112 protein-coding genes, 1 tRNA gene and 1 pseudogene (2 of these 114 cut by a window edge) are annotated in these 115,343 nt (G+C 46.8%); 35 read left to right on the forward strand and 79 right to left on the reverse strand.

Annotated elements, in window-relative coordinates; translation table 11 throughout:
* From R2103_RS09865 to R2103_RS10050, 38 genes are all read right to left on the reverse strand, one after another.
* A protein-coding gene (locus R2103_RS09865) for a biotin--[acetyl-CoA-carboxylase] ligase (protein WP_317532085.1) crosses the window boundary here: on the reverse strand, positions 1-542 show its 5' portion. It extends 322 nt beyond the left edge of the window; 542 of the gene's 864 nt are visible here — the first part of the coding sequence; its start codon is at positions 540-542; the stop codon falls past the left edge of the window.
* A gap of 59 nt (positions 543-601) precedes the next feature.
* On the reverse strand, positions 602-1,000 hold the full coding sequence (gene rplQ / locus R2103_RS09870; protein ID WP_317531249.1) for a 50S ribosomal protein L17: 399 nt from the start codon (positions 998-1,000) through the stop codon (positions 602-604).
* Positions 990-1,991 (reverse strand): DNA-directed RNA polymerase subunit alpha, encoded by a 1,002-nt coding sequence (locus tag R2103_RS09875; protein WP_317531250.1) that lies wholly within the window; start codon positions 1,989-1,991, stop codon positions 990-992. Before R2103_RS09875 ends, rplQ begins: the two co-directional genes overlap by 11 nt.
* A gap of 31 nt (positions 1,992-2,022) precedes the next feature.
* Complete coding sequence (gene rpsD / locus R2103_RS09880) at positions 2,023-2,649, reverse strand: 30S ribosomal protein S4 (protein ID WP_317531251.1); 627 nt, start codon at positions 2,647-2,649, stop codon at positions 2,023-2,025.
* Positions 2,650-2,658: 9 nt separating this feature from the next.
* Positions 2,659-3,048 (reverse strand): 30S ribosomal protein S11, encoded by a 390-nt coding sequence (gene rpsK / locus R2103_RS09885; RefSeq protein ID WP_317531252.1) that lies wholly within the window; start codon positions 3,046-3,048, stop codon positions 2,659-2,661.
* 36 nt (positions 3,049-3,084) lie between these two features.
* Entirely contained in the window at positions 3,085-3,444 is a 360-nt protein-coding gene (gene rpsM, locus R2103_RS09890; RefSeq protein ID WP_317531253.1) for a 30S ribosomal protein S13, read from the reverse strand.
* 39 nt (positions 3,445-3,483) lie between these two features.
* Positions 3,484-3,597: a 50S ribosomal protein L36 gene (rpmJ, locus tag R2103_RS09895; protein WP_090319434.1), complete on the reverse strand. Its 114-nt coding sequence runs from the start codon at positions 3,595-3,597 to the stop codon at positions 3,484-3,486.
* A 62-nt stretch (positions 3,598-3,659) separates the two neighbouring features.
* A complete protein-coding gene (gene infA, locus R2103_RS09900) occupies positions 3,660-3,878 on the reverse strand; it encodes a translation initiation factor IF-1 (RefSeq protein WP_013966779.1) in 219 nt (72 codons plus the stop codon).
* A gap of 17 nt (positions 3,879-3,895) precedes the next feature.
* Complete coding sequence (secY, locus tag R2103_RS09905; protein ID WP_317531254.1) at positions 3,896-5,212, reverse strand: preprotein translocase subunit SecY; 1,317 nt, start codon at positions 5,210-5,212, stop codon at positions 3,896-3,898.
* Positions 5,213-5,234: 22 nt separating this feature from the next.
* Positions 5,235-5,666: a 50S ribosomal protein L15 gene (gene rplO, locus R2103_RS09910; protein WP_317531255.1), complete on the reverse strand. Its 432-nt coding sequence runs from the start codon at positions 5,664-5,666 to the stop codon at positions 5,235-5,237.
* Positions 5,667-5,669: 3 nt separating this feature from the next.
* On the reverse strand, positions 5,670-5,861 hold the full coding sequence (rpmD, locus tag R2103_RS09915; protein ID WP_317531256.1) for a 50S ribosomal protein L30: 192 nt from the start codon (positions 5,859-5,861) through the stop codon (positions 5,670-5,672).
* Positions 5,862-5,865: 4 nt separating this feature from the next.
* Positions 5,866-6,378 carry a 30S ribosomal protein S5 gene (rpsE, locus tag R2103_RS09920; RefSeq protein ID WP_317531257.1) on the reverse strand — a complete coding sequence of 171 codons (513 nt, stop codon included), beginning with the start codon at positions 6,376-6,378 and terminating at the stop codon, positions 5,866-5,868.
* 29 nt (positions 6,379-6,407) lie between these two features.
* Positions 6,408-6,764 carry a 50S ribosomal protein L18 gene (rplR, locus tag R2103_RS09925; RefSeq protein WP_317531258.1) on the reverse strand — a complete coding sequence of 119 codons (357 nt, stop codon included), beginning with the start codon at positions 6,762-6,764 and terminating at the stop codon, positions 6,408-6,410.
* A gap of 11 nt (positions 6,765-6,775) precedes the next feature.
* Positions 6,776-7,309, reverse strand: coding sequence for a 50S ribosomal protein L6 (gene rplF, locus R2103_RS09930; RefSeq protein ID WP_317531259.1), 534 nt, complete (start codon positions 7,307-7,309; stop codon positions 6,776-6,778).
* Between the two features lie 13 nt (positions 7,310-7,322).
* Positions 7,323-7,718: a 30S ribosomal protein S8 gene (gene rpsH, locus R2103_RS09935; protein ID WP_317531260.1), complete on the reverse strand. Its 396-nt coding sequence runs from the start codon at positions 7,716-7,718 to the stop codon at positions 7,323-7,325.
* 57 nt (positions 7,719-7,775) lie between these two features.
* Complete coding sequence (rpsN, locus tag R2103_RS09940; protein WP_317531261.1) at positions 7,776-8,081, reverse strand: 30S ribosomal protein S14; 306 nt, start codon at positions 8,079-8,081, stop codon at positions 7,776-7,778.
* 7 nt (positions 8,082-8,088) lie between these two features.
* Positions 8,089-8,628, reverse strand: a complete 540-nt coding sequence (gene rplE / locus R2103_RS09945; protein WP_317531262.1) for a 50S ribosomal protein L5 — start codon at positions 8,626-8,628, stop codon at positions 8,089-8,091.
* Positions 8,629-8,644: 16 nt separating this feature from the next.
* Positions 8,645-8,962, reverse strand: coding sequence for a 50S ribosomal protein L24 (gene rplX / locus R2103_RS09950; protein ID WP_317531263.1), 318 nt, complete (start codon positions 8,960-8,962; stop codon positions 8,645-8,647).
* Between the two features lie 19 nt (positions 8,963-8,981).
* Positions 8,982-9,350, reverse strand: coding sequence for a 50S ribosomal protein L14 (gene rplN, locus R2103_RS09955; protein ID WP_317531264.1), 369 nt, complete (start codon positions 9,348-9,350; stop codon positions 8,982-8,984).
* Positions 9,351-9,526: 176 nt separating this feature from the next.
* A complete protein-coding gene (gene rpsQ, locus R2103_RS09960; RefSeq protein ID WP_317531265.1) occupies positions 9,527-9,790 on the reverse strand; it encodes a 30S ribosomal protein S17 in 264 nt (87 codons plus the stop codon).
* Between the two features lie 2 nt (positions 9,791-9,792).
* On the reverse strand, positions 9,793-9,981 hold the full coding sequence (gene rpmC / locus R2103_RS09965; protein ID WP_317531266.1) for a 50S ribosomal protein L29: 189 nt from the start codon (positions 9,979-9,981) through the stop codon (positions 9,793-9,795).
* A gap of 2 nt (positions 9,982-9,983) precedes the next feature.
* Positions 9,984-10,400, reverse strand: a complete 417-nt coding sequence (gene rplP / locus R2103_RS09970; RefSeq protein ID WP_090319395.1) for a 50S ribosomal protein L16 — start codon at positions 10,398-10,400, stop codon at positions 9,984-9,986.
* Between the two features lie 66 nt (positions 10,401-10,466).
* Positions 10,467-11,222 (reverse strand): 30S ribosomal protein S3, encoded by a 756-nt coding sequence (gene rpsC, locus R2103_RS09975; RefSeq protein ID WP_317531267.1) that lies wholly within the window; start codon positions 11,220-11,222, stop codon positions 10,467-10,469.
* A 20-nt stretch (positions 11,223-11,242) separates the two neighbouring features.
* Positions 11,243-11,590 carry a 50S ribosomal protein L22 gene (gene rplV, locus R2103_RS09980; protein ID WP_317531268.1) on the reverse strand — a complete coding sequence of 116 codons (348 nt, stop codon included), beginning with the start codon at positions 11,588-11,590 and terminating at the stop codon, positions 11,243-11,245.
* 8 nt (positions 11,591-11,598) lie between these two features.
* Positions 11,599-11,880 (reverse strand): 30S ribosomal protein S19, encoded by a 282-nt coding sequence (gene rpsS, locus R2103_RS09985; protein ID WP_317531269.1) that lies wholly within the window; start codon positions 11,878-11,880, stop codon positions 11,599-11,601.
* A gap of 8 nt (positions 11,881-11,888) precedes the next feature.
* On the reverse strand, positions 11,889-12,722 hold the full coding sequence (gene rplB, locus R2103_RS09990; RefSeq protein WP_317531270.1) for a 50S ribosomal protein L2: 834 nt from the start codon (positions 12,720-12,722) through the stop codon (positions 11,889-11,891).
* A complete protein-coding gene (rplW, locus tag R2103_RS09995) occupies positions 12,722-13,057 on the reverse strand; it encodes a 50S ribosomal protein L23 (RefSeq protein ID WP_317531271.1) in 336 nt (111 codons plus the stop codon). The genes rplB and rplW overlap by 1 nt, the downstream gene beginning before the upstream one ends.
* Positions 13,054-13,674, reverse strand: coding sequence for a 50S ribosomal protein L4 (rplD, locus tag R2103_RS10000; protein ID WP_317531272.1), 621 nt, complete (start codon positions 13,672-13,674; stop codon positions 13,054-13,056). Before rplD ends, rplW begins: the two co-directional genes overlap by 4 nt.
* Before the next feature lie 40 nt (positions 13,675-13,714).
* Positions 13,715-14,362, reverse strand: coding sequence for a 50S ribosomal protein L3 (rplC, locus tag R2103_RS10005; RefSeq protein ID WP_317531273.1), 648 nt, complete (start codon positions 14,360-14,362; stop codon positions 13,715-13,717).
* A gap of 69 nt (positions 14,363-14,431) precedes the next feature.
* Positions 14,432-14,740 carry a 30S ribosomal protein S10 gene (gene rpsJ, locus R2103_RS10010; RefSeq protein ID WP_013966801.1) on the reverse strand — a complete coding sequence of 103 codons (309 nt, stop codon included), beginning with the start codon at positions 14,738-14,740 and terminating at the stop codon, positions 14,432-14,434.
* A gap of 76 nt (positions 14,741-14,816) precedes the next feature.
* Positions 14,817-16,007, reverse strand: a complete 1,191-nt coding sequence (tuf, locus tag R2103_RS10015; RefSeq protein WP_317529986.1) for an elongation factor Tu — start codon at positions 16,005-16,007, stop codon at positions 14,817-14,819.
* Between the two features lie 31 nt (positions 16,008-16,038).
* Entirely contained in the window at positions 16,039-18,129 is a 2,091-nt protein-coding gene (gene fusA / locus R2103_RS10020) for an elongation factor G (protein WP_317531274.1), read from the reverse strand.
* Between the two features lie 61 nt (positions 18,130-18,190).
* Positions 18,191-18,661 (reverse strand): 30S ribosomal protein S7, encoded by a 471-nt coding sequence (gene rpsG / locus R2103_RS10025; RefSeq protein WP_108698004.1) that lies wholly within the window; start codon positions 18,659-18,661, stop codon positions 18,191-18,193.
* Positions 18,662-18,726: 65 nt separating this feature from the next.
* Positions 18,727-19,104 (reverse strand): 30S ribosomal protein S12, encoded by a 378-nt coding sequence (rpsL, locus tag R2103_RS10030; protein WP_090320171.1) that lies wholly within the window; start codon positions 19,102-19,104, stop codon positions 18,727-18,729.
* 303 nt (positions 19,105-19,407) lie between these two features.
* Positions 19,408-19,893: a YajQ family cyclic di-GMP-binding protein gene (locus R2103_RS10035; RefSeq protein ID WP_317531275.1), complete on the reverse strand. Its 486-nt coding sequence runs from the start codon at positions 19,891-19,893 to the stop codon at positions 19,408-19,410.
* A gap of 106 nt (positions 19,894-19,999) precedes the next feature.
* Positions 20,000-21,223 (reverse strand): argininosuccinate synthase, encoded by a 1,224-nt coding sequence (locus R2103_RS10040; RefSeq protein ID WP_317531276.1) that lies wholly within the window; start codon positions 21,221-21,223, stop codon positions 20,000-20,002.
* A 71-nt stretch (positions 21,224-21,294) separates the two neighbouring features.
* Positions 21,295-22,221 carry an ornithine carbamoyltransferase gene (gene argF, locus R2103_RS10045; RefSeq protein ID WP_317531277.1) on the reverse strand — a complete coding sequence of 309 codons (927 nt, stop codon included), beginning with the start codon at positions 22,219-22,221 and terminating at the stop codon, positions 21,295-21,297.
* 45 nt (positions 22,222-22,266) lie between these two features.
* On the reverse strand, positions 22,267-23,427 hold the full coding sequence (locus tag R2103_RS10050) for an aspartate aminotransferase family protein (protein WP_317531278.1): 1,161 nt from the start codon (positions 23,425-23,427) through the stop codon (positions 22,267-22,269).
* Between the two features lie 312 nt (positions 23,428-23,739).
* Between R2103_RS10050 and gyrA the strand changes: the two genes are divergently transcribed.
* From gyrA to R2103_RS10080, 6 genes are all read left to right on the forward strand, one after another.
* On the forward strand, positions 23,740-26,301 hold the full coding sequence (gyrA, locus tag R2103_RS10055) for a DNA gyrase subunit A (RefSeq protein WP_317531279.1): 2,562 nt from the start codon (positions 23,740-23,742) through the stop codon (positions 26,299-26,301).
* Between the two features lie 29 nt (positions 26,302-26,330).
* Positions 26,331-27,410 (forward strand): 3-phosphoserine/phosphohydroxythreonine transaminase, encoded by a 1,080-nt coding sequence (serC, locus tag R2103_RS10060; RefSeq protein WP_317531280.1) that lies wholly within the window; start codon positions 26,331-26,333, stop codon positions 27,408-27,410.
* The gene (locus R2103_RS10065; RefSeq protein ID WP_317531281.1) at positions 27,403-28,593 is read left to right on the forward strand and encodes a 3-phosphoglycerate dehydrogenase family protein; all 1,191 of its coding nucleotides are present in this window, start codon (positions 27,403-27,405) and stop codon (positions 28,591-28,593) included. The genes serC and R2103_RS10065 overlap by 8 nt, the downstream gene beginning before the upstream one ends.
* A 45-nt stretch (positions 28,594-28,638) precedes the next feature.
* Positions 28,639-29,709 carry a prephenate dehydratase gene (gene pheA, locus R2103_RS10070; protein ID WP_132427924.1) on the forward strand — a complete coding sequence of 357 codons (1,071 nt, stop codon included), beginning with the start codon at positions 28,639-28,641 and terminating at the stop codon, positions 29,707-29,709.
* A gap of 83 nt (positions 29,710-29,792) precedes the next feature.
* Positions 29,793-30,911 carry a histidinol-phosphate transaminase gene (gene hisC / locus R2103_RS10075; protein ID WP_317531282.1) on the forward strand — a complete coding sequence of 373 codons (1,119 nt, stop codon included), beginning with the start codon at positions 29,793-29,795 and terminating at the stop codon, positions 30,909-30,911.
* Positions 30,912-30,933: 22 nt separating this feature from the next.
* Positions 30,934-31,821, forward strand: a complete 888-nt coding sequence (locus R2103_RS10080) for a prephenate dehydrogenase (RefSeq protein ID WP_317531283.1) — start codon at positions 30,934-30,936, stop codon at positions 31,819-31,821.
* A 109-nt stretch (positions 31,822-31,930) separates the two neighbouring features.
* Here the strand turns inward: R2103_RS10080 and R2103_RS10085 are convergent, their stop codons facing one another.
* Complete coding sequence (locus R2103_RS10085; protein ID WP_317531284.1) at positions 31,931-32,920, reverse strand: hypothetical protein; 990 nt, start codon at positions 32,918-32,920, stop codon at positions 31,931-31,933.
* 455 nt (positions 32,921-33,375) lie between these two features.
* On the opposite strand from R2103_RS10085, the gene R2103_RS10090 reads away from it, so the two are divergent.
* The 7 genes from R2103_RS10090 to R2103_RS10120 all read left to right on the forward strand — a co-directional run bounded on the left by R2103_RS10090 (position 33,376) and on the right by R2103_RS10120 (position 50,911).
* Complete coding sequence (locus R2103_RS10090; protein ID WP_317531285.1) at positions 33,376-34,239, forward strand: hypothetical protein; 864 nt, start codon at positions 33,376-33,378, stop codon at positions 34,237-34,239.
* A gap of 65 nt (positions 34,240-34,304) precedes the next feature.
* Entirely contained in the window at positions 34,305-35,861 is a 1,557-nt protein-coding gene (locus tag R2103_RS10095) for a hypothetical protein (protein ID WP_317531286.1), read from the forward strand.
* Complete coding sequence (locus tag R2103_RS10100; protein ID WP_317531287.1) at positions 35,851-39,249, forward strand: DUF6603 domain-containing protein; 3,399 nt, start codon at positions 35,851-35,853, stop codon at positions 39,247-39,249. The genes R2103_RS10095 and R2103_RS10100 overlap by 11 nt, the downstream gene beginning before the upstream one ends.
* Positions 39,249-42,563, forward strand: coding sequence for a hypothetical protein (locus R2103_RS10105; protein ID WP_317531288.1), 3,315 nt, complete (start codon positions 39,249-39,251; stop codon positions 42,561-42,563). The genes R2103_RS10100 and R2103_RS10105 overlap by 1 nt, the downstream gene beginning before the upstream one ends.
* Positions 42,564-42,607: 44 nt before the next feature.
* Positions 42,608-48,238, forward strand: coding sequence for a hypothetical protein (locus R2103_RS10110; protein ID WP_317531289.1), 5,631 nt, complete (start codon positions 42,608-42,610; stop codon positions 48,236-48,238).
* 2 nt (positions 48,239-48,240) lie between these two features.
* Positions 48,241-50,148 (forward strand): hypothetical protein, encoded by a 1,908-nt coding sequence (locus tag R2103_RS10115; RefSeq protein ID WP_317531290.1) that lies wholly within the window; start codon positions 48,241-48,243, stop codon positions 50,146-50,148.
* Positions 50,149-50,440: 292 nt separating this feature from the next.
* Entirely contained in the window at positions 50,441-50,911 is a 471-nt protein-coding gene (locus R2103_RS10120; RefSeq protein ID WP_317531291.1) for a FecR family protein, read from the forward strand.
* Between the two features lie 46 nt (positions 50,912-50,957).
* On the opposite strand, the gene R2103_RS10125 is transcribed toward R2103_RS10120, so the two are convergent.
* From R2103_RS10125 to R2103_RS10145, 5 genes and pseudogenes are all read right to left on the reverse strand, one after another.
* A complete protein-coding gene (locus R2103_RS10125; protein ID WP_317531292.1) occupies positions 50,958-51,992 on the reverse strand; it encodes an FxDxF family PEP-CTERM protein in 1,035 nt (344 codons plus the stop codon).
* 249 nt (positions 51,993-52,241) lie between these two features.
* Positions 52,242-53,486 (reverse strand): D-alanyl-D-alanine carboxypeptidase family protein, encoded by a 1,245-nt coding sequence (locus tag R2103_RS10130; RefSeq protein WP_317531293.1) that lies wholly within the window; start codon positions 53,484-53,486, stop codon positions 52,242-52,244.
* 620 nt (positions 53,487-54,106) lie between these two features.
* On the reverse strand, positions 54,107-55,828 hold the full coding sequence (locus R2103_RS10135; RefSeq protein WP_317531294.1) for a methyl-accepting chemotaxis protein: 1,722 nt from the start codon (positions 55,826-55,828) through the stop codon (positions 54,107-54,109).
* A 43-nt stretch (positions 55,829-55,871) separates the two neighbouring features.
* Entirely contained in the window at positions 55,872-56,384 is a 513-nt protein-coding gene (locus tag R2103_RS10140) for a chemotaxis protein CheW (protein WP_317531295.1), read from the reverse strand.
* Positions 56,385-56,960: 576 nt separating this feature from the next.
* Positions 56,961-58,418 (reverse strand): annotated as a pseudogene (locus R2103_RS10145) (methyl-accepting chemotaxis protein); the annotation flags it as partial.
* Between the two features lie 32 nt (positions 58,419-58,450).
* Between R2103_RS10145 and R2103_RS10150 the strand changes: the two are divergent.
* Positions 58,451-59,214, forward strand: a protein-coding gene (locus R2103_RS10150; protein WP_317530936.1) for an IS5 family transposase whose coding sequence is annotated in 2 segments (ribosomal slippage) — positions 58,451-58,766 and positions 58,766-59,214 — 765 coding nt in all. Because the reading frame shifts where the segments join, the coding sequence is not laid out codon by codon here.
* Here R2103_RS10150 and R2103_RS10155 read toward each other — a convergent pair.
* The gene (locus R2103_RS10155) at positions 59,201-59,491 is read right to left on the reverse strand and encodes a Tar ligand binding domain-containing protein (RefSeq protein ID WP_317531296.1); all 291 of its coding nucleotides are present in this window, start codon (positions 59,489-59,491) and stop codon (positions 59,201-59,203) included. The two genes, R2103_RS10150 and R2103_RS10155, sit on opposite strands and share 14 nt — an antisense overlap.
* Positions 59,492-59,533: 42 nt before the next feature.
* Entirely contained in the window at positions 59,534-60,028 is a 495-nt protein-coding gene (locus R2103_RS10160) for a chemotaxis protein CheW (protein ID WP_317531297.1), read from the reverse strand.
* A 235-nt stretch (positions 60,029-60,263) separates the two neighbouring features.
* Between R2103_RS10160 and R2103_RS10165 the strand changes: the two genes are divergently transcribed.
* Positions 60,264-60,650, forward strand: a complete 387-nt coding sequence (locus tag R2103_RS10165; protein WP_317531298.1) for a VOC family protein — start codon at positions 60,264-60,266, stop codon at positions 60,648-60,650.
* Positions 60,651-60,654: 4 nt separating this feature from the next.
* On the opposite strand, the gene R2103_RS10170 is transcribed toward R2103_RS10165, so the two are convergent.
* Positions 60,655-61,440, reverse strand: a complete 786-nt coding sequence (locus R2103_RS10170; protein WP_317531299.1) for a M48 family metallopeptidase — start codon at positions 61,438-61,440, stop codon at positions 60,655-60,657.
* Between the two features lie 177 nt (positions 61,441-61,617).
* Here R2103_RS10170 and R2103_RS10175 point away from each other — a divergent pair, with 177 nt between their 5' ends.
* The 5 genes from R2103_RS10175 to R2103_RS10195 all read left to right on the forward strand — a co-directional run bounded on the left by R2103_RS10175 (position 61,618) and on the right by R2103_RS10195 (position 67,440).
* On the forward strand, positions 61,618-61,824 hold the full coding sequence (locus R2103_RS10175) for a dodecin (RefSeq protein WP_107803513.1): 207 nt from the start codon (positions 61,618-61,620) through the stop codon (positions 61,822-61,824).
* Positions 61,825-62,054: 230 nt separating this feature from the next.
* Complete coding sequence (gene leuS / locus R2103_RS10180; RefSeq protein WP_317531300.1) at positions 62,055-64,655, forward strand: leucine--tRNA ligase; 2,601 nt, start codon at positions 62,055-62,057, stop codon at positions 64,653-64,655.
* A 22-nt stretch (positions 64,656-64,677) separates the two neighbouring features.
* Positions 64,678-65,172, forward strand: coding sequence for an LPS assembly lipoprotein LptE (lptE, locus tag R2103_RS10185; RefSeq protein WP_317531301.1), 495 nt, complete (start codon positions 64,678-64,680; stop codon positions 65,170-65,172).
* 51 nt (positions 65,173-65,223) lie between these two features.
* Complete coding sequence (holA, locus tag R2103_RS10190; protein ID WP_317531302.1) at positions 65,224-66,234, forward strand: DNA polymerase III subunit delta; 1,011 nt, start codon at positions 65,224-65,226, stop codon at positions 66,232-66,234.
* A 36-nt stretch (positions 66,235-66,270) separates the two neighbouring features.
* Positions 66,271-67,440, forward strand: a complete 1,170-nt coding sequence (locus R2103_RS10195) for an FRG domain-containing protein (RefSeq protein WP_317531303.1) — start codon at positions 66,271-66,273, stop codon at positions 67,438-67,440.
* Between the two features lie 254 nt (positions 67,441-67,694).
* On the opposite strand, the gene R2103_RS10200 is transcribed toward R2103_RS10195, so the two are convergent.
* The 9 genes from R2103_RS10200 to aroQ form a co-directional block, all read right to left on the reverse strand.
* The gene (locus tag R2103_RS10200; protein WP_317531304.1) at positions 67,695-67,874 is read right to left on the reverse strand and encodes a hypothetical protein; all 180 of its coding nucleotides are present in this window, start codon (positions 67,872-67,874) and stop codon (positions 67,695-67,697) included.
* 230 nt (positions 67,875-68,104) lie between these two features.
* Positions 68,105-68,890 carry an FxDxF family PEP-CTERM protein gene (locus tag R2103_RS10205; protein WP_411172544.1) on the reverse strand — a complete coding sequence of 262 codons (786 nt, stop codon included), beginning with the start codon at positions 68,888-68,890 and terminating at the stop codon, positions 68,105-68,107.
* 278 nt (positions 68,891-69,168) lie between these two features.
* Positions 69,169-72,879 (reverse strand): methionine synthase, encoded by a 3,711-nt coding sequence (gene metH, locus R2103_RS10210; protein ID WP_317531306.1) that lies wholly within the window; start codon positions 72,877-72,879, stop codon positions 69,169-69,171.
* Between the two features lie 275 nt (positions 72,880-73,154).
* Positions 73,155-73,634: a hypothetical protein gene (locus R2103_RS10215; protein ID WP_317531307.1), complete on the reverse strand. Its 480-nt coding sequence runs from the start codon at positions 73,632-73,634 to the stop codon at positions 73,155-73,157.
* 35 nt (positions 73,635-73,669) lie between these two features.
* On the reverse strand, positions 73,670-74,482 hold the full coding sequence (locus R2103_RS10220) for a zinc-ribbon and DUF3426 domain-containing protein (RefSeq protein ID WP_317531308.1): 813 nt from the start codon (positions 74,480-74,482) through the stop codon (positions 73,670-73,672).
* Positions 74,483-74,593: 111 nt separating this feature from the next.
* The gene (prmA, locus tag R2103_RS10225; RefSeq protein ID WP_317531309.1) at positions 74,594-75,511 is read right to left on the reverse strand and encodes a 50S ribosomal protein L11 methyltransferase; all 918 of its coding nucleotides are present in this window, start codon (positions 75,509-75,511) and stop codon (positions 74,594-74,596) included.
* A 52-nt stretch (positions 75,512-75,563) separates the two neighbouring features.
* Positions 75,564-76,919: an acetyl-CoA carboxylase biotin carboxylase subunit gene (gene accC, locus R2103_RS10230; protein ID WP_292982590.1), complete on the reverse strand. Its 1,356-nt coding sequence runs from the start codon at positions 76,917-76,919 to the stop codon at positions 75,564-75,566.
* 25 nt (positions 76,920-76,944) lie between these two features.
* Positions 76,945-77,442, reverse strand: a complete 498-nt coding sequence (accB, locus tag R2103_RS10235; RefSeq protein WP_317531310.1) for an acetyl-CoA carboxylase biotin carboxyl carrier protein — start codon at positions 77,440-77,442, stop codon at positions 76,945-76,947.
* 130 nt (positions 77,443-77,572) lie between these two features.
* Entirely contained in the window at positions 77,573-78,028 is a 456-nt protein-coding gene (aroQ, locus tag R2103_RS10240) for a type II 3-dehydroquinate dehydratase (protein WP_317531311.1), read from the reverse strand.
* A gap of 207 nt (positions 78,029-78,235) precedes the next feature.
* Here aroQ and R2103_RS10245 point away from each other — a divergent pair.
* A tRNA-Thr gene (locus R2103_RS10245) sits at positions 78,236-78,311 on the forward strand.
* Between the two features lie 214 nt (positions 78,312-78,525).
* Positions 78,526-78,795, forward strand: a complete 270-nt coding sequence (locus R2103_RS10250; RefSeq protein ID WP_317531312.1) for a hypothetical protein — start codon at positions 78,526-78,528, stop codon at positions 78,793-78,795.
* A 381-nt stretch (positions 78,796-79,176) separates the two neighbouring features.
* Here the strand turns inward: R2103_RS10250 and R2103_RS10255 are convergent.
* Together R2103_RS10255 and R2103_RS10260 are read right to left on the reverse strand one after the other, a co-directional pair.
* Positions 79,177-80,294, reverse strand: a protein-coding gene (locus tag R2103_RS10255; protein ID WP_411172575.1) for an IS3 family transposase whose coding sequence is annotated in 2 segments (ribosomal slippage) — positions 79,177-80,033 and positions 80,033-80,294 — 1,119 coding nt in all. Because the reading frame shifts where the segments join, the coding sequence is not laid out codon by codon here.
* Between the two features lie 647 nt (positions 80,295-80,941).
* Positions 80,942-81,274, reverse strand: coding sequence for a helix-turn-helix transcriptional regulator (locus R2103_RS10260; RefSeq protein WP_317531313.1), 333 nt, complete (start codon positions 81,272-81,274; stop codon positions 80,942-80,944).
* A gap of 328 nt (positions 81,275-81,602) precedes the next feature.
* Here R2103_RS10260 and R2103_RS10265 point away from each other — a divergent pair, with 328 nt between their 5' ends.
* Entirely contained in the window at positions 81,603-81,845 is a 243-nt protein-coding gene (locus R2103_RS10265) for a hypothetical protein (RefSeq protein ID WP_317531314.1), read from the forward strand.
* Between the two features lie 526 nt (positions 81,846-82,371).
* Positions 82,372-83,934 carry an amino acid permease gene (locus R2103_RS10270; RefSeq protein ID WP_317531315.1) on the forward strand — a complete coding sequence of 521 codons (1,563 nt, stop codon included), beginning with the start codon at positions 82,372-82,374 and terminating at the stop codon, positions 83,932-83,934.
* A 13-nt stretch (positions 83,935-83,947) separates the two neighbouring features.
* Here the strand turns inward: R2103_RS10270 and R2103_RS10275 are convergent, their stop codons facing one another.
* The 18 genes from R2103_RS10275 to R2103_RS10360 all read right to left on the reverse strand — a co-directional run bounded on the left by R2103_RS10275 (position 83,948) and on the right by R2103_RS10360 (position 104,776).
* Entirely contained in the window at positions 83,948-86,617 is a 2,670-nt protein-coding gene (locus tag R2103_RS10275; RefSeq protein WP_317531316.1) for an MMPL family transporter, read from the reverse strand.
* 268 nt (positions 86,618-86,885) lie between these two features.
* Entirely contained in the window at positions 86,886-87,521 is a 636-nt protein-coding gene (locus R2103_RS10280; RefSeq protein WP_317531317.1) for a DedA family protein, read from the reverse strand.
* Positions 87,522-87,673: 152 nt separating this feature from the next.
* Positions 87,674-88,654, reverse strand: coding sequence for a sulfite exporter TauE/SafE family protein (locus R2103_RS10285; protein WP_317531318.1), 981 nt, complete (start codon positions 88,652-88,654; stop codon positions 87,674-87,676).
* Positions 88,655-88,878: 224 nt separating this feature from the next.
* Complete coding sequence (locus R2103_RS10290) at positions 88,879-89,205, reverse strand: DUF4389 domain-containing protein (RefSeq protein WP_317531319.1); 327 nt, start codon at positions 89,203-89,205, stop codon at positions 88,879-88,881.
* A 112-nt stretch (positions 89,206-89,317) separates the two neighbouring features.
* On the reverse strand, positions 89,318-89,812 hold the full coding sequence (locus tag R2103_RS10295; RefSeq protein ID WP_132428174.1) for an NlpC/P60 family protein: 495 nt from the start codon (positions 89,810-89,812) through the stop codon (positions 89,318-89,320).
* A gap of 50 nt (positions 89,813-89,862) precedes the next feature.
* Positions 89,863-90,942: a chemotaxis response regulator protein-glutamate methylesterase gene (locus R2103_RS10300; RefSeq protein ID WP_317531320.1), complete on the reverse strand. Its 1,080-nt coding sequence runs from the start codon at positions 90,940-90,942 to the stop codon at positions 89,863-89,865.
* Positions 90,943-90,979: 37 nt separating this feature from the next.
* Positions 90,980-91,591 carry a chemoreceptor glutamine deamidase CheD gene (gene cheD / locus R2103_RS10305; RefSeq protein WP_090318531.1) on the reverse strand — a complete coding sequence of 204 codons (612 nt, stop codon included), beginning with the start codon at positions 91,589-91,591 and terminating at the stop codon, positions 90,980-90,982.
* Positions 91,592-91,595: 4 nt separating this feature from the next.
* Positions 91,596-92,459 (reverse strand): CheR family methyltransferase, encoded by an 864-nt coding sequence (locus R2103_RS10310; protein ID WP_317531321.1) that lies wholly within the window; start codon positions 92,457-92,459, stop codon positions 91,596-91,598.
* 185 nt (positions 92,460-92,644) lie between these two features.
* Complete coding sequence (locus tag R2103_RS10315) at positions 92,645-93,874, reverse strand: IS256 family transposase (protein WP_317531322.1); 1,230 nt, start codon at positions 93,872-93,874, stop codon at positions 92,645-92,647.
* A gap of 230 nt (positions 93,875-94,104) precedes the next feature.
* The gene (locus R2103_RS10320) at positions 94,105-94,617 is read right to left on the reverse strand and encodes a chemotaxis protein CheW (RefSeq protein WP_317531323.1); all 513 of its coding nucleotides are present in this window, start codon (positions 94,615-94,617) and stop codon (positions 94,105-94,107) included.
* A gap of 59 nt (positions 94,618-94,676) precedes the next feature.
* Positions 94,677-96,875, reverse strand: a complete 2,199-nt coding sequence (gene cheA / locus R2103_RS10325) for a chemotaxis protein CheA (protein WP_317531324.1) — start codon at positions 96,873-96,875, stop codon at positions 94,677-94,679.
* A 131-nt stretch (positions 96,876-97,006) separates the two neighbouring features.
* On the reverse strand, positions 97,007-97,372 hold the full coding sequence (locus tag R2103_RS10330; protein ID WP_090318542.1) for a response regulator: 366 nt from the start codon (positions 97,370-97,372) through the stop codon (positions 97,007-97,009).
* Between the two features lie 53 nt (positions 97,373-97,425).
* Positions 97,426-98,010, reverse strand: coding sequence for a hypothetical protein (locus R2103_RS10335; RefSeq protein ID WP_317531325.1), 585 nt, complete (start codon positions 98,008-98,010; stop codon positions 97,426-97,428).
* 289 nt (positions 98,011-98,299) lie between these two features.
* Positions 98,300-99,538, reverse strand: coding sequence for an EAL and HDOD domain-containing protein (locus R2103_RS10340; RefSeq protein ID WP_317531326.1), 1,239 nt, complete (start codon positions 99,536-99,538; stop codon positions 98,300-98,302).
* A gap of 161 nt (positions 99,539-99,699) precedes the next feature.
* Positions 99,700-100,416 carry a GGDEF domain-containing protein gene (locus R2103_RS10345; RefSeq protein WP_317531327.1) on the reverse strand — a complete coding sequence of 239 codons (717 nt, stop codon included), beginning with the start codon at positions 100,414-100,416 and terminating at the stop codon, positions 99,700-99,702.
* A 292-nt stretch (positions 100,417-100,708) separates the two neighbouring features.
* Entirely contained in the window at positions 100,709-102,412 is a 1,704-nt protein-coding gene (locus R2103_RS10350; RefSeq protein WP_317531328.1) for a diguanylate cyclase, read from the reverse strand.
* 144 nt (positions 102,413-102,556) lie between these two features.
* The gene (locus R2103_RS10355; protein ID WP_107803953.1) at positions 102,557-103,189 is read right to left on the reverse strand and encodes a response regulator transcription factor; all 633 of its coding nucleotides are present in this window, start codon (positions 103,187-103,189) and stop codon (positions 102,557-102,559) included.
* 15 nt (positions 103,190-103,204) lie between these two features.
* Positions 103,205-104,776 carry a histidine kinase gene (locus R2103_RS10360; RefSeq protein WP_317531329.1) on the reverse strand — a complete coding sequence of 524 codons (1,572 nt, stop codon included), beginning with the start codon at positions 104,774-104,776 and terminating at the stop codon, positions 103,205-103,207.
* Positions 104,777-105,080: 304 nt separating this feature from the next.
* Here R2103_RS10360 and R2103_RS10365 point away from each other — a divergent pair, with 304 nt between their 5' ends.
* From R2103_RS10365 to R2103_RS10400, 8 genes are all read left to right on the forward strand, one after another.
* Positions 105,081-106,544 carry a flagellin gene (locus R2103_RS10365; protein WP_317531330.1) on the forward strand — a complete coding sequence of 488 codons (1,464 nt, stop codon included), beginning with the start codon at positions 105,081-105,083 and terminating at the stop codon, positions 106,542-106,544.
* 98 nt (positions 106,545-106,642) lie between these two features.
* Positions 106,643-107,014, forward strand: coding sequence for a flagellar protein FlaG (locus tag R2103_RS10370; protein WP_317531331.1), 372 nt, complete (start codon positions 106,643-106,645; stop codon positions 107,012-107,014).
* A gap of 28 nt (positions 107,015-107,042) precedes the next feature.
* Entirely contained in the window at positions 107,043-109,013 is a 1,971-nt protein-coding gene (gene fliD / locus R2103_RS10375) for a flagellar filament capping protein FliD (protein WP_317531332.1), read from the forward strand.
* Between the two features lie 38 nt (positions 109,014-109,051).
* Positions 109,052-109,480, forward strand: a complete 429-nt coding sequence (fliS, locus tag R2103_RS10380; protein ID WP_132428147.1) for a flagellar export chaperone FliS — start codon at positions 109,052-109,054, stop codon at positions 109,478-109,480.
* Between the two features lie 38 nt (positions 109,481-109,518).
* On the forward strand, positions 109,519-109,854 hold the full coding sequence (locus R2103_RS10385; RefSeq protein WP_317531333.1) for a flagellar protein FliT: 336 nt from the start codon (positions 109,519-109,521) through the stop codon (positions 109,852-109,854).
* A 433-nt stretch (positions 109,855-110,287) separates the two neighbouring features.
* Positions 110,288-110,968 (forward strand): flagellar hook-length control protein FliK, encoded by a 681-nt coding sequence (locus tag R2103_RS10390; protein WP_317531334.1) that lies wholly within the window; start codon positions 110,288-110,290, stop codon positions 110,966-110,968.
* Positions 110,955-111,278, forward strand: coding sequence for an EscU/YscU/HrcU family type III secretion system export apparatus switch protein (locus tag R2103_RS10395; protein ID WP_108698705.1), 324 nt, complete (start codon positions 110,955-110,957; stop codon positions 111,276-111,278). Before R2103_RS10390 ends, R2103_RS10395 begins: the two co-directional genes overlap by 14 nt.
* A gap of 2 nt (positions 111,279-111,280) precedes the next feature.
* Positions 111,281-112,066 carry a flagellar brake protein gene (locus R2103_RS10400; RefSeq protein WP_317531335.1) on the forward strand — a complete coding sequence of 262 codons (786 nt, stop codon included), beginning with the start codon at positions 111,281-111,283 and terminating at the stop codon, positions 112,064-112,066.
* 45 nt (positions 112,067-112,111) lie between these two features.
* On the opposite strand, the gene R2103_RS10405 is transcribed toward R2103_RS10400, so the two are convergent.
* On the reverse strand, positions 112,112-112,453 hold the full coding sequence (locus tag R2103_RS10405) for a YnfA family protein (RefSeq protein WP_317531336.1): 342 nt from the start codon (positions 112,451-112,453) through the stop codon (positions 112,112-112,114).
* 68 nt (positions 112,454-112,521) lie between these two features.
* On the opposite strand from R2103_RS10405, the gene R2103_RS10410 reads away from it, so the two are divergent.
* The 3 genes from R2103_RS10410 to R2103_RS10420 all read left to right on the forward strand — a co-directional run bounded on the left by R2103_RS10410 (position 112,522) and on the right by R2103_RS10420 (position 114,550).
* Positions 112,522-112,776, forward strand: coding sequence for a Rho-binding antiterminator (locus R2103_RS10410; RefSeq protein WP_317531337.1), 255 nt, complete (start codon positions 112,522-112,524; stop codon positions 112,774-112,776).
* Between the two features lie 78 nt (positions 112,777-112,854).
* The gene (gene mutY, locus R2103_RS10415) at positions 112,855-113,925 is read left to right on the forward strand and encodes an A/G-specific adenine glycosylase (RefSeq protein WP_317531338.1); all 1,071 of its coding nucleotides are present in this window, start codon (positions 112,855-112,857) and stop codon (positions 113,923-113,925) included.
* Positions 113,926-113,935: 10 nt separating this feature from the next.
* Positions 113,936-114,550 carry a 5-formyltetrahydrofolate cyclo-ligase gene (locus R2103_RS10420; protein WP_317531339.1) on the forward strand — a complete coding sequence of 205 codons (615 nt, stop codon included), beginning with the start codon at positions 113,936-113,938 and terminating at the stop codon, positions 114,548-114,550.
* 22 nt (positions 114,551-114,572) lie between these two features.
* Here the strand turns inward: R2103_RS10420 and R2103_RS10425 are convergent, their stop codons facing one another.
* Both R2103_RS10425 and hprK read right to left on the reverse strand, forming a co-directional pair.
* Positions 114,573-115,187 (reverse strand): flavin prenyltransferase UbiX, encoded by a 615-nt coding sequence (locus tag R2103_RS10425; protein ID WP_317531340.1) that lies wholly within the window; start codon positions 115,185-115,187, stop codon positions 114,573-114,575.
* Positions 115,188-115,264: 77 nt separating this feature from the next.
* Positions 115,265-115,343, reverse strand: partial view of an HPr(Ser) kinase/phosphatase gene (gene hprK / locus R2103_RS10430; protein WP_132428131.1) — the end only. It continues 875 nt past the right edge of the window; only the last 79 of its 954 coding nucleotides appear in the window; its start codon lies off the right edge, out of view — the gene reads right to left on this strand; its stop codon occupies positions 115,265-115,267.

Here is a 115,343-nt window from a genome sequence, read left to right on the forward strand (position 1 = left end):
GATTTAATCGAGAATGGCAGATGAAAATTTATACCAATTCCAATAACAGCAAATGATGGCCCATGAATCTTTCCACGAAGTTCTACTAATATACCAGCCAATTTACTATTATCATGCAGAATATCATTAGGCCATTTAAGGTAAATATTACTATCTGAAAAGGATCTTAAGACACGTACGAGAACAATACCAATTACTAAGCTCAAACCAGATAAAGAAGAAACACCCTTCTCGAAACGCCATAAAATTGAAAAGGTAAGAGTATTACCTAATGTTCCACCATACCATTTACGATTTTCACGGCCGCGCCCGTTAAATTGGATCTCAGAAGCTGCAACAACTATTAAATTATTATTGTACTCAGATTTATCAAATTTATTCAATAAATAATTATTCGTAGAATCAATTATATTGAATATTTTTATATTAAATATCTTTGAGTAACATGGAATAAACTCAAGAATTTTATTTCTATTTAATAAGTTAATTTTAATTACATCAAAACTATCAAATTTTCTTAAACATGAAATATATAAAAGTATATTTTAGTAGTAATTTAGTGATAAAAATGATAAATACATATTACGAAACAGCAACAGTCTTATTCCTCACTGATTTCATTCTTGTCATCTACTTCGTCAACTGGACGATCAAGTAATTCAACAAGCGCCATTGGAGCGTTGTCACCTTTTCTATATCCAAATTTAAGAATTCTGACATAACCACCAGGTCGAGTAATATAACGTGGTCCAAGTTCATCAAACAATTTTGTTACGATTTCGCGATCGCGAAGTTTATTAAAAGCTGCCCTTCGATTAGATAAAGACGGTTTTTTACCTAATGTAATAACAGGTTCAACATAACTTCTAAGTTCTTTTGCTTTTGGAAGTGTCGTAGTAATTACTTCATGACGTAATAAAGAGTTACTCATATTACGAAACATTGCCAATCTATGACTACTAGTTCTATTTAATTTCCTAAACGCATTATTATGACGCATGATTCTGATCCTTCGATATATTTTCTAAATTAGCAGGCGGCCAATTATCTAACTTCATGCCTAAAGTAAGTTCTCTCGACGCCAATACCTCTTTGATTTCATTGAGAGACTTTCTTCCTAAATTTGGGGTTCTGAGTAACTCAGCTTCTGTACGTTGAATCAAGTCTCCAATGTAATAAATATTTTCGACTTTTAAACAATTAGCAGATCTGACAGTTAGTTCTAAATCATCAACAGGGCGCAGTAAAATTGGATCAATTTGAGGCATCTGAGGCTTTTCTTTTGGAATAGGAGTACTCTCCAAATCAGCAAAAACAGATAGCTGTTGAACTAAAACACGGGCTGCGTATCGTATCGCTTCTTCTGGTTCGACAACTCCATTTGTTTCCAGATCTATAATTAGCTTATCCAAATCCGTACGTTGTTCTACACGAGCACTTTCAACAATGTAACTGACACGTCTAACGGGACTAAAAGAGGCATCCAAAAAAATTGTTCCTATGTCTTTATCAGTATTCTTATTTTTTCTAATTGTCGCCGGAACAAATCCTCTACCTTTCTCAACTCTCAATTCAATGTTAATTTTACTATCTGCAGTCAAATGAGCAATAATGTGTTCTGGATTTATTATTTCAACATCATGACCAGCTTCGATGTCGCCAGCAGTAACAACACCTTTTCCATTTTTCCTCAAATATAAAGTAGCTTCATCATTATTATGAAGTTTCAGGACTATACCTTTAATATTCAATAGAATATCAACAATATCTTCTTGAACTCCATCCAAAGCAGAATATTCATGAACGATTCCTGCAATTTTTACTTCTGTTGGAGCAAAACCTGACATTGAAGATAATAGAATTCTTCGAAGTGCATTACCTAATGTATGGCCATAACCTCTTTCAAAGGGTTCCATCACAACTTTGGCATGCAAAGGAGATATATTCTGAACATCAATAATTCGTGGTGTAAGCAGCTCCGTACCGAGCATAAAAAATCCTTATGTTTAAAAATCTATATGACTATTTTGAATATAATTCAATTATCAATGATTCATTAATAGAAGCAGGTAAATCAGAACGTTCAGGTTTCATTTTATAGACACCTTTCATTTCGCTAACATTTACATCTATCCAGGAAGGAAAATTTCGATTGCTGGCTATCTCAATAGAAGATTTAATACGTAATTGATTTTTCGCATTCTTATCAATTTCGATCGTATCTCCAACATTAACTAAATAAGCAGGTATATTAACTCTATGACCATTAACTAAAATACAGTTGTGTCTAACAATTTGACGTGCTTCCGATCTAGAAGATCCAAATCCCATATGATAAACGACATTATCAAGGCGGCTTTCTAACAATTGTAATAAGTTATCGCCTGTGATACCTCGCTCCTTGTCGGCTGCTTTATAAATATTACGAAATTGCTTTTCTAAAATTCCATAGATTTTTTTCACCTTTTGTTTTTCACGCAGCTGACCACCGTAGTCAGACAATCGACCTTTTTTTTGGCCATGTTGTCCAGGAGGGTAATTCCTACGTTCTATAGCGCATTTGTCAGTAAAACATTTTTCACCTTTTAAGAATAATTTTTCACCTTCTCTTCGGCATTGTTTACATTTTGGTGCAAGATTTCGAGCCAAGATATCTCCTTAAATACGGCGTTTTTTAGGTGGTCGACATCCATTATGGGGTACGGGTGTCACATCTGAAATACTAGTAATTTTAAAACCGGCCGCATTCAAAGCTCTTACTGCAGAGTCACGACCTGGACCTGGGCCTTTTACTTTAACTTCAAGATTTCTAACACCACAGTCAATTGCTATTTTACTTGCTGTTTCAGCAGCAACTTGTGCAGCAAATGGTGTGCTTTTTCTTGATCCTTTAAATCCAGCCCCACCTGAAGTTGCCCATGATAGTGCATTTCCTTGCCTGTCAGTTATAGTAACTATTGTATTATTAAAAGAAGCATGTATATGAGCGATACCTTCAGATACATTTTTCTTGATTTTTTTCTTAACACGTGAATTTGTTTTATTCATTATGGCACCAAAATTACAACTATTTATCTAACATAGTTAACGAGCTCGTATTGCTTTGCGAGGGCCTTTTCTAGTTCTTGCATTTGTTCTTGTGCGTTGTCCACGAACAGGAAGACCACGTCTATGTCGTAATCCACGATAGCATCCTAAATCCATTAATCTTTTAATATTCATCGAAATTTCACGACGAAGATCACCCTCAATTGTCATTCGAGTTACATATTCACGCAATTGATCAATTTGCTCTTCTGTAAGATCTTTTAATTTTTTATCAGTTTCGATACCCACTGCTTGACAAATGTTCTTAGAACTAGATCTACCAATACCATAAATTGCAGTGAGAGCAATGCCAACATGTTGATGATTAGGTATGTTTACGCCAGCAATACGTGCCATTTATATTTTCCTATATAATCTTGCTTTCACTTTCTATGTTTAACCTTGTCTCTGTTTGTGTCTTGGATCTATGCAAATAACTCGGACAACTCTATTACGTCTTATTATTTTGCAATTTCTGCAATATTTTTTAACTGAAGCATTTACTTTCATAAGATTAAATTTGATAATTAAAATTGGTAATAATAATATGTTTATGTAATTTTGATTTTTTACTATTTAGCTCGGAAAGTGATGCGAGCTCTTGTTAAATCATATGGTGTTAAGTCAACTGTAACTTTGTCGCCCGGCAAAATTCTTATATAATGCATACGCATTTTCCCAGAAATATGTCCTAACACTATATGTCCATTTTCTAATTTTACTCGAAATGTTGCATTGGGAAGAGTTTCGAGAATTTCACCTTGCATTTGTATTGTATCTTCTTTTGCCATCAAAAAATGCCAAATATTTATCTTGTAGTTAATTTCGTTTGGTTACTTTTGAAATTAGTTTTCTTAAGCAAGCTATCGTATTGCGACGACATTACATGTGACTGAACTTGTGACATAAAATCCATTGTCACAATTACAATAATTAAAAGAGAGGTACCACCAAAATAAAATGGAACATTCCATTTAAGAATCAAAAATTCAGGTAACAAACAAACTAAAGTAACGTAAATCGAACCCGATAGTGTCAAACGTAACATAATCTTTTCGATATAACGCGTAGTCTGTTCTCCTGGCCTAATACCCGGAACAAAAGCTCCACTTTTCTTAAGATTATCAGCAGTCTCTTTAGGATTAAAAACAAGAGCTGTATAAAAAAAACAGAAGAAAATGATCATCATGGCATATAAAATGACATATATGGGTTGCCCAGGAGATAATGCAGAGCTAATATCCTTCAGCCATGTTACAGATTCATTATTGGCAAACCATCCAGCTAATGTTGCTGGAAATAAAATTATGCTTGAAGCAAAAATCGGTGGAATTACACCAGGCATATTAAGTTTTAAAGGCAAATGGGAACTTTGGCCGCCATAAACTTTTTGTCCAATTTGGCGTTTTGCATAATTAACTAAAATTCTTCTTTGTCCCTTTTCAACAAAAACAACAATTCCAGTGACACAAGCGGCAGCGATAAAAATTCCTAAAGCAACTAAAAAATGCATCGAGCCTGTACTAACTAAATCTAAAGTACCTCCAATAGCACTTGGCAAACCAGCAGCTATACCCGCGAATATTATCAATGATATTCCATTACCAATTCCACGCTCTGTGATCTGTTCACCCAGCCACATTAAAAAAATTGTGCCAGTAACTAATGTAATAACAGTAGTAATCGTAAACATTCCGCCCGGGTTTATTACTAAACCCGCTTGCGACTGTAGCGCAATAGAAATTCCATAACTTTGAACCAATGCTAAAGCAACGGTGCCATATCTTGTATATTGAGTAATTTTTCTTCTGCCACTTTCTCCTTCTTTTTTCAAAGATTCTAGGAAAGGTATTGCAACTGTTCCTAATTGCATAATAATAGACGCAGAAATATAAGGCATGATTCCAAGCGCAAAAATCGAAAATCGTGAAAGGGCGCCCCCCGAAAACATATTAAACATCCCCAAGACACCGCCTTCTTGCGATTCGAATAGATCCTTCAACACAATAGGATCTATACCAGGAACAGGAACATGAGCGCCAATTCTATAGACAATTAACGCTAATAGTAAAAACCATAAGCGCTTTTTTAGATCAGAAAATTTATCTACAACAGAATTCGACATATTATTTGGATTTAAATAATCATTATGAAATTGTACTTCCAGAAGTCAAAAGTATATCTTTAGCTCCTTTACTAATCACAATATTCTTAAAATTAAAGGTTTTTGTACAATTTCCAGATTGAAATATTTTAACTTTATTCGTTTTTTTGGGAACTATATTATTTGCAATCAAAGTTTCAATAGTAATCTCTAATTCGGAAAGTGAATTCAAATCATTCAAACGTATATTAGGATATTCTCGTTTTCTTAAAATCACAAAACCTCTTTTTGGCAAACGACGTTGAATTGGCATTTGCCCACCTTCGAAACCCACCTTATGAAACCCTCCAGACCTTGATTTTTGCCCTTTATGTCCCCTACCACAGGTTTTCCCAAAACCTGAACCAATACCACGTCCAACTCGCACTTTATTTTTTTTCGAACCTTCAGAAGGTTTAATAGAATTCAAATACATAATTTAATCGCATTTAACTAAATAATTAATCTTGTCAATCATTCCACGTATTTCGGGTGTATCCTTAAGTATTGAAGAACTATTTAATTTCCTCAGCCCTAAACCTCGAGCTGTAGCTTTATGCGATTCTTTTGTTCCTATCAAGCTTTTAATAAGTGTAATTTTGATAGTTTTTTCTTTTTGAGAATTAACCATAATTTCAACCTATTATGTCTTTTATTGTCTTATTGCGCTTAGCTGCAATTGTTGCTGGAGTATTCATTTGATCTAAGCCTTTTAGTGTTGCTCTAACTACATTATATGGATTTGTAGAACCAATGCACTTAGCTAAGATATTGGTCATTCCCATGACTTCAAATATAGCTCGCATAGGTCCTCCAGCAATTATACCTGTTCCTTCAGGTGCTGGTTGCATATATACTTTAGCAGCACCATGTGATGCGGTTATAGGATGATATATAGACCCATTTTTCAATTTAACTTTTATCATTTTTCGACGAGCTTCATCCATTGCTTTCTGCACTGCGACTGGCACTTCACGTGATTTACCTTTACCCATGCCAACTCCGCCATCACCGTCTCCGACTACAGTAAGTGCCGCAAATCCTAAAATACGACCACCTTTAACAACTTTTGTAACCCTGTTGATAGCAACCATTTTTTCACGTAAATTATCGCCACCTTCTTCTGCACTTATCGTTTTAGTACTCATATTTTGACCTTGGATATCATTACATTCTGTTAGAATTTCAACCCTTCTTCACGAGCTGCCTCAGCTAAAGCCTTAACTCGACCATGGTATTTATATCCAGATCTGTCAAATGCAATATTTGATATACCAAACTTTATTCCTTTTTCTGCAATTCTTTTTCCAATTATTACAGCCGCCTGAATATTACCACCCACTTTAATTTCCTTCCTTACATCAGGTTCCAAGGTAGATGCACTAACAATAGTTTTATTTTTCTTATCATCAATCAACTGTGCATATATATGCGAGTTACTTCTATGTATAGATAATCTAATGACACCCAATTCGGCTATAGTGGCACGGGTTTTTTTTGATCTTCTAATACGCTTTTCTTTCAAATTCAGCATGTTAATTTCACTTATTTTTTCTTAGTTTCTTTAAGAACAATAATTTCATCTGAATAACGAACACCTTTTCCTTTGTAAGGTTCTGGTTTTCTGTATGCTCTAATATCAGCCGAAACTTGCCCAACCTTTTGTTTATCAATGCCTTTAATTATTATCTCGGTTTGTGTTGGAGTTTCAATTTTAATTCCATCAGGAATTTCAAAGTTTATTGGATGTGAAAACCCAAGTGTGAGACTTAATTTATTAGCAGTTGCTTGCGCTCTGTAACCAACTCCAACTAGTTGCAATTTCTTTTCAAATCCTTTTGAAACTCCATGAACCATATTTGCAATTAATGCCCTGAATGTTCCAGATAACGCATTTGCATGTTGAGAATTAGAATTTGCTTTAATTTTCAGAAAACCATCTATCTGATCCACACTAATCTCACTTGCGATGGGATACTCTAAAGCCCCAAGAGGTCCTTTTATCGTGATATCTTGTCCAGATAAAGAGATTTGAACATTATCAGGAACAGATATTGGATTATTACTTACACGAGACATTTAATAAAATCCTCTAAACTAGAATGCACAAGAGTTCGCCGCCTATACCTAACTCGCGCGCTTTATTTTGCGTCATCACACCTTGCGACGTTGAAACAATTGCAGTGCCAAGGCCATTCATAACATTTGGTAAATCCTTACTAGATTTGTAAATTCTTAAACCAGGTTTACTAATACGTTTAATATTCTCAATTACAGGCTTACCTGCATAATATCTTAGTAAAATTTCTAATGTGCTTTTGCTATTTTCGTTAATAACACTATAAGAATCAATATAACCTTCTTCTTTTAAAACAATAGCAATTGCCACTTTTAAGCGAGAACTTTCCATTTTAGTAAATTGCTTTCTTGCCATCTGAGCATTTCTAATTCTTGTTAGCATATCTGCAATCGGATCGCTCATACTCATATTGATTACACTCTATAATTAATTATTTATACTTTGATTAACTTATTAGACAAAAAATTACCAACTAGCTTTTATGATTCCTGGAATTTTTCCACTCATTGCCATATCTCTCAATTTGTTTCTTCCAAGTCCAAATTTAGAATAAACTCCTCGTGGTCTTCCTGTTAATTCGCATCTATTTCTTAATCTAACAGCGCTTGAATCCCTTGGAAGTTTCTGTAATTGCTGTCTAGCTTTTAACCTATCATCTTCATCCAGTGAATAATTTGAAATTATTTCGCATAAGTTTTTTCTTTTTTCAAAATATTTACTTACTAATTTTTGTCTTTTATTATTTCTATTCACTGTTGATAACTTAGCCATAACTTCCTCAATTCTTGAAGGGAAAACTAAATGCTGCCAACAAAGCTTTCGCTTCTACATCATTTTTTGCAGTTGTTGTAATCGAAATATTCATACCGCGTAACGCGTCTATTTTATCGTAATCAATTTCAGGAAATATAATTTGTTCTTTTATACCTATATTATAATTTCCTCTTCCATCGAATGATTTTCCAGATATTCCTCTGAAATCCCGAATTCTAGGTATTGCTATAGTAATTAGTCTATCAAGAAACTCATACATCCGAACCTTCCTAAGAGTTACCATGCAACCTACTGGATAATCTTTTCTAACTTTAAAAGTTGCAATAGATTTCTTAGCTTTTGTCACAACCGGCTGTTGACCACAAATCTTTTTTATATCAGAAATTGCATTCTCAATCACTTTTTTATCAATTGTCGCTTCGCCCAATCCAATATTAAGTGTAATTTTAGTTATACACGGTACTTCCATTACTGATTTGTATCCAAATTGCTTTTTTAATTCTTTTGCTACTGTATTACGGTAATAATCCTGTAAACGAGCCATATAATTACAATTCCTTTTATACTTCGATCAATTCATTTGTAGTTTTAAAAAAACGTACTTTTTTATCATTAGAATCTACTCTAAACCCTACTCTATCAGCTCTTCTTGATGTGAAGTTATAAATTGCGACATTCGAAATATGAATTGGCATTTCTTTATTAATTATTCCTCCAGTGACTCCGGTTGAAGGATTAGGCTTTTGATGCTTTTTTACCGAATTTATTCCTTGCACCAGCAAACGCTCAGAACCGATCGTACGAAGTACTGTACCTTTTTTTCCCTTATCTTTTCCAGTAATTACAATTACATCATCACCTTTTTTAATTTTTTTCATATCTATTCTCTTCTCGATATTACAGAACTTCTGGAGCAAGCGACACAATCTTCATAAAGCGCGCATTACGCAACTCACGAGTGACTGGACCAAATATCCGTGTTCCAATCGGCTCAAGTTTGTTATTCAAAAGCACGGCGGCATTTTCATCGAATTTTAACAAAGAACCATCTATACGTCTCACACCTTTTGCTGTACGTACTACAATAGCATTATATACTTCGCCTTTTTTCACACGTCCTCTTGGCGCTGCATCTTTGATGCTCACTTTAATTATATCGCCAATACCTGCGTATTTTCTCTTTGATCCACCAAGAACTTTGATACACATCAATGATCTCGCACCTGTGTTATCTGCAACTCGCAATATTGATTGCATTTGTATCATTTAATATTCTCTTTTTAAAAACTCATATTGAATATTTATTTAGATTTATTTCGATCAAATAAATATTTATTTTAATAAGTATCCCGACGAATCAAAAAGGCGGCATTATACAATAAAACACTCTTTTTTGATATAATTTATAGAAAATTACGCACTTCAAGTAGCAAAGAAACTATTTATCTCTCGGATACATTATTAACGTGTTTTACTACTTTCCAATTCTTGGTTTTTGATAATGGACGACATTCTTCTATTAAAACAATATCACCTATAGATAAATGTTCATTCTCAACATGAGCATGATATTTTTTTGATCTAATTACAAATTTTCCATAAAGTGGGTGTTTTATTCTGCGTTCAACCAATACTGTTACTGTTTTATCCATTTTATTACTTGTGATACGACCAGTCAGTGTACGTTTCAATTTTTCGCTATTCATAATTAACTTGCTTTCTGAGTCATAATTGTTTTAACTCTTGCGATATCTTTTCTAACCATTTTCATTCGACTTGTGTCTGAAAGTTGTTGTGTAGCTAATTGCATTCTTAAGCTAAATTGCACTCTTAATAAGGAAATGAGTTCTTTATTGAGTTCAGATAATGATTTTTCTTTCAATTCACTAACTTTCATTGTTATCCGCCAAATTGCCTAATAGTAAATACTGTTTTAATTGGTAATTTTGCTGCAGCTAGTCTAAACGCTTCTTTAGCTAGTTCTTCACTAACTCCATCCATTTCATAAAGAACCTTCCCAGGCTGAATTTCAGCAACATAATACTCTGGACTTCCTTTACCATTTCCCATCCGTACTTCAGCTGGTTTATGTGAAATTGGTTTATCAGGAAAAATCCGTATCCAGATACGGCCACCCCTTTTGATATGTCTTGTCATAGCTCTTCGAGCAGCTTCTATTTGACGTGCTGTTAATCGGCCTCTATCAACTGCTTTTAGACCAAATTCACCAAAGCTAACTTTTGAGCCTCGTGTTGCGATGCCGGTATTTCTTCCTTTTTGCTGCTTTCTATATTTAGTACGCGCTGGTTGAAGCATTTCTTTCCCCAGAATTTATTTTTATCAGATATCAAAGAATCTAGTAATTGTAATTAAATGTTTAAATCATTCAATGCTTTTATCTATTTTAGAATCGGATTCTTTAATAAACGATGGAGAGGATTTTTTACTAATTTTCTTTTTCTCACTATCAGAAACATTACCTGAGACATTTAAGCTATTTGCGTCACTTTTTCCAAGTATCTCGCCTTTAAAAACCCACACTTTAATCCCGATAATGCCATAAGTAGTTTTAGCTTCTGAAGTTGCATAGTCGAGATCTGCTCTTAAAGTATGAAGAGGAACTCGGCCTTCTCTATACCATTCCGTTCGGGCAATTTCTATCCCGTTCAATCTACCCGAACTCATTATTTTTATACCTTGAGCTCCCAATCTCATAGCATTCTGCATTGCCCGTTTCATTGCTCTACGAAACATAATTCTTTTTTCTAATTGTTGAGCGATATTATCGGCAATTAGTTGCGCATCCAGTTCTGGTTTTCTTATTTCTTCGATATTAACATGGACGGGAACCCCCATTCTTTTTTGGAGCTCAGTGCGCAATACCTCTATATCTTCTCCCTTTTTGCCAATGACCACACCTGGACGAGAACTGTAAATAGTAATCCTTGCATTTTTTGATGGTCTTTCTATCAAAACTCTACCAACCGAGGCATTTTTAAGCTTTTCATTAAGAAAAGTCCGTACTTTTATATCCTCATTCAGCATAGTTGCAAAGTTATTGCTATTTGCATACCACTTTGACAACCAATTTCTTTGAACTGAAAGACGAAACCCGATTGGATGTATTTTTTGACCCATATCAATTAGTGCCTTTGATTTTATTTAATTTGACTACCATTATCGCTTACTGTTAACGAGATATGACATGTAGGCTTAACAATTCTGTTGCCACGACCTTTAGCACGTGCACTTGTTCGTTTCATCAGTACTCCTCTATCAATATATATAGATGAGACTTTCAATTCATCAATGTCAGCGCCATCATTATGTTCTGCATTTGCAATGGCTGATTCCAATATTTTTCGAATTATTTCTGCGCCTTTTTTAGGGCTGAAAATCAAAATATTCAGTGCTTTATCAACTGTCAGACCTCTTATTTGATCTGCCACAAGACGTCCTTTTTGTGCTGATAACCTAACCCCGCGTAATTTAGCAGTAGTTTCCATATTAATTCCTATCGCTTAGTAACTGCTTTTTTATCGCCAGCATGGCCTTTAAAAGTACGTGTAAGTGAAAATTCACCAAATTTATGACCAATCATATTTTCTGTCACAAAAACAGGAATATGTTGCTTACCATTGTGTACGGCCACTGTTATCCCTATAAAATCGGGCAATATGGTGGACCGTCTTGACCATGTTTTAACAGGTCTCTTATCATTTGTTTCACGCGCTTTCACTATCTTTTCCATTAGATGCGTATCTACAAATGGTCCCTTTTTAACTGATCGTGCCATTTAATCTATTATCCTTTTTTTGAATAACGATGACGAACTATCATCACTTCTGTTCTTTTATTTTTTCGAGTTCTATAACCCTTAGCTGGTGTTCCCCATGGACTGACTGGATGCCTTCCTGCGGATGTCCTTCCTTCTCCACCACCATGTGGGTGATCTATAGGATTCATTGCCACACCTCGTACAGTTGGTCTAATTCCACGCCACCGAACTGCACCTGCTTTACCAATAGATCTTAAGTTGTGTTCAGCATTACCTACTTCACCGATTGTGGCACGACAATCAATATGAACTTTCCGCATCTCTCCTGAGCGAAGTTTCAGTTGTGCATAATTTCCTTCTCGTGCTTGTAATTGTATCGAAGCACCCGCCGATCGTGCTAATTGGGCGCCTTTTCCCGGCAATAATTCAACACAATGAATTATCGTCCCCATCGGTATATTGCGTAAAGGTAGCGCATCTCCAGGTTTTATTTGAGCATTTTTACCACTAGAAATTTTTGTGCCTACTGCTAATCCTTTTGGAGCAATAATGTACCTTCTTTCCCCATCCTGATAGCAAATTAAAGCAATATTTGCTGTCCTATTAGGGTCATACTCAATACGTTCGACGATACCAGTTATATCATCTTTATCACGTTTAAAATCTATCAATCTATAGTGTTGTTTATGTCCGCCCCCACGATGCCTTGTAGTGATGCGACCATAATGATTACGTCCCGCAGTTTTAGTTTGTTTTTCTATTAAATTTTTATAAGGTTCGCCATTGTACAGATCATTATTTACTATTTTAACTACTGATCTTCTTCCAGGTGAAGTCGGTTTTAATTTAACAAGGGCCATTATTTAACCTCTGCATTTGAAAAATTTGCAAAACTCAATTCCTGCCCTGCCTTAATGCTTACGATGGCTTTTTTCCAATCACTTCTGCGTCCCATAAAACGTCCAAATCTTTTGCTTTTTCCTTTCACATTTATCGTTTGAACATTCTTCACTTCTATCTTTTGTTCTTTCCATAATAACTCTATGGCATGTTTTATTTCTTTTTTAGTTGCATCTGTTGCTACACGAAATACCGTTTGATTATTTTTCTCTCCGATAAATGTAGCTTTCTCTGAGATATGCGGCGCTAATATGACTTTTAATAAACGTTCTTGATTAATATTTGAATTTTTCATGACAGAAGTTCCTCAAGATTCTTCAATCCTTCTGTTGTAAGTAAAATCTTTTCAAATTTCAAAAGACTTACCGGATCTACATTCTTCACTTCAACTACAGAAACATGTGGAATATTGCGCGATGAGAGATACAAATTTTCATCCACATTATTCGTAATCAACATAACCTCACTGAGCCCTAATGCAATTAGTTTTTCTTTAAAAGCTTTAGTTTTATGCGTATCGACATTAAAGTTATCTATAATCATTAATCGCTCATCACGTACTAACTGAGACAAAATGATACTTATACCGGTACGATACATTTTTTTATTGAGTTTTTTTCTAAAATTCTCATCAGGACTATTTGGAAAAATTTTTCCGCCTCCGCGCCATATTGGACTTGATGCCATACCGGCACGAGCGCGCCCTGTTCCTTTTTGCCGCCATGGCTTACGAGTTGACTTGGCAACATCTGCACGCCCTTTCTGAGCTCGCGTAGCTCCTCGCGCATTTGATAGATAAGAAGTTATAACTTGATGAATAAGTGCCTCATTGTAATCTTTATTAAAAAGTTCATCAGAAACAGTGATATTTTCTGTTGCCTGATTCTTTTCACCGATAAGCTTCAACTCCATTACCTGTTCATCCTATTGTTATTTCGTTTTATTAATCAATCTATTTTCTTACTTTAATGCTCGAACGCACTATGACATTGCCGCCTTTAGATCCTGGTATTGCGCCTTTTAAAAGCAATAAACTCCTTGCTTCATCAATTCTTAATATCTCTATATTTTGAATAGTTCTTCTTACATTACCCATGTGGCCTGACATTCTTTTACCGGGAAAAACTCGACCGGGATCTTGCGCCATCCCAATTGATCCTGGTTTATTATGCGCTTTTGAATTACCGTGACTAGCTCGATTTGAAGAAAAGTGATGCAACTTTATCGTTCCTGCATAGCCTTTGCCAATAGTTGTTCCAGACACATCCACTCTTTGGCCAACTTTGAATATACCACATGTAACTGTAGCGCCATTTTGTAGCTCATTGATATCTTCATCTGAAGTTACTCTAAACTCTTTTATAGTGCTTCCTGCTTCTACACCTGCTTTTGAGAAGTGCCCTGCAATTGATTTATTGACTCTATTAGGTCTTTTTTTTCCAAATGTTAATTGCACCGCAGAATAACCATTTGTATCAGACCTTTTTAACTGAGTTATGCGATTATTGGAAACATCAATGACAGTTACTGGCAAGCTATCACCATTCTCAGTAAAAATCCGAGTCATTCCAATTTTACGACCAATCAACCCTATTGCCATTTTCCGCCTCTATCTAAGAGCACATGTCTTTATTAAGAAGAACTAAATACTCTAACTATTTAAAAAAACTTATAATTTGATTTCCACATCCACACCAGCAGGCAAATCCAATTTCATTAAAGCATCGACTGTTTTGTCTGTTGGATCAATGATATCCATTAATCTTAAGTGCGTTCTAATCTCGAACTGATCACGAGATGTTTTATTTACATGAGGCGATCTCAACACATCAAAACGTTCGATTCTAGTCGGCAATGGAACGGGGCCCTTAACAACAGCTCCAGTTCTTTTTGCTGTTTCTACAATTTCCAGTGCCGATTTATCTATCAACCGATAATCGAATGCTTTTAGACGAATTCTAATTTTTTGGTTTTGCATATATATTTTAATCTCGAGTTTATAGATTCAATTTTACAACTGGATTGACTCTAACTCTATTTCGCCTTATAAAATATCATTCAATAATTTTTGCGACGACGCCTGCACCAACCGTACGTCCACCTTCCCGTATCGCAAATCGCAGCCCATCTTCCATCGCAATCGGCGCTATCAGATTGACCGTTACCGATACGTTATCCCCGGGCATCACCATTTCCGTGCCCGCCGGTAATTCAATCGCCCCCGTAACATCCGTCGTTCTGAAATAAAACTGTGGGCGATAACCAGGAAAAAATGGGGTATGTCTTCCACCTTCTTCCTTGCTCAATACATATATTTCCGCTGTGAATTTGGTATGTGGCGATATGCTACCCGGTTTTGCCAGCACTTGTCCGCGTTCTACTTCTTCACGTTTCGTGCCACGTAGCAGTATTCCCACATTATCACCGGCTTGACCTTGATCCAATAGTTTACGGAACATTTCAACGCCCGTGCATACTGTCTTCAGTGTGGGTTTAAGACCTACGATCTCTATCTCTTCACCTACTTTGATGATGCCTCTTTCAACCCGTCCCGTTACAACCGTTCCACGGCCCGAAATCGAGAAAACATCTTCTACCGGCATGATAAATGCGCCGTCGATTGCGCGTTCCGGTTGTGGTATGTAACTATCCAGCGCTTCCGCCAATTTTAATATAGAAGGCTCTCCGATATCGCTTTGATCGCCTTCCAGCGCTTTCAGCGCCGAGCCGACAATAATCGGAGTGTCATCACCCGGAAAGTCATATTTGGATAATAGTTCGCGTATTTCCATTTCCACCAGCTCTATGAGCTCGGCGTCATCCACCATATCTGCTTTATTCATATACACAATGATGTAAGGAACGCCTACTTGGCGCGCCAGCAGGATATGTTCTCGTGTTTGCGGCATTGGACCATCAGCAGCCGACACCACCAATATGGCTCCATCCATTTGTGCCGCACCCGTGATCATGTTTTTCACATAATCCGCGTGCCCAGGACAGTCCACATGCGCATAATGACGATTCGACGTTTCGTATTCCACGTGTGCCGTATTAATGGTAATCCCACGCGCACGCTCTTCCGGTGCTGAGTCAATCTGATCGTAGCTCTTCGCTTCTCCGCCAAATTTCTTCGTCAATATCGTCGTAATCGCCGCCGTCAGCGTCGTCTTACCATGATCCACGTGCCCTATCGTACCAACATTTACGTGTGGCTTCGACCGCTCAAATTTACTCTTTGCCATGTTTTATCCCTCTACACTCTATCCAATTCGATTATTTTTTATTGATTATCGCATCAGCCACATTTTTCGGTGCTTCTGAATAATGTTTAAATTCCATTGAGTAAGTTGCCCTACCCTGCGTGGCCGATCTTAATGCTGTCGAATAACCAAACATTTCTGCTAGCGGCACCTCGGCCCGAATTACTTTAAACCCAGGCACGTCTTCCATCCCTTGTATCATGCCACGTCTAGACGACAAATCTCCAACTACGTTCCCCATGAAATCTTCTGGTGACTCCACTTCAACCGCCATCATTGGCTCTAACAGCACCGGATTGGCTTTACGCATGCCATCTTTAAATGCTATTGATGCAGCCATCTTGAACGCATTTTCGTTTGAATCAACATCGTGATATGAACCGTCAAAAAGTGTAACCTTAACATCTACCACGGGATATCCTGCCAATACTCCACTTGGTAACGTTTCCAGCAAACCTTTCTCGACCGCTGGTATATATTCGCGCGGCACGGAACCGCCTTTTATCTCATCAACAAACTCAAAACCTTTACCCGTCTCATTAGGTTCCATTTTCAACCATACATGACCATACTGACCACGTCCGCCTGATTGTTTAACAAATTTTCCTTCAATCTCAACATATTTTCTTATTGCTTCACGATATGCAACTTGAGGAGCACCAACATTAGCCTCCACGCCAAATTCCCGTTTCATTCGGTCAACAATAATTTCCAGATGCAACTCACCCATTCCAGAAATGATGGTTTGACCCGATTCTTCATCGGTGCGCACTCTGAAGGAAGGATCTTCTTGTGCTAATCTGTTGAGCGCTATGCCCATTTTTTCTTGATCAATTTTTGTTTTTGGCTCAACAGCAACATGAATAACCGGTTCTGGAAAATCCATTCTTTCCAATGTAATTACCTTTTGCGGATCACAAAGTGTATCTCCCGTTACAACGTCTTTTAAACCCACAGCTGCCGCTATATCGCCCGCTCTTACTTCTTTTATCTCTTCACGCTGATTCGCATGCATTTGCAATATCCTGCCTATTCTTTCTTTTTTACCCTTGACCGGGTTATAGACAGTATCGCCAGAAACAACAACACCGGAATAAACTCTAAAGAAAATGAGCTGCCCAACATACGGATCGGTGGCAATCTTAAAAGCAAGCGCTGAGAATGGTTCATTGTCATCAGCCTTACGTTTATCAGCCTCACCTCTCTCGTTCTCGCCTTGTATCGCCAATACATCGGTAGGCGACGGCATGTAATCTATGACTGCATCCAGCATTGCTTGCACGCCTTTATTCTTAAAAGCGGTTCCGCACATCATGGGAACTATTTCATTATTGATAGTCCGTGCACGCAGACCAATTTTTATATCCGAGATTTCCAAGTCTCCACTCTCAAGATATTTATTCATTAAATCTTCGTTTGCCTCGGCCGCTGATTCCAGCATTTTTTCACGCCAAGCTTGCGCATCCTCCTTTAAATTTTCCGGTATATCGCGCTCTTCAAACTTCATCCCGCGACTTTCATCATCCCAGTAAATTGCCTTCATTTTTACTAAGTCAACAATACCTTCAAATTTATCCTCAGCCCCTATGGGTAACTGTATAGGCACTGGCATGGCTTTTAATCGTGCCTTAATCTGCTCATACACACGCATGAAATTTGCGCCAGAACGATCCATTTTGTTCACAAAGGCAAGACGCGGAACCTTATATTTATTTGCCTGCCTCCAAACCGTCTCTGTTTGCGGCTGCACTCCACCAACTGCACAAAATACTGTACACGCACCATCCAGCACACGCAATGACCGCTCCACCTCAATCGTAAAATCCACGTGACCAGGTGTATCTATTATATTAACTCGATGCTCAGGATAGTTCCCTGCCATTCCTTTCCAGAAACAGGTTGTAGCTGCCGATGTAATCGTAATACCTCTTTCCTGCTCTTGCTCCATCCAATCCATCGTGGCCGCACCATCATGTACCTCACCAAGCTTATGCGATACACCAGTGTAAAAGAGGACGCGCTCGGTCGTCGTTGTCTTACCAGCGTCGATATGAGCCATAATGCCTATGTTTCTATAACGCTCTATTGGAGTTTTTCTTGCCACGGTTTAATGCCTTACGATTAATTCAACTTACGGTTATGTTTGATGCCAGAGATTTAATTTATCAAAATCTAAAATGTGAGAATGCTTTATTGGATTCCGCCATTCTGTGCACTTCTTCTCGTTTTTTCACAGCACCACCGCGCCCTTCTGCAGCTTCAGTCAATTCACCTGCCAGCCTGGCATCCATCGACTTTTCACTTCTCTTTCTAGCCGCATCGCGTAGCCAACGCATAGCCAACGCATTCCGGCGCACCGAACGTACTTCAACCGGCACCTGGTAATTAGCTCCACCTACTCGGCGGCTCTTAACTTCCACTATTGGACGAACGTTAGTCAACGCCTGGGTAAAAACTTCCAGCGGATCATTTCCGGTTTTTTTGCCTATATGCTCTAGAGCGCCATAGATAATTCTTTCTGCAACAGATTTTTTACCACGCGTCATGAGAACATTAACAAATTTTGCCAATTCAACATTGTGGTATTTTGGATCAGGCAATATTTCACGCTTTGGAACTTCTCTACGTCTTGGCATTATTCAACCCCTACATTACGCAATTTTATTTTTTCTAGCACTTTGGATTGACACCTAAATTAATTTTAAGCAGTTTTAGGTTTCTTAGAACCGTATTTCGAACGACTCTGCTTACGATCTTTAACACCCGCAGTGTCAAGACTACCCCTGACCGTGTGATAACGCACACCTGGCAAATCCTTAACACGACCACCACGGATTAATACCACCGAGTGCTCCTGAAGATTATGCCCTTCACCACCAATATAACTAGTCACCTCAAATCCATTAGTCAACCTTACCCGGGCTACTTTCCGCAACGCTGAATTTGGCTTTTTGGGTGTTGTTGTATATACCCTTGTACATACGCCCCTTTTTTGCGGGCTATTCTCGAGCGCAGGGACAGTACTTTTAACTTGCTTGGCAGCACGTGGTTTTCTAACTAACTGACTGATTGTCGGCATTTCTGTGTCCTAAAAAACTGGAATGGCTTTAAGCCGTCCTTCATCTGTTTGCTGATTTGCTTTAATTTCCCAACATCAAACATATTGGTAATTATCAATACCGACCTCCAACCAATCCGAAGATGCGGCAAAAAAGAGAGCGGATTCTATTGGGTTTATTTATATATGTCAAGACGAAGATAGCTCACTTGAGCAATACACTTCCATCCATCATCACATATCCCTGCAACTTCCTTTCTGCTAAGAATCCTAACCTTGTTTCTTAAACTGCAAAATAAGTTTTCAAGTATCAACTAATCCCTGTTAATCCCTGAAATTTTGAAATTGTAATGGAAAATTATCAATCGATTTCTTTATCAGCTGAATTGCTTCTTGCAGCACATCTTTTTTTGCACCGGTTACACGTACCACATCGCCTTGAATGCTGGCTTGAACTTTGAGCTTACCGTCTTTGATGTGCTTAATAATTTTTTTTGCCAGCTCAGTTTCAAGCCCTGTTTTAATTGTTACTGACTGCTTTACTTTGTTTCCGCTAATTTTTTCAACCTGGCCTTTCTCCAAGCATCGCACATCCACATTCCGTTTGGTTAGCCGGGTTCTGAGAATATCCAATATTTGTTCCAGTTTAAATTCGTCGTCTGCGAATACAGTCAGCTGATAATCCGCCTGCTCCACTCTGGCATCGGAACCTTTAAAATCAAACCGAGTAGTGACCTCTTTGTTCACCTGGTCGACTGCATTCCTGACTTCCTGCTTATCCACTTCTGAAACGATATCAAATGATGGCATTATTTCTCTCTGTGTCTGTGCATAAACAATTACGCTATACCCGCTTTCTATGCATTCACACTTCCAGGCAAACCGGTGATATTCCGGTCATAAGGGTTTGAAAAAGTTATTTCTTATGTTTCTTTCCAGCGTTAGCCGCAATGCGCATTCTCAAAGCATTCAGTTTGATGAATCCTGCCGCATCCCCTTGGTTATATGCGCCCGCGTCGTCTTCAAATGTTGCGATGGTGGGGTCAAACAAGGAATCGGTTTGCGAGTCTCTACCGACCACAATAACATTTCCTTTATACAGCTTCAGCCTCACCCAGCCATTTACTTTTTCCTGGCTTGCATCGATCATGGTTTGCAGCATTTTGCGTTCCGGACTCCACCAGTAACCGTTGTAGATCAACGACGCGTAGCGTGGCATTAAATCATCCTTCAGATGCGCCACTTCGCGGTCGAGTGTAATCGACTCCATAGCACGATGCCCTCGCAACAGAATGGTCCCGCCCGGCGTTTCATAACAGCCACGTGACTTCATGCCCACATAGCGATTCTCCACCAAATCCAACCGGCCTATGCCATGTTTCCCGCCTAATTGATTGAGCTTTTCCAATACACTCGCTGGCGATAATGCGACACCGTTAAGGGCTACCACATCACCGCGTTTAAATTCGATATCCAGATATTCCGGTTCATCCGGTGCTTTTTCCGGCGAAACACTCCAGCGCCACATGGATTCTTCCGGTTCCGCGGCAGGATCTTCCAGAATTCTACCTTCGTAAGAGATATGCAACAGATTGGCATCCATGCTGTAAGGCGATCCCGCCTTCTTCTTCATTTCGACCGGAATACCATGCTGCTCGGCATATTGCAATAACGTCTCACGAGAGGTCAAATCCCATTCACGCCACGGTGCAATCACATGAATATCCGGTTGTAATGCATAATAACCCATCTCAAAACGCACCTGATCGTTACCCTTGCCGGTAGCACCATGCGATACCGCATCAGCACCGGTTTCTCTCGCGATTTCAATCTGTCTTTTTGCGATCAATGGACGCGCAATACTGGTCCCCAGCAAATATTCCCCTTCGTAAATCGTATTGGCGCGGAACATGGGAAATACAAAATCGCGGACAAACTCTTCACGCAAGTCATCGATATAAATTTCCTTTACACCCAGCTGCTTTGCCTTTGCACGCGCCGGTTCCACTTCCTCTCCCTGCCCAATGTCCGCTGTAAAAGTAACGACTTCACACTGATAGGTATCTTGCAGCCATTTCAAAATGACGGATGTATCCAATCCCCCGGAAAATGCCAAAACCACTTTATTAATCTTTTTCATTATTCTCAGTACGTTCGTTTATCTAGCGCTGTAATCCGTTAATGCGCAATCCATGAATACCAATCGCAAATTTATTTTGCAGTATCTATTTTACCCAGCAGCAAATACTCCATCAGTGCCTTTTGGGTATGCAGCCGGTTCTCCGCTTCGTCCCATACCACGGATTGCGGTCCATCCAGCACTTCCGCACTTACCTCTTCACCTCGATGAGCTGGCAAACAATGCATAAATAATGCATCCGGTTTGGCCAATGCCATCATTTCCTCGTCAACACAAAACTCGGCAAAATCATTCTTTCTTTGCTCAGTTTCCGATTCAAACCCCATACTAGTCCACACATCCGTCGTGACCAGATCCACTCCCTCCACTGCCTTGTGGGGACTGGCAAATTTCTCAAAATGCGCAGTGCCGTTGAGTCCTATCTGCGCAGGGTCAATATCGTAACCGGGCGGCGTGGAAACATGCACTTTAAAGTTAAATATCTCGGCCGCCTGCAACCAGGTACTGCACATATTATTGGAGTCACCGATCCACGCCACTGTTTTACCTTCTATCGAGCCTCTGTATTCCGTGTACGTAAAAATATCACTCATGATTTGGCACGGATGATATTCATCGGTCAAACCATTAATCACCGGTACTCTGGAATACTCCGCAAAACGCTTGACAAGGTCATGCTGATAGGTCCGGATCATAATCAGATCGACCATGCGGGAAATCACCCGCGCCGCGTCTTCCACCGGCTCTCCCCGCCCCAATTGCGTATCCCGCGTTGACAGATAAATGGCTGCACCGCCCAGTTGATGCATGCCGGCTTCAAATGACAAGCGCGTACGGGTTGAATTTTTGTCAAAGATCATCGCCAATGTGCGATCGGACAACGGCCAGTATTGCCGGTATTGTTTGAACTCCTGCTTTATCCAACGCGCGCGCGCAAATAAATACTCATATTCATCGCGGCTAAAATCCTTGAATTGCAAAAAATGCTTTAATTGCATAACGCGATAAACAACCAATCAGCAATGCATTACTACGCAATCTGCTTAGTTATTCAAAAACTCCTTTATCAACAGACAAGTAATATCAATCACTTGCTCAGCTTCATGTTGCTGCATCACAAACGCCGGCAGCAAGCGAATCACTTTATCCGATGTTACATTGATCAATAATTTCTTCTCCAGCGCTTTTCGCACCAATTCGACGCAAGGCACGGAAAGTTCGACACCGACGATTAAACCCTGACCTCTGACTTGCACAACACCCGGAACATCGGCCAGTTGATTCCGCAGCCGGTCGCGCATGAAATCGCCCAATTTTGTCGCATGCTCCAGCAGACCTTCATCGGCAATTACTTTCAGCGTTTCGATCGCCGCTGCACAGGCCAACGGATTGCCGCCAAACGTGGAGGCATGATTACCCGGTTTGAACACTTCGGCAGCGGTGCCTTTGGCCAAACAAGCGCCAATTGCCACGCCCCCGCCCAATCCTTTCGCCAGCGTAACGACATCCGGCATGATATTGCTGTGCTGAAACGCAAACCATTTACCACTGCGCCCGATTCCCGATTGCACCTCATCAAGCATCAGCAGCCAGCCATTCTGGCTGCACAGATTGCGTAATCCTTGCAAATAATGCGCTTCGGGAATATTTACCCCGCCCTCACCCTGAAATGGCTCCACCAGCACCGCCACGACATCTTTATTATTGGCAGCCACTTGTGCGATCGCATCCAAATTATTATAAGGAGCGCGCACAAAACCGGTTAACAGCGGTTCAAACCCGGCTTGCACCTTGCGGTTTCCGCTGGCTGTCAGCGTTGCCATAGTACGGCCGTGAAATGACCGCTCCATGACAATGATCGTGGGCAGCGATATCCCTTTGTTATGTCCATACAGCCGGGCCAGTTTAATGGCGGCTTCGTTCGCTTCCGCTCCGGAATTGCAGAAGAACGCATTATCCATTCCGGATAATTCCGTCAGACGCTCAGCCAGACGTTCCTGCTTTTCAATGTGAAAAAGATTAGAGGTATGGATCAGCGTCCCGGCTTGTTCACAGATCGCCCGGGTTAATCTCGGGTGGCAATGACCCAGTCCGCACACCGCCACACCAGCCAATGCATCCAGATACCGTTCACCGCGATCGTCCCATAACCAGACCCCTTCGCCTTTAACAAAGGTAACAGGCAACCGTGAGTATGTATTCATCAAATTAGACACTGCATCACACTCGCATTTGTATTTTAAACGAAAAATTCAATTCAGCGCTCCACCCGGTACGGTAAGGAAAATTTGAAAAAGTTGTTATGGTTACCTATTTAGTCTGCTTTTTCAAGCTTTTTTCTTTGCAGTTCTGCTCATTTATGGCAATTTTTATGCCGAGGCCATAGCAAAGTTAGTCGAGAAACGATAGCAGCATGTTAGAATGATCTGATATACAAATTTCATATAGCCAGTTTCAACTAAGATACATTTCTATTTCTGCATCATAACCTGTTGTTTCTCACAAAATCATAAGATATGAATCAGTTTGCCAAGGAAACTCTGCCCATCAGTCTTGAAGAAGAAATGCGGCGTTCCTATCTTGATTACGCGATGAGCGTCATCGTGGGCCGCGCTTTGCCGGATGTTCGTGATGGCTTGAAACCGGTGCACCGGCGCGTGTTATTTGCCATGCATGAACTGTCCAACGACTGGAACAGGCCCTACAAAAAATCCGCGCGTATCGTCGGTGACGTAATCGGTAAATACCATCCGCACGGCGACACCGCCGTCTACGACACCATCGTCCGCATGGCGCAGGACTTTTCGCTGCGCTACATGCTGGTCGACGGGCAAGGCAACTTCGGTTCGGTCGATGGCGATAACGCCGCGGCGATGCGTTACACCGAAATCCGCATGTCGCGTATTGCGCATGAGTTATTGGTCGATCTCGACAAGGAAACGGTGGATTTCGGTCCCAACTACGACGATTCCGAAAAAGAACCGCTGATTCTGCCGGCCAAAATACCCAATTTGCTGATCAACGGCTCATCCGGTATCGCCGTCGGCATGGCGACCAACATCCCGCCGCATAATCTGAATGAAGTTGTGGAAGCTTGCCTTGCCTTGCTCAAAAACCCGGATATCACCATCGATGAGCTGATCGACATTATTCCGGCGCCGGACTTCCCTACCGCTGGCATCATTTATGGTGTCGCCGGCGTACGCGACGGCTATCGCACCGGCCGTGGCCGTGTAGTGATGCGCGCACGCACGCATTTTGAAGATCTGGAAAAAGGCAGCCGCCAATCCATCATCGTCGATGAATTGCCATATCAGGTTAACAAAGCCAACTTACTGATACGCATCGGCGAGCTGGTACGCGATAAGAAAATCGAAGGCATTTCCGATCTGCGCGACGAATCCGATAAATCCGGCATGCGCGTCGTCATCGAACTGAAGCGCGGCGAAGTGCCCGAAGTCATTCTGAACAATCTGTACAAAGAAACACAGATGCAGGATACGTTCGGCATGAACATGGTGGCTTTGCTGGATGGCCAGCCGCGCTTGCTGAATTTGAAGCAGATCCTGGATGCTTTCCTGCGTCACCGCCGTGAAGTCGTCACGCGCCGCACGGTTTTTGAACTGAAAAAAGCGCGCGAACGCGGTCATTTATTGGAAGGTCTAGCGGTTGCGTTATCCAATGTCGATGAAATCATCGCGTTGATCAAAGCAGCGCCGACGCCCGCTGACGCCAAGGAAGGCTTGATGGCGAGAACCTGGCATTCCAAATTGGTCGAGGAAATGCTGACGCGCGCCATGGCCGATGCCAATGCGCTGCGTCCAGAAGGATTGGATAATTTCTTCGGTTTGCAAGCACAGGGTTACCGGCTTTCCGATGCGCAAGCGCAAGCGATCCTGGAACTGCGTTTGCAACGTTTAACCGGCCTGGAACAGGAAAAGATCGTCGATGAGTACCGGGAGGTTATCGATAAAATCATCGATTATCTGGATATTCTGGCCAATCCGGAGCGTATCACCAGCATCATCACCGAAGAACTGGACGCGATCAAATTGCAATTCGGCGACAAACGCCGCAGTGAAATCGTCATCGACACGCAGGATTTGAGTATCGAAGATTTGATCACACCGGCCGACATGGTCGTTACCCTATCGCACAGCGGTTATATCAAATCCCAGCTACTAGACGACTATCGCGCGCAAAAACGCGGCGGTCGCGGCAAACTGGCGACGAGCACCAAGGAAGATGATTTCATTGACAAACTGTTCATCGCCAATACGCATGACTATATTTTATGCTTCTCAAGCCTTGGACGCGTGTACTGGATCAAAGTCTACGAAGTGCCGCAAGGCGGACGGCAATCGCGCGGCAAACCGATCATCAATTGGGTACAGCTGGAAGAAGGCGAGAAAATCAACGCCATTCTGCCGGTTAAAACTTTTGATGAAAATCGTTTTGTCTTTATGGCCACATCGTTTGGCACCGTCAAAAAAACACCGCTATCGGAATTTTCCCGTCCGCGTAACAATGGCATCATCGCCATTGGATTGGACGAAGGCGACTTTCTGATCGGTGTGGAACTGACCGAAGGTAAACATGATGTCATGTTGTTCTCGGATAATGGTAAAGCCATGCGCTTCAGCGAAAACGACGTGCGTCCGATGGGCCGTACCGCCCGTGGCGTGCGCGGCATGAAATTGGGCTCCGGACATAAAGTCATCTCAATGCTGGTAGCGGAAAATGAAGAACTGGCGGTGTTAACAGCGACGGAAAACGGTTTCGGCAAACGCACTCCGATCAGCGAATACACTCGCCACAACCGCGGCACGCAAGGCATGATCGCAATCATCACCAGCGCGCGCAACGGCAAGGTCGTCACCGCCAAGCTGGTAAAACCGGACGATGAAATCATGCTGATCACCTCCGGCGGCGTCATGATCCGCACGCGTGTCAATGAGGTGCGCGAAATGAGCCGCGCTACGCAAGGCGTTACCCTGATCAACCTGGATCCCGGTGAAAAACTGGCCGGTCTGGAACGGGTGGTGGAAAGCGAAGAAGGCGATGGAGACGGCGAATAATTAATAACCAACGACTCGGGGAAAAAGCAATGGATCAGATCTATAATTTCAGCGCCGGACCAGCGGTTCTCCCCCAGGAAGTATTGCAACAGGCGCGCGATGAGATGCTCGATTGGCACGGCAGCGGCATGTCGGTGATGGAAATGAGTCATCGCGGCAAGGAATTCATGTCGATTGCGGAAAAAACCGAGAGTGATTTGCGCGAACTGGCGGGTATTCCGCAAAACTATAAAGTGCTGTTTCTGCAAGGCGGCGCCTCCAGCCAGTTTGCCATGGTGCCGATGAATCTGCTGTGCGGCAAAACAACAGCGGACTATATCAATACCGGCCAGTGGTCGGCCAAAGCCGTCGAGGAAGCCAGCCGCTATTGCACGGTCAACGTGGCCGCCTCATCAGAAGATGCCAATTTCACGTACATCCCGCCGCGGGAACAATGGCGCTTAAACCCCGATGCAGCGTATGTGCATTACACCAGCAACGAAACCATCGGTGGCGTCGAGTTTCATTGGGTACCGGATACGGAGGCTCCGCTGGTTGCCGACATGTCGTCGGATATTTTGTCGCGGCCGTTGGATGTCACGCGCTTTGGCCTGATTTATGCCGGTGCGCAAAAAAACCTCGGCCCCGCCGGATTGACGCTGGTCATCGTGCGCGAAGATTTATTGGGCAAACCGCTGCCCGGCACACCGACGCTGTACGATTATCAGATTCACGCCAAGAATGACTCGATGTACAACACTCCGCCCACTTACGCCATGTACATCACCGGCCTGGTGTTCGCCTGGCTGAAAAAACAGGGCGGGCTGACAGCAATGGAAAAAATCAACACGGCCAAAGCCAATCTGCTGTACGACTATCTCGACAGCACGGATTTCTACCACTGCCCGGTGGCAATAGCCAACCGGTCGCGGATGAATGTGCCGTTCACACTGAAAGATTCCGCGTTGGACGGTGAATTTCTCAAACAAGCGCAACACAACGGTTTATTGCAGCTGAAGGGACATCGCTCGGTCGGCGGTATGCGGGCATCAATCTACAATGCCATGCCGGTCGAAGGTGTCGCGACACTTGTCACTTTCATGAAGGAGTTTGCCAGCCGCCATGCCTGAACAACAATCCTTTAAAATTCTAACACTCAATGCGATTTCAACGCACGGACTCAACCGTTTTCCCGCGGAGCGTTATCAGACCGGTCACGACATCGAGGAACCGGATGCCATCTTGGTGCGCTCGCACAACATGCTGAACAGCGTCATCCCAGAGTGCGTCAAAGCGATCGGCCGCGCCGGCGCGGGTACCAACAACATCCCGGTCGACGCGATGAATGCGCGCGGTGTGCCGGTTTTCAATACGCCCGGCGCCAACGCCAACGCCGTCAAGGAATTAGTGCTGGCCAGTTTGTTTCTGGCGGCGCGTAACCTGGTACCGGCATTGCAATTCGCCGACAGCCTGCAGGGTGACGATGCGGCGCTCAACAAGCAAGCCGAAGATGGCAAAAAACGTTTTTCCGGCATCGAATTGCCGGGGCGCACGCTGGGCGTGATCGGTCTAGGCGAAATCGGCCGCCTGGTTGCCAATTCGGCCATCCGGCTCGGCATGAAAGTCATCGGTTTCGACCCGAAAATTACCGTCGAATCGGCCTGGAGCCTGTCGGCGGAAGTCAAGAAAGCCAACAGCCTGGAGGATTTGCTGCGCCATAGCGAATTCATCAGCGTACACGTGCCATTGCTCGATTCGACACGGCACCTGATCAACAGCAGCACGATACAGTTGATGAAGCCGCATGCAATTGTGCTGAATTTCTCGCGTGGCGCGATCGTCGATGAAGATGCCATTCTGCAAGCCATCGCCGCCAACAAAATCAAAACTTACGTCAGCGATTTCCCCAGCGAGAAACTACAACACCAGAAAAACGTGATTACCTTGCCGCACCTCGGTGCATCGACCGCCGAAGCGGAAGACAATTGCGCCGTGATGGTGGTGGATCAGTTGATCGATTATCTGGAAAACGGCAATATCACCAACACCGTCAACTTTCCGGACACGCAGATGGAACGCGAAGTGCCTTACCGCGTCGCGGTCGCCAATGCCAACGTGCCGAATATTCTGGGGCAGATTTCGACCAGCATGGCGCAGGCCGGACTGAATATTCATACCATGATCAACAAATCGCGCGGTGGCATGGCTTATACGCTGGTCGACACCGACAGTCCGGTCCCGCCGCATGTTTTGCATGAGATAGCATCGATCAGCGGCGTGCTGATGGCGCGTTATTTGCGTCTTCCCGGATAAACCCCAAGCACTACCGAATCGCCCAATGTTCAATGATTAACTAACATGTCCGAAGAACTCAAACAACTCCGCGATCAAATCGACGCCATCGACAACGAATTGCTGCAATTGGTCAGCAAACGCGCCGGATTGGCGCAGCAAGTCGGCAAAATCAAAAAAAGCGGCATCGTCTATCGTCCCGAACGCGAAGCGCAAATATTGGCGCGCGTGCAGGAACAAAACCCCGGGCCGGTCAGCAACGAACACATTAAACATTTATTTACCGAAATCATGTCGTTGTGCCGCGCCTTGGAAAAACCCATGAGCGTGGCCTACCTCGGCCCGAACGGCACCTTCTCCGAAGAAGCGGCGCTGAAACGCTTCGGCAGCGCGATCACTGAGGTCGCGTGCGATTCGATCGACGATGTGTTCCGCACGGTGGAATCGGAAGCGGCCCATTACGGCGTGGTGCCTGTGGAAAATTCTTCCGAAGGCGCGGTCGGCAGAACCATGGATTTGCTGCTGCAAACGCCGCTCACCATCTGCGGCGAGATTCAATTGCCGGTGCATCAGTTTCTGATGGCGCAGCAAACCGATCTAGCGCACATCAACAAAATTTACTCGCACCCGCAATCGCTGGCACAGTGTCATCACTGGTTAAGTACCAACTTGCCGCATCTGTCCCATTCCGCGTTGATCCATGCCGCCAGCAATGCCGATGCAGCCCGGCAAGCCGCAGCCGACAATCAGGCCGCAGCGATCGCCAGCCAAAGAGCGGCGGAATTATTCGGGCTTTCCATCTGCGCGGAAAACATCGAGGACGATCCGAAAAATACCACGCGCTTTCTGGTGATCGGCAGGCAAATCGTCGCGCCCTCGGGAAAAGACAAAACATCGCTGATCGTGTCGACCAATAACCGTTCCGGCGCGATTTACACCTTGCTCGAACCGCTGGCGCAGTATGGCGTCAGCATGAGCCGCCTGGAATCGCGCCCGTCCCGCACCGGTCTGTGGCAGTATGTTTTTTTCATCGATCTTGAAGGACATCAGCAAGATGACAATGTCGCCGCAGCCGTGGCGGAGTTACGCCACAAAGCCGCTTTCCTGAAAATTCTGGGATCGTATCCGGCCGCCTGACAACGCACCGCCGCTGAATAGCCGCATTATTCAATTCACCCCATTTTCCCTATTCTTTTTTATTCATTAACACATTTAATCTTATGAATCTTTGCGATTTTGCTCCGGAATATATCCGCTCGATCCAACCTTACCAGCCCGGCAAACCGATTTCGGAACTGGCACGTGAAATCGGACTGGATGAGTCTTACATCATCAAACTGGCGTCCAACGAAAATCCGCTCGGAACGAGCCCGCTCGCGCTCGACGCGATGATCAACACATTGCACGACGTCGCGCTGTATCCGGACGGTAGCGGTTACGAGTTGAAAGCCGCGCTATCGAAACGCTATGGCGTCGATCCGGCGCAGATTATTCTGGGCAACGGCTCCAACGACGTGCTGGATCTGGCCGCGCGCGTTTTTCTCAAACCCGGTGCCGCTGCGGTGTATTCGCAGCATGCCTTTGCGGTGTATCCGCTGGTGGTGCAAATGATCGGCGCGAACGGTATTGCGGTTCCCGCCCGCGATTACGGCCATGACCTGCCCGCGATGCTGGATGCCATCACGCCGGAAACACGCATCGTCTTTATCGCCAGCCCCAACAACCCGACCGGCACTTTATCCGGCGAAGACGAATTGTTCCGTTTCATGGAACGGGTATCGCGCGATGTGCTGGTCGTCATGGACGAAGCGTATTACGAATACCTGCCCGAAGCCAACAAACCGGACAGTATCAAATGGCTAAAACAATTCTCCAATCTGCTGATCACACGCACTTTCTCGAAAGTTTACGGCCTTGCGGGGGTGCGCGTCGGATTCGGGCTGACACATCCGGACGTAGCCAATCTGATGAACCGCGTGCGCCAGCCGTTCAATGTCAGCAGCATCGGCCTGGTCGGCGCGCTGGCTGCGCTACAGGATGCCGAATTTGTGCAGAAATCGTATGCGCTGAACCGCGCCGGTATGCTGCAACTGACCGACGGCTTCCGCAAAATGGGCGTGGAATACATTCCGTCGTACGGCAACTTCATCAGTTTCCGCGTCAAAGGCGATGCCGCCAACACCCCGAAAGTGTATCAAAGCCTGTTACAGCAAGGCGTGATCGTACGCCCGTTGGGAATCTACGAAATGCCGAACCATCTCCGCGTAACCGTCGGACTCGAATCGCAAAACAAACGATTCCTGGAATCGCTCGAGCAGGCCTTAAGCGAACTGAATTAATTACCACATCACAGCAATAGTCATGGCAACTATCACGGCACTGAATAAACTGGTCATTGTCGGCGTCGGCCTGATCGGCGGATCGTTTGCGCTGGCGCTGCGCAAAGCGGGTTTGGTCAAGCACATCACCGGCGTCGGGCGCAGTCAGACCAATATGCAACGCGCCGTTGAATTGGGCGTAATCGATGAAATTGCCACCGATATCGCCTCCGCATTGAACGGCGCCGATCTGGTGTTCCTGGCCATGCCGGTCGGGCAAACCGCCAGCACTCTGGAGAAAATCGCGCCGCATCTGCACGCCAACACCCTCGTCACCGACGCGGGCAGCACCAAACAGGATGTCATCGCTGCAGCCCGCCACCATCTTTCCATGCAGAACCGGCACCACTTCGTGCCCGGCCATCCGATCGCCGGCGCCGAACAAAGCGGCGTGCAAGCCGCGCAAGCGGATTTGTACAGCAACAAACACGTGATTCTCACCCCGCTACCGGAAACCAGTGCGGCAGCCGTCGAACGCGTGCGCCAATTATGGCAAGCCTGCCACGCCCAAGTCTCGCTGATGCCTCCGGACGAACACGACCGCGTACTCGCCGCGACCAGCCACCTGCCGCATATCCTGGCGTTCACCCTGATGAATCACCTCAACCACAGCACCGATGATCCGGCAAGTTTATTGCGCTTCGCCGGCAGCGGCTTCCGCGACTTCACCCGCATCGCCAGCAGCTCTCCGGAAATGTGGCGCGATATTTGTCTGGCGAATCGTGAGGCGTTGCTTGTGCAGATTAAGGCATATCAGGATGAGTTGAAGAGTTTGCGAGAGTTATTGAAGAAGAATGATGCTGACGCACTGGATCAAGCTTTTTCACAGGCGCGTAGTATGCGAGAGGATTGGTTAAAAAACAAAAAGTAGTATTTCTTTGTTATTTACTCCTTGATTTACAATCCAAAATATCCATCATCGCTATTTTGTAAAACCGTAATTGGTAATTGGACAAAATAGCGAGATATCAGATATTCGATTATTGCCCTCCAGATTTCCCTGGTTGTTTACCCGCTGCTCGCAAATCGACGATCTTATTCAGTAACTGAAACCAGAATGGTGCGCCTAGCGATCCGGCGAAGGTCGTGATCAGAATCCCCAGGATTTTCACGAGCCATTCCATGAAACCGAATCCCGCGACAGTCCATTGCCCATCCGGTTTCTTCCAGCCGATGGGTAGATGCAGCCCTTTGATTTGCTCAATAAGTACTCCAGCAGTCTTAGCGGATTGTTGCATCGAACTCTCACACGGTGCCGGTTCGTTTGACTGCGTCGCAGCTGTTGCATCGCATGCCGATGCTGGTCTTTGTTTGGCTGACCCTTGATCCCCCATCAAACCGGCAACATCCGTCGAAGAAGCCGCTTGTACCAAAGCTTGCCTGAGCGCGATATCGGTCCACAGAGTCTGGGAAATTTTGATGGCGTCGATATTCAAGGCTGTACAGACCATGAGTGAAATACCAAAAATAATGACTTGCGTTTTTTGTTTGTACCAGCCGCCCACCCGGTCCATCGCATCGTTGTACCAGCTCTCCACGTTCCTGCGCGCTTTCTCCGCGTCGTCGCCTGCTTCGTGCAGCAGCAGGATGATCGATTTTCCCGCTTCGGTTTGCGCAAAAAACTTTTGGCTCTCGATCTTTGCAATGAGCGATTGATTGTCCGCCGGAAGCTTGCCGGTACTGCCGGTCATGATATCCATCAGCGCCAGGGTGAAATTCTTCGGCGGGATATAGGAAGGTTTCTCTCCCGCTTTTGAGAGCCCGCTAATCAGCGGATGCTGATAGAGATCGGCGACCAACTGATTGGCTTCGCCGGATTGCAGCAAGTTGGTCAGACCGGCTTCAAGATTTTTCGCGCGCATCCGGATGAATTGCGCAATCATTTCATTGACTGCGGAACACAATAAACTAACCAGAACAAAGAGAAACACCATGCCCATGGCGATATCCAGAATTGAAGAATTCAGCATTTTTCCTCCGGCTAATGATAGTCGTTACACGTCGTCGATCAGTTTAGCGCACGAAAACGGAAACGGGGTGCTTTGTTTGACAGCTTTCCGGGTTTTCAGTATATTCTGGACTGAAGCGGGGTTATTATTTTTCTATTCCAACAGAAAAATGAAATACGAACAAAGGGTTAATGTTTCATCAATAAAAATTAATAACACGCATACCCACCTAAAAAACCCTACACCGGAACACGTATCCGATCGGCAAACCGGTTGCTGATTAGCAAGGATTAGTAAGTTCAGTCAAATTAGAAACGTAGTAACAAAATTCACCCGTAAGGGCGGATTTCCGTACCAGCATCACTGCATCTGATCGTCTCGAGTCATCTTTGATGATAGGAAGCGATAAGTTGAATAATTAAGCGCATCACTGAGTGTATCCCATCAGCTGACGGCTTTATTAATAGGTGGTTACTATGACTGCAAATGCCTCGTTCAAATTGACCGGCCACTCCGGCGCTTTGGTTAAGCATCACCTTGATGCCGCATTACCGCGTGTCGGCGCCGCCATCAGCAATCTGAAAGGCATTTATCAATTCCACCACATCAACGTAGGCTTGGGCACGCTGGGTTTCCTGGCCGCCAAACGTAACGCTCCGGATGGGGAATCGCTGGTGCTGGTATCCAACCGGCATGTTCTGTTCGCCAACGATGCGGAACACGACGAAATTATTTTTCAGCCTGATTACGAAGAACACGATGACCATGTCATTTTCGACGCGCCACGCTTAAATGCCATTGCCAAAATCGACGGCGAAGGACTGTGCGGGCATTTCTCCTTTGCCTATCCGGGAGAACCGGAAAAACCCTATTACATCGATTGCGCAACAGCCAGCCTGCTGCTGAAGCAATGCAAAAATCCGCAGCAGACGCAAGGAAGAATCCGGCACTTCGCAAAAATCGCCCGGGTGCATCCGCTGGACACGCTGAGAGGACGTGAACTAAAAATACGCTTGTTAGGCCGCCCTGATTCAACGTGGGGAAAAATCATTGACAGCGCAGCCACGGTTGAGACTGTCCATGGCGAACTGTGCCGCAACACGCTGATCATCGAAGCACTACCCGATCGCCACGGCATTAGACAACCGTTCTCACGTAAAGGCGATTCCGGCGCTTTGCTCGTCGACCAATACCAGCGCGCGGTAGGATTGCTCTGGGGCCATCACATGCGCAATCCTTATATCTCCTATGCGTGCCACATTCATCCGGTGCTCAGTTGTTTGCAGATTACGCCCTGGTACTTCGATTTTTGCGCGCCCCGGTCTATCAATAAGGACTAACGTTATGCCACAGAAAAAATGCATTGTATTCGCGCACTGCTGGCCGATTGGATGGAGGTAACATAATGGATCAAAAAGAATTGGCTGCATTACACGCGGAAGCCGAAGTCGAATTGAAAAAAATTCCCGGCGTGATCGGTGTCGAATTCGGTCTGAAAGAAATCGGCGGTAAAACCACGAACCAAATTTCGTTTCGTGTATTCGTCAAAGAAAAACGCAAACCGGAAGACTTGAATTCCGTCGAGATTATCCCGAAGGAATACAAAGGCATTCCAACCGATGTTCTTGTTGTGCCGGATATCACACCTGTACATTGCGAGGATATGGATCATCACTCACCACTGATTGGTGGCATTTCCATTTCTGGTTTTAGAACCGACTCAAATAATCTATACGACACTGGAACTCTAGGTTTTTTTGCCACTTTGAACGGTGTCAGCGGACCGGAAAATGTAGTATTAGTCTCGAATAATCATGTATTGACCTTTGGTGGAGCGACTGTAAGTGATACCGTATATCAACCAAAATTTGTTGAACAAAATGGCCAGGTGGCCATAGTACTTGAACAAGAGCAGCGGCACCCGATCGGCAAAATTAATAATGCTGGCAAAGAGGGCATTCACTCATACGCTTATCCCAGCGAAGCTGCCGTAGATTTTTTTGTAGATGCTGCTACCGCAAAACTCGATATTTGTATCTCAAGCTGGTGCAACACCAATTGCGGGGTTTCGTATAAGAACGAAATCCGTGGCTTGAACATCGGCGGTAACAGCAAACTGGAAGACGTGGATCGTGTTAAGCAAACTGATCTTGGCAGCAGCGATTATGTCGTCTATAAAGTTGGCCGAAGAACCAGCAAAACAAAAGGTAAAGTCATCGGTATCGGCGATCCTTCCGGTACAAAAGGTTGGCACATCACCATTGAAGCGACTGAAGCTGACTGTGATGGCATTCTTCGCTTTGTCGAACATGGCGACTCCGGCTCGGCGCTGGTAAATGCGCAAAATAAGCTGGTTGGTATAATCTTCGCTAAATCCAACAGTAATCCGGCAATTGCCTATGCCTGTCATATTCATCCAGTCATCGATTTACTCAGTATCACCCCCGTCACCACCGCCAATCCGCCGGTCGGGCCCGCCGGGCAAACATTAAACGATGTCGAAGGCATTTTCACCGGCATCAACCACACCACCGAGGTGCGCGAGCGCTTTTTGAATACGCGCAAAGGCGCTGAGATTTATCAGCAGATTCTCGATCACCGTCAGGAAGTGATTGCCCTTGTCAATCACCGCCGGCCGGTCACCGTGGCTTGGCATCGCAGCAAAGGCCCGGCGTTTCTGGCGCACTTTGTCAACAATGCGCGCGACCCGGCGCATATCATTCCGTTTGAAGTGGAAGGCATCACGCGCGATCAGATGATCCGGCGTATGGCCGAGGTGCTAACGCAGCATGGCAGCGCTGCGTTGCAGCAAGTGATTCAGCGTTACGTTGACGAAGTGATGGGGTTCATCAACAGTTTCGATAATTTGCACGAGTTCGTTAAGCAGTTTGAAGACGCATCCGGCTCCAGCGAATTCAGTGGACACGCCGCACTCATGGAGAAAACCTCCGATGTCAAATGAAGTGGATACCTTACAGCGCGTTTTACTGCAAATCTCCAACGTATTGGAGCCGCTGGAACGCGAGCTGAATAGCACGCGCGCGGTGCAAACGTTTGCCGAACTCGGCATTACGCTCAACAGCGGCCAGGTTTCGTCGCTGGCTTCTCCGATGCAAGCGCTGATCGCCAGCAGCAAAACCTTGCTGCAAAAAGCCGGGGATTTGGTGGAAGCCATCGAAGCGGAAAATATCGAGCAAATTGTCACGATCAGCATAGAGCTGATCAGCCAAGTCATCACCGCCATCCAAAAAATCGATCAACTGCAAACCGCCGTGCAAGGCATCGGCAGTATCCCAGCAAGCGTTTCCAGTCATTTTGCCGAACGGTTGTTCAACTACTTGCTCGTCCGTGCGCTGGATACCGCCAACGGCATCAATGAGTTGTTCGAGCTGCTAGGCATACTCGAGCGGCAACGCAATAACGTTGGTTCCACCGACCCCGGCAATCCCGAATTCACAATTTCCACTTTCCATTTCAACGAACTAGGCAAGTGGCTGGAATCGCCGGTGTCGGCATTACAATCGCACTATAACTGGGGCAGTAACAGTCTCGATGCCACCAATTTGTTGCAGCGGCTCGAACGCTTGTTGCTCCATCTCAAAGCACCGGCTTTTTTTGACGATACCTCGCCCACGCCGATTCTCGAAGCGGTCATTTTTCAACTGAGGCCGCGCACCGATCTCAATCCCAACGGATTGAGCCTGTCGATCCGGCAGAATCTCAGTCCCGGTAAAATCGAATTTGCTGCCGACGATTTAAAAGTCATCCTGGATTTGCAGGCCACGCTGCCGTTCGGCGCCGAGCTTGTGATCCAGCCGCCGGCCAAATTCACTTTTCATACCTCCGCAGCCGACACGGTTTCCGGCTCGTTGAACCTCAGCGTCACCGCCGACCGCACGCAAGCGGCAACACCGTATCTATTGATTGGCGACCCCGATGGCAGCCGGTTGGAAGTCGGTAAATTCGGCGTCAGCTTCGGCGGCCGGATTCAAGGCAGCGGCGGCCAATCGGCAGCCGATTTTACCATCGGCGGTGAAATCGGCGCCGGTAAACTGGCGATTTCGTTTGCCGACGGCGATGGTTTTCTTACCGATATCTTGAGCGGCGTCCAGCTCAATTCGGATTTCGGCATGGCGTTCGGCTACAACAGCAACGATGGGCTGTTTTTCGTCGGCAGCAGCGCCTTGGAAATCAAATTGCCGCTGCACCTGAATCTTGGGCCGGTGGAAGTCAGCGCGTTAACCTTTTCGGTCGGTATCGAAAACAACAAATTCCCCACCGCCATTTCAACGGATATCAAAGCTGCGCTCGGCCCGCTCGCCGCTGTCGTGGAAAACATCGGCTTAGCGATCGATTTCGCCTTGGTCGATAACCGCAGCGGCAATGCCGGGCCGGTCGATATCCAGCTAGGATTCAAGCCGCCGAATGGCGTCGGCTTGTCGCTGGATGCCGGTATTGTCAAAGGCGGCGGCTATCTCTACTTCGATTTCGACAAGGAAGAATACGCCGGTGCATTGGAGCTGATGTTCAGCGGTATCGTCACGGTGAAAGCGATCGGCCTGATCACTACGCGCATGCCCGACGGTTCCGAAGGTTTCTCGTTGCTGATCATTCTCAGCGCCGAATTCGGCACGCCGTTCCAATTGGGGTTCGGTTTTACGCTGAACGCCGTCGGCGGGTTGCTCGGCCTGAACCGCACCATGGAACTGGAAGTGATCGCCGCCGGTGTGCGCACCGGATCGATCAACAGCATCATGTTCCCAGATAATATCATCGAGAATGCGCCGCGCATCATCAGCGATTTGCGCCAATTCTTCCCGCCTGCGCAGGATGTGTTTCTGATCGGCCCGATGGCCAAATTGGGCTGGGGCACACCGACACTGGTCAGCGCATCGCTTGGCATCATCGTCGAAATACCGCCGGGCAATATCGCCATTCTCGGTGTGCTGAAAGTTGCATTGCCCGATGAAGACGCGGCGTTGATCATCATTCAGGTCAGTTTCATCGGCGCGCTGGAAGTGGATAAACAGCGGCTGTGGTTTTATGCCAGCTTATATGATTCCCGGGTTATTTTTCTCACCATCGACGGCGATATGGGGTTACTGATCGCTTGGGGTAACGATGCCAATTTTGTCATCAGTGTAGGTGGTTTTCATCCCTCCTTTAAACCACCTCCACTGCCTTTTCCCAATCCCAACCGGATTGCGATCAACATCCTGAATACTTCATTTGCACGGATCCGCGTGGAAGGTTATTTCGCCGTCACTTCCAACACCGTGCAGTTCGGCGCCAAAGCGGAAGTTTATTTCGGTCTCAGCGCCTTCAATATTTCCGGCCATGTCGGCTTCGATGCGTTGTTCCAGTTTTCGCCATTCTATTTCATCATCACCATTTCCGCGTCGTTCGATGTCAAAGTGTTCGGTATCGGCTTGTTCGGGGTGCATATGCGCGGCGAACTCGAAGGCACATCACCGTGGCACATCGAAGGCGAAGGCTCCATCTCGCTGTTATTCTGGGATATCGACGTACCTTTCAGCCACACCTGGGGCGAGGATGAAAACACCACGCTGCCGTCCATCGACATCATGCCGCTCATCACCGCGGAATTCGATAAGCTGGATAACTGGACGGCCGAATTACCCGCATCCAGTCAATTGCTGGTATCACTGCGCGCCATTGAAAGCACCAGCGATCTGATTTTGCACCCGGTCGGCGTATTGCGCGTCAACCAGCGCGCCGTTCCGCTCGATCTGGATCTCGACAAAGTTGGCAATCAGAAACCGAAAGACGCCAAACGGCTGACCGTCGAAGTCATCGATACCGGCCTGGCCAAGATCGCGGACACCAAGGAATCGTTTGCCACGGCGCAATATAAAAACTTGAGCGACGCCAACAAACTGAGTGCACCCTCCTACGAAAAACAAAATGCCGGGATCGAACTGTCGGTGAGCAACCAGCAACTGAAATCATCGGCAGCGGTTAAACGTGTGGTGCGCTACGAGCAAAATATCATCGACAATAACTTTGTTTCTTTACTGATCCGTTTTGTCGCCATCGGCGCCGAATTCTTCAATCACTTTTTAGGTAGAAACGCCGCGTCGAAATCAGCACTGTCGGCAAGTTACAAAGCACAAAAAGCACCGGTCGAGCAGAAAGTCATCGTAAAAGAAGCCGGTTACGTCGTCGCTTCAACCATGAACAACAGCCCGCATAGTAAAGAAGCATATTTCACATCGCACGCCCAAGCGCAGGATTTCCTGCGCACGCAAGTGAGCCAATCCCCTGGGTTACAGGACAGTCTGCACGTGATCCCCAGCGCGGAAGCCGCGCCATTGCAGGAGGCGGCATAATGGCGATCGGCACGTATACTTTTCTACCGTGGCTACGGCAAGGCGTCGCCAATAATATCCAATCGGCGGATCTGGACGCTTCGGTCAAAACACGCGCCAGTGTCGCCGTCAGTCTGAACATCAAAGGCAGCGGCGGCGAAGGCGGCGATGTAGCCGCTCCGGTCAACAAGAACGTTGCCCTGTACGGCCCCGGCGATATCATCGGTATTGAGTCGAGAGCGATTATCAAAACCGAACCGCTCAACTGGATCACCAACTTTGAACCGAATTATCTGTGTCATATCGAGTTCTACGACGAAGATTTTCCTTGGCGTTACACCCCGGCGGCACCGGCGGGATCGCGGTTACGGCCATGGGTCACGTTGATCGTATTGACTGAAGCGGAATTTACCGAGGGCGGGAATATTTCCGGCAAGCCGCTGCCTTTTATCGATATTAAAGCTGATGCGCTGGGATCGGTATTTCCCAAAGCCGAGGAACTGTGGGCGTGGGCGCACGTGCACGTCAACAAAAATATCGCCGGTAATCAGGATGCGCCGCAAGCGCCGGACATCAACACTGCGCTGTCGCAACTGCAAAACGTGCTGGCGCAGAATGCCGACGAAGCCTATTCACGCATTGTCTGCCCGCGCAAACTGACTCCGAACGAACGCTATCATGCTTTTCTGATCCCCACCTTTGAAACCGGCCGTTTGGCCGGACTGGGGATGAATCCCGACGATGCGCCGCACGCAACATTTTCGGCCTGGGGCGAAGGCCGCCCGGCGCCGACGCAGTTTCCGTTTTATTACCGCTGGTTCTTCCGTACCGGCTCGCAAGGCGATTTCGAATACTTAGTGCGCCTGCTCGAACCGAAACCGGCGGATAGTCGCGTCGGCCGCCGCGATATGGATGTACAGAACCCCGGCTCCAATATCAGCGGTATCCAGAATCCGGATCTCGAAGGCGTGTTGAAACTGGGCGGCGCACTGCTCGCACCGTTGAGCAAGCAAGCCGAACAGGAAATTGCCAAGTGGGAAAATTGGGATCAGCCGTATCCGCACGTTTTCCAACAGGAATTGGCGGCCTTTCTGAATCTTGCCGATGACTATGCCCGGCTCGCCGCCGATGCGGCTCACCAGAATACCGATTTGCCCGATGCCATCCAGGCCGATCCCGATCCGTTGATTACGCCGCCGATTTACGGCCGCTGGCATGCGCTCAGAAACCGCGTGCTGAAAGAAGCCGACGGCAGCGATGCGCCCAATAACCAAAATTGGCTGCACCAGCTCAACCTCGACCCGCGCTGGCGCAGCGCCGCCGGTTTCGGTACCGACGTCATCATTGCCAACCAGGAAGAATACATGGATGCGGCGTGGGATCAGGTGGGCGACGTGCTCGAAGCCAACCGGCAAATCCGACTGGCGCAACTGGCCAAGATCACCGCCAATAGCTGGTATCAGAAACAAGTGCTGCCGTTGCAGCAAATCAGCCACGACAAAGTGCTGTTCATGACGGCCCCGGTGCAAAAGCGCGTCATCAGTCAAGGCGTGACCGTTTTTCATCAAATCAAGCAAAGCCCGGTCACGCCCGCGCTGACCTCCTCACCACTGCGGCGCATGTTGCGCCCGAACGGCCGCTTGCAAAAGCTCTCGACCTTTGACGAGCGCATTCATCCCAACAATTTGATCACGCGCGTCAACGACGGTATTGTCACCGCCGCGCCGCCGCATGAAGTACCTGCTTCGTTGCCCACCTTGGATAATCTATCGCAAGATGCGCAACCGAAGAACGTGCCATCCTGGTTGCTGGATTTACTGAAACGCTATCCGTTGATCCCTTACCTCTTTCTAGCGTTGATTTTGCTGCTCGTGATCGTGTTGGCGGTCATCGGCGCCAGCACCGCAATCTGGGCTGTAGCGGCGGCGCTAAGCGCGGGATTATTGTGGGCTTACCGTACTGCGCAGCGTTTAATCACGCAAATGAATCAAGCCGATTCGGTATCCGAAACCGGGCAAACACCGGCTGCGGTCGACTCGATGCCACCCAGCAGTAATTTTGTGCTGACGCCGGAACTGAATCCTTTAGCGCTGGATCCGGCCAATCCGCCGCAACCCGCCAGCGCCGGTGGAGCCGATAGCATTCAATCCAGCCGTTTTAAAACTGCACTGAAAGACTCTTACACAGTGTTGCAAAACGGCCTGCAAGCCGGTGTCATACCGGCAACCGTACCGGTCAATATTGCTCAATTGGCAACGGATACGCTGGTCAAACTGAATCCAACAGTTACGATTCCGAAATGGACACTGGGCAACATCCTGTTACCGCCGCACATCATCGGGTTAATTGGTGAAAAGTTTGTCGAAGCGATGGCGTATCCGGAATTCGATGTTCCGATGTACAAACCGCTGACCGATAAATCCACCGAGTTGTTTGTGCCGAACCTGAATTTCATCGGACAAAATACCATCACGTTATTGAAGACCAATCAGCCGTTCATCGAGTCGTACATGGTCGGCCTCAATCACGAATTCGCGCGCGAGTTGTTGTGGCGCGAATATCCGACCGATCAACGCGGCTCCTACTTCCGGCAGTTCTGGGATATCAGCGGTTTTCTCAGTCCGACCGAGGACAGCAAACAACGCCGCGAGGAATTGAAAGACATTCCGCCGATTCACCGCTGGTCACGGTTCTCCAAACTGGGCGAGCATGACAACCGCGAGCAAGGCCTGGAGAACGAAGAAGAACTGGTATTGGTAATTCGCGGCGAATTGCTGAAAAAATACCCCAATGCGGTCATTTATGCACAAAAAGCCAAATGGCAACCGATCAGCGAGACCAATCCAGCGCCGGACAAAAAAACCGAACGGGTGTTCGACGATAGCGTGCCGATCAAAACACCGCTGTACGAAGCACAGGTCAAACCGGATATTTACTTTTTCGGCTTCGATTTAACCGAAGAGGAAGCGCGCGGCAACCCCGAGGTCGATAACGAACCGGGCTGGTTCTTCGTGATCAAGGAACGTCCGGGAGAGCCTCGCTTCGGCCTGGATATCGATCGCGAAGGTCCGATTCAGGTTTGGAACGACCTCGCTTGGACCGATGTTGCGCCCGGCATCAGTGATGGCGAATTTATCGACATCGCCGCCGCACCTACACGCAGCTTGCCAAACACGGCACCGGGCGGCACCGCGCAGGAAAAAGCCGAGCAGTGGAAAGAGGATCATTTGTTGAGCTGGACTAACAATATCAACTCGGCGGAACTGGCTTACATTTTATTCCAGGCGCCGGTACTCGTCGGTGTGCATGCTGCCGAAATGCTGCCGCGCGATTAAGCATGGTTACATAAGTACAAAATCTCAACCGACAGAAATGGCTTATGACTCAATTTAAAGACACGCAAGAACAGATCGATCAAGCACGCCGTCAGCACCGGCAAAGCCGGTTAAGTTTGTCTGCCGCCAATGAGAAGCTGCAAAAAACCGAACGCTTGATCGCATCATTGCGCCGCCGCTCCGACGGTGCAGCCAAGGAACAATTGCAGGCTTTGCTGCGCGAGCAAGAAGCGTTGCGGGCTGACACCGGCAAGCTGCAAGCCGAGCTTGAGCGGAACCGGGAAGTATTGACCGGCCGGGAATCGCTGTTCGAGACTTTCTCAGACCCAACCAAAAACATCGGTCAATTGAACGATATCCATCCGATTCTGCTGTTACCGCTGCGCATCGAGACACGCTTCAAAAAAGTCACCGGCCCCGGCGGACGCGATGTCAGTGTCGATCAACTATGGGTGCGCGTCTACCCGGATGACATCAGCGTCGATACTTTTGAAGAAATTCCCTCCGAAGTCGAAATCAGCAACACCCGCGTGTATTGGACCAATATCTGGAAAGCGGGCGGCATCGACAGCGAAAAACGTGCGGCGTGGCAAGCCCTGGTCAAGAGCCACGGCGAGGGCCGGGCGTATTGGTTGAGCCAATTATTCAAACCGCTGAATTTGGCTGAAGAACCGGTCAAAGCCGACGGCGATTATATTTTGGTGATTGTTTCGGAACAGCCGCTGCCCGCCACCGAGAAACCGTTCGTACAGGAATATTGGCAAGCGGTATTCAACGCCAATAACGATGCCACGGCTTTGGATGCGGCGTATGCCAAACTCAAAAACGATCTCGGCGCAGCGCGCGCGCAGGAAATCGTCACGTCATACCAGCCACAGAATCTAAACGTCAAACCCGCACCATCGCAAATTATCACTAACGTGCGCGTCGAATTCCTGGAGTTACCCGTCGCCGACGGAGTCGATACGCAGCTGCAAGCTTGGACCAATCCGGCACGCGTGGCGCTGTTGCCGGAACGGTTTGTGGTGATGGGTTTCAACGGAAAGGAACAAACGTTACAGCATATCGGCCGCCCGGTACCCTCGGAACTGATCGTCGGACCCAATCCCAATGCTCCGGAAGATCAACAGCTACGGCTGGAAGACGACGAGCTGATCGTACCCGATGAAATGAAATGGGTCACCGACTTTGACGAAGCGGTTGCCAAAGGCATGGGCTTCAAGATTAATCTGAACGATATCCAAGCACGGCGCGGTTTCGACCGGCTGTTTGTGCTCGGTGTGCGGCTCAGCGCCGATGTCGACAAAAGCCGCGAGCAATTGCAACAGTTGATTCAGCACCATCAACGCAGCCGCAAAGGATTCAGTTTCCTGATGCAGGGTGCGCCGACCAATAACGTTGAAGATCAGGAAAGCGGTTATACCTGGTTCAGCGACGCCGACGCCAGTTACGATCACTATTTCAATCAATATGTTGGCGATGACGATCCAGCCGATTGGCGCACCCGGAAAGACGGCCGCTGGCTGGCACACAGCTTGGGGCTCGATCCGGCAATCCTGAAGCTATCGCCACAATATTACGCCAGCGATCAGTTGGAAGCCCGGGCGATGAACGAAGCATTATGGCCGGCAACACTGGGTTATTTCATGGATCAGATGATGGAGCCGGTGTTCAGCGACGACACCATCACTGCTGCGCGCAACTATTTCAACCGCTACGTGCTCGGCCGCGGCACGCTGCCAGCGATCCGCATCGGCAAACAACCGTACGGCATCTTGCCAGCCACGCCGTTCTCGCGCATGGCATGGATCAATCGTAAATTATTCAACGACGACCGGTTGGAGCCGCATATCTCCGGCTCATTCCTGTTCCTGACCCGGCTCTACAGCCTTATCAAGAAAGCCGACGAGCGCTGGACTTCACTGCTGCCGAAAGTGTCGTACGTCGGCAAACCGCAAACCGATCCGCAACAAGCCTTGCTCGACATCGTCGGTCTGCACCCGGCATCGGTCGAGTTTTATCAACGCTACGCGGAAAGCGCCGAGCAGCTCTACAACCGCTATAAAACTTCCGGCATCAACGGCGCGATTTACGCCACGATTGCCTCGCTGTTTTATACCCAAAGCGGCCTTAACTTACTGGCGCAATTGGGTTACTCGGCGCAGGACCATAACAAGATTCCCGATATTCTGAACAAATTTTTCACGCTCACCGCCAACCTGCTGAAAGGCCCGCTGATTGACGACCAAGCGCTTTCAGAATTCAACCCGGCGCGGATTTATCACACTACTAACACAAATTATCTTCAGTGGTTGGTTACCGCAGCGCGCGATTCGCATAACACCCTGCGCCTGCAACAAGGATTTATCGACGATAAGCCTCCGGCCGCCTTGCTCTATTTGATGCTGCACCATGCGCTCGATTTGTCGTACCTCGATACCAGTCTGCGTCTGCACTTGGAAGCGAATGTGCTGAACCAACAGCAATTCTCACTGGCGAAACGCGAACCGAAATTTATGCACATCCAAGAATCCGGAGACGATAAAGGCAGTCCGTGGCAATACCTGTACAAAGCGGAACCGGCGATCACCAATCAGCCGAATTTGCAAATCGCCGATTTCATTCCGCAAATCCTGACGCTGCGTAACCCTTACCTGAATACCCAAATCAACGCGCTGGAACGTTTGCAGCACACACCGACGGCACGGCTGGAACGGATTTTCGCCGAGCACATCGATTGCTGCAGCTACCGTCTCGATGCCTGGTGGTTAGGGCTGCTGAATGTTCAACTGGACATCATGCAGCAAATCGCCGGGCAAACCCAACCGGAGCCCGGTACGACACCGGATCATGGTAACGCTGCCGATTCGCATGGTTGCTACTTGGGCGCCTACGGCTGGCTGGAAGATGTCCGTCCGGAAAACAAAAACCTGACACCGGTCAAACTGACCGGCGAGCTCGATAAAATTTTCAATAAGCCTGGTCAAGCACCGTTGACCGCGGACGATAAGAATTTCGGCTTCATTCACGCGCCCTCGTTGAACCATGCCGTTACCGCTGCCGTATTGCGCAACGGTTATCTGGCCAATGCCACACCCAGCAATCCCGATAGTCTGGCGATCAATCTCACTTCCGAGCGCGTGCGGCTGGCGATGAACGTCATCGAAGGTATGCGCAACGGCCAGAGCCTCTCGGCGCTGCTGGGTTATTACCTGGAGCGCGGTCTGCACGACGCCGGTGATTTATTTCTCGATAGCATCATTTTCGATCTGCGCAAGCAATTCCCGCTCGCGGGCGACCGGTTATCAACTACCGCAACTCCCAGCAACGAGCCGATCAGCGCGGTGGAAGCACGCAACGTCGTCGATGGGCTGGCGCTGATCGAGCATGTGCAAGCACAAACCGGCGCAAAGCGGAATTATCCGTTCGGTATCGCGCAACTCCCCACGATCACCGAGCAGAATAAGCTGGATGCGATCAATCGCGAAGTGCAGCGCATCATGAATATCAACGATGCCGTCGCCGATCTCGCGATGGCCGAGGGCGTGTATCAAGTGGTGCGCGGCAACTATGAGCGCGCCGCCGGAACACTGGATGCCTTCAGCAAGGGACATTTCCCACCGGTACCGGAAGTGGTACAAACGCCGCGCAGCGGTGTCACGCTCACGCATCGGGTCGGCTTGCACTTGCGCGCCGGATTGAACCCCGCCGATCCCGCCAACAGCACGCCGCGCGCAAAAGGCGAACCGGCCGTCAATCAATGGCTGACGCAACTGCTGCCGCCCATGAGCGATATTTTCTGTACCGTCGATTATTACCATCAAGGCAATGCGCAACAGGAACAACAAACAATCAGCGCGCAAGATTTAGGCTTGCTGGCCATCGACCTGATGTACATGCTATCGAGCGACCAGCAGCAAATGACCGCACTCGACGACCGTATCCTGACCCAGGTTTATGCGATTCCCGGCGTGCGGGTCGATAGCGATATCAAAATCCAATACCGCGGCAAACAAGCCGGAAAATATTCGTTCTTTGAAGTGATGCCGATGCTAAACGACCTCAAAGCATTGATCACCCAATCGCGTCCGCTCAAAACCACCGACGTCAAACTGCCGAACGAAGCATCGCAGCAAGAAGATAGCGTGGCCGCGATCCGTGCGGAAAAAGTCACCGCGGTGCGCGATTTGCTGCTGCCGCAACAAACGGCCTTGAATGCTCTGAAAACGCAAATCGATACCTGGCTGAACGATCCCGACCCGGCTGCCGCGGAAAGCAATGCGCTCACTCATCTCGATGAAATGATCAACGGTTATTTGCCGCTTGCGCAGGCGGTCAATCGATTCGGCTTGAGCGGTGCGGCAACCGGTTTTGTGTACGATTGGCGGCGAACCCAATTCCTGGCGCTGCTGGAAAAACTACAAGACATCGTCACGCGCTGGCAGGCGGCGCTACTAGAATTCGAGCAACGCATTACCGGCTTCGGCGCATTGGATCCTGCCATCCCGGTCGAAAGCAAAATGCAATATCTGATGGAAACCGCGTTATTGATCGTGACCGAGTCGATTCCGATCCCGGCATCGAACGACCCCAACGATTTACTGACCACACTGAATACCACACATAAAACCGGTTTTCAAAACAGCCTGACCCATCTTGAAAATCTGCTGGCAACCGCCAGTCAAGCCGGTGCGTTGTATGCGTCGCTGATTGCCCGGGAAAACGATATCGCGCTACATGACACGCAGACATTGGATATTGCCGACAACAAAACGGCCCTTGTTAGCTTTGCACAAACCTTACAAGCCAAGGTGCAAGGTCTGGCGGCGGATATCGACAAACGCGTGGCGGCGGCCAACGGTTTAATCACCGGTGATGCTTCAGCTTCCGCCGAGCAACGCATCGACGAGCTGACACAAGCAATCCGGCAGTTGACGCACGACGATTTTGTCATTCTGCCGGAGTTTAATTTGGCCGCCGTACATGGCAGCGAATGGCAGCAAAGCTACGACAATCGTGCGCAATTGCTAAGTTATCAGAAAAATGACCTGAGAGTGGATTTTCCCGAAGACAATTGGCTATACGGCGTTGCACGGGTGCGGGAAAAATTACAGCGTTGGGAGAGCGTAACGCAGTTCGGCGAAGCGCTGAACAATGTCAGTTTGAGTTTAACGCCGCTGCAGTTTCCTTATCGCGCTGATGATCACTGGCTGGCGTTGCAATATCCCGATACCCAGCCCGGCACAAGCGAGCCGTTTGTGATCGATAGCGATAAATTGCTTTACACCGCGCATTACGCCGATGCTTTTGCACAGAACGATGCGATTTGCGGACTATTGCTCGACGAATGGACCGAAGTCATTCCCACCACTCAAGAGACCACCGGATTGACGTTTCACTACGACCGCCCTAACTGTGAGGCACCGCAGTCATTGTTGCTGGCGCTACCGGCCAACTTCAGCGGTCACTGGCAGTGGCAGGATTTGGTCGATACCTTGCACGAAACTTTGGATATGGCCAGCAAGCGCGCCGTTGAACCGGCGCATTGGAACGAAACCGAATACGCGCGTTTCCTGCCCGCCGTGGTTTCTTCGGTGACCCGCTATCCGATTATGATGGCGCTTGATCTGGCCTTTAATAACGCGGTGCAATTCAAATCCAATGTAGAGAGTTAACCATGAACGATTTTATTGCGATAAAAAATATCCAAGAAGTCATTGATCGCAAAGTCTTGCTACCTACGGTGGTGCTATGGAACCGCCTGGAAGGACGGCCACGCACCAAAAATTTTATCCGCGCGTTGCGCACCGAAGTCCGCGATCCATTGTGGATGCTGTGCAAACAATGGCAAACCGGTGAATTCAAGGGCGACGATGCCGGATCGCCGATCTTCGCCAAAGTACATATGACCACCACCGAGTTGACTCAATATCAACCGGGCGATGCCGCCGTACAGGATTTCGACCGGTCGGCGCCACTGGAAGCGATCGTCGAACAACGGCCGTTACCCTACAACGGGCAACAGCACATTCTGTCGCTGGATATCCGTCTGCTGATGGGGCGACAGTGGTTAAAGTATTTACAAATGGCCGGTTTATCCGCGCTAAAGCCGCAATACTTGCAGCATCCCAGTTATCGCATCGCCGAACCCGATCCCGCCAGCCGCAGCGATGCTTTCCTGACCGCGCATCCGGCAGTGTGGCAAAGTCTCTCGGCCATGGCAGGCCGCGCCATGGATGGCGCCAATCTGTATTTTTATCTGAAAGCCGACAGCTTGCATCACGCTTACGACGGCATTACCCTGGCCGACAACGGCGATAAAACGACCATCGACGGCTTGGCCGGAAAATTCGTGCAATGGTACGAGCAATTGTTTTATCAGCCGGATCAAGGCCAAAACGATGCTTGGCTGCCGCAGCAACTGGAATATCAGTTTGCGGTATCGGCACCGCAGAATGGCGGGGAAAAAGTCATGACCGCCGAGGAGTATTACCAAGGCCGGTTAGATTGGTACAACCTGGACGTCGATCCAGTCCGGGAAAGCTTGGATGGCGGCAATGGCAGTCCGCCGGTGGAGGGAAAATCCACATTGTCGTTCTTTCCGACTGCGATTCAATTCGAAGGTATGCCAAACACGCGCTGGTGGACGTTTGAAGAAGGAAAAACCAATTTCGGCGATATCAAACCCGATACGACCGACATCAACAAACTGCTGCTGATGGAATTCGGTCTGGTTTATGCCAACGATTGGTTTCTGGTGCCTTTCCAGTTGCCGGTCGGCAGTATCGCCGATGTTCAAGGTCTCGCGGTCACCAATGTGTTCGGTGAAAGAATCTGGGTCACGGCATCGGGTTCCGGCAGCGATGAGAACTGGCAACGCTGGGCGATGTACAACCTCTCAGTCAAAGGCAGCGACAACGTGCGTGCCGATACCTCGCTGCTGCTGTTACCGACTGTGCCTAAAATTCAAGAAGGAAAACCGTTCGAAGAATTGTGGTTTGTGCGCGATGAAGTTGCCAACATGGTGTGGGGCATCGAAAAAAATATCCCATTGGCGACGGGCCGCAGCAAACCGGGTAACGAAGCAGGCCGTGAGCTTTTTAGCCGTTTGGAAAGTATCCTGGATAGCGAAATCGAGGGTGGTCTGGTGGTACCGGAAATCCCGGAAGCAAGCGCCGCGATCCGCTATCAATTGATGCAAGGCGTACCGGAGAACTGGATTCCGATGATTCCGGTGCATCTGGATAACAACAATCGCGAAATTCAATTGCAGCGCGCGTCGATGCCGCGCATTATCCTGGGTGACTCGAATTCACCGGAAAAAATCAAACCGCGCACGGTATTATTGCGCCAAGGACTCGATCAGCAACCGCCGCAACCTTACTTTCTGCACGAAGAAGAAGTACCCCGGGCCGGCATACAAGTCACGCAAGCGTATCAGCGCACGCGCTGGAACAACGGTCAGGTCTTTTGCTGGCTCGGTGTGAAGAAACAAACCGGCCGTGGTGAAGGCAGCAGCGGTTTGGCTTTTGATCGCGTCAAACCGTCTAATCAACGCTTGCGGCGGGCACTGCGCGGTCAGTGAGCAGATAATTCTTTTCATCTGCCGGAACTCGCTTCGGTGTAACAACCTTTCCCCCAGCTCGCGTTGCATACGTTCGACGGCAACGCGCGTAGTCAGACCTATCTATATTCATGGCAAATCCTTGGTTGACCGCAAGTGTCGCTGGCAAGCTGAAAAAATTACTGTCATCAGTATATAATTTCCCCTTTCATTTCTTCTTCGCTAAAACAAAATGCAGGAACCTGAACCCCCGGTTATACAACCATTCACTTTTGTTTTCAGTTGGCGGCGTTTTCTCGTGCACAGTGCAATCATGAGTATTTGCATACTGCTGGGGCTGATGACGTGGTATTTTGGCAAACCGCCTAGCATCCGTTTTTATGAAACAAAATCCGAAGATACGCTGGCCACTGGGATAGCACCCGGTATCAACATGGCACTCGATACGCGCAGCTCCGTCGCGGTAAAAGAAAGTCAGCCGCTACAAGTCGAACTATTTAAGGGAAATGTGTATTTCGATATCAAAAAGGATACGATCAACCAACTTGAAGTCAAAGTCGGCAATGCCATCATCAAGGATTTCGGCACTCGCTTCAGCATCGAGATGCATAAGGATGGCAGCAGCCATATCGCAGTTGCGGATGGACACATTAAGATCCAGGTCGCTTCAGGAACTTATCAGATCAACGCGCTTGAACAAGCTGATTTTGATGACACCAGTATCAGTAAACACCGGTTAGTCACAGAAAGCGACATTGCGCCTTGGCGCTCCCTGCCGCAGTAAAAATTAGAGGAACCTAAGCTCCTCTAATTTCCAGAACAAAATTTCTTTAAGAAATCTTACGACGGCGTGCCATGAATCCTAATAAGCCCAACCCTGCCAACAACATCGCATAGGATTCAGGTTCCGGTACCGGGTTCAGGATTGCTGCAGTTAGAAAAATTCCATCTTCCGGCTGATTCGGGAAGGTACCGATAACACTGGTACTAAATGCCCCGGCTGCACTATCCCAAAATATATGGTACATGTTGTGATTGCCTTCATCGGTAATCACTGCATCACCTTTGTAAGCCGAAAATTCGCTTGCACCGGCTTTAATCACATTAACGGGATAATTCGCGGCATAAAAACCTTCCAGCGGATTGCCGCTGTCACCTAAGTTTAAGGGCACAAAGCTCAGCATTTCAGGTGTACCAAAGTGTAGTCCCAAGTCTTTTTCCGTGCCATCGGGTGAAATAGCTGTCAACCGCCCGGTTCCTTCCGACACAACGACCAAGGTATGCGCTGGAATATCGCCGAATGCTTGAGGTGTGAAATCCAGGCCTTCCGCATCTGCACCGACATTGGCTAATAATGTGGCGGAACCCGAGCTGTCGACGCGATAGACGTTACCTGTCTGTGTTGTCACCACCATATTGAAACCGTAGTTGCCGTAAGGATCAAAAGCGATGCCGCGAACATCGCCGCTCAATCCAGTGGCAAACAGCGATTGCGTCGATCCGTCGTTAGAGAAACGGTAAACATTGCCTGCCGCTTCTGATCCAGCAAATATATCACGCGCCCCAGTTGATCCAAACCCGCCCAGTCCCAAGGAACTGGAAACGTATATTTCACCGATACTGCCACTACTGATGGGCAACGGTGCTCCGAAAGGCAGAAGATTGCCGCCGCTGAGATCCGTTTGATAGAGTTGATTGTTAAAATAATTTGAGCCTACGAATTTATTGCCCGCGTAGGCAAATCCAATAGGCGAACCGCCTGTGCCGCCTACAAAAGTACTGAAACTAACCGCAGACGCATTGCCCGCGCACAACAATGCGAGACTTCCTATTACAGATAATGACGTTACCAATTTCTTTTTCATTTTATTCTCCTGTCGATCAAAGGTAATTATTTTTATTGGGTAAATGATCATAAGCTTGAAGAGCCCCTTAAATAAGGGAAGTCTGTACTGTTTGATCTAGGTTATTTGTCCTACTTTCGGGGTATTTAATACCTAAAATCAAATAGTAATGACAGGAGTAGCTTAGCACATATTTTACCGGAGGCCTATGATATCCAGCTTCCGGTGTTGTCCAGCCAATTCGATGAAAAAAGTTGTTTTATAGGAATGTTACGATCGCACCACAAGACATCCCATTCCCTGCCGGACCAGACTCTGACAGGCGGTACGCGCTTGGTTTTCTTGCAAACCGACCAGACGCGCCCGGTACAATTTGCGATTACTGACTTCCACTTCGGTGATTACCACTTCACCCGGTATCAAGCGAGCGGCAACCTGAGCTTGCGCGCGCGCCCTGTTCGATTCCTGGTAAGAACCTATCTGCACCGCCCAGCCGTCGTTTGGCAGCATAGCCACCTTCTGCGGCTGCGATTGCGGACTGGCTGACGGTTTGACGGCCAGTTGCCGTGCCGTGGGCTCGGCTGTTTTCTCAGCAGTCAGCGCCGATTTGGGAGGCGAGGCTTGGACTCTGGCTTTCTCTTTCCGCTCGCTAGGCAATGCTGCCGGTACGGTTCGGCTATCAGTTGTATTACTGGCTAAATGAACCGCACCCTGATTAAAACTGCGCTCCAGCAATTGCGCCATGTGTTGATCGCGGGCCACCGCAGTGTTTCCTCCCATCACCACAGCAACCACGCGACGATTGCCGCGCTTGGCGGAAGTAGCCACATTAAAACCGGAAGCCCGGATAAACCCGGTTTTTAAACCATCCACACCCGGTGTATTACGCACCATACGGTTGTGACTTTTATAAGTGATGCCTTTGTGGCTGAACGATTGGGTAGAGAAATAATGATAATACTGGGGAAAATCCTTGATCAACCGCGCCGAGAGGGTGACCATATCCCGTGCCGTTGTCTTTTGTTCAGGATTGGGCAGACCTGAAGCATTGCGAAAAGTAGTGGATTGCATACCCAACTTACGTGCCTTCTCTGTCATCATGCGGCCAAAATTCGTTTCGCTGGCACCCAAAGCCTCGGCCACCACAGCCGCCACATCGTTTGCAGAACGCACAATCAATGCTGGAATCGCTTCCCGCACACTGATACTATCCCCTGCGCGCAAACCGATGTTCGTTGACGGCATCGACGCTGCATGCGCAGACACCGGCATGCGGGAATCCAGCGTCATTTTGTGTTGCTCGATCGCTTCAAACAACAAATAAAGCGTCATCATTTTAGTCAATGAAGCCGGATAACGGCTCGCATCCGCATTGGATTCATGCAGTACAGCGCCTGTACTTGCATCGATTACGATAGCCGCGGAGCGCGGATTCGCTTGCGCCGGATTCACCAGAGTCAATAACACCGCGAGAACAAAAAAAACTTTCACTCCTGCGCGCTCCGGTATCGTCATACGATCTACTCCTTCTGAAAGCTTGCCCATAGAAAGAAGCTTAAATGACCGGCATGAAGTTTTCACACTCCGGATCAATGCTGCTTCCGCTTGCTGAAATAACGACAAATATCCATTGATAGCTGCTTTTTTATTATTTATTTTGCTGATCATATATCGATAACTCAAAAATTTCCGTGGCGTAATTTCTCATCTGCGCATTTTACTGGAACAGCGTAGTTCTATATTTCGTAATAAATAGCATATTTCCCTCTATCTACAAAGAAGTATTTTATGCTGCAGCGCGATGTTAAACGTCCGGCAATTTCGCCCCTCAGTTCCAAAATGAATAATCCAGCAAGAAAAGCATAATGCTCATGGCAATGAGCAGGCTGTTAAAAAACCAAGATACTGCAAAACTATCATCTTGATTAAACGATTCTAATGACTACCTGGCAAACACACTAACCGTGACTGAACCGGCGGAAAATGCAGCATACTACGGAGAGTGAATGTGCAACAGAATGCGCTGACTGGCTCGCCAATCAGCGCAGTGCAAGGAGATATTGTTTTTAGAAGTGAATTACTACAGATAACAACCAAGAGCACCGCCTCGCACGGCAGCGCTCTTGTACAAATGCTTAGAACTCTTCCCAGTCACCACCGCCAGCAGCAACCTTGCGCGGTTGAACTTCTTGTGCTGTCGAGCCCGAGTTGGGATTAGCTGCAATTTTTTTGGTTGCAGCCCCGCGATTAGGCAGCTTGGCAATCGGCGCCACGCGATTGCTTCTTCTAACCGGAGTGGCTACGGTATTGCTGCTGCCATGCGATAACTTGAAGGTGCTGACTGCTTGTGTCAGGGAGTGCGCTTGGTCTTGCATGGATTCGGCGGCGGCAGCGGCTTCTTCCACCAATGCTGCATTCTGCTGCGTTACCTCATCCATCTGCATAACGGCTTGGTTCACTTGCTCAATACCCGAGCTTTGCTCCTGGGATGCAGCTGAGATCTCCGCCATAATATCCGTGACACGTTTCACAGCATTGACGATCTCATCCATCGTAGAACCTGCTTCATCGACCAGGCGAGAACCATCTTCCACTTTGGCGACCGAATCACTGATCAATTCCTTGATTTCTTTAGCTGCCGCCGCTGAGCGTTGCGCCAGGGTACGCACTTCCGTCGCCACCACCGCAAATCCACGCCCTTGTTCACCCGCTCGCGCTGCTTCCACTGCGGCATTCAACGCCAGAATGTTTGTTTGGAATGCGATGCCGTCAATAACGCTGATGATGTCAACAATCTTTTTGGAACTTTCATTGATCGAACTCATGGTTTGCACAACCTGACCGACCACCGCTCCCCCTTTCACTGCAACTTCGGAAGCACCTGCTGCCAGCTGATTCGCTTGACGGGCATTATCGGCGTTTTGTCTGACCGTGGAAGTGAGCTCTTCCATGGAAGATGCGGTTTCCTCCAAGCTGGATGCTTGCTCTTCGGTACGTTGACTCAGATCCGAATTGCCGGAAGCGATCTCACCGGAGGCCGTTGAGATTTGATCTGTACCTGCACGCACCTTATTCACCAGATCCGCCAGATTGTCATTCATGGTTTTCAGTGCTTGCAACAACCGTCCGGTTTCGTTGTTTGAATTGACTTCAATGCGGCTGGTCAGATCACCGGCGGCGACTGCATTCGCCACCGCAACCGCTTCATTCAGAGGACCGATAATTGCACGTATCAGAAGAAAACCGATGATTACTGCCAGCAGTATTCCTAATGCAATCACCACTACACTGGTGACCAAAATATTCTCGTAACTTTTTTGCGATGCCGCGTATTCCTTAGCACCCTCATCACGCTGAAGATCGATCAATTTGAACATGGTGGCATGCGCCCCATCAAATTTAGGCGTTGCATTAGTAGCATTTACAATCGCCGCATCAAAATCTCCAGCCGCTGCCAAGACCATTGTATGATTACGAGCCTCCACATAGGCTTTCCATTCGTGATTAAAGTTTTCAATCAGTGTTTTTTCTGCTGGCGTCAAATTGGTTGCCAAGTACTTTTGCCAAGTTGTGGCAATCTCGGCATCCCGCTGATCGTTCATGGCTTGCCGTTCTTTTACCACTTCAGGCTTACGCGCATACGCGGACAATACTGCATTCAAACGCGTACGTTGCATCCGGTCAATAACCAACCCCAAATGCCCCAGGGGCACAGCGCGATCCTCATAAACTCCTCTGAAAGCGTCATTTGTTTGATTTAGCCCGTAGATACCTAAACCACCGATACCGGCCAGCAATATCGACAGCAAACTAATTACAAACACTAATCGCGATTTTATTGTTAAGTTATTAAACACTGGTGCCTCCTTAAAGTCTTTCTATTAAAAATTACCTTACCTATCAACCTATACTTCGTTCAAGCAAACCCATATCGCTATTACTCATCATTTTTTCGATATCAATTAATATCAACATCCGTTCCGCAACAGTTCCCAATCCCGTGATATATTCGGTATCGATCACAGCGCCAAATTCAGGCGCAGGCCGGACTTGATTAGCTTCAAGTTCAATCACATCCGATACGCCATCCACGACAATCCCCATGACTCGCCCGGCGACATTCAAAATAATAACCACAGTGAATTGATTGTATTCCACACGATCCAGCCTGAATTTGATCCGCATATCGAGAATCGGGACAATGATTCCCCGCAGATTAACAACCCCTTTAATAAAATCCGGAGCATTCGCTATTTGCGTAACAGAATCATATCCTCTGATTTCTTGAACTTTGAGTATTTCGATTCCGTATTCTTCATTACCCAAGCGGAAGGTTAGAAATTCATTGATCATGTGTTTAACCACTGAACCAGGTGATTCAATAGGTACATTAACCGCTTGTTCTTGCAACATGTTTATGCTCCTCTATGCACTATCTAAAAACCGGATCAATCGATGACGAATAAGTTTTCATCGATTCTTCATGAAGATTTCTTCATAAACTTCTTAATTTTCATAGATTCTTCTATTTCATAAAATGCAGTTCATTCTTACGGAATTCAAATCTATATATTTTGCCGGTCGATTCTTCTTTTATCTTAAGAATTAACGGCATAAGTTTGCAGGAATTATCTTACACAATCGGGGCAGCGCTCTGATAACAATATGATAATTATTAACATTACAACTTCAGTTAACAGCTCTGATCAATAAAACTGTTCTCAAGAAGGGTAAGGGTTGATCAATATTCGAGAGGGGAAACACCGTAGGAGTGTTTAAGTGGAAAATGAGATAGTTATTGTAGTCTGTCGAAATTGTTTTCATCACAACAAAAAACAATTGAACAATTTTGGGAACCTGAATCTGCAAAGACCGCTTGATTGTGAAAAATAACTTTCAAGTACTACAGTTTTTTTCAAAAGACTGTGTTTGAATAAAAAAACGCCATCCGGGAATCCGGATGGCGTTCTTAAAACTACTCAGAAAATTTTAGAATTCTTCCCAATCATCGCCACCTCCGGCAGCTACTTTGCGCGGTTGCTCGGATATCGTTTTGACATCTGGTTCGGATTTTACCGCCGCTCTTCTCGTCGCAGAACTGCGATTCGGCAGTTTGGTAACCGCAGTTGCTCGATTACTTCTTTTAACCGTCGTTGGTGTTGAGTAACCGCCGGATAACTTGAAGGTGCTGACTGCCTGTGTTAATGCTTGTGCTTGCTCCTGCATGGATTCCGCTGCGGCGGCGGCTTCTTCCACCAATGCCGCATTTTGTTGTGTCACTTCGTCCATTTGTGTGACAGCTTGGTTAACCTGCTCAATACCCGAGCTTTGTTCTTGCGATGCAGCGGAGATTTCGCTCATGATATCCGTTACCCGTTTCACAGCACTGACGATTTCATCCATCGTGGCACCAGCTTCATCAACCAAGCGTGAGCCATCTTCCACTTTAGCTACCGAATCACTGATTAGCTCCTTAATCTCTTTAGCCGCCGCTGCGGAGCGTTGTGCCAACGTGCGCACCTCTGTCGCCACTACGGCAAAGCCACGACCTTGTTCACCGGCACGCGCCGCTTCCACCGCAGCATTGAGCGCCAATATGTTGGTTTGGAATGCAATACCATCAATCACACTAATAATGTCGACAATCTTGTGAGAGCTCTCATTTATCGATTTCATAGTGTGAACCACTTGCCCAACCACCGCACCACCTTTCATCGCGACTTCGGATGCACCTGCTGCCAGTTGATTGGCTTGACGTGCATTATCTGCATTTTGTTTCACTGTAGACGTCAATTCTTCCATCGACGATGCAGTTTCTTCCAGACTGGATGCTTGTTCTTCGGTACGCTGGCTCAAGTCCGAGTTACCCGACGCAATTTCTCCCGACGCCGTTGTGATTTGATCGGTTCCCGAACGTACTTTACCGACTAGATCAACCAGATTGTCATTCATTTCCTTCAGTGCTTGCATCAAACGGCCGGTTGATGATTTGGTTGAAGTCACAACAATCTGTGAGGTAAGGTCGCCGGAAGCTACCCGATGCGCTATTTCAATCGCTTCATCCAGCGGTGCAACAATCGAGCGCAATAACAAGAGACCTAAAATTAACGCAAACGCCACACCCAGTACCATCGCTGCTACTGAGACCATAAAAATATTCTCAAAATGACTCTGTGCAATGCCATACTCTTGCTCAGCAACTTTCCCCTGCAAATCCAGCAATGCAAATACTGTTTCACGCAGCGCAATAAACTTAGGTGCTGCATCCGTTGAAGCATTGAGTGCTGCGGCTTCAAAATCTCCCGCCGAAGCCAACTGAAGAGTTCGATTCAGAGATGCCACATATTGTACGTGCTGCTCGCTTTTAACCTTGGTCAACCTTTCTTCTTCAGGTGTTAGTCGGGTCTTCAAATATTCCGCCCAAACGCTTTCGTTCTGTTTGACTAGGGCCTGTTAACGCTATTTGATATAATTTGGTGATGGAAATCACCGAAACTCAATATCAACAGATCGAGCACTGCCTGCCGCGTCAGCGTGGCAACGTCAGCCATTCCAATCTGCAAGTTCTCAATGCCATTCTTTACGTTGCCGAGCATGGCTGCAAGTGGCGAGGATTGCCCAAGCGATTCGGCAACTGGCATACCATCTATACCCGCATGAATCGCTGGGCAAAGAGTGGTGTACTGAGCCATGTATTTGGGCAACTTCAGCATCAGCAAATCATCCGTATCCGTATTGAAACTGTTTCGCTGGACAGCACCAGCATCAAAGTCCATCCCGACGGTACGGGTGCGTTAAAAAAAACGGCCCCCAATCCATCGGAAAATCTCGAGGTGGATGGACCACCAAAATTCATCTGGTTGCCGCAGATTCCAGAACAACCATAAGCTTTGCCCTCTCGCCCGGTCACGCCCACGATGCGCCAGAGGGCAGGCAGCTTTTGCTTTCCCTCGGTCCCGTCAATACGCCCACCTACCTGCTGATGGATCGTGCTTATGAGGGCGACCAAACCCGGCAACTGGCACTAGATTTGGGTTACATCCCGGTTGTTCCGCCCAAAGCAAATCGCTTGTCACCCTGGGAATACAACCGTGCCATGTACAAAAAACGCAACGAGATCGAACGATTGTTCAGAAGGCTCAAGGGATTTCGCCGCATCTTCTCCAGGTTCGATAAGCTCGATGTCGTCTTCATCTCCTTTATCCACTTCGCTCTCATCGTCGAAGCAATCAGATTGTGTTAACAGGCCCTAATTTCAAAGCATCCTCAGCGCGTGCTTTGGCAACTTCAATATTTTTCGAACCGGCAGCATCGATAGCATTCCGACGAACCTGATACCAAGCATCCAGGATTTTTCCCAGCATTACTGCTGTTACAGTGCGATCTTCATAGACTGACTTTAATCCCACATTAGACTGATTGATACCATACAGGCCCAAAGAACCGATACCTATCAGCAATAGGGATAGCATACTAATTACAAACATCAACCGAGATTTAATCGTCATATTATTAAACATTAATTTCTCCTTTAAGTCTTACCACTCAGAAATACCGCACTCTTAATTAATACTTTGTTCAATCAAGCCCATGTCGCTGCTGCTCATCATTTTTTCGATATCAATCAATATCAGCATGCGCTCGTCTACAGTCCCCAGTCCCATGATATATTCCGTATCAATCACCGATCCCAATCCCGGCGCAGGACGCATCTGTTCCAGCCCCAGTGTGATCACATCCGATACCCCATCCACAACTATCCCCATCACCCGGCCGGCCACGTTCAAAATTATCACTACGGTAAATTGGTCGTACGTCGCGCTTCCCAGCCGGAATTTAATCCGCATATCTATGATCGGTACGATTATTCCGCGCAAATTAACTACTCCTTTGATAAATTCCGGTGCATTCGCTATCTGCGTTATCGCGTCATAGCCTCTTATCTCTTGTACTTTTAGTATCTCTATACCGTATTCCTCACTTCCTAACCGGAATGTCAGAAATTCATTCGCCATTTGATTCATCGCCGAACCAGATGACTCAGTGACTGTATTCATTGCCTGCTCCTGAAACATAATCTAAGCTCCTTTCGCTTTCTATCTAAAATCGATTCAACGATCGTTAATGCATCGTATTTATGGTTTCTTAATTAAACTAATCAGGCTTTTCTTACGGAAAAATGAAAAATCATCTTTAATCATTTCGAAAATTTCGATTACATTATTGATTTATCATCATTGAATATTTGCAGGAATAAGAGACTCTTCACAATTTATTTACAGGTTCAGCAAAATGACAATTGAAGGCATGAATCATTTCACTGTAGTGAGCAATGATTTGGAAAGAAGCAAGGCTTTCTATATGAATGTTCTTGGATTGAAAGAAGGCTACCGCCCGCCGTTTGCATTTCCGGGCGCATGGCTTTACGCCGGCAATCAAGCAATTCTGCACATCATGGCGGGCAAGCCGATGCCGGTCAACGCAACCGGTGTAATCGATCACATGGCTTTTACGGCAAGCAATCTGCAGGCCACGGTTGATTGCCTGAAGCTACACGGTATTCAGTACGACTTGCACCGCTTGAAAGGATTGGAAATCTGGCAGTTGTTTTGCCATGATCCGGATGGCGCCAAAGTGGAATTGGATTTTCCGGCCAGTGAACCGGAACCCAAGGCTTAGATCGTTATTTGGCACACTTCGGATTCTTACCCGCAGCGCGCGCTTGTTGCATCAATGCCGTAGCTTTGGGTAAATGCGCACGTAAATCGTCGATACGTGTTTCGTGTGAAGGATGGGTTGACAGGAATTCAGCCGGTTGCGCTCCCTGACTGGCTTGCGCCATTTTCTGCCACAGTGTGACGCTTTCGGCGGGGTTAAATCCGGCTTTCGCCATTAACTCAACACCGATCATGTCCGCCTCACTTTCGTGCAAGCGGCTGAACGGCATGATCACCCCGTATTGCGCGCCAACCCCAAGCAGACTCAGCGCCGTTTGTCCCATCGGTGTCGTTGGCGCAGCGACTGCGGCAATCAGTGAGATGCCCACTTGCGCCCCCAGCTTTTGCGACATACGCTCATTACTGTGCCGCGCCTGCACATGGCCAATCTCATGACCGATTATCGAGGCCAGTTGATCCTGATTATCCACAAGCTCAACCAAACCGGTGTGCACACCAATCTTGTTGCCCGGCAAGGCGAAGGCGTTCAGCGTAGCATCTTCGAATACGACTACTTCCCAAGTACCGCCTACTTCACGAGTGATCGCATCAGTAACGCAGGTTACAAACTGGTTTTCTTTTGTGTCTTGACTGATTTTCTTTCCCTGCTTCAGATCCGAGAAAGCTTGCAACCCCATCGCATCCACTTCACTATCCGGCATAAAAACCAGCTGACTTCTACCCATCGGTGAAGTGGCGCAGGCCGTCAAAGAAAATATAATCAACAAAGCACATAGTATTCTGAACTTCATATCAAACTCTCTCCATGGGGTGGGTGTAGACGATTTTTCTCGTCGCCGTCATGATATTCCTTTTAACCAGCAAAAAAGCAATTTTCTTTACCATCATTATTATATTAAGATTCAGACGCAGCAGAGCACTTAAAGTATGATATAACGCATTTTTTAACAAACAAAAGGAGCACCAAAATGAGCGATCATGTGTACAAAGTTATCGAAATCGTTGGTTCGTCGACTAAAAGCAGTGATGATGCGATTCAGCAAGCCGTCGCCAAAGCGGGTGCATCCTTGCATAACCTGGATTGGTTCGAAGTAGTGGAAACACGCGGACATATTACCAATGGCAAGATTGCACATTACCAGGTTAAATTAAAGATCGGTTTCCGCCTGGATTAAGGCGATTAGCGCATCGATAATACTGCAACAAAGCCTCAGAACTTGAGGCTTAATCCCAACAAGTCTTCACATTCTCCCGCTAGCGGTTATTTACCAAGCATCGTGCTGCGAACAGCGCAAGTTGTTCCCTCTCGCACCCTCATCGCAGCGCTCTCTCTTCCACATGCCAGCGTCAAGCCTACCGGTTCGCGGTATAATCAAACAATTTACCCAATAAAAACATCGCTCCCATGCAAGAAAAATATCATCCCCAGGAAATTGAGAAAAAAGCCCAGCACCACTGGGAACAAACCGCAGCATTCAAAGCGGCTGAAACCCCAGGAAAACCGAAATATTACTGCCTGTCGATGTTTCCCTATCCGTCCGGCAAGCTGCATATGGGACATGTGCGCAATTACACCATCGGCGATGTGCTGTCGCGTTACCGCCGCATGCAGGGCTATAACGTATTACAGCCCATGGGTTGGGATGCATTCGGATTGCCTGCGGAGAATGCCGCGATGCAAAACAATGTGTCACCGGCCAAATGGACCTACGACAACATCGCTTACATGCGCAAACAATTGAAAAGCCTGGGATTGAGTATCGACTGGGAGCGCGAGATCGCCACCTGCGATCCGAGCTATTATCACTGGAATCAGTGGCTGTTCTTGCGCATGCTGGAAAAGGGACTGGCGTATCAAACTACCGGCACAGTCAATTGGGACCCGATCGATCAGACGGTGCTGGCGAACGAGCAAGTCATCGACGGTTGCGGCTGGCGCACCGGCGCACCGGTGGAAAAACGCGAAATCCCGATGTACTACCTGAAAATCACCCAGTACGCCGACGAACTGCTGGCGGCACTGGATACACTGACTGGCTGGCCTGAGCGCGTCCGGACCATGCAAGCAAATTGGATCGGCAAAAGCTACGGTGTCGATATCACCTTCACGGCCGATCGCGAATCCGGCACGCCGCAAGATCTGAAAGTATTCACCACGCGTGCGGATACGCTAATGGGCGCCACCTATGTGGCCGTCGCCGCCGAACATCCGATCGCCCTGCATGCCGCGCAAAATAATCCAGCACTGCAAGCCTTCATCCAGGAATGCAAACTCGGCTCCGCCAAGGAAGCGGATTTGGCCACGCAGGAAAAGAAAGGCATGGATACCGGTTTATTCGTGATTCATCCGCTCAATGGTGAGAAACTGCCGGTGTGGGTCGCCAATTATGTCTTGATGGGCTACGGCGAAGGCGCCGTCATGGCAGTTCCTGCGCATGACGAACGCGATTTTGCTTTTGCCACGCAGTACCGGTTACCGATCAAAGCGGTTATCAAACCTCTGGAAGGCAATTTGGCGCTACCGCTCACCGAAGCCTACACTGAACATGGCATCACGTTCGACTCGGGCGAATTCTCAAGATTGGAATTTCAGCCAGCAGTCGATGCGATGGCCTCTGCATTGGAACGGAAAAACCTGGGTAGCAAACGCGTGCAATATCGCTTACGCGACTGGGGCATTTCCCGGCAGCGCTACTGGGGCTGCCCGATTCCATTGATTCATTGCGCCGATTGCGGCGTGGTGCCGGTACCCGACGATCAATTACCGGTAGTGCTGCCGCAGGATCTGGTACCGGATGGTTCCGGTAATCCGCTCGGTAAAACACCGTCCTTTTATGAGTGCGCCTGTCCTAAATGCGGTAAGCCCGCACGCCGGGAAACCGATACCATGGACACGTTTGTCGATTCTTCCTGGTATTACGCCCGCTACGCTTGCCCGGATCAGCATAACGCCATGACCGACGAACGCGCCAACTACTGGCTGCCTGCCGATCAGTATATCGGCGGTATCGAACACGCCATTTTGCATCTACTGTATTCGCGCTTCTGGAGCAAGATCATGCGCGACCTGGGTTTGCTGAAACTGGACGAACCGTTTACCAATTTGCTGACGCAAGGCATGGTGCTGAACGAGATTTTTTACCGCAAATCCAGCAACGGGCGCATGACCTATTTCAATCCGACCGAAGTCAGCCTTCAGTATGACGAGCAAGGCAAACGTTGCGGCGCAACTCTACTGGCGGATAATCAGCCGGTCGAATCGGGCGGCATCGGCACGATGTCGAAATCCAAGAACAATGGCGTTGATCCGCAAAAACTGGTGGAAGAATACGGCGCCGATACCGCGCGTCTGTTCATGATGTTCGCCAGCCCGCCGACGCAAACATTGGAATGGGCGGACGCTGGCGTCGACGGTGCGTACCGTTTTCTGAAACGCCTGTGGCGGCAAGCCTACTTGCATCTCCAGCATGGCGCGGTCCAAATCGACCCGGCATTGCATGCCACGTTACCGGCGGAACTCAAAGCCTTGCGCTGCCAGTTGCACCAGACCATCGCCAAGGTAACCGACGACCTGGAGCGTCGCCATACTTTCAATACTGCGATTGCCGCGGTGATGGAATTGATGAATGGCTTGGCAAAATGCCAGGACACCGACGCCGCCAGCCGCAATCTGATGCAAGAGGCATTGGAAAATAGTGTACTGCTGCTGTCCCCGATCGTACCGCACATCTGTCATGAGCTCTGGCGCGAACTCAGACCGGGCACCGAGCTATCCGGTCAACCCTGGCCGCAAGCGGATAACGCTGCAATGGCGCAGGATGAAATCAAGTTGATCGTGCAAGTGAATGGTAAGCTGCGCGGACAAATCAATGTCGCCAAGGATGCCGGAAAAGAAGCCATCGAGCGCACTGCCTTGGCCAACGAGCATGTACAGAAATTTATAGAAGGGCAAACAGTGAAAAAAATCATTGTCGTACCCGGCAGACTGATCAACATAGTCGTATAAAAATACTGACGCCCATACCCCTATGAAACTGAGTAAACAGCACATTCTTATCTTGGTGATCTTGTTCCTGCTGACGGCTTGCGGTTTTAAACTGCGCGGGCAAATTTCCTCGCTGCCGTTCAAAACCCTGTATATTTCCGCTCCGGACGGAAACACCATCGGTATGAATCTGGAGCGTGCCATCGGCACGTCGTCAACAACCAAGGTGGTTGCCAATGCGGAAGATGCTGAGGCTACTTTGGAGGTCATCAGCGCCACCCATGAAAGGATCATCCTGTCGCTGTCCGGAGGCGGCCGGGTACGTGACTTTAATCTGTTGTATCGCGTCAAGTACCGTCTTTACGACAAACAGAACGTAGAAATCGTCCCACACACGGAAGTTACCTTAACGCGCGTCCTCCCGTTCCTGGATGCGCAAATCCTGGCGAAGGAAGCGGAAGAGCGTCTGCTGCAAAAAGATATGGAAGCCGATGCGATTCAGCAAATGCTGTGGCGTTTGTCGACCATCCAGCGATAGCCGAACCCGGGGATCGGAGATCTCTCTGCTTTTAATCCACGCGGCGCCATCATGCGGATAAAACTCGAACAGCTTCACCAGCAGTTGCAGAAACAAACCGCCCCGCTGTACACGTTATTCGGCAGCGAACCTTTGCTGATTCTGGAAGCTACCGATCAGATCCGCGCGCACGCACGCCAGCAAGGCTATACCGAGCGCGAATTGTTCACAGTCGATCAGCATTTCGATTGGACAGAGCTGCTCAATGCCGGCAATAACCTATCGCTGTTTGGCGACCGCAGAATCATGGATCTCCGTATCCCTTCCGGCAAACCCGGCAGGGAGGGTGGCAAAGCGCTCGAAACCTATTGCACCGCGTTACCGCCCGATACCGTGACACTGATCACGCTGCCGCGCATCGACAAACAAGGGCAAGCCAGCAAATGGCTCAAAGCGCTCGAAACGGCGGGTACGTTGATCGCAGTTTATCCCATCGAACGCAATCAATTACCCGGTTGGATTGGTCAGCGTCTCGCCAAACAACAGCAAAAAGCCGATGCCGCCACCTTGCAATTTCTCGCTGACCAAGTCGAAGGCAACCTGCTCGCGGCGCATCAGGAAATCCAGAAACTTGCGCTGCTCTATCCTGCCGGTAACCTGACATTCGAGCAGGTGAAAGACGTGGTGCTGAACGTCGCGCGCTACGATGTCTATCAGCTATCCGACGCCATGATTACAGGCGACATCGCTCGCTTTATGCGTGTTCTGACCGGATTACAAGGCGAAGGCACCGCCCCGCTGCTGATCCTCGCCACCCTGGCTGAACAAATCCGCCAATTGATCGTTATCCGTAAAGGCTTGGATAACGGTCAGCCACCTGCGCAATTACTGCAAGCCGCCAGAATTTGGGGTGACCGGCAAAAACCGGTCATGACCACCGCCCAGCGCGTCAGTCTGCGTACGCTGATGCAAGGATTATCCGATGCTGCGGAAATAGACCGGATGATTAAGGGCATGGCACAAGGGGATGTTTGGGAAAAATTATTACAATTAGGATTATGTTTTGCTTTTCAAAAGCATTAAATTCAATACTTCAACTAACCAGCGCTATATCATTTTATGTCAGAAAATAATCCCTCCAGCAATCCAGACGACAATGAACCAACCTGCTGGGTTACATTTACAAACAGCGCGCAACAAAAAATTGCAACAATCAATTTCGCTGAGAAGTCACATGCGCCATCGGCAAGAAAACTATCGATCATAGATTTACGTGTTCGAGAATTCCTAGAACATAGAGTAGTTAAATTACGAATACACGATTTAGATCAGCTGAACAAGCTCGCATACTATTTTGATACGAATTATCAGAAACCTGTATATCGCGATCAGGGTAACTACAGCTGGCCACTTGAAACAAAACTGGAACGAAATGCACCTGAAGATGTTAAAAATAAATCAGGGCTTGAGGAATTTGAACATCGCACTTTCGTCGAGGCACAACGGCGATTACATCGCTATGTAGATACATTGCCTGATGATGAGGATATTTTGTCATGGCTTGCATTCATACGTCATCATGGTGTACCAACCCGATTACTCGATGTTACTAAATCGTTCTTTATTGCATGCTACTTTGCCATGCAGGATAACTCCCCAGGTCAGGATGCAGCTTTGTGGATTTTTCAACGATTCTTATACAATCGCGCATTTTTTGAATGGTGTCGTCTCCATAAGGAATCTGTGCTTCGAGATTCACCTTACACAAATGTTAAATATGGAGAGCCCTATTATTGGCCATTTCCAAAAAACCTAACAAGAGCCAAACGTACAATTACGTATGATTCACTGCGTCAAAGACCGAATATGGATATTTTGGACTTACACGCTGTTCTTGAGGCTGCAATGTATGGACTCATCGATAAACCTGGTTTCGCAGTTGCAGAACCTTATTGGTTAACCTTAAGAATGGATGTACAACAAGGTGCATTCCTCATCCCATTCAATGTCAGGCAAAGCTTTCAGGAAAATTTATTTTCCTACTTATCTTTCGATAAGAGTCAAGACTTATGTTCCGATACAGATGAGATCAAATTCCCCGAAGATGTGAATACACTCGAAGATATTATCACTTTTGTGCCTGTAATAAAGGTTCGTCTCTGTAGTAGCATGCACGAATTACTCCGAATCAGACTTAATACAATGAACATAAGAGATCTGACTCTTTTTCCTGATATTGAAGGCGCGATGCAGCACATTTCTTCGCATGTTCCTGTAAAACGCAAATAGAAATTCATTCCTCAGAAAATTAATAATTCAGCTCATTGAACTGACGCCAGCCAACATTCAGCTTCTTCCATTGCACATAATTTCAATTAGCTGAAGTTGCAAAAACTGACCGGATCATTAAGTATGCGGCGCAAGGGGATGCTTGGGAGGGATTGTTGCAGTTGGGGTTACGTTTTACCCGCCACAAACTAAGCAGTTAGTCTGTGACTGGTCTATTGCATTTGATAGCCGCAAAAAATCAATTATATTTCCGGCTACTTTTTCTGATCCTCGGTCTTCTTATCCTTTGTGACAGGATTCTGCACACCATATCCAGCTTCCTTGGCCTTGTAGCCACCGTATGCACCGGCTCCCCCTGCTGCAAGAAGCCAACAACCCGATAGCATTGGGATCATGAACAGAATTAACAGGTAATGTAATAGACTTGCTTTCATCGTAGCCTCCTAGAAAAATTCATCAAAATTTTCACATTCACTTTCTCATTCTAGTACCGGCACTTGTAACAAGTGAATAAGCATTTTGCTTATTTTCAACTCTACTCTTGATAAAGTATTTGAATAATAGAGAGAGTCAGCAAGTGCATTATGCAGCATCACGCTTATAACATCGAAAAAAATGGGAGCCAAAGCTCCCATTTTTACACGATCAATCCGGATTATTACACTTATGCTTCTTTTCTACGGCGTGCTGCGAAACCCGTTAACACTAAACCGGCCAATAACATGGCATACGTTTCAGGTTCGGGAACAGGCGTTACCTCAAATCCTGCGTATCTCACATTTTCCTGTGAATTATTGTAGAAACCAAACTGCCCGGAAGTGAATGATGTATCAACGACCGTAACGTTCCACAATTCGGTAGCACCCTGTTTAACAACGATATGAATTTCGCCTGGATTCATATTAAAATCAAGGTGGAAATTGTATAGCACATTGTCCGCCCACCCCTTCGAACTGGAGTGATTGGTAGCAAGAACTTCCATATCGCCAAAATTAGCCGTGTTCTCCCAGAACTCTTCCAATGACAAGTCTACGAGACCGTTACCTGTAGCACCATGAAATTCCTTAATGGTCATACCTTCCGCTGCGGTACGGCCAACATAGCCTTGCGCCGCTTGTTTCCAGTCAAACAAATAAAAATTACTCGAATTCTGGTAGCCAAAGACAAAACCCATGTAATCATCATCGCTTGTTGTCGTAACCTGCCATGAGCCATCGACTGAATAGCTGCTAAGATTCAGATTATTCAAATAGAAAGAAGGATCGGCATTAATGACTTGCTTAACTGCCGTATTGCCAGGTTCCAACACCCAGCTGCCAGCACCTTGCCCGCCTGGATAATTCAGCGTTAATGGTGTCCAGCTCGATAAATCGATCGGTGCAGCTTGCGTAGTAAGCGGGGTTAACAAAAATAATCCGGCTGTTGCCAGGTAACGTAAATTTTTTTTCATCATGATAGGTTCCTCTAAAAATTTTTTATTATAACAAGGCACTCCCTAATTAATAGTATCTTATTATTATCAATAATTTACCTTGCATTTTTCTGGTGAAAAATTAACTGTTTCCAGTTTCACCAGTTCCGATACTAATACTTTCAGGTAATAAATTGAAGCAAAATTTACTGGCTTTCTGAGTCGCATCGCATAGAATGTGCCGGAAAAAATAGCACCAACACTTTCTACAGACGGCACATGCGAGTGAACCTGCTCGCATGTGTTTCTTACAAAATTTACCGCTCGTACGCCAGCACCGGGGCCAGCCAGCGTTCGGCTTCCTCCAGCGCCCAACCCTTGCGTTGGGCGTAATCTTCCACCTGGTCTTTACCGATTTTTCCAACCGCGAAGAAAGTGGATTCCGGATGCGCAAAATAGAACCCGGACACCGCCGCAGTCGGCACCATCGCGAAGGATTCGGTGATGATGATGCCGGTGTTCTCGGTGGCATTCAGCGTGGCAAACAACGGACCTTTTTCAGTGTGATCCGGGCAGGCAGGATAACCCGGTGCGGGACGGATGCCGCGGTATTCTTCGTTAATCAATTGTTCGTTGGTCAGTGTCTCGTCCTTGGCATAACCCCAGAATTCACGGCGCACGCGCGCATGCATATGTTCGGCGAATGCTTCCGCCAGCCGGTCGGCCAGCGCTTTGAGCACAATCGCGCTGTAATCGTCATGCGCGTCCTCAAACACTTTGATGCGCTCGTCAATACCGAATCCTGCGCCGACGGCAAATAGGCCGATGGTATCCTTGATACCGGTTTCTTTCGGTGCGATAAAATCCGACAGGCAGCGATTCGGTTTCCCGGATGGTTTTTGATCCTGCTGCCGCAGGCAATGGTACGTCATGGCGATTTTGCTGCGCGACTGATCGGTGTAGATCTCAATATCGTCGCCGACCGAATTGGCCGGGAACAAACCGATCACGGCATTGGCGCTGAGCCATTTTTGCTCGACGATTTTCTTCAGCATCGTCTGCGCGTCGCGGAACAACTGGCTGGCCGTTTCTCCGACCACTTCATCGGTCAGAATATCGGGATAGCGTCCGGCGAGTTCCCAGGCCTGAAAGAAAGGCGTCCAATCGATATACGGCACGATTTTTTCCAGCGGGTAATTGTTCAATGTGCGCACGCCGATCAGTTCGGGTTGATACGGCCGGTAATTGCTCCAATCGGTTTTGTACGCATTGGCGCGCGCTTCGGCGAGCGCCAGCAGTTTCGCCGGGCCTTTTTTGTTCTTGTGCTGCGCGCGCACCTTCTCGTACTCGTCCTTAATTTCCTGGATATAACTCGCATGCAAATCCTGCGACAGCAGATTGCTGCACACGCCCACCGCGCGGCTGGCGTCGGGCACCCACACGGTCGGGCCGTTGTAGTGCGGGGCAATTTTGACTGCGGTGTGCACCCGCGACGTGGTCGCACCGCCGATCAGCAACGGAATAGTGAATCCTTCACGTTGCATTTCCTTGGCCACATGCGCCATTTCCTCCAGCGAAGGCGTAATCAAACCGGACAGACCGATAATGTCAGCTTTTTCGCGCTTGGCCATGTCGAGAATTTGCGCGCTCGGCACCATCACACCCATGTTGATCACTTCGTAGTTATTACATTGCAGTACCACGGTGACGATGTTCTTGCCGATGTCGTGTACATCGCCTTTGACGGTGGCGATGACGATCTTACCTTTCGGCTTGTTGTCACCTGATAATTTCTTTTCAGCTTCGATAAACGGCAGCAAATGCGCCACCGCCTGCTTCATCACACGCGCCGATTTGACCACCTGCGGCAAAAACATTTTTCCGGCGCCGAACAAATCACCGACGACGCCCATGCCTTCCATCAACGGGCCTTCGATCACTTGAATCGGACGCCCACCCTGTTTTTCGATTTCCACCCGTGCCGCTTCGGTATCTTCGACAATATACGTGGAAATACCTCTGACCAGCGCGTGCGTCAGGCGCTGTTGCAGCGGCTCATCGCGCCAGGCCAGATCTTCCACCTGTTCTTTTTTCTGTCCTTTGAAGTTTTCCGCGAATTCAACCAAGCGTTCGGTTGCATCCGGGCGCCGGTTCAGAATCACATCCTCGACCTTCTCCAGAAGCTCTGCGGGAATATCCGAGTAAACGCCGAGCTGTCCGGCGTTGACGATCCCCATCGTCATCCCGGCCTTGATCGCATGATACAGAAAGGCGGTATGAATCGCTTCGCGGATCGGTTCGTTACCGCGGAACGAGAACGAAACATTCGATACCCCGCCGCTGATCTTAGCGTACGGCAGTGTTTGCTTGATCGCGCGGGTTGCATTAATAAAATCGAGGCCGTAGTTGTTATGCTCTTCGATACCGGTCGCTATCGCGAAGATATTCGGATCAAAGATAATGTCTTCCGGCGGGAAACCGACTTGATCCACCAGCAGACGATAACTGCGCGTGCAGATATCCACCTTACGTTGCAACGTATCGGCCTGCCCCTGTTCGTCAAAGGCCATGACAATCACCGCTGCGCCATAACGGCGCGCCAGTTTGGCGTGCTTAATGAATTCTTCCTCACCTTCCTTCATGCTGATCGAGTTGATGACCGATTTGCCCTGCACACATTTCAGACCGGCTTCGATCACCGTCCATTTGCTGGAGTCGAGCATAATCGGCACCTTGCAGATGTCCGGTTCGGCCGCGATCAGATTGAGGAAAGTTACCATGGCTTTTTGCGAATCCAGCATCGCCTCGTCCATGTTGATATCGATAATCTGCGCGCCGTTTTCCACCTGACTGCGCGCCACATTCAGCGCTTCTGCGTAGTTATCGCTGAGTATCAAGCGCGCAAACGCACGCGAGCCGGTCACATTGGTGCGTTCACCGACGTTGACGAACAACGAATCGTCACCGATGTTCAGCGGTTCCAAACCGGACAGCCGCAATTTTTTAGGAATATCAGATACCTGGCGTGGCGCGATAGCGCTAACCGCTTGCGCAATGGCTTTGATATGCGCAGGCGTGGTGCCGCAGCAACCGCCGACGATATTGACGAATCCCGCCTCGGCAAAACCTTTGATCTGGTTTGCGGTGTACTCCGGCGACTCATCGTAACCGGTTTCGGAGAGCGGATTCGGCAATCCAGCGTTGGGATGCACGCTGGTGTACACATTCGCCACTCCGGATAATTCTTCGATATACGGACGCATCAATTCGGCACCCAAAGCACAGTTGATACCGACCGACAACGGCCGGGTGTGGCTGATTGAGTTCCAAAAGGCTTCCGGTGTTTGTCCCGACAGTGTACGGCCGGATGCATCGGTAATCGTCACCGAAATCATGATCGGCAGCCGGATGCCATGATCTTCAAAGAATTGATCGATGGCGAACAACGCCGCCTTGGCATTAAGCGAATCGAAAATGGTCTCGACCAAGAGAATATCCACTCCGCCATCGACCAGACCGCGAATCGATTCGGTGTAATCCACGACCAATTGGTCATAGGTAATGCCGCGAAAACCCGGATCGTTGACATCGGGAGAAATCGACGCGGTTTTGGTGGTCGGACCAATCACACCGGCGACAAAACGCGGTTTATCCGGTGTTTTTGCTTCAAAGCTTTGCGCGGCCTCACGCGCCAACTTGGCCGCTGCGCAATTCAATTCATACACCAAATCCTGTAAATGATAATCCGCCATCGAAGCCGCGTTGGAATTAAACGTATTGGTCTCAATGATGTCCGCGCCCGCTTCCAGGTAACCCGAATGGATCGAGTGAATGATATCGGGCCGTGTCAGCGTCAACAAATCGTTATTGCCCCTCAGATCATGCGGAAAATCAGCAAAACGCTGCCCGCGAAAATCCGCTTCGGTTAGTTTGAACGTCTGAATCATCGTACCCATCGCGCCATCCAAAATCAGGATGCGTTGCGCAAACAGGCTTTCCAATAAGGCAGTGCGGGATTCTCTAGTCATTGATTGTGTATGTTGTGAAAAGATGAAAAGTCATTATACCTGAGCTGTTGTGCTCCATCGCGCAGGCTATCGGTTTTGCAAGCGGCTAAACACGCGAAAAAACCGCCTATAGTACGTTTATAATACACAATGAACTGTTACCCGGTTAGCAGAGAATGAGCGATATTTTCATGGGTTATCCGGAAAATGACGGTGCAATTGCAGAGTAATGGTTACAACAGACTGCGATCGGCTGATCCTTTACTGGCTATCGGATACCGCCGCGTTTTGTTCCCTTACAAATCCTCCGCTTCAATCCCGGTCAAATCTTCCACATCGGCCAGTTTAGCCAGCAACCGGGTGTAATTTCTCAATTGCGTTTGCAAAGCTTGCAATTCCCGGCGGAATTGTTGGCACTCCTCAGGTGAAGTGAAAGCGCTTTGCTGGCTTTTGCGGTGCCACTTGGTAGTGAAAGGACGCACCACCTGATTAAGAACGATGATCGCAATTCGTGCGAACTGATCACAGCCTCGGCCATGATCCTTGAGTGTTGTGCGCGTGATACCGAACAAGGCGTGTATGCTATCCAACGCGGTTTGTTCCACACCGTCCTCGTCCGGCAGCGGTTGCGTCGTAATGCGCGTGAGCAGTTCCACATAGAGATCCCAAGCGGCGGCTTTGTCGGAATCGGATGGCTTCCACTCCAAATCTAGAAATGGTGTTTTGATTCTGAGTCCAGTCAGTCCCCATTTTTCAAACAGATCTTTGATTTTCATGATTTCATCCACTTGATCGAATAGCTATTGAAATTTCAAGGATACAGCAGCAATAGGCGATAGCCCAAGGCATTCAGCTGGCTGCTGTCGAAATCCAGGCGGATATCCATTTCATGCCGAGGTGCAATGAATGGCAAGGTTTTATCGGCTTCCAGCAAATAATCCTGCGCGCTAAAAATGCGGCTGGCGATAACTTGTTCCTGCGCGTCCAGCAACAATAATTGCAATGCCGGGAAAGCTTGCGGGAAAGGCGCGTGGTTGCTGATGATCGCACGCATGGTAGTCACTTCCGGTTGACGCGCGGGATTTTTCTGCAAATCGGACGATTCGATACCGAACTGCTGGATATCTTGCGCGTAAGGCACCTGACAGCCAATAAACGCGCAATAGCGCTCCCAGTATGGTCTGGTTTCCGGTGCGATAATGGTCAATTCAGTGCGACAGGTATACGCGATCTGTCCGAGCAACAGCAATAACAACAATACATTCGCCAATCCCCACCAGCCGGATGATTTTTTGACCGGCTCTTCACCAAAGAGATCCACTGGGGATTCCGCCGTTTCTTGCTCCCAATCCGAGAGAACCGGTTGGTCCATGCCGTTATTCACCTGCGCCGTCAGTGCGCGGCTTTGCAGCGATGATCTCAGTGGTTCGGCTTGTGTATCGTACTGCAGCTGCGACGGCTGCGGATATTCGATCGCCGATTCATGCACGGTGATCAAGGTGGCAAATCCATTGAATACCCGCTGACACTGCCCGCAGCGCACATCACCGCCGTGCGCCTGCAATTGCGCGGCATTCACGCGGAACGTCGTGCCGCAGCCGGGACAGAGCGTCACCAACGCCATGGGTTACTCGCTGTATTTAGTCGCATTGATATCACCGGTTAATAGGTAACAGGATCAGGTATCGGCAAGGTTATGATTGCTTTACCTGCTTTCAACCAGCGGCAAATTATTTCACCTTTTGATTCCGGTTAACAACACCCAGCCTTCCTGCTCGCGGGCAATGCGCATATCGAACCACTGCTGATAGACAGCTTTGACTTCCTCGGCCTGCTCCTTGAGGATCCCGGATAGCACGATATGGCCATGTTTCCGGGCAATTTGCATCAACAGCGGCGCTAATATGATCAACGGATTGGCCAGAATGTTAGCGACGACCACATCCGTTTGCTCTTCCGGTTGCACACTCTGTTCCGTGGCTTGATGCGCCGTCGCAAAATGAAATTTCGCCGGATCGCACTGGTTGCGCAGCGCATTTTCCTGGCTGGCTTTGATCGCCTGGGGATCGATATCGATGCCGGTAACATACCGCGCACCCAGTTTTAAAGCGGCAATAGCGAGTATTCCGGAGCCACAGCCATAATCCATCATTTTGTCGCCCGGTTGCAGATTCTGATCCAGCCAACCCAAGCATAGTTGCGTGGTGGGATGGCTGCCGGTGCCGAAAGCCAGCCCGGGATCAAGTATCAGATTGATGGCCGCCGGATCGGGTGATTGGTGCCAGGTCGGCACGATCCATAAGCGCGCCGAGATTTGAATCGGATCGAATTGCGATTGCGTCAAGCGCACCCAATCCTGTTCTTCGATGCGTTCGATACGGTAGTCGAGCGGCTGATCCGGCTGTATTATCCGCGTGACATTGCGCAGGATTGCCACAATATCCGCGTCCTGATCGAACAGCGCGGAAACTTCCGCGTTTTGCCAGATTTCCCCGCTGGGTTCACCCGGTTCGCCGAACAGCATTTGCTCGTCTTGCGTATCGGCGGCGGCATCATGAATATCCACCGACAATGCGCCTTGTTCCAGCAGCGCATCGCTCAGCACCTCGGCATGCGCCGCATCCGTTTCGATAATCAGTGTCACCCAGGACATGCTGCGCGATGAGGATTGTTAATGGATGGGTCGGATTCGATACGCCAGTCTGTCAATTCGATTTGTTATGCAGTGCGAGCTTTTGCTCTAAATAGTGAATCGAAGCGCCGCCGCGCAAGAAGGAGGCATCATTGAGCAAATCCCGGTGCAGCGGGATATTCGTTTTGATACCGGTAATCACCATTTCAGACAAGGCGATGCGCATACGGGCAATCGCCTGCTCGCGTGTATCACCGTACGTAATGATCTTGCCGATCATGGAATCGTAATACGGCGGCACCATGTAATTGTGATAAACATGCGAATCCACACGTACGCCCGGTCCGCCCGGCGCGTGATACTGCGTAATGCGCCCAGCCGATGGCGTTAATTTGTAAGCGTCTTCGGCATTGATACGGCACTCGATCGCGTGCCCTTTCATGACGATATCTTTCTGCTTCACCGGCAGCACAATACCCGCTGCAACGTTGATTTGCGCTTGCACCAGATCGATGCCGGTCACCGCTTCGGTCACCGGGTGCTCCACTTGCAGCCGCGTATTCATTTCAATGAAATAAAATTCATTGTTCTCATAGAGAAATTCAAATGTGCCAACACCGCGGTATTTAATGCGGCGACAGGCTTCCGCGCAACGTTCGCCGATTTTGTCGCGTAATTTTTCCGGTATGCCGGGCGCTGGCGCTTCTTCGAGAATCTTTTGATGGCGGCGCTGCATGGAACAGTCCCGTTCTCCCAAATGCACTGCATTGCCGTACTCGTCAACCAACAATTGAAACTCGATATGGCGTGGATTTTCCAGAAATTTTTCCGCGTAAACTACCGGATTACCAAAGGCTGTTTGCGCCTCATTACGTGTCACGATGATCGCATTGGATAACGCAGCCTCGGTATGCACCACCCGCATGCCGCGCCCGCCACCACCACCTGCGGCTTTGATGATGACCGGGTAGCCGATTTCGCGCACGATCTTTTTGATCTCATCGATATCTTCCGGCAACGCGCCATCCGACCCGGGAACACAAGGTACACCGGCTTTTTTCATGGCATTCTTCGCACTGACTTTATCACCCATCAAGCGGATGGTTTCCGGGCGCGGACCGATAAATACAAAACCGCTTTTCTCCACACGCTCGGCAAAATCCGCATTTTCGGATAAAAATCCATAACCGGGATGAATCGCTTCGGCGTCGGTTACTTCAGCCGCGCTGATAATCGCCGGCACGTTTAAATAACTGTGCGTTGCCGCAGCCGGACCGATACAAACCGATTCGTCGGCCAGCTTGACGTATTTCGCTTCGGCATCCGCTTCGGAATGTACTGCCACCGTCTTGATACCCAACGCACGGCAGGCGCGCTGTATCCGCAAAGCGATTTCGCCGCGATTGGCAATAAGAATTTTCTCAAACATAGTGATCTGGCCTTTATTCAGACGATCATTGGATAACGAATAAAGGCTCGCCGTATTCGACCGGTTGACCATTTTCCAGCAGGATTGCTTTAACAACCCCGCCTTTATCGGCCTCAATTTCATTCAGCAGTTTCATGGCTTCAATGATGCACAATGTATCGCCTTCCTTGACTCTTTGCCCGACTTCCACAAATGCGTTCGCACCGGGCGATGGCGCACGGTAGAAGGTGCCAACCATCGGAGACTTGACGACGTGACCATCGGGTAGCGCGCTCTTATCGGAACCATTGCTGTCACCGGCTTTCGCATCGCCGTTTTTATCTCCATCCGATGCAGATGCGGGTAATTGCTGTTGAGCTGGCGCCATCACCGGCTGCATGGCAGGCGGCATGAACGCGTAATTTTGCACGCCGGAGCCGGATTTACTGATACGAACCTTTTCTTCGCCCTCGGTAATTTCCAGTTCCGCAATACTTGATTCTTCAACCAGCTCGATGAGCTTCTTAAGCTTTCTTAAATCCATTTTCAATCTCCCGAGACTACGCCTCGTTTAAAGGTAGTGTTATAACTAGAAAACAAAATACTGCGTGTAAAAATGCGCAAAATTGCGGCAACGTAAAAAGAATTTCACCTGATGCATCGAGTGTGACCGGTTAATGAGATGTCATTGCGTATTCCAACGCAAGTTCATAGCCCTTGGCGCCCAGGCCGCTGATGACGCCAACCGCCAGATCGGAGAAATAGGATCGTTGCCGGAAAGATTCACGGGCATAAACATTCGATAAATGCACTTCGATAAAAGGCCGTTTCACAGCAGCCAGTGCATCGCGCAATGCCACACTGGTATGCGTATACGCGGCTGGATTGATAATTATAAAATCCGTCCCGTCATGCAGGGTTTGCTGAATCCGGTCAATCAACGCGAACTCAGCGTTACTTTGAAAAAAATCCAGATGAATGCCTTGATTTTCGGCTAATTTGCTTAAGTTTCTGTTAATATCTTGCAATGTAGTAGCGCCATAAATCTCCGGCTCACGAAGCCCCAGCAAATTCAAATTCGGGCCATGCACGATCAAAATATTTTGCACTTTTACACTCTTGGGATCCATCTAATAATTATGGACTCTTATCGCAGAAATGTACAGATTTCTGGCGAAATTCGCCGAACTTAGACGAAATTTAGTCAAAAAATATTGAATGGAATTGTGCAATAAACAATACTCAACGAAGAAAAAACACAAACAATCGAATTCAACTCTTTATCATTTGCCCGCAATTCCCCAACCATCTATAATACGCCGCTTGGTTTAAACAGGGCTGTTGTAGCTCAGTTGGTAGAGCAACTGATTCGTAATCAGTAGGTCGGAGGTTCGACTCCTCTCAACAGCACCAATAAAAACAATAAGTTAAGAAATAAATTCCCAATAAATTAACTTAGTTTAGTAATTTTTATCTAAATTAGTCCCAGCATTAGTCCCAGTTAGCCTCTTGGTTGCAACTGGACATCTCCGGATCATTTATAGCTTTAATCACGGCCCAATAGGTTTATGATCATAATTTAATGCATCTCCCAATCAATTCATTAGTCATGAATCATTATTAAAATTTGCAGCTCCGAAACTCCAATCAGGATTTACAAGAAATAAGAAAACTATGGAATGAATGGGATCCCATCGGAGTTCTTCCAGATAAAAATGATTGCTGGGATGAATATGACTCTTATCTTGAAGCAACTCTTCTGTTATTGAATGGAGATGCATCAGTCAATGAAATCGAAGATTACCTTAATTTTGTCATTAAAGAGTTAATGGGATTTGATAGTGCACATGTTGAGCAATGCAAACCCAATGAGTTTGCGAGAAAGCTACAGGAATGATTTGTTAATCGTGAATTGGAAGGGAATTTTGATTGCTAAATCTTTTTAATCAGTTTCGAACCCGCACGCAGGCATTTAAGTATGTGCGCTCGTGCGGACAGATGGACAGATTAAAGCTTCATTTAAAATAATGTGTCCTTTCTGTAACCCTTATGAATATTGAATCTAGACAGATTGGACAGATAAGACACTATTTTTTTACTTCAAGAAAAATTAAATAAATAAAATTCATGATTAATATAACTCGACGGCGTGCGCACATTGCTAAAAGTGGGAAATATGTGTCTTTTCTGTCAAATTCGTAAATCATGTTATTTATCAATAGGTTACATAAGACACATTAAATCCCTCAATTATTAATGTGTCCTAATCCCCCCATTTTTAACAGGAGCATGCAGTAGAGAGTTTTAATTTAAAAGCTTCTGCCAACTTCATTGCTGGCGTGATACCTCCAAGTGCCATACTTGGACGTTCATTATTATAAATCCATAACCACTGTGTCGCAGTGAGTTGGGCCTCTTCAATGGTTGCAAATTCATTCATCTCCAACCATTCATGCCGGACGGTCCTGTTATAGCGTTCCACGTAGGCATTTTGCTGTGGCTTTCCTGGCTGGATGTAATCGAGCTGAATACCTCGAGTTTCTGCCCAACAACAAAGCGTGCCACTGATATTCTCCGGCCCGTTATCACAACGAATCTTCCTGGGTTTGCCGCGCCATTCGATAATCCGGTCCAGAGCGCGCGTAACGCGTTCTGATGGAAGCGATACGTCCACTTCGATTCCCAACCCTTCACGGTTGAAGTCATCCAGCACATTGAAGGTTCGAAAAGACCGGCCATTGGTGAGTTGATCAGCCATGAAGTCCATCGACCATGTGTCATTGGGCCGTTCTGGCACAGCTAGCGGCTCCGGCTTCTCCCGCTTTAATCGCTTGCGTGGCTTAATTCGTAAATTCAATTCCAGCTCACGGTAAATACGATACACACGTTTGTGATTCCATCCAAAACCCTTCACATTACGCAAATAAAGAAAGCATAAGCCAAAGCCCCAACGCTTGTGACAAGTCGTCAGGCGTAGTAACCAATCGGCGATTTCTTCGTTCTCATCGTTGAGCGCCGGATGATAACGATAGCAGGTCTCAGAAATGCCAAATGTTGTACAGGCCAAAACGATACTAACGGATTTATCCTGTACTGCCCATTGTGCCATTACTTTGCGCTGTGAGGGCTTTACCACTTTTTTCCAAGTGCCTCCTTCAATAGCTCATTCTGCATCTGGCTTTCCGCATACATCCGCTTTAACCGTTTGTTTTCCTCAACCATCGCCTTCATTTCAGATAGTAAGGCAGCATCCATCCCACCATACTTGCTGCGCCATTTATAAAAACTTGCAGTACTCATTCCATGTTCCCGGCATAAATCAGCCACAGGAATTCCTCCTTCAGCTTGCTTCAATATCTGCATGATCTGGCTTTCCGTAAATCGCTGCTTCTTCATCAGTAAAATTCCTCTTCGTCTAGGATAGAAAATTCTACTGCTTTGCTCGTTCAATTTTTGGGGGGATTACCAGCTTAGGTCTTCAAAAAGTGATAGATCGACTTCATACTTCTGCGCCCGATGAAGCATTCTTGAGGCAGCGAATTCCATATTCCAGTAAATGCGGCTGATTTGCTGTATTTCCTTGACGACGTTTTTGCCAAGTCTTTCAGGTCGCCATCATTGACATTGAGCAATATGCTGTTTTTGGTGATTAGCCCGTATGCTTTCAGCAAAGCAAGTGATTCGGGAGGAATTACGAACTTCTTGAGTATATTAAGACGAACAGTGCGAATCTGAGATCTTATTTATAAGTATGATTTCCTTCAGTACATCGAGATGGCGCTCAAGAATTGCAATCAGTGTTTTCGCTGTACCACCGGGATTACGGCGTCATTACTCCCAATCACACAAGGTGCGAACTGACACGCAAAACAATCTGGCAAGTTCTACTTCGGAAAGCTCTGATTTTTTCGTGCCGCTGTCGGACAAATTCCAGTAATTCAACACTTAACCGGCTACTTTCCCAGGCTTCCAATTCCTTATCGGCTAGCGGTTGCTTCCTTAATGCCATATATTGCCTTTACAATCGATTATGTCTGTAAATTTTATGTAGCCTCAGAGATGGCTGCGTGCACTCGCTCAAGCATTTTGCTGGTTATGTTGTTGCTGTGCTCAATTTGGCTGACATAGGCTTGACTGACACCCAGACGCTGAGCCAGTTGTTCCTGGGTAATGCCTGCCTTGATTCGCGCTAACGCAACGGGATTATCGACGTAATCCTCAAGAACAAACGGTTCATAGGCTTGCTCGTCATCCTGATTTGCTTCGCAAGCTGCCAATTCTTTTTCGATCTGATCTTTTAGAGCGCGATAAACCGCCATTGGTAACAGGACATATTCGTCTTTACCATGGATGGATTTGATTTTTTGAAGTGTCATTTGTAAGCATCTCCACGCGGTTTGATTTTCTCAATCGTAATAATTCTAACGACATCATGCCGTTCAAAAATAATGCATCAGTTACCCACTCTCACAAAGCATTATTTTCAAATGTTTTGATAGACCAGAAAGTTTCCAACGATGATTGAAAATCTATGAATAAAAATACCGTGCGAGATTAAATTATTTTAATAGTATCTTATTCTATAAAACAAAATCATTATATGTGAATTTTTCATCAATATTCTGTGAACTTTTTGTGAATTATCGAATCTTAATATTCGTAAACTTTTGATAACTTCAATAAACTTTCATGTAGGAGATAAAAATGAAAACAAGTCAAAGCCTTTTGAGCACAGCTGTAAAAACTACTTTCGTTTTATTCGGTGTTTTACCGCTGATTGGACTTATCACATTTGGTGATTTGAATTCGTTCTCAGTCATGCAGTCTGAAATAAGCTGGTTGGAAATTGATCTCATGTTGGGGGCAGTATTCTTTGTAAGCTATCTTTTAATTGGAAGTGTATCGAAAAGTAAAACGCGCCTTCCGATGAAAAAAATATATGCCTAAACTGTAAGCTCTTTACCTGCCTGCCTATAAGGTCAATGTTTTTTAGACATTGACCTTTTTTTATTTAAAAAGTCAGCAGAAATCAAAAGTGTCGAATTAAGAAATCATCTCTGGCAGAGCCGAGGAAAAAAGAATGCCTTGGTGTGCCATCGAACCCAATCGCTCAGACTCCTTCCAGCGGCAACATTTTCAAAACCAAACAACTGCCATCATTCTGTGGATTCACATAGTTTCATTCTTACCGGCGATGCAGATTAACTTGCTGTGTGCAGTAGCAACATCGCGCATCTGGTTTCCGACAATTTTACTGTCAATTTCCGCTTGCCCTAATGATGAGCAAACGATCGCATACTGGATAAATCAGCACTCAGCAAAACCCTTATAAATTCTTCACATTACCTGCAAAAGCCAGAGCAGCTTCCGGTGTCGGCAATCGGATTGAAAAGATTTTATGATATTATTCGAGCCCGATTGAGGGTTAATCCCATTGCATCGTAACTATTTGTTTAAATAAAAGGTAGCATGCATGATTTTCTGGCGCGTAAAATCACTTGATGCCATCCTGGCAACTGCAGAAAAGAAAAGTCTTCACCGTACCTTGGGCGCATGGCAGTTAACGCTATTGGGTATTGGCGCGATTATCGGCACCGGTATTTTCGTTTTAACAGCTGAGGCTGCACAGAAAGCCGGGCCCGGCATGATGCTTTCCTTTGTTATTGCCAGTTTCGTGTGCACCGTCGCCGCGCTGTGCTATTCCGAGCTGTCTTCCATGGTGCCGGTATCCGGGTCCGCCTATACTTATTCATACGCAGTGCTGGGCGAATTGGTCGCGTGGCTGGTCGGGTGGGCGTTGATGCTGGAATATTCCGTAGCCGCCAGCGCGGTTGCCGTCGGCTGGTCAGGCTATTTCGTCGGTCTTATGCAAAACTCGCTCGGGATAGAGATACCCTTCGCACTGGCGAATGGACCTTTTGCTGGTGGAGTTATTAACTTACCAGCAGTTTTCATCTGCATACTGGTCATCGCACTCCTGGTTATTGGCACGCGCGAAAGCGCCACATTTAATGCCACATTGGTCGCTATCAAGATTGCCGCATTAACGCTTTTCATTGCTTTAACACTACCGGTTGCCAATCTGGAAAATTTCCAGCCTTTCTTACCATTAGGAGAAGCTGGGGTAGTGGCTGCGGCATCGTCCATATTCTTTGCTTATGTAGGATTTGATGCGGTTTCCACCGCTGCGGAGGAAACCAAGGATCCGCAGCGCAATGTGCCCATCGGGTTGATCAGTTCGCTGGCAATCTGCACTGTCTTTTATTTGCTCATTTCAGCCGGCGCGATCGGCGCTATCGGTGCACAGCCGCTGCTGGATGAAACCGGTAAGAATTTGGTGCCCGGTTCCTTGCAATTGGCCGAGCAATGCAAATCGCTAGCCGCTCTCGGACAGCAGCCGCTGGTTTGCTCACGTGAAGCATTGGCGTTAGTGTTACGTGAGATTGGCTGGGAAAAGATTGGTAATTTTCTGGGGCTGACCGCTTTCCTGGCGCTGCCTTCGGTGGTTCTGATGATGTTGTTCGGCCAGACGCGCATTTTTTTCGTCATGTCGCGCGACGGTCTGCTGCCGGAAGTTTTAAGCCGCATTCACCCGCGCTTCAAAACGCCGCATATTGTCACTTACGTAACAGGCCTGGGTGTCATGGCCGCCGCCGCTTTCCTGCCGGTTGGAAAACTGGCGGATATTTCCAATTCCGGAACGCTGTTCGCTTTCATGGTCGTAGCGTTTACCGTGATGATACTGCGCATCAAAGACAAGAACCGCGTGCGCCCCTTCCGGACACCGATAGTTTGGCTGATCGGCCCGCTCGCGGTACTGGGTTGCATCACGCTTTTTTTCTTTTTGCCAGCCGATGCAAAATTGGTGTTCCCGATCTGGTCAGGAATTGGATTGATTTTCTATTTTCTCTATGGCTACCGCAAAAGCCACGTTGGCCGAGGCGTTGATACACCCGCCGGTGGTGAAGATATCATCAGCCAGGTACGGCCTCTGGCCGATTGCGATCCGGACGGCACGAACAAAAAAACTGAATAACTCGTTTAGCGTGCTAGGTATTCGCTTTAACCCCGGCAGCCGGAGCGCGAAGCAAAGCCGGCAGAATAATGAGTGTGCAGATCAGGGTAAAAGCCAATCCCACAGTCAGCAGTATCCCCATACTCGCCGTACCCAAATGCGACGAGAAGATTAAACTGGCAAAGTCCACCAGTGCTGTCAGCGCACTGTAAAAAATGGCCCGCGCGGTGCTGGTATGAATCAGAACTTCACTCACCAGCTCATTATTGATACTCCGATACACCATGTGCAGACTGCTATCGATGCCGAGTCCGAGTAAGAGCGGCAAAGCTATGATGTTGGCAAAATTAAACGGAACATCCAGCAGAATGGTGAACGCCGCAGTGAATAAGCTCGACAGCAGCAGCGGCAATAGCACCAGCAAGGTATATTTAATACTGCGCAGCAACACCAGTAAAATCACCACCACACCGATCAATGCCAAAGAGAATGCCTGAACGAATGCCTGCACCACGGCTTCACCCGCTTCCAGACTGATCACCGGTACGCCGATGGCATGCGGCGCCACTTGTTGCACGGATCGCACAAAGCGCCGTAAGGCATCGTTATCGTTAAGATCCTCAACCGGATAAACCGCTAGCCGGTACCCGCCCGCATCGCTATGCCAACGGTCTTTAAACGCAACGGGCAAATCCCCCTCATCGAAAACAGTTGCCTCAGTCGCAGTACGCAAACTTTGCAGAGCCAGCGGCAACATCGCCAGCAGATCGTCTTCGATGGCATATAACAGTTTACTTTTTTCATCGTTGCTCACTTTATCCAATTGCGTGAACAAATGGGTCAGCGTCGACTTTAAAGCACTTACAGTGGCGGCCGATGGATGCTCCGGATGGTTGACGGCAAAACGCTCCAATGCCGCGACTAATTCCCGTAAGGCCTTATATTGCTCGGCCAAAATCGCATCGCTGGTGATCCGGATTTGCGGCGGCGGTGTCGCGGCAATCGGTCCGATTGTCAGCGCCATTTCCTGAATCAGCGAGAATTTCTCTTCCTGCTGCGCCGGCACAAAATCCAATACCGTGACGACTTTGTTGACTTCGGGCAGATCAGCCAGCCGTTTCGCCAAAATTTCCGTTTCCTGCGGATTGTTAGCCAGCACTGCAATATGCCAAGGCGAAAGATCGGGCTCGGCCAGCAATTCCCGGAAAGTCTGTACTGCGCCCCCCTTCGGGTCTTGCATATTGAGCAAATTGTAGTCGAATCGCACTTGCGGTAAGATTGCCAGCGCTGCCACCGTCGCCACCAGCGTAACCGCGTACGTTGCTTTGTGCCACTTCAACGAAAGCTCGAGCACCTTGCCAACCGAACTTTTTGCAGCCGGTTTTGCCACCGCCTTCTTCGGTAGATAGCGCAACAACGCAGGGCCGATAATGAGCGTAACCAGCAAACTGATGATCATACCGGTTCCAGAAATGATGCCGAGCTCGGCTACTCCGCTGTAATCGGTTGGCATGAAAGCATAGAAACCGATCGCATTGGTGACGGTACACGCAGTCAAGGCTGCTCCGGCATCGCCGCCGGAGATATGGATGGCTTCAGCCGGGGAATGATTATTTTCCAGAACTTCGCGATAGCGCAGCAGAAAATGGATTGCAAAATCCGCCCCCAGGCCGATATACAGTACGGCAAAGGCAATGGAAATCAGATTCAGATGGCCGACAACCGCAGTGGCAAATGTCGCCGTCAAAATCAATCCCATCAACAGACACACCAGCACGTTGAGGATCAACCCTCCGTTACGCATGGCGAAGAAAAGCACGACGCCGACCAGTACAAACGTGATAATTCCGGCATATTCCATACCGCGCAGCGAGCTGTTGAGCTCTTCTTCGGCCAGGGCCACCTCGCCGGTAATGCGTAAGCGGATTGGACTACCCTCTGTGATTCCGACACTTTCCGCCGCGGCATGCAACGCGGCAATGGATTGCTCGGCTGGAAACAGCTGAGAAAAATCAAGCCGCGGCTTGATGATGATGAGTTCTTGGTAAGTGTTTTTTTGCGCTTCGCCGCTGAACATGGTCTGCCATGACAATGCTCTGGGAGAACCATTCAGCCGCGCTTCCAGGGTTGCGTTGACGCCCTTCAACACCGGACGCAATTCGATACTCCGTCCCTTGTTCAACTCATCCACTGCGCTGGTCAGCACATCGGCAAAAGCAGCCAGCGAAGGATCTCGGCTAATGCGGGTGATCAAGGGCTGCGCCGCGGCCAAGCTATCGGTAACCCGTTCAAGTTCGGTAATACTTTGATAAAGCAATCCGTTACGAGCGGTAAAGTCATCCACTCGCGGTGAATAGACATCGTAAAAATTGCTGGAATCTTGCTTTAACCGTGCAGCCAAATTCTCCGTCGCCACCCGTACTTGTTCCGGTGTAGGCGCATTCAAGACAATGAGTAGAGTATCGATGTCTTGCGGGAATGATTCATTGTAGCGTTTCAGATTGACACGAAACGGCAAGTCTTCGGACAGCATCTCGGCGGTATCGGTATTCATACCCAAATTGCGCGAGACGTAGACGCCGCTGACGATTGCGATCAGTAGCGCCGCTAGCAGGACCCACAACGCATACTGATAAGAAAATGTGGTCCAACGCGCAAAAATGGCATGAACACGGCTATGTGAAGTTTCCACTGGTGTTGTCATTGTTCTGAAGAGGAATTGAAACGATCGGTGATGAATATTGCCTGCGCGAAATTCGGGATGCTGGCGATCACGGTATTAAGATGCACCGGCTGTTTTTTCGCGCACAATATGGGGTCAAATCGCACTGAATGATCTTTCAGTTGAGTTAAATATGCTGATTTTACATTAAAAACTTGGTCTTACGGCAATTAGTCACAGCACGGATTTAACCTTCTGATAATTATCACTCTTCAGTCTGATGAAATACACCGCTATCCGCAGGAGATTCTTACTGTTTTTTGTAGCGGTGCTTGAGATACTCAATCACCGGCGGCGTTATCGATAGAATGATGATCGCTAGAATGATGAGTTTGAAATTTTGCTGCACCATCGGCAGCTGCCCAAAATAAAATCCGGCATAAACAAACGTTCCGACCCATAGCACGGCGCCCACTATGTTATATACAATAAAGGTGCGGTAAGGCATCGTGCCGATACCCGCAACAAAGGGCGCAAAGGTACGGATGATGGGAATAAAGCGTGCGATGATGATGGTTTTTGTGCCATGTTTCAGATAAAAGGCTTGGGTTTTTTCGAGATATTCCCGTTTGAAAAAGCGGGATTTCTGCGAAGCAAATACTTTTGCTCCCACCGTTTTGCCTATCCAATAATTCACAGAATCCCCTAGAATACCGGCCAAACTCAAGCCAGCAAATAAGACATGCGGATTAAGCTGAGAACCTTCCAGCGATGCCAGAGAACCGGCCGCGAATAACAGGGAATCACCCGGCAGAAGCGGCAACACAACGAGTCCGGTCTCGCAAAACACGATCAGGAAAAGAATGCCATAAATCCACAACCCGTATTCTGAAGCAAGCTGTTGCAAATGCTTGTCGATATGAAGAATGAAATCAATAAGAAACATAAATAATTGTGGGAAGAATGAGAACGTTAGGCATCGGACTCCGGATGGAGAGGCATACTTAAACTGAAGAAGAATCCAGTTTGGTTAAGTTTAACTGGAAGAACAGAAAAAATCTCCCGGAATATCGCTTTATTTCCGGGAGATTATTATAGCTACAACGTGATGAGCGCTTTATAGAGATTGAAACAGCTAATCGTAATGATCAGAATACCCACGAGTATCAGTAAAGTACGCGCATGAAACTTCTTGCACAAGTAAGCAGCGAAAGGCGCTGCAAACAAACCGCCGAAAACCAATCCGATAATCAATGGCCAGTGATCGGTTTCCATCAGGAGTGCAAACGTCGCCGCACTGGCTAATGTCAGAAAAAATTCCGCAAAATTGACCGAACCGATGGTTGTGCGCGGATCAGTGCCTGTCCCCACCAAGGTTGAGGTCACAATCGGTCCCCAGCCGCCACCGCCCGCTGCATCCATGAATCCACCAAAACAGGCCAGTTTACCGATATGCTGAGGCGCGTCCTTACGGGCGCTCAGTTGCCGGAAAGCTTTACTGAGAATATAAACACCCAGCAGAACTAAGTAAGCGGATATGAAAGGCTTGAATAATGCGCTATTGACATGCGTAACTAATAACGCGCCCAAGATACCGCCCAATACACCCGGCACCAGTAAACGAGTGAACAATTGTTTATTGACATTACCGAATTTGGCATGCGCAATGCCTGAGACGCCCGTGGTAAATATCTCAGCGATATGCACACTGGCACTAGCGGCAGCCGGACTTGCACCGGAGGCTAATAAAAAAGTGGTTGCGGTGACGCCGTAAGCCATACCCAAAGCGCCATCGACTACTTGCGCAAGAAAACCAACGGCAACTGCACTCCAGAAAATCCTGCTATCGAGCGTGCCGCTAATAATCTGCCAGCTTTCCCCCAAATCCTGCGCAAGGAAAAAGCGAATGATCAAAAACGCGATCAGTAAAACTAATACAACTACTGCAAACCATACGGCAGCACGCAAAAAAGGATGCGCATCCAGATGAGAAACGGTATCTTCGACAGGCGGTAATCCTAATTGTTGATGTTCTTCATTGACGGGATTCGACGTCAGATCAAGATTGCGTATTTTCATGAGCTTAGCTTTATATTACCTTCAAAATGCGCTGCACTATAGCCGCACCCGAACATAATTTGAAATAATATTTAGTAATATGCTTATAGCAATAAGTTAGAGCTATCGCCGGGTGCAGTATCCGGCAGAAATGCGATTACAACCAAAGAATACGCCGGAATCGGATCGGAGTTTGTTTGAATCAGATAAAGGAAAAATCAGAAAAACACCAGAACAGCAATGAATCAATCGTTTCTACTACTATCACTGCTATCTTTAATCATATCGAGGGTATCGCTGGCATTTGGCCAAGTGCTGAACGGAAACGGGCGTTGCTCACTATTAAAAGTCAGGAAGTTAATGATCTGATGAATATAGATGCTTAGACTCTGACTGAATCCCAGTAAAAATTCATTCGTTTTTCCGGTTAGTATTAACGTGGCAAATTGGAAAAACAAGATACCAATGACCAATGAATTAGAAAATCCGTAAATGAACATGAAGAAAAGCATAAAAAGTCCACGCTGCCAGTTTTCTCTTTTCTGAATTCTTTGTTTAATCTCTTCATTCATTTTATTTTTCCGTAATTTGATGCAGTCACATTACGCGATCTGCATATAGGAAAACAAGAATACCACTATGCTGGATTTGCTTGAGTTGAATCAGATAATGCTATTTTTTCGCTTATATGCGAACCGATTTCCAGTAGTTGGATTGCCAGTAAACATGGTCCAACCGGGATATTGTGACACCTTTCTTTTCGGAGGCATGCAGAAATTTATTTTTTTCCAAATAGATTCCAACATGATTTGAACTCGGACCCGTTTTGAAAAATATCAGATCACCCGCTCTTAAATCGTTTTTCCTGATTTCTTTTCCAACCATCATCTGCATTCTGGTTGTTCTAGGCAGATGCATTCCAAGTTTTGATTTGAATGTCAGATGCACGAAACCTGAACAATCGATTCCGCGCTGACTCATTCCGCCACGCTGATACCGCACCCCTTGCCACTCATTAAATTGGGAATAGAGTGCTTTCTTAATGTGACCGGAATCTGTTGATTTATTGACTGGTGGGCGCGAGCCCTGTTTTACCGAAGGTTTTTCCTGAAGGGATCCACAACTCACCAAGAAGCTGATGCCAATAAATATAATAAGCCGAGAAATAATCCTTTTCATTGATAAGTCGCTTTACTCTATAACCAATTAAAAGTAAGTTCTTACAGCGATTATACGCGATTACCGTGCGATCCCATACTTGATATTTTTGACAAAACAGACCTTGCCATATCTTTTAATGATACAACTTCATTGACGCCACCTGCTGCGATTGCTTCTTTCGGCATCCCAAAAACAACACAACTGGCTTCATCTTGGGCGAAATTATAAGCGCCTGACTTCTGCATTTCAAGCATTCCGGCCGCACCATCTTTTCCCATGCCCGTGAGAATCACACCGATAGCATTTTTGCCTGCACAATTTGCAACCGAACGGAATAGTACATCAACCGATGGCCGATGTCGACTGACTAGCTCCCCCTGATTTAATTCCGTCATATAGTTCGCACCACTGCGCTTGAGCAATAAGTGCGAGTGTCCAGGTGCGATAAATGCATGTCCTGGTAACACCCTCTCACCTCCCTGGGCCTCAACCACAGCTATCTTGCACAGGCTATTTAAACGATTGGCAAATGATTTTGTGAATCCTTCCGGCATATGTTGAGTGACCAGAATCCCCGGCGAATCAGGCGGCATACGAATTAGAAATTCTTTGATGGCTTCTGTACCACCGGTAGAAGCTCCCACGATGATTAACTTTTCTGTCGAGGCGATTCGATTCGCGATGGCAGGCAACACTGCATCCGCAGTTGCACTTTTGGTTACCAGTGGGGATGCATTTCGTTTGAGTCTGGCAGACTTCGCAATACGGATTTTATTGGCAATTTCGCTACCGTATTCTTTTAATCCCGATGCAATGTCAATTTTGGGTTTAGCCACAAAATCAACTGCGCCCAATTCAAGTGCACGGAATGTCACATCGGAGCTTTTCTCAGTTAATGTTGAAACCATAACCACCGGCATTGGCCTTAATCGCATTAATTTTTCCAAGAAATCAAGCCCGTCCATTTTGGGCATTTCAACATCCAGCGTCAGCACATCCGGATTCAATTCCCGGATCATTTCCCTTGCCGCTAGCGGATCAGCCGCCGCTCCAATGACTTCCATATCGGGCTGGCTATTAATTATCTCAGTTAATAGCTTACGAATAAGCGCCGAATCGTCAACAACGATAACTGTTATTTTCTTCATAATAAAAACTCAACGTATTTCATGAAACAGGTTCAAGCTAGGAAAACAATTCCACATCTCCACCGCTATCAACCTTGTGCAGACGCTGTCTATAATCCTTTTCACGCTCGGAAATAGTCGGGTTGTGTATATTGCGTAATTTTTTTACCATTACTTTGCTGCTTTTTGGAAAGAAATAGACTTTGCGCGGAAAGATATCAACCAGATCTTGTGCTACGACTTTTATTTTCTCTGTTTGTAAAAACTTCAAGACAAAATCCGCATTCCGTTGTCCGACATTGGCGACTGTCAATCCATCCAGAACGTTACCACCGCCGAATACTTTTGCTTCAAGGTTTCCACGGCGAGCGCCTAGCTTCAATAACTGATTAATCAGTATCTCCATTGCGTAAGTACCATAACGGGCTGAAGCATTTAACGGACTACCCGCATCCCCCCCACCATCCGGAAGCATAAAATGATTCATACCACCGATACCGCTATAACTATCTCGAATACAAGCCGCAACACATGAGCCAAGCACGGTTACGAGCAGTAAATCCTTATCCGTAACATAGTATTCCCCTGGAAGCAGCTTAACAGCCTGATTATTGAAACTTTTATCAAAGTACAAATTGGTAGCAACTTGATCATCGATGATCTCAGCCATACGATTACCTCTGTTTATTAGCTAACTCATAAACGGTTTTCTCACGCAATTTAAACAAATCAACTGCATGCTGAAAGCTCTCTGAATGACCAGCAAACAACAATCCATCCGGTGCCAAAAGTGGCACAAATTTTTTCAAAATTTTATATTGAGTTTGTTTATCAAAATAAATCATTACATTACGACAGAATATCGCATCAAAAGGACCGCGAATCGGCCAGCTTTCATCAAGCAAATTCAGTTGCCGGAATGTAATCATATTCCGCAATTCAGGACGCACTCTCGCCGATCCGGCGTTATGCCCTTTGCCTTTAAGAAAAAATTGTTTAAGTTTTTCTTGGGGTATTTTTTCCAGCTTATCCAATGAATAAATACCCAACTGTGCTTTTGCAAGAACATTGGTATCCAGATCCGTTGCCAGAATGTGCACTGGAGGTGAAAATGTCTTAAATGCCTGCACCATCGCCATCGCCATTGAATAAGGCTCTTCACCGGTTGACGATGCACTGCACCAGAGTTGAATTTTGCCCTGATTCTTGCGCTTCTCTACATGCTTCTCAAGAATCGGAAAATGATGCTGTTCGCGAAAAAAAGCTGTCAAGTTAGTTGTTAAAGCATTTGTAAACGCTTCCCACTCTTCAGGATTGCCACGTTCCAGAAAATTAAGGTACTCATGAAAACTCGTCAGACCGTTGGCACGCAGACGCCGGGCAAGTCTGCTATAAACCATATTTTGCTTGCCTTTGGAAAGTGAGATGCCTGCATGGTTATATATCAGTTTTCTGATGCGTTCAAAATCAGCCTGAGTAAAAGCATACTCACGTATCCTGCTATCAGAGCTTTCATCACCACCCAAAATCATTTCCATAATGTATCCATTTGAATTCTAACAAATACTGCTTTACTGTCATTCCTTACAGTATCAGACTCTGGAGCTTCACCACTATTCATCAGACAGAATATATTAATATATTGAGTAAACAATGATATACAATTAGTTATATCTATTGCTAATATGGAGCGGGGGTGTCCTAGATTTTGTGTAAACGGTGGTTAATAATGCCGAGGCATTCTTTCGTTAAATTGAATAGTAAACCTGTTTAGTGCCGGTTTCCAATCTCTTAGTGGCATAGACCATTTTTTGGCGATATTGCTGAGAGCCAAATAAAACAATTTGATCACGGCTTCATCGTTGGGAAACGATCCACGGTTTTTGCTGACTTTGCGTAGGCTCATATTGACTGACTCAATCGCATTGGTGGTGTAAATAATGCGCCGTATCTCAGGCGGGTAGTCGAAGAATGGAATGATGCGTTGCCAGTTATTGCGCCAAGATCGGGCGATCGGTGGATAAGCATTGTTCCATTTATCTTCAAAGCCGGCTAACGCGTGCTCAGCCTCATCAATCGTGGCGGCGCTATAGACCAAACGTAGATCAGCAGCTACTTCCTTGCGTTTATTCCAGCTGACGTAGTTGAGACTGTTACGAACCATGTGCACGATACAGAGTTGTACAATGGCATGTGGATAGACGGTTTCAATCGCTTCGGGAAAGCCCTTTAAGCCATCGACACAGGCGATAAAGATATCTTGCACGCCACGATTTTTGAGTTCAGTGACAACGCTGAGCCAGAACTTGGCACCCTCGGTCTGAGCAATCCATAAGCCCAGTATTTCTTTATGGCCCTCCATGTTAATGCCGATCGCCAGGTAAATCGCTTTGGTACGAACGCTACCAGCGTCACGAACTTTGGTATGGATACAATCGAGATAGATCACAGGATACACCGCATCGAGAGGCCGGGATTGCCACTGCTTCACTTCATCCATTACGCCATCAGTGACCGTAGAAATGAGCGTAGGCGATACTTCGGCGCCATACATTTCAGTGAGGTGCTGTTGGATTTCACGCACTGTCATGCCACGGGCATACAGCGAGAGGATCTTGTCATCAAAGCCCGCCCAGCGGGTCTGATGCTTGGAAATGATCAGAGGCTCGAAGCTGCCCTCACGGTCACGGGGGATCTCGATGGGTAACTCACCGAATTCACCTTTCAGGGTCTTACGGCTTTTACCATTTCTGGTATTGCCAGTGGCATTGACTACCGTTTCGTGCTTATCGTGACCAAGATGATCGGCCATTTCTGCTTGCAAGGCACGTTCAACCAACGCTTTGGTGAGTTGCTTGAGAAGACCATGCTCACCGATTAAATCTTCTGGCTTTTTGTAATCGGCCAGCAGGCTATCAATTAAGCCGGCCGGCAGGGGGTTGGGTGTGGTCATTTTTACTCCAAAAATATATAAGCAGTTTCCTGCCATATGACCATTTACACAAAATTATTTACACCCTCTATGGAGCAGATAATTCGAAGGCATAATCTTTATGCCAGTAGCGAATTTTGCACCCAATTTCTTACTGCTTTCTTCAGTCCCATACGTGAACCGGTAACTTAACAATCACCAATTGCCTGCCTCGTTTCTTCTTAAGATCTCCGCTCCGAATCAACTATTCTCTAATTGATCGTTTGCTCTATTAACCCCATGTCGCTGCTGCTCATCATTTTTTCGATATCAATCAATATCAGCATGCGTTCGTCTACAGTCCCCAGTCCCATGATATATTCCGTATCAATCACCGATCCTAATCCCGGCGCAGGACGCATTTGCTCCAGCCCTAGTGTGATCACATCCGATACGCCATCCACAACTATCCCCATCACCCGGCCGGCCACGTTCAAAATTATCACTACGGTAAATTGGTCGTACGTTGCATTTCCCAGCCGGAATTTAATCCGCATATCTATGATCGGCACGATTATTCCGCGCAAATTAACTACTCCTTTGATAAATTCCGGAGCATTCGCTATCTGCGTTATCGCGTCATAGCCTCTTATCTCTTGTACTTTTAGTATCTCTATACCGTATTCCTCACTTCCTAACCGGAATGTCAGAAATTCATTCGCCATTTGACTGGTATGTTGATTGACTGCATTAGAAGTAGTAATCGCTGCTTGCTCTTGAGACATGGTAAACACTCCTGATTAATAAGTTATCTTGGTATAAAAATATCAACTATCCAATCGATCTATACCATTTCTTGTTGGCATGCCAACACAAGCGCAGCAGTGTCCAGAATAAGTGCGACTTTACCATCGCCCATAATCGTCGCACCTGAAACCCCCTGTACTCTGCGATAGTTACTTTCCAAACTTTTAATCACAACTTGATGCTGCCCAATTAAGTCATCCACAAACAAGGCTGCTTTGTGACCTTCAGCTTCAAGAATCACCAGAATTCCTTCATGCACCGCCGTCACATTAGGATGTAAGTTGAAAATTTCATGCAATGCAATCACAGGAAGATATTCGCCACGCACCTGCACCACCCGGCCATGACCACTTACCGTCTTAATATCAGCAGCTGTCGGTTGCATAGATTCGATAATATAATTGAGCGGCACGATAAACATCTGATCTCCAACTGCCACTGATAACCCATCGAGGATTGCCAGCGTTAATGGTAATCGAATCGATATGCGTGTACCCACACCGAGTGCCGACTCAATATCAATGCGCCCGCCCATACCTTGAATATTACGCTTCACAACATCCATACCCACACCGCGGCCAGATACATCAGTAACTGTTTCAGCGGTAGAAAAACCTGCCTCAAAAATCAGCAACCAAACTTCTTGATCAGACATGCCATCACTCACTGGCAAGCCACGTTCCTTGGCTTTGGCGAGAATTTTTCCTCGATTTAAACCCGCACCGTCATCGCTGACTTCTATAACAATGCTGCCACCTTGATGGAAAGCACGTAATGTAATCGTGCCTTGCGCGGGTTTGCCCGCCGCAATACGCTTCTCAGCCACTTCGATGCCATGATCAAGACTATTTCTTACCAAGTGAGTTAACGGGTCGGCGATTTTCTCGATAAGACCTTTATCGAGTTCAGTATTTTCACCGACAGTTTTCAGCTCAACACGTTTATTTAATTTTGCCGCCAGATCGCGCACAACACGCGGGTATCTGCTGAATACAAAGCTAATCGGCATCATTCGGATTGACATAACAGACTCCTGAAGATCTCGCGTATTCCTCTCTAACTGACTCATTCCACTAAGCAATTTCTCAAAAACCACAGGATCAAGCTGTGACGCCGTCTGTGCCAGCATTGCCTGGGTAATCACCAATTCACCCACGAGGTTGATCATCTGATCAACTTTTTCTATGCTGACTCGAATCGATGAAGTTTCGCTGGCGGAAGCCGATGCGCTTGCCTTGCTGGAAGGCTTATTCGTCACGTTCTGTGTTTCATTCTTATTACTATGGATGTTTTGCTGAGGCGCTGAACTCAGCTGCAATTCTGAGTCATCGACATCTTTGGGTGCGGCTGGGGCTCCAGGGAAAAAACCATAGCCAGGCGCAGGCGGCATACTTGCTATTGAAAGCTCATCTTCATCGGCAAAAGGTTCTGCAACAGAATCCTCCTCACTAGAATGAGGCTCCACAATCTCTGTAGTACCTGCAACACACTGAGTTGCAACCTCGATCTTTAAGTTTGCCGGATCGACAACAAATGCCAACGTTTCCCAAACATCTTCTTCGCTACTGGCGGTCGTAAGTTTCAGTTTATGATCTTTCCCGCCTGCCGAGGTTGCATCTTCAAGACTACCTAAGCGTTTCAAGTTAGCAAATAAGTTTCCAACTGCCGCATCACCCATCCCGGTACTGGAGAACTCTATGCAATACGTTAGTTTCGCTACGTCACTTTCTGATTCAGTTTCGCTAATCGCAACATTAGATGATCTCCCAATATCGGTCTCTACAGGGATAGCTTCCACTCCAATGCCAGAATCCGCCACGGTTTCAAAAGGTGGTGCCGAAACTTGTGTTTCATCACTCAGTTTTTTCAGTTCTTCACAAACTTCCGCCGCAACTGCGGGATCCGCTTCACCTTCTCCACGGTGACCTGCTAGTTGCGCCTTAATGACATCACCGGCTCTCAAAAAAGCATCCACCATCTCACTCCGTACTGCAAGCTCCCCTTTGCGCAATCTATCCAGCAATGTCTCCAACATATGCGTCATCTCCGTCATATCTGTAAAACCAAAAGTACCAGCTCCACCCTTGATAGAATGCGCTGCACGAAATATAGCGTTCAAATCTTCCAAATCGGGCGAATTTACATCGAGCCTCAGCAGGCACGCCTCCATGTCCGCAAGCAATTCTGAGGATTCTTCAAAAAATATTTCATAAAACTGTTCGAGATCTGTACTCATAGATAACCTGTTTCACGTTGAGTTGTTAGGCTAACACCCTAAAGAAGCGAGAAAATAGAAGCAGTAAGTACTTAAATTTCCAAATAAGTATGCTATCGGCAACCAATTAACCCACTTTGGGATATCAATATCTAACCAATTACTTTTCCGATTACTTCCAGTAATCTTTTCGGATCGAATGGCTTTACGAGCCAACCAGTAGCACCTGCCGCTCTGCCTTTTGCTTTAATTTCATCACCGGATTCGGTCGTTAGTATCAAGATAGGAATATTTTTGTAGTGCGCCAATTTACGGAGTAACTCCAGTAATTTCAGCCCGTCCATTCGTGGCATATTGATATCAGTTAACACCAAATTAACCTGATGATAATTAGCTTTATCTAATGCATCTTGACCATCGACTGCTTGAATGACTTCATATCCGGCGCCTTTAAGCGTAAAAGCAACCATCTGCCGGATGGAAGCAGAATCATCCACTGCAAGTATTGTCTTAGCCATTGATCTCACTCCTATTGCTAATATTGTTAATTTGTTTGATAAAAATATGCATACTAAAACAGCTCAATATCACCCATCTGCATACCTTGCTGCACAACTGGCTTTCTCTTACTTTTAGTTCTTGCCATATTCACTGCTTTAGAAATCCCTTCATGTATTGTGCCTAACGTATTTTTACCCGTATTTTCTTTCCAGCTTCCCTGTCGCTCAATGCGTTGTAGTTCAATATTCAATGCCTCCACTTGGCGCGTAGTATGTGCAAGCAATTGCGTTACTAAATCACCAAACTGTAATGAGGTAACAGCCATCTCCAATTCCTGTTCGATCTTATCGGCGATAACCATTTGTTTTTCTAGCAATTCCAATATGGGTTTACTTCCTTCAGGTGCTGCCATTTTTTCAATAGCCAAAACCATATCATGATGTGATTTCGTCAAATTACTGATATAGCCAAAATTAATAACCAGATTATTAACCGCATCACTTACAAGCCGGTCGACCTGATTTAATTCTTCCTTGATATTCATAAAGTATTCATCAGCTTCAGCATTACATAACTCACCATCCCGCTCCATCAACGCTGATTGATGTGTTACTTGGCTATCAGATTTGCCCTCAGCTGCTTGCAGCTCAGCCATAACTCTCTCCTCGTCGCTCATCTTGATCGAAGCTATTAAACTGCCATTCAACTCAGCAAACTGGCTACTTATTAATCTCTGTTTGCTTATACTCCCAGCTCACAAAAACTAAGGAATTTGTTTCGATGAGTACCTATCAACGGTTTTCACTAAAAAACAAAATTATTTACACTCAATAGGTTAACGACATTAACTAGAATAACTTTAGTATCCAAGAAATAAAAAACTACGTTGTGTACTGACCAAAAGTCAGCTACCAACGCTTTTTCTCGATAGATAATGCTTCATTTTAATTAGCTGCCTCACCAATCCGATTTGCCCATTCAATCGCTTGTATCTCGATATCAGCTAATTCGCTTAAACTTAAAAAACCCAACTCCGACAGAATCGATTGAATTGCAGCAATCTCACCTTTTTCATTGGCTTCAATGAGTTTCAATTCCTGACCTAAACGCCCCTCCCGGGTCAATAGTGCCTGGCTCATATCATCCGGAATTCCCAGCCTGTCAGTGATTTGTTGCATTTCAATGCCCAGCAATACATCTAGCAGCGATAGTATTCCCACCATGAATGCTCTTTCCTGGTGATTTTTGTCATGAGGACGTTCCGCTGTTGCGATCAACTCCATCAATTTCCCACGTGCCGCTGCTGTTTGCATTAATGCATTCGACATACTATCGTCGGATTGATTGGCGGTATAAAGCAACAGTTGTATCCATCTTTGCAGTTGCTTACGCCCTAAGATCATGATTGCATGTTTGATTGAATTAATTTTCTGAGGCAATCCGCTTGAAACTGAATTTACCATGCGCATCAGGTTGTAGCTTAAACCAGGCTGATGCTTAAACTCCCGTTCAAGTTCTTCGATATCACTGTCACCCATGACCAATGTCAGTAGCTTCAGCAAAGAAAGTTTGCCTGGATCGGCACGTTTTACCGTCATTACTTCAGGTTTTGCGAAATAATAGCCCTGGAACATCTGGAAACCCAATTGCATGCAGTATTTCTCTTGTTCCCGGCTTTCCACTTTCAGTGCCAGAAGCAATACCGGCCAGCGATTTAATTCAGCAACCAACTTTGTGAGCACATTTTGCTCAAGTGCGAGCACATCTACTTTCACCACACTCACCACAGGCAGTAATTGTTCCACCTTGCTATTCATTTCAACAATATTGTCCAACGCAAACTGATAGCCTTTTTGCTTCAGCTCGTTACAGCGTTGCATAAATTCCGGTGTTACCGTTGCTGTTTCTTTTATTTCCAATACGACATGCTTACTAGGCAATAAACTGATAATGTCACTCATCACCAACTCAGGATCGGCGTTGATAAAACCACGCTGCTTCCCTAATACATTCTGGATTCCTAACTGACAATAAGCGTTGATTATGACATTTGCTGATGCGGATAAATCATCTGTAATTCTGACCGACTCTTCAGTTTCTTCTTGTCTAAACAGTAACTCAAATGCTACAAGATTTTGATTACGATCTAGAATTGGCTGCCGCCCAAGAAAAAAACCTTCCATTTATCCTCCCGCGTTAATTCATATTTTTTGTATAAAAGTTTTAACTCATCGGCTGCGTTACACGTTTCTTAAGTATTTTTTCTTACTCGTCCACACTATTGATCCAATTCCCAGCTTGATCACAGCAAAACACTCATTCATGAGAATTTTGTTTAAGTTCATTAGATCAATGCAGGAATAGCGCGATTTTTGCCTGTGCGCTTCGCTTGATAAAGCGCCTTATCAGCGCGACTTATGACTGAGTTTTGATGCTCGCCAAACGAACGAAGCGCGACACCGGCACTAAACGTTATCGGTAATATTTGGTTATCCGCTTGGATTGAGTAATTCTTTGTCAAGTTATTTTGTATCCGTTGAATAACAGTCAGCGCATCTTGCATCTCGACATCGGGCAACAAGATGACAAATTCTTCTCCGCCAAAACGCGCCACAATATCGGAAGGCCGTAGTGTTTCTTTGGCTACGGTAACAAAATTGATCAGCACACTATCGCCATATTGATGGCCAAGGTTGTCATTGATCTGTTTAAAGTTATCCAGATCAACCAGCACGACCCCTAATGATTGCGCATTACGGTCTGCCCGAGCGGCTTCACGCTTAAAAATATCCTCTAAACCACGGCGATTGAATGCACCGGTCATTTGATCCGTTTGCACCAGACCTCTTAACTGCTCCAGCTCACTCTTCAGAGATTCAATCTTCTGTTCCGCGCGCTTTACTTGCTCTTGCGCAGTGAAAACTTCATCACTAAATCTCAATCCCCGGGTTTCTGATAACACAATGTCAAGAATCCCGATGATCTCATCAGCGTTATTTGTTTTACGAATCTGCTCGGCATATCGTTCCACTTGCTTGTAATAGTCTTCAGAATCAATCATAGGTTTCTGCTCACTTTTAATAGCATTTGTTGATTTAACCAATCTCAGCATTCTTTTTTGTTTAGTAGCTTCTTGCATGGCTATCCTCCTCAATTGACATCATTAAATGCCAGACTACGCCAGTTCAGGGGATAATTCGTTGGATTGCGAAGGAGAACCCATTCCGGTATAGACTGCCATGTCAACAACGTTAACAGAGCAGCCTGCGAATGGATTGAATGAATAAAAAGGGAAATCGGTGCTATTTACCGACAGAAAGTATAAATACTATGACTAACAGAATGTTACAAAACTAATCAGCGATGAGGATTTGATTCTTACCGCCTTTCTTTGCACGATACAAAGCTTCATCGGCTCGCTTGAAAACACTTTCCTGAGATTCGTCCGCTTGCAACTGTGCAATACCGGCGCTAAAAGTTATAAGTAAGCGCTTATTCTCATGCAGGAAGAACTTCTTGGTTAGATTGCGCCGGATTCTGGATAGAATCTGAGTCGCTTCTTCAAGACTTGTGTTCGGCAGCAAAATCACAAACTCTTCACCGCCATAGCGTGACACGACATCTTCGGGACGTGTTGTGTCCTTAACGGACTCAACCAGATAAACCAGGGCATCATCACCAACTTTGTGACCATGCGTGTCATTCAACAGTTTGAAATTATCAATATCCAGCAAGGCAAAACACAATGGCGTCTTATGGCGTATTGACCGGGAAGTCTCCCGCTCAAAAGCGGTATCCAAACCACGCCGGTTCAGTATTCCGGTCAAATGATCTTCATGAACTTTTTCGCCCATTTCCTGCAACTCGGTTTCGAGTTGATTGATTTTATCTTGCGCCAGACTCACTTCAGCACGCGCCGCCAGAAAATCATTACGGTAATTGAGTGCGCTTTTTTGCATCTGCTTGGTTTCTTCCATGATCTGCACCAGCAGTTGATTCAGCTCTTTTATATCATCCGTTTTACTGATTATCTCGGAATATTGTTCAAGCTTTTCCTGATATCCTCCAGTCGTATCGCTGAGTTCTTCGATATTGGTGATCAGTGAAGTCACCATCTTTTTCAGTGTCAGCTTGGCTTCACTCAAGTTACGCCGGATAATTTCCTGCCTCTGTGTGATTTCTGCCAGATAGTGCTCTGCTTGCTCGATGACTTGAAAATCCAGCGGTCTGGATATCGTTTCACGTAGTTTATTGATCTGCGCGCCAACCCATTGGTCTTCAGCCAACAATTCACCGGTACTCTTCATCAGCATATTGAGCAGATTGAGCAATCCCTGCTGCAATCTCCGGCCACTCTCACCATATTCATCAAACCTGCGGCAGAATTGTTTGAACTCCGCAGTAAACCGCTCCATTTCCTGCGTCTCTTTAATCTTGCGAACTTGATGAGCCAGCACTTTGGCTTCATCCGCCAGCGTAATATCATCTACTTGCGCGGCAACAACTTGCTCTAGCACTTGGGCCAGCAGCTCCAGCAGCTGATCAGTAAAATGATTGACCGAATGACTTGACTCCACGGCGGCTGGCTTGGATCGCACACCTTCCTGATCCACACCGGTTTGTGCAATCGCATCTTCCACTTCAATCACAGTACTTGATTCTTGCGACGCAGCAGCCAATGCACCCCATGAATCGATCAGCGCTTTTAGCTTGTTGTGCAATTGTTTTGAATCTTTCGAGAACTTGGTTAGAACCCGATTCACACCCTCTTTTTTCTTCGCGGTTGTCAGCGTGCCATGCTTGCTTTCCAGTTGCTTTAACAGCGTTTCTATTGTCTCTCCCCAAGCTGGAACGGTATCAATGATTGTATTCTCTATGGGCAATTCGAGACTTGCTGAACCCGCAACCGCTGAATTGGTATTTCCTTCCGGGTTACCTGAAATCTGGTTATACAATTTATGATAATTGTCAGGAGTCGGAGGAATTCTAAGCGTTGCAAGCTGCCGCAGCGTTTCACGGGCTATGATGGTTGGATTGGAGTCTTTTAATTGCTTCATAAAATTGGCCAGAATTAATTACTATATCAGCAGCAGTTCATAGAGTTCAAAAGTATCGGCCAAGCCGTAGAATTCTTAATCCTGATCCGATGAGAAAGCCCGAAAATAGATTAAAAATTGGCTTCCCGCGACAACAATGAGAAATCAGTCGACCAATCTATTTTTAATCGCATAGCGAATGAGCTCAGAATTATTAGTTAACTTGAGTTTTTCCAGCAAACGGGCTCGATACACGCTGACTGTCTTGGGGCTAAGGAACATCTCAGCCGATATCTCTGACAATGTTTTACCCGCGGCAATAAAACATAAGGTTTGATATTCCCGGTCGGATAACGTGGTGTGGAGGGGTTTGTCGACATCCGTGTTAATGATGTTCGCGAGTTCTTGCGCCACCACCGGACTCACGTACTTATCACCGGCAGCTACTTGGCGGATTGCCACTACCAGTTGAGCGGGCGCGCTTTGTTTATTGAGATAGCCGGATGCACCTGCTTTCAGTGCGCGAATTGCAAATTCGTGTTCGTTATGCATGCTGAGCATGAGAACGGCCAGACTTGGCCTGTCTTTCTTTATTTGCTTCAAAATTTCAATACCGTTTCTGTCCGGTAAAGAAATATCCAGTAGCATGACATCGAAATCTTGCTGCCGTGCAATCTTGATTGCTTGAAATCCCGTCTCTGCCTCACCGGTTACTTTGATGTCATCGGTTTCGCTCAGTATCTGTTTTAGACCTTGACGAACAATTGCATGATCATCAGCAATCATCACACTTATCATGGATACCTCCGGCTTCTAGAGCCGAGAAACCTTCTTTTTCTTTTTCATTGTTTCTAGTTGTACCGGCCGTTCCAATTCACTCTCCAGTCCAATCACATGCCCGGACTGATATTCCGGGTTACCTGTAGGTATGAGAATCGTCACTTTCGTTCCTTTTCCCTTATCTCCAGATATATGAAAATTGCCCTTCAGTTGCTGACAACGCTCGCGCATGCCTCGTATTCCGAATGAATCCTGCTTTTCCATATCGATATCGGTAATACCGCGGCCATTATCAATCACTTCAAGTAAAACCAATCCTTCTAATTCAATGAGCTTCACTTGTATCCGGGAAGCGTTGGCATGTTTGGAAATATTTGTCAGCGCCTCCTGGAAAACACGGAAAATCGCTATTGCCAAATCCGAGTCTAACGATATCTCATCTTCTTCACACGAAACTTTACAGGCAATGCCATTCCGGTCACTGAATTCTTTTGCTTGCCATTGAACAGCCGCTACTATGCCGCAATCCAAAATCCCCGGACGTAAATCAAGCGAAATCCGCCGGGTGCTATCAATCACCCGATCCACAAGCGATTCGATCGATTTTGCTTTTTGTTGATAAAATTCCTGCTTTCTGGCCGTTGAATCCATGCAGGGAAACAACTCGCATTTAATGGCGGTTAATGTGCCACCGATATCGTCATGAATTTCGCGCGCAATACGCGCACGCTCTTGTTCTTTGACTCTTTGCAAATAAGACGATAATTCCGCCAGCTGTTCGCGGGAGCGCGCGATTTCTCTCTCCGCCAGCTTATTGCGCGTAATGTTAATCATGATGCCATCCCAGAGTGTTGCATTATCCGACACTCTCCTGGGCGTCGCACGCAGGCTGATCCATTTGATATCACTATCACCTTTAACCTGAATACAGCCCTCCCAGTTCCAGGTTGATAACTGCTCTGCAGAGGTAACCATTAGCTGATGATAAGTTTTTTTGTCTTCTTGCAAGATTAATTCCGGAAACAGTTCCGGTCTATCCATCAGCATCTGGGGCGGCAATCCCAATAATGTCTCACTGGCATCACTTACATAAGGAAAACTTGCCTGATGTTTACCCGATAATAAAAATTGAAATACCACGCCAGGAAGATTGGAGGTGATCACTTGAAAAAGCGCTTCGCTCTTCTGTAAAGCAGTTTGTGTGGTAATGAAACGCTGATAATTCTCAACTTCGTGCAAGCTGCGCCGGATTGCCGGTACCAATCGAGCCAGATTTGATTTCATCATGAAATCATAAGCACCTAAAGCCATGATATGTTCTGCTGCTTCCTCACCTACGTGACTGGATATGATAATCAGCGGTATATCGAGCTCTTTGCTTTTTATGACTTGCAAAACTTCCTGAGCACTCAATCGAGGTAAATCATAATCCGATAGCACTACATTCCAATCCCGGGTCATCAGTGCTTCATGCAGAGCCTCAGCCGTAGTGACACACAGGCAATCGGTCTTAAAACCGCCTTGCGAAAGTATTTGCAACACCCGATCGATATCCTTCTCGGAATCCTCGACCATCAGTATGTTCAATTTCTCTTCATTAATCATCTCAGCATATTACCGGTTGAAGTCGATATAGCATATAACTTCTCTTAACTTGTCAAATTAAACAACTGAATATATTCCCAATTTTACAAGATAATTTTACGAGAGAAAATCATTTTACACCATGAATAGCTCATATTAACCAATCAATTGGACAAAAACCATGAAAGTAAAATCCTAAACTTTTCAAAATGATTTCCGATAACTGCAATCAACGGTGGTTACACACCCTCTTGGATTGCAGGGCAGCCAACGTCGTAAATGGCAATTATGCCAAAACAAATAGTTATCAAAAAGGAGAACCCAAATGCCACAAATCATTAACTCTAATGTAGCCTCATTAAATGCACAACGTAACTTAAATACATCACAAACCGCGCTGAATACATCATTGACACGTTTATCATCCGGTTTACGTATCAATAGCGCCAAAGATGATGCTGCAGGTCTGGCGATTTCGGAAAGGATGACTTCACAAATTCGCGGTTTAAACCAAGCTGTACGTAACGCGAACGATGGCATCTCTCTATCGCAAACTGCTGAAGGTGCACTTGGTGAAATTGGCAACAACTTGCAGCGTATTCGCGAACTGGCAGTACAGTCCGCCAATGCAACTAATAGTGCCAGTGATCGCGCCTCACTACAAGCTGAAGCCGCTCAATTAAGTGCTGAGGTAACCCGTGTCGCCAGTCAGACTCAATTTAACGGTCTGAACTTGCTGGATGGCTCTTTCCTAAACCAAAGCTTCCAGGTCGGCGCTAATGCAAATCAAACCATTAATATTTCTTCGATATCAGATGCACGCGCCACTGCATTAGGCAGCCATATATTGACTACCAATGGAACTGCTGTAAACACAACAACTGCGGCCGGTGCCGATAACTCAGCAGGTAATGGCGTTACGGTTGAGGCTGCCTTGGTGCTTTCCAATAATAAAGGAGCCACAGGCAATATTGGTTACGCAGTAGGATCTGACGCAAAAGCGGTAGCCGCCGCCATTAATGCTTCTGCTTCCAGCATAGGTATTACGGCAACAGCCACCAATAGCGCAACATTAGGCAGTATTGCTTCCGCCGGTACAGTATCCTTCGATTTAAACGGCAACACTGTATCCGCCACGGTTACTGACACCTCGGATCTAAGTGGTTTGGCTTCTGCTATCAATGGATTGCAATCGTTGACTGGTGTTACCGCTTCATTTGCATCCCCGACCAACAAATCAGTTATTACACTGACGACAGCTGATGGTAGGGACATTGGAATCCAGGACTTTAATAATACTGGCGCAACAAAAACAGCCAATGTCGTTGCTGGTGCAACCACAACCACATTAACAGGCGGTGCAGCAACCGATTCTACGATTGCTACGGGTACTGTTGAACTCGCTAGTGCTGGTGGTCAAATATCTGTCAGCGGTGGAAATGCTGATGTATTTGGTGCCACTTCCAGTTCTTTTAACTCTGTTGCCACGTTGGATATCTCTACCGGAACCAACGCACAAACAGCAATTAAAACATTGGATGAAGCTTTAAAAGCCATCAATAGTTCACGTGGTGATTTGGGCGCAATTCAGAATCGTTTCAGTTCAACCATTGCAAACCTGCAAACAGCGTCGGAAAATCTTTCTGCTTCTCGCAGCCGGATTCAAGATGCTGACTTTGCCGCAGAATCTGCCAACCTAACACGCGGACAAATTCTGCAACAAGCAGGTGTAGCGATTCTGGCGCAAGCAAATTCACTACCCAATAACGTTCTATCATTATTACGCTAAACAGATCGTAACAGATGATACTTCGTATTAAATAAAGCTGATAGAGCGCGAAATTCAAGAAATATTTCGCGTTTCTATCAACTTTAAGGAGTTACAACATGACTATCAATCAAATAAATACTATCGGCGCACTTCCACCATCTTCGCCGCCATTATCGACATCTCGAAAATCATCCATATCTAATGCGGATGTAACTGCATCGCCAGTTTCAACCACAGGCTCCAAAGTTAATAACAGCCCGAAATCCGAAGATCAAGTTAAACAGGCCGTCCAAAAAATTCAAGGTACTGTAGATAACTTGGCACACAACTTGCGATTTTCGATTGATGAGGATACCGGGAAAACAATTATTAAAGTAATGGATGTGCATACTGAAGAAGTTATCCGCCAGATTCCATCAGAAGAAGCTGTTGAAATAGCCCGCACCTTAGACAAAGTCCAAGGATTGTTATTCAACGGAAAAGCATAATTACAATCATATTGGATAGAGCCCAAAAATGCTTTCATCTCCAGGAATTGGATCAGGCTTAGATGTCAATGGCATAGTCAGTCAGTTAATGAAGGCGGAAAGCCAGCCGCTTGCCGCTCTCGATGCCAAAGAAGCTAAACAGCAAACCCGGTTAACCGCTTTTGGTACCCTGAAGGGAGCATTATCGTCATTTCAAAGCAACCTTGTGGCACTGTCCGATCCGGCAAAATTTACCGCCGTAACGGCTAATTTCTCTGATACAACATTGGCCAATGCAAGCGCATCATCGTCAGCGGTCACAGGAAGTCATTCTGTAGAAATTCAGACACTCGCTCAAGCTCAAAAATTAAAATCGGCTAACTTTGCAAACACCAGCGCCACGGTCGGCAGCGGCACTTTAACGATACAATTTGGCACATACAATAGCGGTGCATTTACACTTAATCCGGATAAAGCCGCACAGTCTATTGTCATTTCCCCAAGCAATTCATCGCTATCCGGTATTCGCGATGCAATTAATCAAGCCAATGCGGGAGTAACCGCCAGTATAGTCAATGATGGAACAGGCAATCGCTTAGTTGTTGCGTCTCAAGATACTGGTTTAAGTAATGCTCTGAAAATAACTGCGACTGATACCGATGGGAACAATACGGATAACACCGGACTCTCCCAGCTTGTTTACGATGCATCGACTGGTGGGACGACTAACCTGACTCAAACTATAGCTGCTAGCAATGCCACACTGGTTATCGATGGTATCTCAATCAGCAAAGCATCAAACAATATTACGGATGCTATTGAGGGTGTCACATTAAATTTATTAAAAGCAAATCCTGGCACCACATCTACCTTAAATTTATCGCGAGATACAGCGGGTATCCAGAATGTTGTGTCATCATTTGTAAAATCCTTTAATGATTTAAATAAAACGATCGTTGGTCTCTCGAAATATGATGCAGCAACAAAGCAAGCATCAATTTTAACCGGGGATTCAACAGTTAGATCAATTCAAACACAAATACGTAATGCAATTTCCGATCCATTGACTACTGCGGGTGGGGGTTTAAGCTTATTATCAGAAACCGGCATTTCCTTTCAGTCAGATGGAACACTTAAATTGGATTCAGCCAAGCTATCAAAAGCACTGAATGATCCAACCAAAGACATCTCAACTCTATTTGCCTCTGTTGGGAAAACCAGCGACAGCCTCGTTTCATTTACCAGCGCTAAACCCGAAACCGTCAATGGCAAATATGCACTGAATATCAGCCAAATTGCAACACAAGGCACCGCAGTAGGCGGCACCGCAGCAGCATTAACCATCAATACTGGGGTTAATGATTCGCTGAATCTCACCATTGATGGCGTTAATGCCAATATAACCCTTGCAGCCGGTACTTATACAGCAACCTCTCTGGCAGCTGAGATTCAATCGAGAATTAATGGCTCGTCTGCAATTTCCTCTGCAGGAATCAAAGTAACAGTCAGTCAGTCTGCTGGAAATCTAGCTATTACCTCGGATCGTTATGGCTCCGCCTCAACCGTATCCATAACGGGTGGAAATGGTAAATCGGATCTATTCGGCACACCCGTTGAAACTGCGGGAGTAAACGTAGTCGGCACGATAAATGGCATCACGGCAACAGGTTCTGGTCAAACTCTAACTGGCGCCGCTGATAGCAGCGGGCTCATACTCAAAATAACTGGAGGTGGCACAGGTGCAAGAGGGGATATAGATTTCGCGCATGGTTTTGCAGCGAAATTGAATAAATTGGTGGGAGGAATGCTAAACGGCCAACTCCTTGATAGCCGCATAGATGGTATAAATTCATCTATCAAAGATATAGGCACACAACGAGAAGCTCTAACTCAGCGTCTTGCTGACACAGAAAAACGAATACGCGCTCAATTTACCGCATTGGATACAACCATTGCCAGCATGACGCAAACAAGCAATTTTTTACAACAGCAATTATCCAGATTGCCAAAATCAGAATAACTAGTAACCAGTCTCGTCAATAAATAAAGGAGTACAGAATGTATACAACCATGAATAGTGCGATATCCGCTTATCAACGTGTTGGCGTTGAAACAGGAATTGAATCGGCCGATCCGCACAAGCTTATTTTGATGTTATTCGAAGGTGCGCAAGAAGCCTTGGCAAAAGCAAAAATGCACATGCACCACAATGAAATTGCCGAAAAAGGTCAAATGATCTCAAAAGCTATCATGATTATTGATCACGGCCTGAAAGCAAGCTTGGATATGAATGCCGGTGGTGATTTAGCAGTTAAGCTTCAAGCACTGTACGATTACATGGCATATCGGCTTCTAGTTGCCAATATCCAGAATAATCTTGAAATTGTCAATGAGGTCAGCAAATTGCTATCTGAATTGCATGGCGCTTGGAAAGAAATTGGACAAACCGGTGAAACACAAACTGCAATCAAAGCAGTCGCAGTCTAGCTCACAATTCTGTAATAAAAATAAGGGTACAAAGATAAATGAATAGTGTACAAACACTGAAAACATATGATGCTATTTTAGCAACGACTGGAAAAATGCTGGCAGCAGCGCAAAATAGCGAGTGGGATCAATTAATACAATTGGAACAGGAATGCAGACAATTAACCGAAGTACTTATTGAAAATGATCAGGAACCCATATTAGACGAAGAATTACTTCAAAAGAAAGTAAAAATTATCCATCAAATATTGGCTGATGATGCGCAAATCAGAGCGATCACAGAACCATGGATGATGAAACTGCAAGATATGCTCTACACGAATAGTCGTACACGCGACCTTCAACTAGCTTATCAACCTGTTAACAATCTATAAATACACATAGAAACAATATGCCGCACTCAGAATTCTTCCAATTCATTATTTAGATTGAAGATGAGTTGTCGTGATTCCGACCATAATTAAAACAGATGTAGCCGCAATTTCAAATCAAATCAAGCCAACCGCCCCCGTTACGCCCGTAACGGCGATACTCGATTCACAAACCTCTCCCGCAGAGTTCATACAAGGTCAAAAGTATCAAGCGCTAGTTGAGTCCCGCTTATTGAATGGTGATTCACGGGTATTGGTTGCAGGCAGGTCATTACAAATGCACTTGCCTGAAAATTTTCAACCGGGTAACAAACTGCAGCTCGTTTTCATTTCAAATGAACCGAAGCTTGAGTTTCTGGCTTTGAGCGATACACCGCCAGATAGTGAAACAAATAATACATCCATAAGCACCACCGGACGTTTCTTGGGAGCGCTGATGCAAAACATCCTAAGTCAAGCACCTGCAAACGCACCGAATACCCCGGCCACACAATCACTCAGCAGCTCCGCTCCTATCCTGACCAGTACACCAATAAATAGCACTGATTTACCCAGTTTATTACAAAAAGCAATTGTTCAAAGTGGTTTATTCTATGAATCACACCAAGCACAATGGGTTAATGGAGAAAATACACTTGAAAACTTGCAGCAAGAACCCCAAGGAAAATTAATGCTGGTTGCGGCTGATTTATCTACTGCCAAAGTGGCTGTACAAGCTTCGGTAAGTCCGGAGATGCCGGTGCACGCCCAGGCAATTCCGCTAGTGCAACAACAGCTGACCACTTTGGAGACCGGTCATCTGCTTTGGCGGGGCGAAGTCTGGCAAGGCCAGTCGATGGAATGGGATATTTATGAACAGCCCGCAGACGAAAAGGCGCAGGAAAATGAGCTCGATCAAGCAGCGCAGTGGCGTACACAGCTTCGTTTATCGATGCCGCAACTGGGTGATATTACCGCCAGCATTGCGCTGAATGCAAATGGCATCAGCATCAAACTGAACGCTGCGCAATTAGATACTGCCGGTTTATTGAAAGGTAATCAATTACCGCTCGCCACCGGCATGCAATCCGCAGGGTTAAATATTCGCGCAGTAGAGGTCGAGTATGATGGAAAATGAGTCTTATCTTACTGCGGTTGCACTCGCTTATCGCGAAGGGCAAGTTGCTCCCAGAGTAGTTGCCAAAGGCCGCGGTCTGATTGCCCAAGAGATTATAAAACGCGCCAAAGAAAGCGGAATCTATGTTCACGAATCGAGTGAATTGGTCGCGCTACTCATGCAAGTCAACCTTGACGATCGAATTCCGCCCCAACTCTACCTCGCTGTCGCGGAATTATTAGCATGGCTTTACAAATTGGAGCAAGGCAAAGCAACTTCAACCGCAAATAGCCTGAACAAAAAGATTACACAGAAAATTCTGGAGAACTAAAAATGTTGCATACATCCGATCAAGTCGCCGAAGAGCCTACCGTATTTACACCCACTCAATTCTCTCGAGAAGAAATGAGCGAAAATTTCCGCATCCATTCGGAAATCGATATTCTTTTTATTCTGCGGGGGATTATGCAAACAAATTCATTAATCACGCTCTATCCCGATTACGCCAGTGATTTTATTTTGACTTCAATTCTCGCAATCGATGCGAATAAAAAAGAAATGGTGATTGATTACGGGATCGATGACAAACATTGTCAAAAAACACTGCATTCCAAAGCATTGGTCTTTGTAACCACGCAAAATAGAGTAAAAATAGAATTTATTTGTGATCAAATCAGAAAAATTCAGTTTGACGGTAAAGATGCTTTTGCGGTCAATATTCCTAAGTCACTGTTACGCATACAAAGAAGAAATCACTTCCGCATTACCACTCCCATCGCCAAACCCCTTAAATGCGTCATTCCAATTCCGGGGAAAGATCAATCCGCCAATGCTGAAGTGGCATTGCTCGATATCAGCTGCGGTGGAATCGCCGTGATTGATCATCATCCAATCATCAATTTTGATCCAGGTATGATTTATAGCGATTGCAAAATTTCTCTTCCCGATATTGGCACGATTACGGTCAACATTCAGGTAAAGAACACCTATGAAATCACTTTACGCAACGGACAAAATTGCATGCGCGCAGGGTGTCAGTTTATCGAGCTGACAGCCAGCATGGAAGCGATGATCCAACGCTATATCATCAAGCAGGAACAAATAAGAAAAGTCAAATAATCGTTTGAAACAACTTGTAGCATCGGAATACGCCAGTCAGTTTTGCTATAAATACCGGCCCAGTTGTCTTCCGTACATAATAACGATTACCCCGATCAAGCAGATACCTACTCCAATCCAATCCGTCATTGCCGGGCGGATAGCATCGACCGCCCACAACCACATCAGCGCCACACAGATATAAACACCGCCATAAGCGGCATAAACACGGCCAGCCGCTTGTGGATGCAGTGTCAACAACCAAACAAATATCACCAAGCTGACCGCTGCGGGAAAAAGCAACCAGAACGGCTTGCCTCCTTTCAAATAGAGGTACGGCAAATAACAGCCGATTATTTCAGCGAGCGCAGTAACGATGAATAAAGCCAGTGTTTTTAGAATTTCCATAATTTGATTTTGCGGCCTTAGTATCGTGTATATTATGCCCTCATACTATCATTTAAGGATTTATCACCATGACTCAAGACGCAATTTCATGCGATCTTCATGATTTTGTGGAAGTTGCTTGCATGTACGGCTACCGGCTGAAACTCATCTTAAAAAACGATCAAATTATCGAAGGAAAAGCCATCGATATTGTCAACTCCCCCGAGAAACATGAATGTCTGGTGATCGATAGCGATTCGCGGCAACAAGTCGAATTAATCCATCTCGCCAAAATGGAAGTGCTAACCCCCAATGCCAAATTCAGCGAAGTTATTTTCCCGTAAATCTTGCCAAAGAGTGATCGCCACATAGCATTTATGACAGCTTCTCCAGGTCATCCGCTCCAGCGCATTTGAGTTCTCATGTCGTTCATAGCATCCCGGCTCATCCATTGGCATAACGACCATGGTCGTCACCACTTGCCTTGGCAACGGAGTCGCGATCCCTATGCAATTTGGCTATCTGAAATCATGTTGCAGCAGACACAAGTCAATACAGTCATTCCTTATTACGCCCGGTTTATGCAGACATTCCCAACCGTTGCAAGCCTGGCACAAGCGCCGCTCGATGCGGTGCTGGCTTTGTGGAGCGGACTTGGCTACTACTCGCGCGCGCGCAATCTGCATCGGACGGCTCAAAGGATTATGCAAGATCATCAAGGCCAATTTCCCGCGACGCGGGAAATTATTCAGCAACTGCCGGGAATCGGGCGATCCACCGCCGCTGCTATCGCCGTTTTTGCTTTTGGCCAGCGCGAAGCGATTCTGGATGGCAATGTTAAGCGAATCTTAACGCGTTATTTCGGCATTAGCGGTTATCCGGGAGAAACCAAAGTTCAGCGCCTACTGTGGGAAAAAGCGGAAGCATCACTACCCGTTGACTACGGCGACGGTGCGATTGAAACCTATACGCAGGCACTCATGGACCTGGGCGCTACGGTTTGCATACGCACAACTCCACGCTGTGAAGTCTGCCCGCTACGGTCACAGTGCACTGCATATCAGGAACAACGTGTGGATCAATTACCGGCTGCCAAACCCCGTAAGGCGCTGCCACAAAAAGAAACCGTATTTTTATTGCTGATGTGGCAGCAGAAATTGCTTTTGCAAAAAAGAGCTTCTTCAGGTATTTGGGGAGCATTGTGGTGCCCTCCGGAAATCGAAACCGCTACCGATGCGATTCATTATTGCGAGCATCAGCTTGGCGTCAAGGCTCACTCGCCGATTGAGTTACCGGTTCTGGATCATCAATTTACGCATTTCAAACTGCGCATTCATCCGCGTTTGCTGCATGTTGTGTCGAATTCCGGGATTACAAAAACGGAATCAATCTGGATCAACCCGGCTGATGCGCTTGAACAAGGCATTCCGGCGCCGGTCAGAAAACTGTTAAAACAAAACTTTGTGTCTGATCGCCCAACTGCGGATATTTAGGTCAAGGATTATGGACAATTTACCGGAATGGAAAAAACAGCAGCGCAAGCAATTAATCGCGGCCCGCGAAGCCATACCGGCAGAAATCCACCAGCAATGGAGCCAGGCCATTACCGGCTTTCTCAAGCAAGGTTTGCCGCAGCCGCAAAAAATGATCATCGGGATTTATTGGCCATTTCGTGGCGAATACGATCCTCGCCCGATCGCTCAGTATTGTTTGCAGCAGGGCGCCATCCTGGCTTTGCCGGAAATAACCGGCAAAAACGAGCCACTTTGTTTCCGCGAGTGGTCGCCGGATACACCGATGAAAAACGGCGCTTACGGTATTCCGGTCCCACTGGAAACCCCGATTGTCCGGTTGGATGCCTTGATGATACCGATGGTCGGGTTTGATCAGCATGGTTACCGGCTAGGTTACGGCAGCGGCTATTTTGACCGCACCCTAGCTACTTACGAACGCCAGCCGCTGACCATTGGCGTGGCTTTTGAGCTGCAACGGCTCGATAGTATTTATCCGCAGGCACACGACATTTCGATGCACTATGTGGTAACCGAAGCAGGAATTTTTCGCACTAAGGATCATCAGCTAATGCCCGCTTCGATACTGCAAGATGCGCCTGAGTAACAACCGGAGAATATAGCGAGCGTCAGCTACCCATTCCCCAGCGCGCAATCAGGTCATGCTTGACGCCCAGGTGATCCAGAATACGCGCCACGACGAAATCCACCAAATCCTGCACCGTTTGCGGATGATGATAAAAACCAGGATTGGCTGGCAAAATAACCGCACCGCTTCGCGCCAGTTTGAGCATATTTTCCAGATGAATGACGGAAAATGGCGTTTCCCGCGGGACAATAATGAGCGGCCGGTGTTCCTTTAACATGACATCGGCTGCGCGTTCGATCAAATTCTGACTCAAACCGGCAGCGACCGCAGCCATGGTACCCATGGTGCAAGGACAGATCACCATCGCATCGGCCGGGTTAGAACCGGAAGCAACCGGCGCAAACCATTCCTCGCGCCCGAACACCCGCAGCTGCCCATCCGGCACCTGATAACGGCGGTTAAAGAAAGCTTCCGTTTCCTTGGCGCTGGAGGGCAGCGCCAGATCCATTTCTTGTTGTGCAACGATCTGCGCCACTTTGGAATACAGCAGGTAGACTTGTTTACCTTCCCGCAACAGCATTTCCAGCAAACGAATACCGTACGGCATGCCCGATGCACCCGTCAACGCCAAGGTAATTGTTTGAGGATTGTTCATAACATCCGTGTTGACTTGGAGGTCACTCCCGGAAAGGCTGAGAAAAATAAATGCGTAAGAATTAATCCGCGCCGGAATTAATTCTTATCGGCTAATTCGTTATTCATCTCACGTTCGTGGCGTTCAATGAATTCCTTCGTGCCATCGATGCCGCGC

It is taken from the genome of Nitrosomonas sp. Is24 (genome assembly GCF_033063335.1).
GTDB lineage: Bacteria > Pseudomonadota > Gammaproteobacteria > Burkholderiales > Nitrosomonadaceae > Nitrosomonas.

Excerpts from the sequence above, each read along its gene's own strand:
- rplQ (WP_317531249.1), bottom strand. The coding sequence starts at position 1,000 with ATGCGTCATAATAATGCGTTTAGGAAATTAAATAGAACTAGTAGTCAT.
- R2103_RS09875 (WP_317531250.1), bottom strand. The coding sequence starts at position 1,991 with ATGCTCGGTACGGAGCTGCTTACACCACGAATTATTGATGTTCAGAAT.
- rpsK (WP_317531252.1), bottom strand. The coding sequence starts at position 3,048 with ATGAATAAAACAAATTCACGTGTTAAGAAAAAAATCAAGAAAAATGTA.
- rpsM (WP_317531253.1), bottom strand. The coding sequence starts at position 3,444 with ATGGCACGTATTGCTGGCGTAAACATACCTAATCATCAACATGTTGGC.
- rpmJ (WP_090319434.1), bottom strand. The coding sequence starts at position 3,597 with ATGAAAGTAAATGCTTCAGTTAAAAAATATTGCAGAAATTGCAAAATA.
- infA (WP_013966779.1), bottom strand. The coding sequence starts at position 3,878 with ATGGCAAAAGAAGATACAATACAAATGCAAGGTGAAATTCTCGAAACT.
- secY (WP_317531254.1), bottom strand. The coding sequence starts at position 5,212 with ATGTCGAATTCTGTTGTAGATAAATTTTCTGATCTAAAAAAGCGCTTA.
- rplO (WP_317531255.1), bottom strand. The coding sequence starts at position 5,666 with ATGTATTTGAATTCTATTAAACCTTCTGAAGGTTCGAAAAAAAATAAA.
- rpmD (WP_317531256.1), bottom strand. The coding sequence starts at position 5,861 with ATGGTTAATTCTCAAAAAGAAAAAACTATCAAAATTACACTTATTAAA.
- rpsE (WP_317531257.1), bottom strand. The coding sequence starts at position 6,378 with ATGAGTACTAAAACGATAAGTGCAGAAGAAGGTGGCGATAATTTACGT.
- rplR (WP_317531258.1), bottom strand. The coding sequence starts at position 6,764 with ATGCTGAATTTGAAAGAAAAGCGTATTAGAAGATCAAAAAAAACCCGT.
- rplF (WP_317531259.1), bottom strand. The coding sequence starts at position 7,309 with ATGTCTCGTGTAAGTAATAATCCAATATCTGTTCCTGATAATGTTCAA.
- rpsH (WP_317531260.1), bottom strand. The coding sequence starts at position 7,718 with ATGAGTATGAGCGATCCGATTGCAGATATGCTAACAAGAATTAGAAAT.
- rpsN (WP_317531261.1), bottom strand. The coding sequence starts at position 8,081 with ATGGCTAAGTTATCAACAGTGAATAGAAATAATAAAAGACAAAAATTA.
- rplE (WP_317531262.1), bottom strand. The coding sequence starts at position 8,628 with ATGGCTCGTTTACAGGATTATTACCGTAATACAGTAGCAAAAGAATTA.
- rplX (WP_317531263.1), bottom strand. The coding sequence starts at position 8,962 with ATGAAAAAAATTAAAAAAGGTGATGATGTAATTGTAATTACTGGAAAA.
- rplN (WP_317531264.1), bottom strand. The coding sequence starts at position 9,350 with ATGATACAAATGCAATCAATATTGCGAGTTGCAGATAACACAGGTGCG.
- rpsQ (WP_317531265.1), bottom strand. The coding sequence starts at position 9,790 with ATGAATAGCGAAAAATTGAAACGTACACTGACTGGTCGTATCACAAGT.
- rpmC (WP_317531266.1), bottom strand. The coding sequence starts at position 9,981 with ATGAAAGTTAGTGAATTGAAAGAAAAATCATTATCTGAACTCAATAAA.
- rplP (WP_090319395.1), bottom strand. The coding sequence starts at position 10,400 with ATGCTTCAACCAGCGCGTACTAAATATAGAAAGCAGCAAAAAGGAAGA.
- rpsC (WP_317531267.1), bottom strand. The coding sequence starts at position 11,222 with ATGGGTCAAAAAATACATCCAATCGGGTTTCGTCTTTCAGTTCAAAGA.
- rplV (WP_317531268.1), bottom strand. The coding sequence starts at position 11,590 with ATGGAAACTACTGCTAAATTACGCGGGGTTAGGTTATCAGCACAAAAA.
- rpsS (WP_317531269.1), bottom strand. The coding sequence starts at position 11,880 with ATGGCACGATCAGTTAAAAAGGGACCATTTGTAGATACGCATCTAATG.
- rplB (WP_317531270.1), bottom strand. The coding sequence starts at position 12,722 with ATGGCCCTTGTTAAATTAAAACCGACTTCACCTGGAAGAAGATCAGTA.
- rplW (WP_317531271.1), bottom strand. The coding sequence starts at position 13,057 with ATGAAAAATTCAAATATTAATCAAGAACGTTTATTAAAAGTCATATTA.
- rplD (WP_317531272.1), bottom strand. The coding sequence starts at position 13,674 with ATGGAGTTGAAGCTTATCGGTGAAAAGAATCAGGCAACAGAAAATATC.
- rplC (WP_317531273.1), bottom strand. The coding sequence starts at position 14,362 with ATGGCAATAGGGTTGATTGGTCGTAAAATTGGAATGACTCGGATTTTT.
- rpsJ (WP_013966801.1), bottom strand. The coding sequence starts at position 14,740 with ATGCAAAACCAAAAAATTAGAATTCGTCTAAAAGCATTCGATTATCGG.
- tuf (WP_317529986.1), bottom strand. The coding sequence starts at position 16,007 with ATGGCAAAGAGTAAATTTGAGCGGTCGAAGCCACACGTAAATGTTGGT.
- rpsG (WP_108698004.1), bottom strand. The coding sequence starts at position 18,661 with ATGCCAAGACGTAGAGAAGTTCCAAAGCGTGAAATATTGCCTGATCCA.
- rpsL (WP_090320171.1), bottom strand. The coding sequence starts at position 19,104 with ATGCCGACAATCAGTCAGTTAGTTAGAAAACCACGTGCTGCCAAGCAA.
- R2103_RS10035 (WP_317531275.1), bottom strand. The coding sequence starts at position 19,893 with ATGCCATCATTTGATATCGTTTCAGAAGTGGATAAGCAGGAAGTCAGG.
- R2103_RS10040 (WP_317531276.1), bottom strand. The coding sequence starts at position 21,223 with ATGAAAAAGATTAATAAAGTGGTTTTGGCATTTTCCGGGGGATTGGAT.
- argF (WP_317531277.1), bottom strand. The coding sequence starts at position 22,221 with ATGCAATTAAAGCATTTTTTGCAATTCAAGGATTTTAGCCGCGATGAA.
- R2103_RS10050 (WP_317531278.1), bottom strand. The coding sequence starts at position 23,427 with ATGAATACATACTCACGGTTGCCTGTTACCTTTGTTAAAGGCGAAGGG.
- gyrA (WP_317531279.1), top strand. The coding sequence starts at position 23,740 with ATGAATCAGTTTGCCAAGGAAACTCTGCCCATCAGTCTTGAAGAAGAA.
- serC (WP_317531280.1), top strand. The coding sequence starts at position 26,331 with ATGGATCAGATCTATAATTTCAGCGCCGGACCAGCGGTTCTCCCCCAG.
- R2103_RS10065 (WP_317531281.1), top strand. The coding sequence starts at position 27,403 with ATGCCTGAACAACAATCCTTTAAAATTCTAACACTCAATGCGATTTCA.
- pheA (WP_132427924.1), top strand. The coding sequence starts at position 28,639 with ATGTCCGAAGAACTCAAACAACTCCGCGATCAAATCGACGCCATCGAC.
- hisC (WP_317531282.1), top strand. The coding sequence starts at position 29,793 with ATGAATCTTTGCGATTTTGCTCCGGAATATATCCGCTCGATCCAACCT.
- R2103_RS10080 (WP_317531283.1), top strand. The coding sequence starts at position 30,934 with ATGGCAACTATCACGGCACTGAATAAACTGGTCATTGTCGGCGTCGGC.
- R2103_RS10085 (WP_317531284.1), bottom strand. The coding sequence starts at position 32,920 with ATGCTGAATTCTTCAATTCTGGATATCGCCATGGGCATGGTGTTTCTC.
- R2103_RS10090 (WP_317531285.1), top strand. The coding sequence starts at position 33,376 with ATGACTGCAAATGCCTCGTTCAAATTGACCGGCCACTCCGGCGCTTTG.
- R2103_RS10095 (WP_317531286.1), top strand. The coding sequence starts at position 34,305 with ATGGATCAAAAAGAATTGGCTGCATTACACGCGGAAGCCGAAGTCGAA.
- R2103_RS10100 (WP_317531287.1), top strand. The coding sequence starts at position 35,851 with ATGTCAAATGAAGTGGATACCTTACAGCGCGTTTTACTGCAAATCTCC.
- R2103_RS10105 (WP_317531288.1), top strand. The coding sequence starts at position 39,249 with ATGGCGATCGGCACGTATACTTTTCTACCGTGGCTACGGCAAGGCGTC.
- R2103_RS10110 (WP_317531289.1), top strand. The coding sequence starts at position 42,608 with ATGACTCAATTTAAAGACACGCAAGAACAGATCGATCAAGCACGCCGT.
- R2103_RS10115 (WP_317531290.1), top strand. The coding sequence starts at position 48,241 with ATGAACGATTTTATTGCGATAAAAAATATCCAAGAAGTCATTGATCGC.
- R2103_RS10120 (WP_317531291.1), top strand. The coding sequence starts at position 50,441 with ATGAGTATTTGCATACTGCTGGGGCTGATGACGTGGTATTTTGGCAAA.
- R2103_RS10125 (WP_317531292.1), bottom strand. The coding sequence starts at position 51,992 with ATGAAAAAGAAATTGGTAACGTCATTATCTGTAATAGGAAGTCTCGCA.
- R2103_RS10130 (WP_317531293.1), bottom strand. The coding sequence starts at position 53,486 with ATGACGATACCGGAGCGCGCAGGAGTGAAAGTTTTTTTTGTTCTCGCG.
- R2103_RS10140 (WP_317531295.1), bottom strand. The coding sequence starts at position 56,384 with ATGTTGCAAGAACAAGCGGTTAATGTACCTATTGAATCACCTGGTTCA.
- R2103_RS10155 (WP_317531296.1), bottom strand. The coding sequence starts at position 59,491 with ATGTTTAATAATATGACGATTAAATCTCGGTTGATGTTTGTAATTAGT.
- R2103_RS10160 (WP_317531297.1), bottom strand. The coding sequence starts at position 60,028 with ATGAATACAGTCACTGAGTCATCTGGTTCGGCGATGAATCAAATGGCG.
- R2103_RS10165 (WP_317531298.1), top strand. The coding sequence starts at position 60,264 with ATGACAATTGAAGGCATGAATCATTTCACTGTAGTGAGCAATGATTTG.
- R2103_RS10170 (WP_317531299.1), bottom strand. The coding sequence starts at position 61,440 with ATGAAGTTCAGAATACTATGTGCTTTGTTGATTATATTTTCTTTGACG.
- R2103_RS10175 (WP_107803513.1), top strand. The coding sequence starts at position 61,618 with ATGAGCGATCATGTGTACAAAGTTATCGAAATCGTTGGTTCGTCGACT.
- leuS (WP_317531300.1), top strand. The coding sequence starts at position 62,055 with ATGCAAGAAAAATATCATCCCCAGGAAATTGAGAAAAAAGCCCAGCAC.
- lptE (WP_317531301.1), top strand. The coding sequence starts at position 64,678 with ATGAAACTGAGTAAACAGCACATTCTTATCTTGGTGATCTTGTTCCTG.
- holA (WP_317531302.1), top strand. The coding sequence starts at position 65,224 with ATGCGGATAAAACTCGAACAGCTTCACCAGCAGTTGCAGAAACAAACC.
- R2103_RS10195 (WP_317531303.1), top strand. The coding sequence starts at position 66,271 with ATGTCAGAAAATAATCCCTCCAGCAATCCAGACGACAATGAACCAACC.
- R2103_RS10200 (WP_317531304.1), bottom strand. The coding sequence starts at position 67,874 with ATGAAAGCAAGTCTATTACATTACCTGTTAATTCTGTTCATGATCCCA.
- R2103_RS10205 (WP_411172544.1), bottom strand. The coding sequence starts at position 68,890 with ATGAAAAAAAATTTACGTTACCTGGCAACAGCCGGATTATTTTTGTTA.
- metH (WP_317531306.1), bottom strand. The coding sequence starts at position 72,879 with ATGACTAGAGAATCCCGCACTGCCTTATTGGAAAGCCTGTTTGCGCAA.
- R2103_RS10215 (WP_317531307.1), bottom strand. The coding sequence starts at position 73,634 with ATGAAAATCAAAGATCTGTTTGAAAAATGGGGACTGACTGGACTCAGA.
- R2103_RS10220 (WP_317531308.1), bottom strand. The coding sequence starts at position 74,482 with ATGGCGTTGGTGACGCTCTGTCCCGGCTGCGGCACGACGTTCCGCGTG.
- prmA (WP_317531309.1), bottom strand. The coding sequence starts at position 75,511 with ATGTCCTGGGTGACACTGATTATCGAAACGGATGCGGCGCATGCCGAG.
- accC (WP_292982590.1), bottom strand. The coding sequence starts at position 76,919 with ATGTTTGAGAAAATTCTTATTGCCAATCGCGGCGAAATCGCTTTGCGG.
- accB (WP_317531310.1), bottom strand. The coding sequence starts at position 77,442 with ATGGATTTAAGAAAGCTTAAGAAGCTCATCGAGCTGGTTGAAGAATCA.
- aroQ (WP_317531311.1), bottom strand. The coding sequence starts at position 78,028 with ATGGATCCCAAGAGTGTAAAAGTGCAAAATATTTTGATCGTGCATGGC.
- R2103_RS10260 (WP_317531313.1), bottom strand. The coding sequence starts at position 81,274 with ATGACACTTCAAAAAATCAAATCCATCCATGGTAAAGACGAATATGTC.
- R2103_RS10265 (WP_317531314.1), top strand. The coding sequence starts at position 81,603 with ATGAAAACAAGTCAAAGCCTTTTGAGCACAGCTGTAAAAACTACTTTC.
- R2103_RS10270 (WP_317531315.1), top strand. The coding sequence starts at position 82,372 with ATGATTTTCTGGCGCGTAAAATCACTTGATGCCATCCTGGCAACTGCA.
- R2103_RS10275 (WP_317531316.1), bottom strand. The coding sequence starts at position 86,617 with ATGACAACACCAGTGGAAACTTCACATAGCCGTGTTCATGCCATTTTT.
- R2103_RS10280 (WP_317531317.1), bottom strand. The coding sequence starts at position 87,521 with ATGTTTCTTATTGATTTCATTCTTCATATCGACAAGCATTTGCAACAG.
- R2103_RS10285 (WP_317531318.1), bottom strand. The coding sequence starts at position 88,654 with ATGAAAATACGCAATCTTGATCTGACGTCGAATCCCGTCAATGAAGAA.
- R2103_RS10290 (WP_317531319.1), bottom strand. The coding sequence starts at position 89,205 with ATGAATGAAGAGATTAAACAAAGAATTCAGAAAAGAGAAAACTGGCAG.
- R2103_RS10295 (WP_132428174.1), bottom strand. The coding sequence starts at position 89,812 with ATGAAAAGGATTATTTCTCGGCTTATTATATTTATTGGCATCAGCTTC.
- R2103_RS10300 (WP_317531320.1), bottom strand. The coding sequence starts at position 90,942 with ATGAAGAAAATAACAGTTATCGTTGTTGACGATTCGGCGCTTATTCGT.
- cheD (WP_090318531.1), bottom strand. The coding sequence starts at position 91,591 with ATGGCTGAGATCATCGATGATCAAGTTGCTACCAATTTGTACTTTGAT.
- R2103_RS10310 (WP_317531321.1), bottom strand. The coding sequence starts at position 92,459 with ATGGAAATGATTTTGGGTGGTGATGAAAGCTCTGATAGCAGGATACGT.
- R2103_RS10315 (WP_317531322.1), bottom strand. The coding sequence starts at position 93,874 with ATGACCACACCCAACCCCCTGCCGGCCGGCTTAATTGATAGCCTGCTG.
- R2103_RS10320 (WP_317531323.1), bottom strand. The coding sequence starts at position 94,617 with ATGTCTCAAGAGCAAGCAGCGATTACTACTTCTAATGCAGTCAATCAA.
- cheA (WP_317531324.1), bottom strand. The coding sequence starts at position 96,875 with ATGAGTACAGATCTCGAACAGTTTTATGAAATATTTTTTGAAGAATCC.
- R2103_RS10330 (WP_090318542.1), bottom strand. The coding sequence starts at position 97,372 with ATGGCTAAGACAATACTTGCAGTGGATGATTCTGCTTCCATCCGGCAG.
- R2103_RS10335 (WP_317531325.1), bottom strand. The coding sequence starts at position 98,010 with ATGGCTGAGCTGCAAGCAGCTGAGGGCAAATCTGATAGCCAAGTAACA.
- R2103_RS10340 (WP_317531326.1), bottom strand. The coding sequence starts at position 99,538 with ATGGAAGGTTTTTTTCTTGGGCGGCAGCCAATTCTAGATCGTAATCAA.
- R2103_RS10345 (WP_317531327.1), bottom strand. The coding sequence starts at position 100,416 with ATGATTGATTCTGAAGACTATTACAAGCAAGTGGAACGATATGCCGAG.
- R2103_RS10350 (WP_317531328.1), bottom strand. The coding sequence starts at position 102,412 with ATGAAGCAATTAAAAGACTCCAATCCAACCATCATAGCCCGTGAAACG.
- R2103_RS10355 (WP_107803953.1), bottom strand. The coding sequence starts at position 103,189 with ATGATAAGTGTGATGATTGCTGATGATCATGCAATTGTTCGTCAAGGT.
- R2103_RS10360 (WP_317531329.1), bottom strand. The coding sequence starts at position 104,776 with ATGATTAATGAAGAGAAATTGAACATACTGATGGTCGAGGATTCCGAG.
- R2103_RS10365 (WP_317531330.1), top strand. The coding sequence starts at position 105,081 with ATGCCACAAATCATTAACTCTAATGTAGCCTCATTAAATGCACAACGT.
- R2103_RS10370 (WP_317531331.1), top strand. The coding sequence starts at position 106,643 with ATGACTATCAATCAAATAAATACTATCGGCGCACTTCCACCATCTTCG.
- fliD (WP_317531332.1), top strand. The coding sequence starts at position 107,043 with ATGCTTTCATCTCCAGGAATTGGATCAGGCTTAGATGTCAATGGCATA.
- fliS (WP_132428147.1), top strand. The coding sequence starts at position 109,052 with ATGTATACAACCATGAATAGTGCGATATCCGCTTATCAACGTGTTGGC.
- R2103_RS10385 (WP_317531333.1), top strand. The coding sequence starts at position 109,519 with ATGAATAGTGTACAAACACTGAAAACATATGATGCTATTTTAGCAACG.
- R2103_RS10390 (WP_317531334.1), top strand. The coding sequence starts at position 110,288 with ATGCAAAACATCCTAAGTCAAGCACCTGCAAACGCACCGAATACCCCG.
- R2103_RS10395 (WP_108698705.1), top strand. The coding sequence starts at position 110,955 with ATGATGGAAAATGAGTCTTATCTTACTGCGGTTGCACTCGCTTATCGC.
- R2103_RS10400 (WP_317531335.1), top strand. The coding sequence starts at position 111,281 with ATGTTGCATACATCCGATCAAGTCGCCGAAGAGCCTACCGTATTTACA.
- R2103_RS10405 (WP_317531336.1), bottom strand. The coding sequence starts at position 112,453 with ATGGAAATTCTAAAAACACTGGCTTTATTCATCGTTACTGCGCTCGCT.
- R2103_RS10410 (WP_317531337.1), top strand. The coding sequence starts at position 112,522 with ATGACTCAAGACGCAATTTCATGCGATCTTCATGATTTTGTGGAAGTT.
- mutY (WP_317531338.1), top strand. The coding sequence starts at position 112,855 with ATGTCGTTCATAGCATCCCGGCTCATCCATTGGCATAACGACCATGGT.
- R2103_RS10420 (WP_317531339.1), top strand. The coding sequence starts at position 113,936 with ATGGACAATTTACCGGAATGGAAAAAACAGCAGCGCAAGCAATTAATC.
- R2103_RS10425 (WP_317531340.1), bottom strand. The coding sequence starts at position 115,187 with ATGAACAATCCTCAAACAATTACCTTGGCGTTGACGGGTGCATCGGGC.